The 115,343-nt window shown below is 62.3% G+C and carries 90 protein-coding genes (1 of these 90 running past the window's edge); 51 read left to right on the top strand and 39 right to left on the bottom strand.

Going from position 1 to position 115,343, the window contains the following annotated elements; all coding sequences use genetic code 11:
- The 5 genes from iolB to F8O05_RS00440 form a co-directional block, all read right to left on the bottom strand.
- Positions 1–619, bottom strand: the 5' portion of a protein-coding gene (gene iolB, locus F8O05_RS00460; protein WP_158050801.1) for a 5-deoxy-glucuronate isomerase. Its footprint begins 293 nt before the window's first position; only the first 619 of its 912 coding nucleotides appear in the window; the start codon lies at positions 617–619; the stop codon falls past the left edge of the window.
- A 63-nt stretch (positions 620–682) separates the two neighbouring features.
- A complete protein-coding gene (locus F8O05_RS00455) occupies positions 683–1,609 on the bottom strand; it encodes a class I fructose-bisphosphate aldolase (protein ID WP_225735651.1) in 927 nt (308 codons plus the stop codon).
- Positions 1,609–2,568 carry a 5-dehydro-2-deoxygluconokinase gene (gene iolC / locus F8O05_RS00450; RefSeq protein WP_158050800.1) on the bottom strand — a complete coding sequence of 320 codons (960 nt, stop codon included), beginning with the start codon at positions 2,566–2,568 and terminating at the stop codon, positions 1,609–1,611. The genes F8O05_RS00455 and iolC overlap by 1 nt, the downstream gene beginning before the upstream one ends.
- A gap of 213 nt (positions 2,569–2,781) precedes the next feature.
- On the bottom strand, positions 2,782–3,786 hold the full coding sequence (gene gap, locus F8O05_RS00445; protein WP_158050799.1) for a type I glyceraldehyde-3-phosphate dehydrogenase: 1,005 nt from the start codon (positions 3,784–3,786) through the stop codon (positions 2,782–2,784).
- A 161-nt stretch (positions 3,787–3,947) separates the two neighbouring features.
- Positions 3,948–4,970 carry a Gfo/Idh/MocA family protein gene (locus tag F8O05_RS00440; protein WP_158050798.1) on the bottom strand — a complete coding sequence of 341 codons (1,023 nt, stop codon included), beginning with the start codon at positions 4,968–4,970 and terminating at the stop codon, positions 3,948–3,950.
- Between the two features lie 447 nt (positions 4,971–5,417).
- Between F8O05_RS00440 and F8O05_RS00435 the strand changes: the two genes are divergently transcribed.
- A complete protein-coding gene (locus tag F8O05_RS00435) occupies positions 5,418–6,359 on the top strand; it encodes a hypothetical protein (protein ID WP_158050797.1) in 942 nt (313 codons plus the stop codon).
- 427 nt (positions 6,360–6,786) lie between these two features.
- Here the strand turns inward: F8O05_RS00435 and F8O05_RS00430 are convergent, their stop codons facing one another.
- The 5 genes from F8O05_RS00430 to F8O05_RS00410 form a co-directional block, all read right to left on the bottom strand.
- Positions 6,787–7,545: a succinate dehydrogenase iron-sulfur subunit gene (locus tag F8O05_RS00430; RefSeq protein WP_158050796.1), complete on the bottom strand. Its 759-nt coding sequence runs from the start codon at positions 7,543–7,545 to the stop codon at positions 6,787–6,789.
- 15 nt (positions 7,546–7,560) lie between these two features.
- Complete coding sequence (gene sdhA / locus F8O05_RS00425; protein ID WP_158050795.1) at positions 7,561–9,390, bottom strand: succinate dehydrogenase flavoprotein subunit; 1,830 nt, start codon at positions 9,388–9,390, stop codon at positions 7,561–7,563.
- A gap of 37 nt (positions 9,391–9,427) precedes the next feature.
- Entirely contained in the window at positions 9,428–9,868 is a 441-nt protein-coding gene (locus tag F8O05_RS00420; RefSeq protein ID WP_192496965.1) for a succinate dehydrogenase hydrophobic membrane anchor subunit, read from the bottom strand.
- Positions 9,869–9,888: 20 nt separating this feature from the next.
- Positions 9,889–10,311 (bottom strand): succinate dehydrogenase, cytochrome b556 subunit, encoded by a 423-nt coding sequence (gene sdhC / locus F8O05_RS00415; protein WP_225735650.1) that lies wholly within the window; start codon positions 10,309–10,311, stop codon positions 9,889–9,891.
- Positions 10,312–10,459: 148 nt separating this feature from the next.
- On the bottom strand, positions 10,460–11,626 hold the full coding sequence (locus tag F8O05_RS00410; protein WP_158050794.1) for a glycosyltransferase family 4 protein: 1,167 nt from the start codon (positions 11,624–11,626) through the stop codon (positions 10,460–10,462).
- Positions 11,627–11,739: 113 nt separating this feature from the next.
- Between F8O05_RS00410 and F8O05_RS00405 the strand changes: the two genes are divergently transcribed.
- The 11 genes from F8O05_RS00405 (at position 11,740) to F8O05_RS00355 (ending at position 22,891) form a co-directional block, all read left to right on the top strand.
- The gene (locus F8O05_RS00405; protein ID WP_158050793.1) at positions 11,740–12,861 is read left to right on the top strand and encodes a mannose-1-phosphate guanylyltransferase; all 1,122 of its coding nucleotides are present in this window, start codon (positions 11,740–11,742) and stop codon (positions 12,859–12,861) included.
- Between the two features lie 100 nt (positions 12,862–12,961).
- The gene (locus tag F8O05_RS00400) at positions 12,962–14,065 is read left to right on the top strand and encodes a BMP family lipoprotein (RefSeq protein ID WP_158050792.1); all 1,104 of its coding nucleotides are present in this window, start codon (positions 12,962–12,964) and stop codon (positions 14,063–14,065) included.
- Between the two features lie 132 nt (positions 14,066–14,197).
- On the top strand, positions 14,198–15,706 hold the full coding sequence (locus F8O05_RS00395; protein ID WP_158050791.1) for an ABC transporter ATP-binding protein: 1,509 nt from the start codon (positions 14,198–14,200) through the stop codon (positions 15,704–15,706).
- Positions 15,693–16,949, top strand: a complete 1,257-nt coding sequence (locus F8O05_RS00390; protein ID WP_158050790.1) for an ABC transporter permease — start codon at positions 15,693–15,695, stop codon at positions 16,947–16,949. The genes F8O05_RS00395 and F8O05_RS00390 overlap by 14 nt, the downstream gene beginning before the upstream one ends.
- Position 16,950: 1 nt before the next feature.
- A complete protein-coding gene (locus tag F8O05_RS00385; RefSeq protein WP_158050789.1) occupies positions 16,951–18,240 on the top strand; it encodes an ABC transporter permease in 1,290 nt (429 codons plus the stop codon).
- A 10-nt stretch (positions 18,241–18,250) separates the two neighbouring features.
- Positions 18,251–18,652 carry a cytidine deaminase gene (locus tag F8O05_RS00380; RefSeq protein WP_158050788.1) on the top strand — a complete coding sequence of 134 codons (402 nt, stop codon included), beginning with the start codon at positions 18,251–18,253 and terminating at the stop codon, positions 18,650–18,652.
- Positions 18,653–18,676: 24 nt separating this feature from the next.
- Positions 18,677–19,972 (top strand): thymidine phosphorylase, encoded by a 1,296-nt coding sequence (locus tag F8O05_RS00375; protein WP_158050787.1) that lies wholly within the window; start codon positions 18,677–18,679, stop codon positions 19,970–19,972.
- Between the two features lie 135 nt (positions 19,973–20,107).
- Positions 20,108–21,229, top strand: coding sequence for an adenosine deaminase (locus tag F8O05_RS00370; RefSeq protein WP_158050786.1), 1,122 nt, complete (start codon positions 20,108–20,110; stop codon positions 21,227–21,229).
- The gene (locus F8O05_RS00365) at positions 21,226–21,705 is read left to right on the top strand and encodes a PTS sugar transporter subunit IIA (RefSeq protein WP_158050785.1); all 480 of its coding nucleotides are present in this window, start codon (positions 21,226–21,228) and stop codon (positions 21,703–21,705) included. The genes F8O05_RS00370 and F8O05_RS00365 overlap by 4 nt, the downstream gene beginning before the upstream one ends.
- Before the next feature lie 163 nt (positions 21,706–21,868).
- The gene (locus F8O05_RS00360) at positions 21,869–22,117 is read left to right on the top strand and encodes a DUF3073 domain-containing protein (RefSeq protein WP_158050784.1); all 249 of its coding nucleotides are present in this window, start codon (positions 21,869–21,871) and stop codon (positions 22,115–22,117) included.
- Positions 22,118–22,177: 60 nt separating this feature from the next.
- Positions 22,178–22,891, top strand: a complete 714-nt coding sequence (locus F8O05_RS00355; RefSeq protein WP_158050783.1) for a DNA methyltransferase — start codon at positions 22,178–22,180, stop codon at positions 22,889–22,891.
- A gap of 125 nt (positions 22,892–23,016) precedes the next feature.
- On the opposite strand, the gene F8O05_RS00350 is transcribed toward F8O05_RS00355, so the two are convergent.
- Genes F8O05_RS00350 through F8O05_RS00340 form a run of 3 tightly spaced genes read right to left on the bottom strand, consistent with a single transcriptional unit; the run spans position 23,017 to position 26,542 of the window.
- Positions 23,017–23,961 carry an ornithine cyclodeaminase family protein gene (locus F8O05_RS00350; RefSeq protein WP_225735649.1) on the bottom strand — a complete coding sequence of 315 codons (945 nt, stop codon included), beginning with the start codon at positions 23,959–23,961 and terminating at the stop codon, positions 23,017–23,019.
- Between the two features lie 8 nt (positions 23,962–23,969).
- Positions 23,970–25,700 (bottom strand): phospho-sugar mutase, encoded by a 1,731-nt coding sequence (locus F8O05_RS00345; protein ID WP_158050782.1) that lies wholly within the window; start codon positions 25,698–25,700, stop codon positions 23,970–23,972.
- On the bottom strand, positions 25,697–26,542 hold the full coding sequence (locus tag F8O05_RS00340) for a purine-nucleoside phosphorylase (RefSeq protein ID WP_158050781.1): 846 nt from the start codon (positions 26,540–26,542) through the stop codon (positions 25,697–25,699). Before F8O05_RS00340 ends, F8O05_RS00345 begins: the two co-directional genes overlap by 4 nt.
- Positions 26,543–26,590: 48 nt before the next feature.
- On the opposite strand from F8O05_RS00340, the gene F8O05_RS00335 reads away from it, so the two are divergent.
- The gene (locus F8O05_RS00335) at positions 26,591–28,024 is read left to right on the top strand and encodes an NAD(P)H-quinone dehydrogenase (protein ID WP_158050779.1); all 1,434 of its coding nucleotides are present in this window, start codon (positions 26,591–26,593) and stop codon (positions 28,022–28,024) included.
- Positions 28,025–28,565: 541 nt separating this feature from the next.
- On the opposite strand, the gene F8O05_RS00330 is transcribed toward F8O05_RS00335, so the two are convergent.
- Positions 28,566–29,579 carry a hypothetical protein gene (locus F8O05_RS00330; RefSeq protein ID WP_158050777.1) on the bottom strand — a complete coding sequence of 338 codons (1,014 nt, stop codon included), beginning with the start codon at positions 29,577–29,579 and terminating at the stop codon, positions 28,566–28,568.
- Positions 29,580–30,072: 493 nt separating this feature from the next.
- A complete protein-coding gene (locus F8O05_RS00325) occupies positions 30,073–31,854 on the bottom strand; it encodes an acetyl/propionyl/methylcrotonyl-CoA carboxylase subunit alpha (RefSeq protein ID WP_158050775.1) in 1,782 nt (593 codons plus the stop codon).
- 256 nt (positions 31,855–32,110) lie between these two features.
- On the opposite strand from F8O05_RS00325, the gene F8O05_RS00320 reads away from it, so the two are divergent.
- Positions 32,111–33,844: an ABC transporter ATP-binding protein gene (locus tag F8O05_RS00320; RefSeq protein WP_158050773.1), complete on the top strand. Its 1,734-nt coding sequence runs from the start codon at positions 32,111–32,113 to the stop codon at positions 33,842–33,844.
- A complete protein-coding gene (locus F8O05_RS00315) occupies positions 33,841–35,961 on the top strand; it encodes an ABC transporter ATP-binding protein (RefSeq protein ID WP_158050771.1) in 2,121 nt (706 codons plus the stop codon). Before F8O05_RS00320 ends, F8O05_RS00315 begins: the two co-directional genes overlap by 4 nt.
- Positions 35,962–35,993: 32 nt before the next feature.
- Here F8O05_RS00315 and F8O05_RS00310 read toward each other — a convergent pair whose 3' ends face one another.
- The 3 genes from F8O05_RS00310 to F8O05_RS00300 all read right to left on the bottom strand — a co-directional run bounded on the left by F8O05_RS00310 (position 35,994) and on the right by F8O05_RS00300 (position 39,629).
- Positions 35,994–36,668, bottom strand: coding sequence for a Maf family protein (locus tag F8O05_RS00310; RefSeq protein ID WP_158050769.1), 675 nt, complete (start codon positions 36,666–36,668; stop codon positions 35,994–35,996).
- Between the two features lie 51 nt (positions 36,669–36,719).
- Positions 36,720–38,024, bottom strand: a complete 1,305-nt coding sequence (locus F8O05_RS00305; RefSeq protein WP_158050767.1) for a M23 family metallopeptidase — start codon at positions 38,022–38,024, stop codon at positions 36,720–36,722.
- Positions 38,025–38,213: 189 nt separating this feature from the next.
- Positions 38,214–39,629 (bottom strand): DHA2 family efflux MFS transporter permease subunit, encoded by a 1,416-nt coding sequence (locus F8O05_RS00300; RefSeq protein ID WP_158051307.1) that lies wholly within the window; start codon positions 39,627–39,629, stop codon positions 38,214–38,216.
- 290 nt (positions 39,630–39,919) lie between these two features.
- Here F8O05_RS00300 and F8O05_RS00295 point away from each other — a divergent pair, with 290 nt between their 5' ends.
- Complete coding sequence (locus F8O05_RS00295) at positions 39,920–41,194, top strand: class I SAM-dependent RNA methyltransferase (protein WP_158050765.1); 1,275 nt, start codon at positions 39,920–39,922, stop codon at positions 41,192–41,194.
- 230 nt (positions 41,195–41,424) lie between these two features.
- Here F8O05_RS00295 and F8O05_RS00290 read toward each other — a convergent pair whose 3' ends face one another.
- The 6 genes from F8O05_RS00290 to F8O05_RS00265 form a co-directional block, all read right to left on the bottom strand.
- Positions 41,425–41,859, bottom strand: coding sequence for a hypothetical protein (locus tag F8O05_RS00290; RefSeq protein WP_158050763.1), 435 nt, complete (start codon positions 41,857–41,859; stop codon positions 41,425–41,427).
- A gap of 234 nt (positions 41,860–42,093) precedes the next feature.
- Positions 42,094–43,584 carry an APC family permease gene (locus tag F8O05_RS00285; RefSeq protein WP_158050761.1) on the bottom strand — a complete coding sequence of 497 codons (1,491 nt, stop codon included), beginning with the start codon at positions 43,582–43,584 and terminating at the stop codon, positions 42,094–42,096.
- A 243-nt stretch (positions 43,585–43,827) separates the two neighbouring features.
- Positions 43,828–45,831: a primary-amine oxidase gene (locus F8O05_RS00280; RefSeq protein ID WP_158050759.1), complete on the bottom strand. Its 2,004-nt coding sequence runs from the start codon at positions 45,829–45,831 to the stop codon at positions 43,828–43,830.
- Between the two features lie 139 nt (positions 45,832–45,970).
- On the bottom strand, positions 45,971–46,915 hold the full coding sequence (locus tag F8O05_RS00275) for an AraC-like ligand-binding domain-containing protein (RefSeq protein ID WP_158050757.1): 945 nt from the start codon (positions 46,913–46,915) through the stop codon (positions 45,971–45,973).
- A 238-nt stretch (positions 46,916–47,153) separates the two neighbouring features.
- A complete protein-coding gene (locus F8O05_RS00270) occupies positions 47,154–47,432 on the bottom strand; it encodes an acyl-CoA carboxylase subunit epsilon (protein ID WP_158050755.1) in 279 nt (92 codons plus the stop codon).
- Positions 47,432–49,036, bottom strand: a complete 1,605-nt coding sequence (locus tag F8O05_RS00265) for an acyl-CoA carboxylase subunit beta (protein ID WP_158050753.1) — start codon at positions 49,034–49,036, stop codon at positions 47,432–47,434. The genes F8O05_RS00270 and F8O05_RS00265 overlap by 1 nt, the downstream gene beginning before the upstream one ends.
- Positions 49,037–49,212: 176 nt before the next feature.
- Between F8O05_RS00265 and F8O05_RS00260 the strand changes: the two genes are divergently transcribed.
- Together F8O05_RS00260 and F8O05_RS00255 are read left to right on the top strand one after the other, a co-directional pair.
- A complete protein-coding gene (locus F8O05_RS00260; RefSeq protein WP_192496964.1) occupies positions 49,213–50,049 on the top strand; it encodes a biotin--[acetyl-CoA-carboxylase] ligase in 837 nt (278 codons plus the stop codon).
- Positions 50,046–50,585 carry a PH domain-containing protein gene (locus tag F8O05_RS00255; protein ID WP_158050749.1) on the top strand — a complete coding sequence of 180 codons (540 nt, stop codon included), beginning with the start codon at positions 50,046–50,048 and terminating at the stop codon, positions 50,583–50,585. The genes F8O05_RS00260 and F8O05_RS00255 overlap by 4 nt, the downstream gene beginning before the upstream one ends.
- 10 nt (positions 50,586–50,595) lie before the next feature.
- On the opposite strand, the gene F8O05_RS00250 is transcribed toward F8O05_RS00255, so the two are convergent.
- Positions 50,596–51,216 (bottom strand): GtrA family protein, encoded by a 621-nt coding sequence (locus F8O05_RS00250; RefSeq protein ID WP_225735648.1) that lies wholly within the window; start codon positions 51,214–51,216, stop codon positions 50,596–50,598.
- 126 nt (positions 51,217–51,342) lie between these two features.
- Between F8O05_RS00250 and F8O05_RS00245 the strand changes: the two genes are divergently transcribed.
- The 3 genes from F8O05_RS00245 to F8O05_RS00235 are packed head-to-tail and all read left to right on the top strand — an operon-like array spanning position 51,343 to position 54,452.
- Positions 51,343–52,518 (top strand): 5-(carboxyamino)imidazole ribonucleotide synthase, encoded by a 1,176-nt coding sequence (locus F8O05_RS00245; protein WP_158050747.1) that lies wholly within the window; start codon positions 51,343–51,345, stop codon positions 52,516–52,518.
- A gap of 2 nt (positions 52,519–52,520) precedes the next feature.
- On the top strand, positions 52,521–53,027 hold the full coding sequence (purE, locus tag F8O05_RS00240; RefSeq protein WP_158050745.1) for a 5-(carboxyamino)imidazole ribonucleotide mutase: 507 nt from the start codon (positions 52,521–52,523) through the stop codon (positions 53,025–53,027).
- Between the two features lie 54 nt (positions 53,028–53,081).
- A complete protein-coding gene (locus tag F8O05_RS00235; protein WP_158050744.1) occupies positions 53,082–54,452 on the top strand; it encodes an LCP family protein in 1,371 nt (456 codons plus the stop codon).
- Positions 54,453–54,499: 47 nt separating this feature from the next.
- On the opposite strand, the gene F8O05_RS00230 is transcribed toward F8O05_RS00235, so the two are convergent.
- The 3 genes from F8O05_RS00230 to F8O05_RS00220 form a co-directional block, all read right to left on the bottom strand.
- The gene (locus F8O05_RS00230) at positions 54,500–55,645 is read right to left on the bottom strand and encodes a glycosyltransferase family 4 protein (RefSeq protein ID WP_158050742.1); all 1,146 of its coding nucleotides are present in this window, start codon (positions 55,643–55,645) and stop codon (positions 54,500–54,502) included.
- 170 nt (positions 55,646–55,815) lie between these two features.
- Complete coding sequence (locus F8O05_RS00225) at positions 55,816–57,939, bottom strand: acyltransferase family protein (RefSeq protein WP_192496963.1); 2,124 nt, start codon at positions 57,937–57,939, stop codon at positions 55,816–55,818.
- A gap of 68 nt (positions 57,940–58,007) precedes the next feature.
- Entirely contained in the window at positions 58,008–60,137 is a 2,130-nt protein-coding gene (locus tag F8O05_RS00220; RefSeq protein ID WP_158050739.1) for an acyltransferase family protein, read from the bottom strand.
- 129 nt (positions 60,138–60,266) lie between these two features.
- Here F8O05_RS00220 and F8O05_RS00215 point away from each other — a divergent pair, with 129 nt between their 5' ends.
- A complete protein-coding gene (locus F8O05_RS00215) occupies positions 60,267–61,604 on the top strand; it encodes a UDP-glucose dehydrogenase family protein (protein WP_158050737.1) in 1,338 nt (445 codons plus the stop codon).
- An 11-nt stretch (positions 61,605–61,615) separates the two neighbouring features.
- Here F8O05_RS00215 and F8O05_RS00210 read toward each other — a convergent pair whose 3' ends face one another.
- Both F8O05_RS00210 and F8O05_RS00205 read right to left on the bottom strand, forming a co-directional pair.
- On the bottom strand, positions 61,616–62,749 hold the full coding sequence (locus F8O05_RS00210) for a M23 family metallopeptidase (protein ID WP_158050735.1): 1,134 nt from the start codon (positions 62,747–62,749) through the stop codon (positions 61,616–61,618).
- 178 nt (positions 62,750–62,927) lie between these two features.
- Positions 62,928–64,415, bottom strand: a complete 1,488-nt coding sequence (locus F8O05_RS00205; RefSeq protein ID WP_192496962.1) for an O-antigen ligase family protein — start codon at positions 64,413–64,415, stop codon at positions 62,928–62,930.
- Positions 64,416–64,647: 232 nt separating this feature from the next.
- Here F8O05_RS00205 and F8O05_RS00200 point away from each other — a divergent pair, with 232 nt between their 5' ends.
- The 6 genes from F8O05_RS00200 (at position 64,648) to F8O05_RS00165 (ending at position 73,330) form a co-directional block, all read left to right on the top strand.
- Positions 64,648–65,130 (top strand): hypothetical protein, encoded by a 483-nt coding sequence (locus F8O05_RS00200; protein WP_158050731.1) that lies wholly within the window; start codon positions 64,648–64,650, stop codon positions 65,128–65,130.
- Positions 65,130–66,614: a hypothetical protein gene (locus F8O05_RS14720; protein ID WP_192496961.1), complete on the top strand. Its 1,485-nt coding sequence runs from the start codon at positions 65,130–65,132 to the stop codon at positions 66,612–66,614. The genes F8O05_RS00200 and F8O05_RS14720 overlap by 1 nt, the downstream gene beginning before the upstream one ends.
- Positions 66,615–66,735: 121 nt before the next feature.
- The gene (gene manA / locus F8O05_RS00180) at positions 66,736–68,016 is read left to right on the top strand and encodes a mannose-6-phosphate isomerase, class I (RefSeq protein WP_158050723.1); all 1,281 of its coding nucleotides are present in this window, start codon (positions 66,736–66,738) and stop codon (positions 68,014–68,016) included.
- A gap of 159 nt (positions 68,017–68,175) precedes the next feature.
- On the top strand, positions 68,176–68,493 hold the full coding sequence (locus tag F8O05_RS00175; RefSeq protein ID WP_318655802.1) for a WhiB family transcriptional regulator: 318 nt from the start codon (positions 68,176–68,178) through the stop codon (positions 68,491–68,493).
- Positions 68,494–68,658: 165 nt separating this feature from the next.
- A complete protein-coding gene (locus tag F8O05_RS00170) occupies positions 68,659–71,649 on the top strand; it encodes a glycosyltransferase family 2 protein (RefSeq protein WP_192496960.1) in 2,991 nt (996 codons plus the stop codon).
- The gene (locus F8O05_RS00165) at positions 71,642–73,330 is read left to right on the top strand and encodes a DUF5719 family protein (protein WP_158050718.1); all 1,689 of its coding nucleotides are present in this window, start codon (positions 71,642–71,644) and stop codon (positions 73,328–73,330) included. Before F8O05_RS00170 ends, F8O05_RS00165 begins: the two co-directional genes overlap by 8 nt.
- Before the next feature lie 132 nt (positions 73,331–73,462).
- On the opposite strand, the gene F8O05_RS00160 is transcribed toward F8O05_RS00165, so the two are convergent.
- Together F8O05_RS00160 and F8O05_RS00155 are read right to left on the bottom strand one after the other, a co-directional pair.
- On the bottom strand, positions 73,463–74,971 hold the full coding sequence (locus F8O05_RS00160) for an HNH endonuclease signature motif containing protein (protein ID WP_192496959.1): 1,509 nt from the start codon (positions 74,969–74,971) through the stop codon (positions 73,463–73,465).
- 927 nt (positions 74,972–75,898) lie between these two features.
- Positions 75,899–76,333, bottom strand: coding sequence for a hypothetical protein (locus F8O05_RS00155; RefSeq protein WP_158050714.1), 435 nt, complete (start codon positions 76,331–76,333; stop codon positions 75,899–75,901).
- Between the two features lie 127 nt (positions 76,334–76,460).
- Here F8O05_RS00155 and F8O05_RS00150 point away from each other — a divergent pair, with 127 nt between their 5' ends.
- The 3 genes from F8O05_RS00150 (at position 76,461) to F8O05_RS00140 (ending at position 78,770) form a co-directional block, all read left to right on the top strand.
- Entirely contained in the window at positions 76,461–76,676 is a 216-nt protein-coding gene (locus F8O05_RS00150; RefSeq protein ID WP_158050712.1) for a DUF3499 family protein, read from the top strand.
- A gap of 74 nt (positions 76,677–76,750) precedes the next feature.
- The gene (locus F8O05_RS00145) at positions 76,751–78,193 is read left to right on the top strand and encodes a phosphomannomutase/phosphoglucomutase (RefSeq protein WP_158050710.1); all 1,443 of its coding nucleotides are present in this window, start codon (positions 76,751–76,753) and stop codon (positions 78,191–78,193) included.
- 40 nt (positions 78,194–78,233) lie between these two features.
- Positions 78,234–78,770, top strand: coding sequence for a DUF4916 domain-containing protein (locus F8O05_RS00140; protein WP_158050709.1), 537 nt, complete (start codon positions 78,234–78,236; stop codon positions 78,768–78,770).
- Positions 78,771–78,795: 25 nt separating this feature from the next.
- Here the strand turns inward: F8O05_RS00140 and F8O05_RS00135 are convergent, their stop codons facing one another.
- The 6 genes from F8O05_RS00135 to F8O05_RS00110 all read right to left on the bottom strand — a co-directional run bounded on the left by F8O05_RS00135 (position 78,796) and on the right by F8O05_RS00110 (position 83,980).
- On the bottom strand, positions 78,796–79,326 hold the full coding sequence (locus tag F8O05_RS00135) for an EVE domain-containing protein (RefSeq protein ID WP_158050707.1): 531 nt from the start codon (positions 79,324–79,326) through the stop codon (positions 78,796–78,798).
- Positions 79,327–79,349: 23 nt separating this feature from the next.
- Positions 79,350–80,303, bottom strand: coding sequence for an ornithine cyclodeaminase family protein (locus F8O05_RS00130; protein WP_192496958.1), 954 nt, complete (start codon positions 80,301–80,303; stop codon positions 79,350–79,352).
- A 154-nt stretch (positions 80,304–80,457) separates the two neighbouring features.
- The gene (locus F8O05_RS00125; RefSeq protein WP_158050703.1) at positions 80,458–81,540 is read right to left on the bottom strand and encodes a threonine aldolase family protein; all 1,083 of its coding nucleotides are present in this window, start codon (positions 81,538–81,540) and stop codon (positions 80,458–80,460) included.
- A gap of 134 nt (positions 81,541–81,674) precedes the next feature.
- A complete protein-coding gene (locus F8O05_RS00120; protein ID WP_158050701.1) occupies positions 81,675–82,136 on the bottom strand; it encodes a SprT-like domain-containing protein in 462 nt (153 codons plus the stop codon).
- A gap of 1 nt (position 82,137) precedes the next feature.
- Positions 82,138–82,704 carry a tetratricopeptide repeat protein gene (locus F8O05_RS00115; protein WP_158050699.1) on the bottom strand — a complete coding sequence of 189 codons (567 nt, stop codon included), beginning with the start codon at positions 82,702–82,704 and terminating at the stop codon, positions 82,138–82,140.
- Positions 82,705–83,119: 415 nt separating this feature from the next.
- A complete protein-coding gene (locus tag F8O05_RS00110) occupies positions 83,120–83,980 on the bottom strand; it encodes a spermidine synthase (RefSeq protein WP_158050697.1) in 861 nt (286 codons plus the stop codon).
- Between the two features lie 170 nt (positions 83,981–84,150).
- Between F8O05_RS00110 and F8O05_RS00105 the strand changes: the two genes are divergently transcribed.
- The 8 genes from F8O05_RS00105 (at position 84,151) to F8O05_RS00070 (ending at position 93,440) form a co-directional block, all read left to right on the top strand.
- Positions 84,151–84,582 (top strand): Fur family transcriptional regulator, encoded by a 432-nt coding sequence (locus F8O05_RS00105; protein WP_158050695.1) that lies wholly within the window; start codon positions 84,151–84,153, stop codon positions 84,580–84,582.
- A gap of 81 nt (positions 84,583–84,663) precedes the next feature.
- The gene (locus tag F8O05_RS00100) at positions 84,664–86,175 is read left to right on the top strand and encodes a catalase (protein WP_158050693.1); all 1,512 of its coding nucleotides are present in this window, start codon (positions 84,664–84,666) and stop codon (positions 86,173–86,175) included.
- 223 nt (positions 86,176–86,398) lie between these two features.
- Positions 86,399–87,238, top strand: coding sequence for an ABC transporter ATP-binding protein (locus F8O05_RS00095; RefSeq protein ID WP_158050691.1), 840 nt, complete (start codon positions 86,399–86,401; stop codon positions 87,236–87,238).
- Between the two features lie 81 nt (positions 87,239–87,319).
- Positions 87,320–88,318 carry an aliphatic sulfonate ABC transporter substrate-binding protein gene (locus F8O05_RS00090; RefSeq protein ID WP_158050689.1) on the top strand — a complete coding sequence of 333 codons (999 nt, stop codon included), beginning with the start codon at positions 87,320–87,322 and terminating at the stop codon, positions 88,316–88,318.
- Positions 88,319–88,364: 46 nt separating this feature from the next.
- A complete protein-coding gene (locus F8O05_RS00085; RefSeq protein WP_158050687.1) occupies positions 88,365–89,204 on the top strand; it encodes an ABC transporter permease in 840 nt (279 codons plus the stop codon).
- A 94-nt stretch (positions 89,205–89,298) separates the two neighbouring features.
- The gene (locus F8O05_RS00080) at positions 89,299–90,060 is read left to right on the top strand and encodes a LamB/YcsF family protein (RefSeq protein WP_158050685.1); all 762 of its coding nucleotides are present in this window, start codon (positions 89,299–89,301) and stop codon (positions 90,058–90,060) included.
- Between the two features lie 12 nt (positions 90,061–90,072).
- Positions 90,073–91,659 carry a 5-oxoprolinase subunit B/C family protein gene (locus F8O05_RS00075; RefSeq protein WP_158050683.1) on the top strand — a complete coding sequence of 529 codons (1,587 nt, stop codon included), beginning with the start codon at positions 90,073–90,075 and terminating at the stop codon, positions 91,657–91,659.
- A 17-nt stretch (positions 91,660–91,676) separates the two neighbouring features.
- Positions 91,677–93,440, top strand: coding sequence for an acetyl/propionyl/methylcrotonyl-CoA carboxylase subunit alpha (locus F8O05_RS00070; protein ID WP_158050681.1), 1,764 nt, complete (start codon positions 91,677–91,679; stop codon positions 93,438–93,440).
- Positions 93,441–93,448: 8 nt separating this feature from the next.
- Here the strand turns inward: F8O05_RS00070 and F8O05_RS00065 are convergent, their stop codons facing one another.
- Positions 93,449–94,168: an MBL fold metallo-hydrolase gene (locus F8O05_RS00065; RefSeq protein WP_158050679.1), complete on the bottom strand. Its 720-nt coding sequence runs from the start codon at positions 94,166–94,168 to the stop codon at positions 93,449–93,451.
- A 318-nt stretch (positions 94,169–94,486) separates the two neighbouring features.
- Here F8O05_RS00065 and rpoB point away from each other — a divergent pair, with 318 nt between their 5' ends.
- The 12 genes from rpoB (at position 94,487) to F8O05_RS00010 (ending at position 115,184) form a co-directional block, all read left to right on the top strand.
- On the top strand, positions 94,487–97,987 hold the full coding sequence (gene rpoB / locus F8O05_RS00060; protein WP_158050677.1) for a DNA-directed RNA polymerase subunit beta: 3,501 nt from the start codon (positions 94,487–94,489) through the stop codon (positions 97,985–97,987).
- Between the two features lie 62 nt (positions 97,988–98,049).
- Entirely contained in the window at positions 98,050–101,934 is a 3,885-nt protein-coding gene (gene rpoC / locus F8O05_RS00055) for a DNA-directed RNA polymerase subunit beta' (RefSeq protein ID WP_158050675.1), read from the top strand.
- Between the two features lie 240 nt (positions 101,935–102,174).
- Positions 102,175–103,650: a hypothetical protein gene (locus tag F8O05_RS00050; protein ID WP_158050673.1), complete on the top strand. Its 1,476-nt coding sequence runs from the start codon at positions 102,175–102,177 to the stop codon at positions 103,648–103,650.
- Positions 103,651–103,652: 2 nt separating this feature from the next.
- Complete coding sequence (locus tag F8O05_RS00045) at positions 103,653–104,108, top strand: hypothetical protein (protein ID WP_158050671.1); 456 nt, start codon at positions 103,653–103,655, stop codon at positions 104,106–104,108.
- 117 nt (positions 104,109–104,225) lie between these two features.
- On the top strand, positions 104,226–104,354 hold the full coding sequence (locus F8O05_RS15135) for a hypothetical protein (protein WP_263970261.1): 129 nt from the start codon (positions 104,226–104,228) through the stop codon (positions 104,352–104,354).
- Positions 104,355–104,424: 70 nt separating this feature from the next.
- Entirely contained in the window at positions 104,425–104,796 is a 372-nt protein-coding gene (gene rpsL, locus F8O05_RS00040; protein ID WP_026937634.1) for a 30S ribosomal protein S12, read from the top strand.
- The gene (gene rpsG, locus F8O05_RS00035; protein WP_026937633.1) at positions 104,796–105,266 is read left to right on the top strand and encodes a 30S ribosomal protein S7; all 471 of its coding nucleotides are present in this window, start codon (positions 104,796–104,798) and stop codon (positions 105,264–105,266) included. The genes rpsL and rpsG overlap by 1 nt, the downstream gene beginning before the upstream one ends.
- Before the next feature lie 102 nt (positions 105,267–105,368).
- Positions 105,369–107,483, top strand: coding sequence for an elongation factor G (gene fusA, locus F8O05_RS00030; RefSeq protein ID WP_158050669.1), 2,115 nt, complete (start codon positions 105,369–105,371; stop codon positions 107,481–107,483).
- Positions 107,484–107,613: 130 nt separating this feature from the next.
- On the top strand, positions 107,614–108,804 hold the full coding sequence (gene tuf, locus F8O05_RS00025) for an elongation factor Tu (RefSeq protein ID WP_158050667.1): 1,191 nt from the start codon (positions 107,614–107,616) through the stop codon (positions 108,802–108,804).
- 647 nt (positions 108,805–109,451) lie between these two features.
- Positions 109,452–112,484, top strand: a complete 3,033-nt coding sequence (locus F8O05_RS00020) for an LPXTG cell wall anchor domain-containing protein (RefSeq protein WP_158050665.1) — start codon at positions 109,452–109,454, stop codon at positions 112,482–112,484.
- Positions 112,485–112,621: 137 nt separating this feature from the next.
- Complete coding sequence (locus F8O05_RS00015; RefSeq protein ID WP_192496957.1) at positions 112,622–114,103, top strand: SpaH/EbpB family LPXTG-anchored major pilin; 1,482 nt, start codon at positions 112,622–112,624, stop codon at positions 114,101–114,103.
- Positions 114,104–114,200: 97 nt separating this feature from the next.
- Positions 114,201–115,184, top strand: coding sequence for a class C sortase (locus F8O05_RS00010; RefSeq protein WP_225735647.1), 984 nt, complete (start codon positions 114,201–114,203; stop codon positions 115,182–115,184).
- Positions 115,185–115,343 lie beyond the last annotated feature (159 nt).

Below are 115,343 nucleotides of genomic sequence, written 5' to 3'. Positions count from 1 at the left end.
GGGCGTCGACACCCTTGGAGACGGCCGATTCGAAGTAGTAGATCTCTTCGAGGCGCGACTCGTGGCCGGGTACGTGCTCGTCGTGCTTGTGCGCGGGGAAGGAGGACCAGTTCTCCGAGGGGGTGATGACCTCGCAGACGATGAACTTGGATGCATCCAGCGCAGCCGGGGTGCCGAAGTTGTGCACCTGACGGCTCGAGCGCCCAGCGCCACGCAGCTCTACCGGGACCTCTTCCTTCGCGATGTAACGAGTGGGGAAGGTCTCCGTTGCGGGAGCCTCAGCTACCGAAACGCGAGCCTTGCCGCTCAGCGTCGCCTTCGCGCCCACACCGAGGTAGAGCACATCCGTCGGGCCATCGAACACCGAGGGACGACCGATCAGTTCCTGCGTACCGGAGTTGCCCTCAGCATCCGACCACTGAACCGTGGCGGGGCCATCGAGCGGGATGATGATGCGTTCAACCTCGCCAGCGGCAAGCTCAAGCGAGCCCGATTCGGCGAGGTTGGCCACGCGCAGGCCCGTGTGCGCCCAGCCTTCGAGCGAGGAATCGACGACTGACTCCCAGCCGTCCTTGGCGAGTTCGCCGCGTTCAAAGAACCATTCGTTGTTCTGTGCCATTGGGGTCACCTTTCCTGTTCTACTTGGGTCTGTTTGTAGCGTCAGCAGACTTGCTAGTGGATGCTAGGACGCCGTTCCGTGAACCATCGCAACGGCAGTATCTACAGCGCCAGCGACATTGTCGTCGTGCGGGTAGATCAGGGTGCGACCGACCACGAGTCCCCGCACACCCGGCAGGGCGAGAGTCTTCTGCCAGCTTGCGAAAACTTCCTCCGGGGTGCCCTTGGGCTCGCCACCGAGAAGCAGGGTCGGCAGGGTCGTGGATGCCATCACGGCTTCCATGTTTTCGACCACCGGCAGCTTCATCCAGGTGTAGGCCGAGCTATTGCCGAGGCCCGAAGCGATCGCGACGGACTTGATGACTTCCTCGGTGCTCAGGTCGTTGACAATCTTGCCGTCAACCCAGTTGCTCATAAACGGCTCAAGCATGATCGGCAGTTGGGCGCGGTAAGCGTCATCCACCGCGCGAGCGTTTGCCTCGAGGGTTGCCACGGTGGCGGGGTCTTCCAGGTTCACGCGCACGAGGGTCTTGGCAAAGTCCAGACCATCGCGCTTGATGCTGTCGATGTCATAGCCGGTGAAGCGGTCATCCATCTCGAAGGCAGCGCCGCGCAGCCCGCCACGGTTCATCGAACCGACCACGATCTTGTCGTCGAGGAGGCCCATCAGCGCGAGGTCATCGATGATGTCGGGGGTACCGAGCACGCCGTCGACGCCGGGACGCGACAGCGCAATTGCGAGGCGGGCGAGCAGTTCGTAGCGGTCCGCCATGGCGGTAGCCTGATCGCGCACCCCGAGGGCACCGCGAGCCGGGTGGTCAGCTGCCACGAGCATCAGTTTTCCGTCGCCCTGCAGTAGCGGGCGGCGGCGGCGTGCCTGCAGCTTCTGCGCTACGGCCTCGGGCGATTCCGCCCGTACCCGACGGATTTCTTCGAAGGCAGACGCGTAGTACTCGAGGGCCTCGGGGATGCTTGTTGGGGCTGTGGTCATCAGTTGTTCCCGTCCATGATTGCGAGGATTTCCTCGGTGGTGGGCATAGCGGTCGAGCACTCGCGACGCGAGGCTACGAGCGCACCGGCAATATTTGCGAAACGCAGAATCTTCTTGAGTTCCCAGCCTTCGAGCAGGCCGTGGCAGAGCGCGCCACCGAAGCTGTCGCCGGCACCGAGGCCATTAATGACCTCAACGGCGTACGGCGGCACCTCGACGAACTCATCCTTGGTCTTCGCAAGGACTCCCTTGGGCCCCTGCTTCACAATCGCGAGCTCGACACCGCGCTCGAGCAGCGCATCCGCCGCACGAATCGGCTCGGTCTCGCCGACCGCGACCTCGCACTCTTCCTTGTTGCCCACGGCGACCGTGACGTGCTCGAGGGCCTTGCCAACCTCTTCGGAGGCCTCTTCACGAGAGTTCCAGAACACCTCGCGGAAGTCGAGGTCCAGGATGGTGTGAGGCTTGCGCGCACGGGCGGCCCAGGCGGCGTGGTGTGCCGAGCGGCTCGGCTCTTCGCTGAGGCCGGTTACCGTGGTCCAGAAAATCTTGGCGTTACGAATCGCGTCGAGGTCAAGCGCCTCGGTGGGGACTGCGAGGTCCGGAGCCTTGGGCTTGCGGTAGAAGTACAGCGGGAAGTCATCCGGCGGGAAAATTTCGCAGAAGGTCACCGGGGTCTGCAGGTCCTCAACGGTGATCACGTACTCGGAGGAGACACCGAGTCGTTCGAGTTCGCGAGTGACGAAGCGACCGAAGGAGTCGCCACCGCGTCCCGAAATTAGTGCCGCGCTGTGGCCGTGCTTCGCTGCGGCGACCGCAACGTTTCCGGCACTGCCGCCGAGGTACTTGCCGAAGGTCTCGACGTCTTCGAGGCTCAGGCCGTCTTGCAGTGGGTAAATGTCGATACCGACGCGGCCGAAGGTTAGGACGTCAATGTTCGGTGTGGATGGGGAAGTCACGAGTCTCTCTTCAACTTTCTACGGTGATCGGATCCGGGAGGCTTTGTGACAGCATACACCTATTGTCCTAACAATTGAACATATGGTTCTTTGGCTGAGAATTTAAGCTGCGAAAAAGGATGCTGGGCTCACGCAGTTGCGTGAGCCCAGCATCCAGTTATGCCTGATCAGCGATGAGTGCTGTGCCTCTCGGTGGTGCTTGGCAGGCGAACGTTAGTTGCCGCCAACGAGCGTCGAAAGCTCGACGAGACGGTTCGAGAACGCCCACTCATTGTCGTACCAGCCGAATACCTTGACCTGGCGGCCGGCGACCTGGGTGAGGCCAGAGTCGAAGATGGTCGAGTGCGGGTTGCCGGTGATGTCCACCGAAACCAGGGGAGCAGTCGAGTACTCGAGGTAGCGGCTGTAGCGTTCGGAAGCTGCCGCGCGTTCGAATGCCGCGTTGACCTCTTCCGCGGTGACCTCGCGCGAGACCTGGGCGGTGAGGTCGGTGACCGAGCCGACCGGAACCGGTACGCGCAGCGCCAGACCGGTGAGTTTGCCATCGAGCTCCGGTACAACCAGGCCGATTGCCTTCGCGGCACCGGAGCTCGTCGGAATGGTGGACAGCGCTGCCGCGCGAGCGCGACGGAAATCGCGGTGCGGTGCATCCAGTAGGCGCTGATCGCCCGTGTACGCGTGGATGGTGGTCATCAGCCCGGTCTCCACCCCGAACTCGTCGTTCAGGATTTTTGCCAGGAAGGCGAGCGAGTTCGTGGTGCACGAGCCGTTCGAGATGATGTCGTGCTGTGCGGGGTCGTAGCTGTCGTCGTTGATGCCGAGCACGATGGTCTTCACGTCACCGCTAGCGGGTGCCGAGATGATGACCTTCTTGGCTCCCGCATCCAGGTGGGCGCGCGCGGCATCTGAAGAGGTGAAAAAGCCCGTGGACTCGATCACGACATCCACCCCGAGCTCGCCCCAGGGAATGTTCTTGGGGTCGCGCTCGGAATACACCTTGATGGTGCGGTCGCCGACGATCAGCTCGTTGTCGCGAGCTTCAACCCGCTCGTCGAGGTGGCCGAGGAGCGAGTCCCACTCGACGAGGTTTGCGAGCGCCGCGGCGTCGGTGAGGTCGTTTACTGCGACGATGTCAATGTCTGCCTGCTGTTCGATCGCAGCGCGGAGGTAGTTGCGGCCAATGCGGCCAAAGCCGTTAATGCCAACTTTAAGCGTCATGGTGTCCTTTGGTATTCGTGATGTGGACGGGAAAAATTTCTCGGGTGGAGCGTTGCAGGCGGTCGCTGGTGCGATCGCTGGTGCTGAGTTCGGGCGGTGGTGCCGGGATGCGGTGGCTGTGTGCGGTGCCCGGGTTTTGGCGCCGGCGACGTGCCGCTGGGTTACAGCGTGACCGTGCGTGATTCGGCCGCGCTGAGCCATACGGCATCGAGCACCTCGATGGTGCCGACGGCTTCGGATGCGGGGACCGGCTGCGGTTCGCCTCGATCAACCGCGGCCGCGAACTGCTCATAGAACTGCGTGTAGTCACCCTGTGCGGAAGGCACCGGACGCGAGCCCGTGGCAGTGTTGAGCGTGGCCCAACGTTTCTCGACTTCGTAGCCCCAGTTTTCGCGACCGGCTGCGGGACGTTCCCCGCGGAAGATCGCCTGGGTCTGTGCATCCGTCTGCGAAGAAATGAAGCTGCCATGCTCAGCGAGCACACGCAGTTCTTTCGAGACGAGTCGGTTCACCTTGCTTGCCGAAATGTGCGAGTGCGTGCCGGATGCGTGCTGGAGGTTGATGAAGAAGCTCGCGTCCGTGCGCCCCTCGGGGAGCTCCACCCAATCGAGGAAGGCGGTTACCGCGGTGGCGGGGCCGAAGAGCCAGAGTGCTTGGTCGACGACGTGGCTGCCGAGGTCCCGCAGGAGACCGCCGGTCGGGCCCGATTCGAGCGATTCGGGCTCGTCAAGGTTGAATGCGGACTCAAAGCGCCACACCTTGCCGAGTTCTTCCGAATCGAGCACCTGCTTGAGGGTGCGGATATCGGTGTCCCAACGGCGGTTTTGGAAGACGCTCAGCAGCACGCCTTTGGCTTCGGCGGCGGCGACGAGCTCGCGTGCACCCGCGGCATCGGGTGCGAAGGGCTTGTCGGCGATGACGTGCACGCCGGCTTCGATCGCCTCGAGTACCAGCTCGCGCCGGGTCTGCGGGGGAGTGGTGATCGTGACCGCATCCACCCCGGCTTCGAGCAGCTCGGTGAGGGATGCATAGACCGGCACCTCGGGGAAGTCGCTTTGAACTTCGGCCACGCGCTGCGGCGAGCGCGCGACGATGCCGACGAGCTCAACGCCTTCCGCCGCCGCAATATAGGGCGAGTGGAAGTAGCGTCCGCCGGAGCCGTAGCCAACAAGACCGAGCTTCATGGTTCCTCCTGTGCAGTATTGCCCAAGGTTATATGTCCTGACAACCTATCATTTTGATGCGCGTATTGCAGCAACTTTCGTGCTCCCTTAGCGAACCGTGACCCGGAGGTCGAAGGTGCGCAGTCGGGTAATCGCCCTCTCTCCGATCTCCCCTCTCCGATCACGGCCTCGATCCATCGGTCGGTCAAAGCCCCGCGCCTAACTCGTCACTCGACGTCGATTCCGGACCTCGGAACAGCATCCATCGACGAACGAATGCAACACCCTCAACCAACTCGTCATTGGATGTCGTCACACCGCCACAAAACAGCATCCATCGACGAGTCTGTGGGTGCGCGAAGGGCGCGAGGCGCGCGAGTTCTCCACAGATCATCGAGCTGAAGGTGTTCTCCACAGTTCACCGCCCCAGAAAAACCCGGAATTACGACAAGACGTAGCGTTCGAGCTATGCGTGATGAATTGAGCCTGCCACCGCAATTCCAGAGTGGCGCCTTCAGCGTGTCCGCGGCTGTCGCAGCGGGCGTGACACCGGGAAAACTACGCAATCCGAAACTCCATGCGCCGTTCGTGGGTGTTCGCTCACACACCGAACCTATTTCGAGACGCGAGCGTGCTATCGCTCTTGGCCAACGGCTGAGCGATGGACAGGCGATCTCGGGTCTGGCTGCCGCAGAGTTGTGGGGCTTGCGAATCCCCAACCTGGCGAACACTCGCTCTGCCGACATCGAAGTATTGACCCGCGCATCCGTCTCGAGAGTTCGAATAGGCGGTGTGAAAAGCCGCGCTATCCGAGACGATTTCTTTCGAGCTTCAAGGCTCGGAAGCGTCCCAGTTGTGTCACCCGTGCTGGCGGTATTGACGTCGGCGATGCACCTCAATGCGTTTGACATCACGGTGATGTTGGATGCGCTGCTCACGGATTTCAATAAATACCCCAGTCTAAATTTCGCGGAGCGTCCGCTCTTGGTGCCGGCGGATCTCCCCGCGATACTCGCGAAGTTCGAACGGATGCGAGGGATCCGTACATTGCGTCAAGCTGTGGTGCGCGCTCGTCCTCGTGTGGAATCACCCATGGAGTCGGTTGCGCGACTGCAATTTGTCGATGCTGGGCTGCCAGAGCCAGAGGTTCAGCCGGAAGTCTTTCTTGACGATGGCACCCTTTATCGCCCAGATCTCGGATATCCAGAAGCAGGCCTGTACCTCAATTACGACGGTGATTTCCACTTCACTGATCAGGCAACGATCGACGCGGACGTTCTGCGCGATCGACAATTTCAGGAAGCTGGTATGCGGCTGATGCATGTTGTGAAGACGGACCTCAACGGCAAGCGGTGGCATGAACTGGTTCGTTCAATTCGCGTGCAACTTGCGCGAAGCGCGGTTATTTGAACGGCGCGCCCCGCGAACGCGAGTGCGAGTTCTGGCCGACACCGAGCGAGCCGCCCAGAGGCTCGTCGCAGACTCGTCACCGGATGCTCCCCACCCGTGCCCCAACAACATCCATCGACGAGTCGCGTGAGCGCCGCTGCGCAACTCGTCGATAGATGCAGTTCCGGGGCCCGGGATCGACGTCGAGTGACGAGTTAGCTAGGGGTGTCTCGTTCGTTCGTCAATGGATGCTGTTGCGAGCCCCCGATGCGACGTCGAGTGACGAGTTAGTTGAGAGTGGGAGTGGGAACGCGCGGCGGCGGTGGGAACGCGGCGGAGGGAGCTCGCGGTCGAAACGCCGCGGGAAACGCAGAGGGGCTCCGACACGAAAAGTGTCGGAGCCCCCTTTTGCGGTTGGTGCGAGAAGTTAGCGCACCTCAGCAAGCAATTAGCGCTTGCCTCGCAGAATGGCCTGCTTCACTTCGGCGATTGCCTTGGTGACCTCGATGCCGCGGGGGCATGCCTCGGTGCAGTTGAAGGTGGTGCGGCAGCGCCACACGCCTTCCTTGTCGTTGAGGATGTCGAGGCGGGTCTTGGCGTCTTCGTCACGCGAGTCGAAGATGAAGCGGTGTGCGTTCACGATCGCTGCCGGGCCGAAGTACTGGCCGTCGGTCCAGAACACAGGGCACGAGGTGGTGCATGCTGCGCAGAGGATGCACTTGGTCGTGTCGTCGAAGATGTCGCGGTCCGCGATCGACTGGATGCGCTCCTTCTCGGGCTTGTCGGAAGCCACCAGGAAGGGGTGGATCTCCTTGTAAGCCTCGAAGAAGGGGTCCATGTCGACGATGAGGTCGCGCTCGAGCGGAAGGCCCTTGATCGCTTCCACGGTCACGGGCTTCGTGATGTCGAGGTCCTTCACGAGGGTCTTGCAAGCCAGGCGGTTGCGGCCGTTGATGCGCATGGCATCCGAACCGCAAATACCGTGCGCGCAGGAGCGGCGGAACGCGAGGGTCGAGTCCTGGTCCCACTTAATCGAGTGGAGGGCGTCGAGGATGCGGTCGGTCGAGTACATGTCGACCTCGAAGGTCTCCCAGTACGCATCCGGACGGGTCTCGGGGTCGTAGCGACGCAGCTTGATTTGAACCTTGAAGGGCTTCTCCGGCTCTTCAGTCTTACGCTCGTCAACATTTGCGGTAGCAGTAGTCATGACGGTTCTCCCTTCTTAGTACTTTCGTTCCTGCGGCACGTAGTGCGTCATACGCACGGGCTTCTTGCCGAGGGTGATGTGGTCGGCGGGGTCAGCCGAGCGACGGTCGCCGCTCAGGTATGCCATGGTGTGGTGCATCCAGTTCTCGTCGTCACGCTTGGGGAAGTCGTCACGCATGTGACCACCGCGCGACTCCTGACGGTTCAGCGCCGTGTAGGTGACAACCTCGGCGAGGTCGAGCAGGAAGCCCAGCTCAATCGCTTCGAGGAGCTCGGTGTTGTAGCGAAGGCCCTTGTCGTTGACGTGAATGTCGCGGTAGCGCTCACGCAGCGAGTGGATGACCTTGGTCGCTTCGGTGAGGGTCTCTTCGGTGCGGAACACCTGGACGTTCGTGTCCATGGTTTCCTGCAGTTCGCGGCGCAGGTCGGCGACCGATTCGGTGCCGTGCGAGTCGCGCATGTTCTTCACCAGGGTGCGCACGAACTCGTCGGCGTCATCGGGAAGCGGTGCGTAGTCGGCGGTTTGTGCGTACTTGACGGCGTTGCGGCCGGCGCGCTTACCGAAGACGTTGATGTCCAGCAGCGAGTTGGTGCCCAGACGGTTCGAGCCGTGCACCGAGACGCAAGCGCACTCACCAGCGGCGAAGAGGCCGGGAACGACGGTGTCGTCTTCATCTGAGATGACCTGCGCGTCGTTATTGGTGGGGATGCCGCCCATGGCGTAGTGCGCGGTCGGGTATACCGGTACCGGTTCGGTGACCGGGTCAACGCCGAGGTAGGTGCGGGCGAACTCGGTGATGTCCGGCAGCTTCGTCTCGAGCACCTCGGCACCCAGGTGGGTGCAGTCGAGGTAGACGTAGTCCTTGTTCGGGCCGGCGCCGCGGCCTTCGAGCACTTCCTGCACCATCGAGCGCGCCACGATGTCACGCGGGGCGAGGTCCTTAATGGTTGGCGCGTAGCGTTCCATGAAGCGCTCACCCGAGTCATTACGCAGGATTGCACCTTCACCACGGGCACCCTCGGTAAGCAGGATGCCGAGGCCGGCGAGGCCGGTCGGGTGGAACTGGAAGAACTCCATGTCCTCGAGCGGCAGGCCGTTGCGCCAGATGATGCCGACGCCGTCACCGGTGAGGGTGTGGGCGTTCGACGTGGTCTTGAAGACCTTGCCGAAACCACCGGTCGCGAAGACGATGGACTTGCCCTGGAAGACGTGCAGGTCACCGGTCTTGAGCTCGTACGCCACAACAGCCGAGGGGGTCTTCACACCGTCAACTTCGGTGAAAGCCACGTCGAGCGCGTAGTACTCGTTGAAGAAGCGGATGTTGTGCTTGACGCAGTTTTGGTACAGCGTCTGCAGAATCATGTGACCGGTACGGTCAGCGGCGTAGCAGGCACGACGAACCGGAGCCTTACCGTGGTCACGAGTGTGACCACCGAAGCGGCGCTGGTCGATCTTGCCTTCCGGCGTGCGGTTGAAGGGCAGACCCATGTTCTCGAGGTCGAGTACCGCTTCAATTGCTTCCTTCGCGAGGATCTCCGCGGAGTCCTGGTCGACGAGGTAGTCGCCACCCTTGACGGTGTCGTAGGTGTGCCACTCCCAGTTGTCTTCCTCCACGTTCGCGAGTGCCGCGGCCATGCCACCCTGGGCAGCTCCGGTGTGCGAACGAGTCGGGTAAAGCTTGGTCACGACGTCGACGACGGCGCCGGTACCGGCAGTTTCAGCCGCTTCAATTGCGGCGCGCATCCCCGCACCACCCGCACCAACGATGACCACTTCGTTGCGGTGGTAGTGAATCTTCACGCCGTCGATGACCTTGACGGTGTCCTTGAGCTGTTCTGCAGCCATATGTCTAAATTCTCTTCCTAAACGCGTTGAACCGGAACTACGAGCAGATCGAGGCGCCGCCCTGGAAGCAAGGCTCCACGGCGAAGACGATCAGCACGATCATGCCGAGGACAATCTCGACGATGCAGGCGATCCAAAGGGTCGCGACGAGTGCCTTGCGGGGGCCCGGCTTGTAGACGTAGTCGTTGACGATGGTGCGCATACCGTTCGTGCCGTGGATGAGCGCGAGCACGAGGAGCAGCGCATCCCAGATCAGCCAGAACGGCACCGCGAACTTCTCGGCGACCACGAACTGGTAGTCGATCTGGTGCACACCGTCACCGGCGATCAGGTTCGAGTACAGGTGTACGAACACGAGGAAGATGAGCAGCACACCCGAGATGCGCATGAACGCCCAACCGGCGCGCTCCCAGTTCTGGGCGCTCTTCTTGCGTTCGGAAAGCGGGGTACGCGGATATTCGACAGCTTCAATAGTCATTTTTCGATCTCCCTACTTTCCTAGTGACCGAATACGTTCTGCAGGTGGATGAAGGCGAAGCCCGCCATCACCACTACCCAGATGCCGATTACGATCCAGAACAGCAGCTTCTGGATGCGCGTACCGCCGGGCACAAAGTCGACCACGATGATGCGCAGACCGTTGAAGGCGTGGTACACGATCGCGCCGACGAGGCCGAGCTCACCGATCCCCATGATCGGAGTCTTGTACGCGCCGATTACGGCGTTGTAAACCTCGGGACTGACCAGCAGCAGTGCACTGTCGAGCACGTGCACGAGGAGGAAGAAGAAAATTGCTACACCAGTGATGCGGTGAAGTACCCACGACCACATACCCTCATTGCCGCGGTAAAGCGTCCCACCGAGGGACTTCTTCTTCCCGGGTTGAGGTGAAGTCGGGGTGCCCGTCTGAACAGCTGACACGGAACTACCCTTCTGTGTTGATGTGACCCGGCGGCAGTGGTGTCGCTCGGGGCGGAGACTTGCGCATACACGAATACGCCCGAAACTGTATGCCAACTCTACCGCGAATTCAGGCGGCTCGAGGCAGGTTGTGGTAAGGCAAGCCTTACTAGAGCGCCTCGATGGAGCCCGTCATCGCGAGCTCGCGAACACCTCGTTTTTGGTCCATCACAGCTTGGTAATGCCCGAGCAATTCATCGCAAATTCCGGCCCAAGATCGACCAAGGACACGACGACGACCGGCCTCACCCATCCGGGCTCGCAAACCGGCGTCGGCAGCGAGCCGAGCCACGTATCGGCGCAGCGAATCGGCGCCACGAGACTGGGACGGGTCGAAGAGGAATCCATCCCCGCCGTGGGTCACCAGATCGATCGGGCCTCCCGCGAGCGGGGCCACCACCGGGGTGCCGGATGCGTGGGCCTCTTGCAGGGTTTGGCCAAAGGTTTCCTCGGTGCCGGTATGGACGAAGACATCAAACGCCGCGTAGGCCATCGCGAGATCGCGTCCACCCTTCCGGCCGAGGAAGTGGACCGGAAGCCCCCGCAACTGCTGCCGCAGCGCATCCTGCGAGGGGCCGTCACCGACGATCGCGAGCTGCAGGTTCGGGATACCGCGCAATTCCGCGAGCTTCTCCACCTGCTTTTCGGGCGCGAGTCGCCCCACATAGCCGACGACGACCTCATCCGGCCCGGCGATACTCGCGCGCAGGGCTCGCGCATCGCTCGTGTCGCGGTTATCGGGGTGGTAGGTATCGAGGTCGACTCCGCGGCCCCAGCGCGCGACCCGTTCGATCCGCTGTCGCGTCAAATCGCGAATGGATGCGCTGGACGGTGCGAGGGTGCGGTCGGCCTGATTGTGCACATGGCGCAGGAGCGACCAGGTCGCTTCGCGCATGAACCCGAGGCCATTTTTTTCGGTATAGCCGGCGATATCGGTTTGAAAGATTGCGACCGTGGGAATACCCCGTCGCCGCGCCGCGGCAATCGCGTGGCCGCCGAGAAAGGCAGGAGAGGCCGCATGCAGCACGTCCGGCTTGAAATCGTCGAGGATGCGCTGCACCTGCAGGGTCGGCAGCCCCACCGGGAATTGCCGATAGTTAAAGGTAGCGACCTCGTGCACTGGAAACCCGGCATAGTCGGCGGGTGCTCCGGCAGCGGGACAAATCACGATTGCCTCGTGCCCGCGCAGCGCGAGATGGTCGAGCACCTTCTTCACCGAATTGGTGACGCCGTTGACAGTCGGGAGGAAACTTTCAGTCACAACGGCAACGCGCATAACACCAGAGGCTAAGGGGGAATGGTTACTGCGGAGTAAACAGATCTCGGACTTCGCGCGCAAATGTCGCGGAATCCCCGGATTTACACCACTGACGGGTTACGCTCTTGCGCATGCTCGCTTCTAATCCCGACCACTTTTATGCCGTGATTCCCGCGGGAGGTGTCGGTTCGAGGCTCTGGCCGTTGAGTCGCGCTGACCGGCCGAAATTCCTCCGCGATATCGCCGGGACCGGTTCCACGCTGCTGCGGTCGACTTGGGAACGACTGGTGCCGCTGACGGGTGAGGACCGCATCATGGTGGTCACCGGGCAGTCGCACGCCGCAGAGGTTCGCGAGCAATTGCCCGAGTTGCAAGACGAAAACATCGTGCTCGAATCCGAAGGGCGCGATTCCACCGTCGCGATCGGCCTCGCCGCCGCCATTTTGGAACGGCGTCACCCAGGCGCAGTCGTCGGCTCTTTCGCAGCCGACCATCTCATTAGCGCGGGTGGCCGATTTCGGCGCGCGGTCCGGGAAGCGGTGCGCGCTGCCGACGAAGGGCATATCGTGACCATCGGCATCCAGCCGATGGCCGCATCCACCGCCTTTGGCTATATTCGCGCGGGCGAGCCATTCGAAATTCACGGCGCCCCTTCCGCCCGACAGGTGGATGAGTTCGTCGAGAAACCGAATTCGGCCACTGCTAGTCGCTATGTCGCCTCGGGTGAATACCTCTGGAATGCCGGCATGTTTATTGCCAAAGCTTCCCGCCTGCTCGATGAACTGGCCGAGAACGCCCCCGAACTCGCCGTCGGAATTAACGCAATTGCGGATGCTTGGGACACTGAGAATCGGGATTCCGTGGTGGCAGAAATCTGGCCGACCCTGGAGAAGATCGCGATCGACTACACGGTTGCCGAGCCCGCAGCCAAAAAGGGTGCGCTCGCCGTGATTCCAGGCTTTTTCGGGTGGGATGACGTGGGCGATTTTGCGGCAATCACTCGGGTTCACCAGGCTGCCGCGGCTTGTGCGCACGAGGTGCAGGTGATCGGTGAAGCGGATCGGGTGGTCTCGACAAATGCTACGGGGATTGTGATTTCGGAAACCGACCGGGTAATCGCGGTGGCGGGGATTAAGAACATCATCGTGGTGGACACCGAGGATGCACTGTTGATTACCGACCGCTCGAACGCACAACAAGTCAAAGACATTGTTAACCTCCTGAAATCTTCCGAGCATCCGGAAGTTTTGTAGCGTCGCGAGCTAAAAGGACAACGAAAAGTGCTGATTGGGCGTTAGAATCCCCGCAATACCGTTTTCCGCATCGGAGCGGAACGACCTAGGAGGTTCTACCGTGCCAACACGCAAAAAGTTGATTCCACTTCTCAGTATCGCGGCGGTGAGCGCCCTCGTATTGAGCGCTTGTGGCCAGGCTCCTGAAGACACCACTTCCACCGAGGGCGCCGGCGGTGGTGCTGACGCCGGCGACTTCACCGCCTGCATGGTTTCGGATGAGGGCGGGTTTGACGACAAGTCGTTCAACCAGCTCGCCCACGACGGTCTCGTCCAGGCCGAGACTGAACTCGGGGTCAACACGCTCGAGGCCGAGTCGACCAGCCCCGATGACTTCACCCCAAACCTCCAGACCATGGTCGACCAGAGCTGCAACATCATCATCCCCGTTGGCTTCATGCTCGCGGACGCCACCCAGGCCGTCGCGGACGCCAACCCGGAGACGCACTTCGCGATCATCGACGTTGACTACCTCGAGGGTGACAACATCCTGCAGATCAACTACGACACGGCACAGGCAGCCTTCCTCGCTGGCTACGCATCCGCTGGCTTCTCGGAGTCCGGCATTGTCGCAACCTACGGTGGTTCGCAGATTCCTTCCGTGACCATCTTCATGGATGGTTTTGCAGACGGCGTCGCCTACTACAACGAACAGAAGGGCGCTGACGTTCAGGTCCTCGGTTGGAACGTGGAGTCGCAGACGGGTGAGTTCGTCGGTAACTTCACCGACAACACCAAGGCAAAGCAGATCACCGAGGGCTTCCTCGCCCAGGGTGCTGACGTCATCTTGCCGGTGGGTGGCCCGCTGTACCAGGGTGCCGCCGAAGCTATCCGCGCGGACGGTGACTCGGCAGTCCTGCTCGGTGTGGACAGCGACCTGACCATCGGTGAGCCCGGTTACTCGGACATCATCTTCGTGTCGATCCTGAAGGGTCTCGACGTGACCGTCTTCGACGCGATCGAGAATGCCCTCAACGGCACCTTCGCGGGCGGCACGATCTACACCGGCACGCTCGAGAACGAAGGCGTTGGCATTTCGGGCTTTGGTGAGTTCGAATCGCAACTGCCGGACGGCATGCTGGAAGAGCTCGACACGATCAAGCAGCAGATCATCTCTGGTGAGATCGTCGTCGAGTCGCCTTCCTCGCCCAGCCAGGCAGAGTAGGCACCCGGACATCCCGCAGCCCCCGCGTGAGTAACACGCTCGCGCGGGGGCGTCAGGTCCCCGCCGGCCCAAACCTGCATCCATACCCGCACGCAGTCCCACACATAGTCCGCCCGGAGAAGAAGCGAGAAGATGAAACTCGAGCTACGCGGCATTACGAAGCGCTTCGGTACCTTCACCGCCAACGACAAGATTGACCTCACCGTCGAGTCCGGAGAAATCCACAGTCTGCTCGGCGAAAACGGTGCGGGTAAATCCACCCTGATGAACGTTCTCTACGGCCTCTATGAGCCGGATGAAGGACAGATCTTGCTGGATGGGGTGGAACAGAAATTCTCCGGGCCTGGCGACGCGATCGATGCGGGAATCGGCATGGTGCACCAGCACTTCATGCTGATTCCCGTGTTCACCGTCGCCGAAAACTTGATGCTGGGCCGCGAACCCACTCGCGGCTTCGGCATCCTCGATCTGAACGCCGCGCGCGAGCGCGTGCGCGAGATCTCCGATCGATTCGGGTTCCACATTGACCCGGACGACAAAATTGAAGACCTTTCCGTCGGCGCCCAGCAACGCGTCGAAATCATCAAGGCGCTCTCACAAGAGGCGAGCATCCTGGTGCTCGATGAGCCCACTGCCGTGCTCACGCCGCAAGAAACCGACGAACTCATGTCGATCATGGATCAACTGCGCAAGCAGGGCACCTCGATCGTCTTTATCTCCCACAAACTGCGCGAAGTACGGCAAGTCAGCGACAAAATCTCCGTCATCCGCCGCGGCAAGGTGGTTGGGGAAGCCGACCCCAGCGCATCCAATGAGGAACTCGCCTCGCTGATGGTGGGCCGGGACGTCGGCCTCTCGGTCAACAAGGCACCCGCGAAACCCGGCAATGCCGACTTCCGGGTGCAAGACCTCACGGTCTTCAGCAAAACCGGCTCGGTGCTGATCGACAAACTCTCCTTCGATATTCACGGCGGCGAAATCCTGGTCGTAGCCGGTGTGCAGGGGAACGGGCAGACCGAATTGGCCGAGGCGATCCTCGGGTTGAGCGCGACGACCAGCGGCTCGATCACACTGCTCGGCAAGGAAATGCTCGGCCAGTCGGTGCGCAAGAACCTCGACTGGGGCCTGGGCTTTGTGCCCGAAGACCGCACCGAAGACGGCCTGGTCGGCGAGTTCACGATCTCCGAGAACGTCGTGCTCGACCGCATCGATCAGCAACCCTTCTCGAAATTTGGCTCGCTGAGTCTCAGCTCAATTCGCGAGTTCGCCGATGAGGCGGTGGAAGACTTCGATATCCGCACCCCGTCGATTGAAACCCACGCCGGACGGCTCTCGGGCGGAAACCAGCAGAAGGTGGTGCTCGCGCGAGAGCTCGGACGTGAACTCAAAATGTTCGTGGCCTCGCAGCCCACCCGCGGGCTTGACGTTGGCTCGATTGAATTCGTGCACAAGCAGATTGTTGCGGCCCGAGACTCGGGCATCCCGGTGCTGATCGTCTCGACCGAACTTGATGAAGTCACCCAACTCGCCGATCGAATCATGGTGATGTACGGCGGTCGCAGCATGGGTATCGTCCCGCCCACCACCACCCGCGAAGAGCTTGGCAAGATGATGGCAGGAGTCCCGTATGACCAGCAGTAATGCCTCCCTCACCCCGCCGGAGCCCAAAGCCCCCGTAGACAAAACAGCCGGCGGCTCAACCAATGCTCTTGCCGAGCATCCGTGGCGCGCCGCCTGGCGGGATGTCCTCGGCGGCAGTGTGGTTCGCTCGGTGGTCGCGATCATTTTGGCGCTCTTTGTCGGGATGCTCATCGCGGTCTTCACCAATAAAGAGGTGCAGGAGACCCTCGGGTACTTCTTCTCCCGCCCCGGTGACTTCTTCCGGGTAGCAACCGAGCTCATTGGGGATGCGGTGCGCGCCATGATCTCGGGCGCGGTGTACAGCCCCACTCGTGGCTTCCAACCCTTATTGACCACGCTGCAGTGGGCCACCCCGCTGCTGGCTGCCGGTCTTGGCCTCGGCGTGGCCTTTCGCGCGGGCCTGTTCAACATTGGTGGTCAAGGTCAGATGCTCGTCGGCGCGCTCTTCGCGAGCTATGTCGGCGCGAGCTGGCACTTGCCCGCTGGCCTGCACCTGATTGTCGCGATCCTCGCGGCCATCCTCGGTGGTGCCATGTGGGCCGCGATCGTCGGTTTCTTGAAGGCACAAACCGGGGCACACGAGGTGATTCTCACCATCATGTTCAACTGGATTGCGCACTGGGGCGTCACCTACCTGCTCAAGCAGCCGATGTTCCAATCTCCGAATGCTCCCGGCTTCGCGAAATCGAAGGCGGTGGATGCGACCGCGGTGATGCCGCAGCTCTTCAACACCTTCGGCCTTGGGTTTGTGCTGGTGCTCCTTGCGGCGGTGCTCTACTGGTGGATCATGGACCGCTCAACGGTCGGCTTTAAGATCCGCGCGGTGGGGATCAACCCGAGCGCAGCACGCACCGCTGGCATCAGCGTGAAGGCAGTCACGGTCACCACGATGGCCATCTCCGGTGCCTTTATCGGTTTGGCCGCCGCCACCCAGACCCTCGAGGTGCACCCCAGCGGAATCGAACCGAGCATCCACGCGGGAATCGGCTTTGACGCGATCACCGTCGCCCTCCTCGGTGGCAATAGCCCCGTGGGAATCGTGCTCGCGGCACTTCTCTTTGGCCTCCTCAAAGCGGGCGCGGTGACCATGGAAATCCAGGCCGGCATCCCGCGAGACATCATCCCGGTAATTCAGGGCCTCATCGTGCTCTTCGTTGCCGCGCCGAGATTCCTCGGCTTCCTCCCACGACCGACGGGCATCAAGTTCCGCGACCGTGTCGCTGCTGCAAAGGTGAGGAGCTAACATGACCGCCATCGTTACGCCGAAGACTCCGGGAAACCCGGAACCGACCGAGACCGCCCTCGCGCCACGCAAGTGGAAGACCCCGATCATGCTCGTGGTCTTCGCGCTGATCGCGCTGCTGGTATTCGCCATCGACGCGGCCGCCGACGTCTCTACCCGCATCGATCTCAATAACCGTAATGTCGCGATCGAGCTACCACCGCTGATTCTGCCGACGATGCTGACCAACCTCATCCTCTCGGTGCTCATGCTCGCCTTCGCCGCATACTCGGTGAAGCTCGCCTACGACCGCAAGCCTGTGCCGATGTGGGGTATCACCATCTTCGCGGCCCTGTGGGTCATCGCACTGATCGTCTGGGTGGGTGCCGGTGCGAATGTGCCGTTTGTGTGGCTGTTGACCGGAACCCTGGCAATCTCCACGCCGCTGGTCTTTGGTTCCATGGCGGGCCTTGTCTCCGAACGCGCCGGTGTCGTGAACATCGCTATCGAAGGTCAGCTGCTTGCCGGTGCCTTCGCGGGGGCCCTCGTCTCCTCGATGACCGGCAGCTGGATCGCTGGCATCCTCGCGGCGCTTATTGCGGGGGTGCTCGTCTCGGTGATCTTGGCGCTGTTCTCGATCACGTACTGGGTCGAGCAAGTGGTCGTCGGTGTGGTGATCAATATGATCGTGATCGGCCTGACCAACTACCTGTATTCCGGGTTGATGTCGAGCAACCGCGAACTGTACAACAGCCCCGAAACCTACTCCACCTGGCCGATTCCGCTGCTGTCGAGCATCCCGGTGATCGGTCCGGTGTTCTTCTCACACTCGATCATCACGTACCTGATGTTCATCCTCGTGCCGCTATTGACCTGGGCGCTGTTCAACACCAAGTGGGGTCTGCGCACCCGCTCGGTGGGTGAGCATCCCAAGGCGGCCGATACCGTGGGTATCAATGTGAACGGGATGCGCTGGTTCAATGTGCTTCTCTCGGGCGCGATTGCCGGGGTTGGCGGCTCTTTCTACACGCTCGGCTCGGTCGGCGCGTTCAACCAGGAAGTCACCAGTGGCCAGGGATATATTGCGCTTGCGGCGCTTATATTTGGCCGCTGGCATCCGGTCTACGCGACCTGTGCCGCACTGTTGTTTGGTTTCGCATCGAACTTCCGTACCCTCGCTACCCAGGTCGGTGCAAATGTTCCTTCAGAACTGCTATCGATGGTGCCGTACATCGTGACCGTGCTCGCGGTGATCGGATTCGTCGGACAGTCACGGGCACCCGCCGCCGACGGGGTGCCTTACATCAAGTGAGGGAGCCAGCATGGACGGGCTAGACGAGATCGAGTGGGAGCCACTGCGCGAGGCGGCACGGGCCGTGATGCAGCAGGCATACGTGCCGTATTCGAACTACCCGGTTGGTGCGGCTGCCCTCACCGAAGATGGCCGCATCGTCACCGGCTGCAATGTCGAAAACGCGAGCTATGGGGTTGGCCTGTGCGCCGAATGCGGACTGATCTCCGAACTCGCGCGCGGAGGCGGTGGGCGCCTCGTAGCGTTCACCTGCTGTGACGGGCTCGGCGAAACACTGATGCCCTGCGGCCGCTGCCGACAGTTGCTCAATGAGTTCAAGACCCCGCAGATGCTGATCGACACCCCGCAGGGCATCCTCCCCTTCGACGCGATCCTGCCGCAGTCCTTCGGCCCCTCCCACCTCGGCCGCTAACCCCAACCGCACCAGGAGCAAGTAGTGATCGAACCCTTTGCCGCCGTTGACCTCATCCGTCACAAGCGCGATGGCGGAAGCCTCGACACCGAGGAAATCAACTGGCTCATTTCCCGCTACACCTCCGGCTACGTCGGGGACGAGCAGATGGCCGCGATGGCGATGGCGATCTTCCTCAACGGGATGACACGGCACGAGATCCTCGATCTCACGAACGCCATGATCGCGTCGGGGGAGCGGCTAGACTACTCGAATCTCGGCCGGCCCACCTCCGATAAGCACTCCACCGGCGGGGTGGGCGACAAGATCACCCTGCCGCTGATGCCGCTGGTGGCTTCCTTCGAGGTCGCGGTCCCGCAGCTTTCAGGCCGCGGGCTCGGGCACACCGGCGGCACCCTCGACAAGCTCGAGTCGATTCCGGGCTGGCGCGCGGAACTCACGAACGAGGCGATGTTCGCGCAGCTGCAGGAACTCGGCGGGGTGATCTGCGCGGCTGGCGCGGAGCTCGCCCCCGCCGATAAGAAGCTCTATGCCCTGCGCGATATCACCGGGACGGTGGAAGCGATACCGCTGATCGCATCCTCAATCATGTCGAAGAAGATTGCCGAGGGCACCGGCGCCCTCGTGCTCGACGTGAAATACGGTTCGGGTGCGTTCATGAAAGACCTCGACCGTGCGCGGGAGCTCGCGCGCACGATGGTCGAGTTGGGGACGGATGCCGGGGTGAACGTGTCGGCCCTTCTCACCAATATGAATGTGCCCCTGGGGCTCGCGATCGGCAATGCGAATGAGGTGCGCGAGTCGGTCGAGGTGCTCGCCGGGGGAGGGCCCGCCGATATCGTGGAGCTCACCTGTGCGCTCGCTCGCGAAATGCTCGCCCTGGCCGGGCAGCCCGATGTTGATGTCGAGGCGCATCTCAAGGGCGGTCAGGCGATGGATGTGTGGCGCAAGACCATCGCTGCCCAGGGCGGTGACCCGGATGCACCCCTGCCGGTTCCCGCCGAGTCGCTCGAGGTGCGGGCAGATCGTGACGGTGTCTTGGTGGCGCAGGATGCGTACCAGTTCGGGGTGGCCGCGTGGCGCTTGGGTGCGGGGCGGGCTCGCAAGGAGGATCCCGTGGTGCATTCGGCCGGTATTGATCTCGCGGTGAAGCCGGGGGATGCGATCAAGGCGGGAGACCTCTTGTGGACCTTGCATGCGGAGGATGCTTCGCGATTTGCGGGGGCGCTCGCGGACCTTGAGGGCGCGTGGGAGCTGGCCGAGCCGGGTACGGTGTTTACGGCGGAACCGCTGATCGCAGAGAAAATTACGGCCGAATAGTTGGCCGGAATTCCTGCCGAATGCGTAATGTTCAGCGCACGCCCGACTCTGTGTCGCTGGCAAGCGCTACGCTGAACTTCGGTATTCAGTTACCGGGCTAATGTTGGTTCAACGGAGAAAGCGAAGCAGTGCACCATGACTGAGGAAGACTTCATCCTGCCCGATGGGGTGGATGCGCGTCGCCTGCCGAAAGTGTTGCTGCACGACCATCTCGACGGTGGGCTGCGGCCGAACACCATCGTTGAACTCGCGGAAGAGATCGATTTCGAGCTGCCCGAATCAGACCCCGAACTGCTGGCGAAGTGGTTTCGAGACTCGGCAGACTCCGGCTCACTGCCGAGCTATTTGGCCACCTTCTCGGTCACGGTCGGTGTCATGCAAACCGCGCAGGCGCTGCGCCGAATCGCCCGCGAAGCCGTGGTTGATCTCGCCGCGGATGGCGTGATTTACGCGGAACTTCGCTGGGCACCCGAGCAGCACCTCGGTCGCGGGCTGACGCTTGGTGAAGCGGTGGATGCTGTGGCCGAGGGTATTGCGCAAGGCATCGCGGATGTCGAGGCGACTGGCGGCTGGATTCGTGCGCAACAGATTCTCTGCGCGATGCGCCAGGCCCACCGATCGGATGAGATCGCCGAGCTGGTCGTGGAACGCTACGACTCGCACCTGGTGCCAGGTGGAGTGTGCGGTTTCGATCTGGCGGGCCCGGAAGCGGGATTCCCGGCCGCCGACCATGCCGCAGCCTTTGATTATTGCGCCGAGGAATTCGTGCCGGTCACGGTGCATGCCGGTGAAGCGGACGGTCTCGACTCAATCGAATCTGCGGTGCTGGATGCCCGGGCGCTGCGACTGGGCCACGGCATCCGGATCGCCGACGATATCGAACTGCACGATGAGGATGCCGACGGCACCTTCGCGCAACTCGGGGACCTTGCCGAGTGGGTGAAGAACCGGCGCATTGCGCTTGAAATCGCGCCCACCTCGAATCTGCAGACCGGTGGAGTGCCGAGCCTGGCCGCGCATCCCTTTAATCTGCTGTATGAACTTGGGTTTGCCGTAACCGTGAACACGGATAATCGACTCATGAGCTCCACAACCGCGTCGCTGGAATTGGCACGGTTGGCGAATGAATTTGATTACGACCTCGACGACCTCGAGGAGTTTCAATTTGCCGCCTGTGAGGCTGCGTTCCTGCCAGTGGAAGACCGCGATCGGCTTGCTGACCGAGTCGCCGATGGATTTGATGAAGCGAGAATATGAGCACTGCTGAATTAGACCTGCGCTTTGACGAGACGATGGTGCGTCGAGGCGCGAAGGCTGTGAACTGGCGCGGGGCGGTTGAAATTGCTGGCGAATTGCTGGTCGGTGCGCGTTGCGTGCGCCCGGGATACATTCGGAAGCTGATCGATGTGATCGATAAGTTCGGTCCGTATATCGTGATCGCGCCCGGTCTTGCCCTTGTGCATGCGCAGCCCTCGAGCGATTCGCTGCAGCGGGGGCTCGTGGCGGTAACCTTCCCCGACGGGGTGAATTTTGGTCACGCCCACAATGACCCGGTGGGTCTGGTTGTGGCAATCAGCACGATGAACGCCTCGCAGCACCTCGACGTGGTGGCAGGCATCGCCAACGGCCTCGACGGCGACGACACGCTCGTGTCCAAGGCGGTGCGCGCGAGTTCGGATGCGGAGCTCGTCGAACTCATCCAAACCCACCTGCCCGACTTGAACTTCACTTAGGCCGGGGCCTCCCCTAAGCCTCCGCCGCAGGTCGGGTACCTCGAGCCTGTGCACCTCGGGTGACGTTGCCGCGTGGTAAGTTCGGGGCAACGGATTTCTACCGTGATCACTTTGGCTGCTGGACTCATGTCTCCACGGCCAGCGAGCTGTGAGGGTGTTACGTATGGGGCGTGGCCGACAGAAGGCAAAGCACACCAAGATCGCTCGGGAACTGAAATACAGCGTTAACGAGACCGATTACGAGCAACTCCAACGCGAGCTGAATGGCGCCAAATCGCATGCCGAGGGTCTCGAATCCCATGTCGACTACGACGATGAGCTCGCCAAGTGGGCCGAATACATCGACGACGAAGAGGATGTTTCCGACGAGGATGAAGCCGAAGGCGAAGGCCGCGGTAGCTCTCGCACGTAGGTCGAAAGCCGCTGGATCATTTCTCTTGAACGCGGCGCTCCACCGCTACACTTCCGAACGATGAACGGACTCGACAACGCTGACCGAGCGAAAGAACTGTTGCTCGCGGCGCGCATCCACGCTCGGCATGCGGACTTCATCGCCGAGCGTCCGCGCGATGCCGACGAAGACGTGCACATGCTTGCTGCGGTCGTCGACCACGTGATTGAGCGCTGCAGCGAGCCGGGGGACGTTGTGCTCGACCCCTTCGCGGGTTTTGGCACGACGCTCGTTCGCGCCGTAGCGCTTGGCCGGAAAGCAGTTGGCGTTGAATTGCTGCCTGAACGTGCCGCCTACCTGCGACACCGGGTACCCGCCGCGCGCATCATCAAAGGTGACGCCCGTGACCTCCGCACGGTGCTGTCGAACGATGAACCGCCAGTGGCTGCTGGGTCCGTCGACCTCATCCTCAGCTCGCCCCCGTACATGACCCGCAACGATCACGAGGCCGATCCGCTCACGGGGTACGAAGAGAACACCGGCGACTACGATCGCTATCTCGCAGAGCTCAGCGTCGTTGCCGCACAATGCGCCTGGCTGCTCGTCCCAGGTGGGCTGCTGGTGTGGAATCTCGCTGATATTCACTACCGGGATGTGACCACGCACTTGATTGACGACTGCGCCGCCGTGTTGGCCCAACACCTCCACCCGGTGGGCACGAGCGAGATCGTGTGGGATCAGTACCCGCACGACCTCATCGCCGACCGGCTGCTCGTGTTTCGCCGTGCAGCCTAGGCGTCACTGATCGCTGAGTAGCGGAGCGTATCGAAGCGGCTTGCGTATTGGTCACTTCGATATGTCGCTTCACTCCTACGCAGTGACCGGCTGCCCGTGTCGCTTCACTCCTACTCAGTGACCGGCTAACTGCGCTCAAACGCTCGCGCCGCGGCTTCGGCGATCACAAGATCTTGCCAGGGCATCCCGGCGCTCTTAAACACCAGCGGCTTATCCGCGGCGAGCTTGACTTGACCGGTCACGACCTCCCGCATGGGGATGAGCGAACGAGCCTCGAGCGCATTCTCGGCGATCGCCATTACGACATCCCCGCACTCGCGAAGCGCGACATCAATCGACTCGACGACGACATTCGCGCGTCCCAACAGGCCGCCGTCGAGTTCGCGGGCGTCGGGCACGTGCGAGCCGACCGCGATGACGACCGCATCGTCCCGCACGAGTGCCCCATCAAATAGCGGGCTTCGCGCAGTGGTGGTGCAGATGATGAGATTGGCTGCGGCGGTCGCTTCGAGTGCCTCGGCACTCCCGCTACACAGGATGCTTTGGAACGGGCCAGGATCGGCCACACCTTCCGGAGATCGCACGACCGCAATGACCGAGTCGATTTCGCGCCGGTGCGTGGTGATTGACCGAAGGGTGTTTACGTGTCCGACCGCCTGGGGACCGGCGCCATAGACCACGACCCGAAGCGGATCGGTGGCGTCGAGTAGCCGGTCGGCAGTCGCCGCGAATGACACCGCCGGGGTGCGAAGCGCCGTGAGTTCAGCGCCGTCGATCAGGTGGGTCGGCGTCAGCGTTTCGGCGTCGAATAAGACGAACAACCCCTGAATCCGCTCGAGGCCGCGGGCCGGGTTATCCGGGGTGACCGTGAGTACCTTGAGTCCCGCAGCGCTCGCTGTCTCCGAGGGCATAATGAGGAACTCGCCGTTCGCGAGTGGATCCGCGATGCGCTGGTGATCGGTAGCGGGATCGAAACCCTCTCGAAGCGCATCCTGCAGAGCCGCAACGGCGTCCGCTGGGCTCATCAGCGCGGACACCGTCGCGGCGTCGAGGTATGGGATCGAAGTCAACTGGCGTGTCACTCCGTCGGGGTGAGGAGGGCGCGCATCGCGGTAGCCGCCGCATCCGCCCGACTTGCCGCCGAAACCTTGCGCTCCGAAACCGTGCCCTCGGTGCTATTCGCATCGATGTACACCTTGATCTTCGGTTCGGTACCGGATGGACGGATCATGATGCGCGTCTCGTCGGCGAGTTCAACGCGAAGGATGTTCGCCGGTTGCGGGGCGGTCTCGAAGTCGTAGACGGCGGACACTGCGACCTCGCCGACCGTGGCCGGGAACTCGGCGCGCAGCGCATCCATCACCTTCGGCAGCACCTGCACCGAGTCGTAGCGCAGCGCGACCTGGCGCGACTCGAACGCCCCAAACTGCACCGTGAATTCATTGTCGAGATCGGCAAGCGTACGGCCTTCAGCGGCCTCAAGCATCGCGAGTTCAAGAATCGCGAGCGCCGCCGAGACGCCATCCTTGTCGCGCACGGTCTCGGGGTTCACGAGGTAGCCGAGCGCCTCTTCGTAGCCGTAAATGATGCCCTCGGCGCGGGAGATCCACTTGAAGCCGGTCTGGGTTTCCGCGTAGCCGAGCCCGTAGTGCGCGGCGACCTTCGAGAGCGCGGGGGATGACACGAGCGAGGTCGCGAGTGTGCCCTCGAGCTGCCCCGCAGCTGCCGCAGCCTTCGCTGCTCGCCAGCCGAGCATCCGCCCGATCTCGTTCCCACCGAACAGGCGCCAGCCGCCTTCGGCAGGTACCGCGACCGCGAGCCGGTCGGCGTCGGGGTCGTGCGCGAGGATGAGGTCGGCGTCGGATGCATCCCCGGTTGCGTAGGCGAGGTCGAGCGCTCCCGGTTCCTCGGGGTTCGGGAACTCAACGGTGGGGAAGGTTCCGTCCGGATCGGCCTGCTCGGGGACGATCTGGGGGAGCGGGATGCCCGCGGTTTCCAAGACGCGGTGGAAGGTATCGCGTCCCACGCCGTGGAGGGGAGTGTATGCGACCTTGAGCGGCGTCACGGGCGCGTTGAAGAGCGCGGCGGTCTCGGTGACATAGGAGTCGATGAGCGACTCGGATGCGGTCTGATAGTCATGCGATCGAGGCAGATCGGGCACGCGCTGGTGCTTCGCGACAGCCTCGATGGCGGTGGCGATCTCCCGGTCCGCGGGAGGCACGATTTGCGAACCCTGATCCTGCTTGCCGAGGTAAACCTTGTAGCCGTTATCCCACTTGGGATTGTGCGAAGCGGTGACCATCACACCCGCCGAAGCATCGAGATGGCGCACCGCGAAGGCGAGCACCGGGGTCGGTAGCGGCCGCGGCAAGATAGTGGCGTTGACCCCTGCCGCCTGCATGAGTTCGGCGGTGTCCCGTGCATAAATATCCGAATTGATTCGCGCGTCGTAGCCGATCACGATGCTCGGCGCATCCTCACGAGCGATCAAATAGTCGGCAAGCCCGCGAGCTGCCTGCGCGACCGTAACCCGGTTCATCCGGTTCGGGCCCGCTTCTTGCCGACCGCGAAGACCGGCCGTACCGAACTGCAGCCGCGTGCCGAATCGGTCACGAATCTCCCGCCAGGCCTGCGCACGCGGCGAATCGTCCGCATCCTGAATTTCCTGATGGGGCTCGTTCACGTCGCCCGCCTGAGCGAGCAAAGATTCCAACTCGGCGCGGGTTGCCGGGTCCGGATCCTGCTCAAGCCAATGCTTGGCCGCGTGCTGCAAAGCGACCTGCGATTCTCGAATCAGTGGCAGGGTCATGCGATCTCCTTGACGATGCGAGCGAGCAGCGCCGCAAGCCGAGTCTCGGCAGCCTTGCCAGCAGCAATGACTTCTTCGTGATTGAGCGGAGTCGGGGAGATGCCAGCCGCCGGGTTCGTGATGAGCGATAGCCCGAGGATCTCCATCCCCGCCTCGCGAGCTGCGATCGCCTCCAGTGCGGTCGACATCCCAACGATATCCCCGCCGATGATGCCGGCCATCTTCACTTCCGCCGGAGTCTCGTAGTGCGGCCCGCGGAACTGGACATACACACCCTCGTCGAGCGGCTCAAGGCCCTGCACCACGTCGCGCAGCCGCTGCGAGTACAGGTCGGTGAGATCAACGAAGGTCGCGCCCTCGAGGGGGGATGCTGCGGTCAAGTTGATGTGATCGCGGATCAGCACCGGGGTGCCCGGCTGCCAAGCGGGGTTGAGGCCACCGGCGCCGTTGGTGAGCACCATGATTTTTGCGCCGGTAGCCGCAGCGGTGCGTACCGAATGGACGACGCGACGTACGCCGTGGCCCTCATAGAAGTGCGTGCGGGCACCGATGATGAGCGCGTGCCGGCCCGAAGGAAGCTTGATCGACTTGATCGTGCCGGTGTGGCCTTCCAACGCGGGCTTCGAAAAGCCCGGCACCTCGGAAGCGGGAAACTCCGCAATGAGCTCCCCAATCGAACTCGCTGCCTGTCCCCATCCGGAGCCGAGCGTGAGCGCAATATCGTGCTGTGCCACGCCGGTCTTATCGGCGATCACCGCGGCGGCCTCAGCGGCGATGGCCCGCGGATCGACGCCCGGATTGTCGAGCGGATGCACAGAATCAGTCGGATGCGTTTGTGACATGTTGCCAGCGTAGGGGAGGGTTCCTCAGAGCGTGGCAAGATTGAGGGCATGGCTGCACAAAACTCGGACAAACACCGCATCGTCGTGATCGGTGGCGGACCCGGCGGATACGAATCCGCAATTGCCGGCGCTCAACTTGGCGCTGACGTGACCCTCATTGAGCGGACCGGAATCGGCGGTTCCGCGGTGCTCACCGACGTCGTCCCTTCGAAGGCGCTCATTGCCTCCGCCGAAGCTGCCGTGTCGATTCAAGATGCCGACGAGCTCGGCATCCAGTTTTTCGTTCGCGACGACAACGAAAAGCCGCGCCGTCCGGAAATTGCCGTCAACCTTGGGAAGCTCAACCAGCGTCTGCTGCGCCTCGCGCAGAACCAGTCGGACGATATTCGTCGTCAGCTGAAGGATGCTGGGGTGCGCATCATCGAAGGCCACGGTCGCATCGTGGCCGACGGCGAGGTTGCGATCACCGCGGGTACCGCGGGCGAAGAGTTTGACCGGGTGGAGTACGACTCGCTCGTGATCTCGGTCGGGGCGAGCCCTCGGGAGCTTGACTCGGCGAAGCCCGATGGGGAACGCATCCTCACCTGGAAGCAGCTCTACGATCTCGAGAGCCTTCCGCAGCACCTCATCGTGGTCGGTTCAGGTGTCACCGGTGCCGAGTTTGCTTCGGCGTATAACGCACTCGGTGTGGAGGTGACGCTGATTTCTTCGCGTGATCGCGTGCTGCCGGGCGAGGACACCGACGCTGCCGATGTGATCGAAGAGGTGTTCATGCGTAACGGCATGAACGTGCTCTCGCAGACCCGCGCCGAATCGGTCGTGCGCGAGGGGGATGAGGTTGTCGCGACCCTCTCGGACGGCACCGAAGTGCGCGGTACTCACTGCCTGATGGCGGTCGGGTCGATTCCGAACACCGCTGACCTGGGCCTGGAGAAGATTGGCGTGAAGACCACCGACTCCGGCCACATCGTGGTCAACCGGGTCGCTCGCACCTCTTTGCCGAACGTGTACGCGGCCGGTGACTGCTCGGACTTCCTGCCGCTGGCCTCGGTCGCCTCGACCCAGGGGCGCACCGCCGTATTCCACGCGCTGGGTGACCAGGTGCATCCGATTAGCCGCCGCAATGTCGCTTCGAACGTCTTCACGTACCCCGAGATTGCCACCGTGGGCTGGCAAGAAAAGGATGTGCGGGAGCAGATCCGTAGCGGCCGCGTGTACAAGCTCGACCTCGCCGGGAACCCCCGCGCGAAGATGCAGGGATTCCGCGATGGTTTCGTGAAACTCATCGCAGGCAATAACCTCGGCACCATCATCGGCGGCGTGATCGTGGCGCCGCGTGCCTCGGAGCTACTGCTCGCGCTCTCGATTGCGATCGAACAGCGCCTCACCGTCGACGAAATCGCCGACTCCTGGGCGGTCTACCCCTCGCTATCGGGCTCCATGGTCGACGCCGCCCGCGCCATGCACCGCCGCATCGAGTAGCGCCGCGCGCGCCGTCGCCGCTGCCGCCCGCTCGCGACGCCGCTGTTGCGCTTCCCATTGCCGTTAGCTGTTTGTATTGCCGTTGTACCGACCTGGCGTGCAGCTAGCGGCAATGGCTACAGCGCTACCTGCTGCTGTTGCGCCATCCATTGCCGTTAACTGTAAGCATTGCCGTTATACCCACCCGGCGTGCGGATAGCGGCAATGGTTGCGGCGCGACCCATTGCCGTTACCTGTAAGTACTGCTGGCCCAGCGACCGGACTTGCGGTTAGCGGCAATGGATACGGCGCGAGCCTTTGTGGCTGAGCGCTTCGTTGTAGCTGGGTGAACCATTGCCGTTGTCCGTATGCATTGCTGTTGTGTCGACCCGGCTTACAGCTATTGGCAATGGCTGCGGCACGACCCATTGCCGCTATCTGCAAATATTGCTGGCCTACCGACCCGGCTTGCGGTTATTGGCAATGGTTGCGGAACGAACAGGGTCACGTTGTTGCTTCTTACTGGCCTGTTGACGCAATGACGCAATGACGCAGTGTTCGTTCAACTACGAGCTGTGACAGCTAGATCCGGAGTCTCGCTCGGGTTTGTCCAGGTGAAAACGTCCTCCCAGAGGGTGACGGTCGGAGGACGCAGCTGTTCTATCCGAATACTTCCACTTGGAGGTGGGAGCAATGCGGCACGCGAAAGCGCGCTTTTCCACCTCTCAATGAATACCTTTGGCGTATTCAGGAGCTGCCAGTCCCAGCGAAAAACCTCAAATCCCGCATCACGGATCGAGTTCTCCCGACGCTTTTCCTTCATCACCGCATCCGCGAGCGTTTCTCCAGGGCGGAGGAATTGTTCGTACTTCAATTTGCCATCGAACTCCCCGACCAGGCCGCTTTTCGTCGCAAAATCACCCCGTCCTAAGAAGAGACCTTGCGCGGAATACAGTGACGGCTGCAGGATCGGCAGTTCCATGCCCGCTTGTAGGAGCAAGAAACGGCTTCTGGATTCTGCGAAGCTCTCGGATCGGTCGGATGCGTGTTGGACCAACCAACGAAAATATCGGCCGTGACGACGGATGCTCTGTAACGGCGTGAGATCGACTCCGCGTGCCTTCGCGGCGTCGGCCAGCGCCAGGAGTTCGTCTAATTCAACTTGATCGACGAGATCGCGAATAGTGCGAAGGATGCTCGTGCAGCGAACTCCCGAAACTTCCGCGATTTCCTCGTCACTCAACTTTGATTCTCGGGTTGTAACCCATTTTCCTGGTGCCGACTTCGAACTGCGAGACACCTGGACTCGATCGGGAATTCGTCTTTGTAGGAGCGGTAGATCGTGCATGACTGCAGCACTGAGCCCGCTGATGACGGCCACAGGAGTTGATGCTGCCAACGCGATCACTTTGGCTGCATGCATAGATGTCTTGGCCACCTTGTCGAGATCTTGTCCCCGCGGGTCTAGATACGCGCCCCGGTAGATTCGCAGCCAACCATTTTTCTTGGCAGTGACGTGCAATGGTGGCACTGGAGTGGGCCTGGCCGTCACTTCTTGAGCAAAGAGAATTTTCACGAGGCCAGTACAACCGACACTCATTGTCGCAGGGCGAGAGAGGCTTCGCGACTGTGGATGATTCGAAAACCGAGCCGCACTGTGGATAATTTGGCACGTTTACCTGCCGGTAGAACAGCACTCTTATACGTAATGGCGATAGCGCTGCAAGGGCCCAATGCAATTATCTGCACCCCGGGTCGTTACAGAGGCCATGGTTGGCGCTAATGGCAATAGTTGCGAACAGAGCCATTGCCATTAGTTGTAAATGGGGGCGGTATTTCGGCAAGCACTAGAGATAACGGCAATGGATGCGTTGCGCGCAGCGGGTCATAGCGCCGGGCAGGTCGCAGCGCGGCGTCGGACGATGTGCGGACGTGAGCGCAGTGCAGAGTTGAACGCAAACTGGCGATAAGAGTGCACTGGGATGGCGTGAGTTTGCACCGAGTAGATGCAGTTGTGGCCTGGGCGTGAACTTTACGTTCGCGACCAGGCCACAATGAAGTCAAAGGAACTACGCGTCGACGATTTCGAGCAGCTGGGTGCCGGAGGAGATCGTCTCGCCGGGGGTGCCGCTGAGGCTCTTGACGATGCCGTCGCGGTGCGCGGAGATGGGCTGTTCCATCTTCATCGCTTCGAGGACGCACACGAGGTCGCCCTTGACGACCTTCTGGCCCTCTTCGACGGCGAACTTCACGATGGTGGCCTGCATCGGCGCCTTCACCGAGTCGCCCGATTCGGTGGCGACGGATCCGACGGTACGGCGGCGCGGTGCGTGACCCGCCATATTGCGGCCAACCCCACCGTGTTCGAGACCGGCGGAGATCACGAGACGTTCGGGCAGCGACACTTCGATGCGCTTGTCGTTGACTTCAACGACGACCTCGCGGCGAGATCCGGGGTGCTCGACCGAGCCTGCTTCGCCATCCCACGGCTCGAGGGTGTTCTCGTAGTCGGTTTCAATCCAGCGGGTGAAGACGCCAAAGTTTCCGTCTTCGGCCGTGAACGCGGGCTGGTTCACGACATCGCGGTGGAAGGGGATTACGGTTGGCATACCGGCGATCTCGAACTCTTCGAGGGCACGGCGTGAACGCGCGAGGGCTTCCTCGCGGGTTGCGCCGGTGACGATGAGCTTCGCGAGCATCGAGTCGAAGGCTCCCGAAACCGTGTCGCCTTGGCGCACACCCGAGTCGATGCGGATGCCCGGGCCGGTTGGTGTCTCAAAAGCAGTGATCTTGCCTGGGGCGGGCAGGAAGCCGCGGCCCGGGTCCTCACCGTTGATGCGGAACTCGAAGGAGTGGCCCTCTGCCTTGGGATCCTCGTAACCGAGTGCATCCCCTTCAGCGATGCGGAACTGCTCACGCACGAGGTCGATGCCGGTAATCTGCTCCGAAACCGGGTGCTCAACCTGCAGTCGCGTGTTCACCTCGAGGAAAGCGACGGTCCCGTCATTCGCGATGAGGAACTCGCAGGTTCCGGCGCCGACGTAGCCAACCTCTTTCAGAATGGCCTTGGATGCGCGGTACATTTCATCGACTTGGGCGTCGGTGAGGAACGGGGCCGGGGCCTCTTCGACAAGCTTCTGGTTGCGGCGCTGCAGCGAGCAGTCGCGGGTGGAGACCACCACGACATTGCCGTGCGCATCCGCCAGGCATTGGGTTTCCACGTGGCGCGGCTTGTCGAGGAATTTCTCGACGAAGCACTCGCCGCGACCGAATGCGGCGACGGCCTCTCGAGTAGCCGATTCGAATGCATCCGCCACTTCGGCTTCTTCGCGCACGACCTTCAGGCCGCGGCCGCCGCCACCGTAGGCAGCCTTGATCGCAACCGGGTAACCGTGTTCTGCGGTGAATTCGAGCACCTCGGCCGCGCCCGAGACGGGCTCGAGGGTGCCGGGGGCAAGCGGGGCGCCAACTTTCTCAGCCACGTGGCGCGCGGTGACCTTGTCGCCGAGTGCGTCGATGGCTTCGGGGGAGGGGCCGATCCAGATGAGCCCGGCATCCTGCACGGCGCGGGCAAAGTCAGAGTTTTCGGCGAGGAAGCCGTAGCCGGGGTGGATGGCGTTGGCTCCGGAGCGGCGGGCGACCGAGAGGAGCTTCTCGATCACGAGGTAGGTTTCGGCACTCGAAGTGCCGCGCAGCGCATACGCCTCATCAGCCAGGCGGGCGTGGGGAGCGTCGCGATCCTGATCTGCGTACACGGCGACCGAGGGGATCCCTGCATCGCGTGCGGCTCGGATAATGCGGACGGCAATTTCGCCACGGTTGGCGATTAACAGCTTTTCAATGCGAGGCATAATTCCCTAGCCTAGGGCGGATTGGATGCTCGGGCTTGGCAACTCTCCACAATCTTCGACCGTCCACGACTGTGGATTCCTCCTGTGCCGTGCATTTGTGTCGGTGGCATAAGGCAAAGTTGCCGTGTCGTTGGCGGCCCATAGTATTCGGCCAGCAACCGTACATCTGCTCGTGAGGCGGAGGCAACGTCAATCTGCGAGGATAGAACGTTGCTCGAAAATGAATGCTCGCAAAGAATCGTCGAAGGAATCGCTCATGCTCTGGAAATTACTGGTGCAGTATCTGCGCCCGAGCTTGCCCTTTGTGGTGGGAGTGCTGGTCTTCCAGATGCTCCAGGCCTTGGGTGCGCTCTACCTGCCGACGCTCAACGCAGACATTATCAATAACGGTGTCGCGCAGGGTGACGTGGGCTATATCTGGCGGGTCGGCTCCTTCATGTTGCTGGTCGCGTTCCTGCAGGTGGCCGCGAATATCATCGCGATTTGGTGCGGTGCGCGCGCCTCGATGCGCGCGGGGCAGCTGATTCGCCGCGATGTCTTCGACCGGGTGGGCGCCTTTTCGGAGCGGGAGGTGAGCCAGTTCGGTGCGGGCTCGCTGATTACCCGCAACACCAATGACGTCCAGCAGGTGCAGATGCTGATCTTCATGACCTGCACGATGATGGTCTCCGCGCCAATGCTCGCGATCGGTGGCGTGATTATGGCGCTGCGAGAGGATGTCGGGCTCAGCTGGATCATCGCGGTCGCGGCCCCGATTCTGCTGCTGTTTGTGGGCTTCATTGTGTGGCGCATGGTGCCGCTCTTCAGCGCCTATCAGGAACGACTCGACAACATCAACCGCATCCTGCGCGAACAGCTCACCGGCATCCGCGTGGTGCGTGCCTTCGTGCGCGAAAACATTGAACGCGACCGTTTCCGTGACGCCAACGACAAGATCATGGACACCGGGCGCCGCGTCGGTAACCTCTTCATCATTGTCTTCCCCGGCGCATCCATGGTGATGAACCTCGCGATCGTTGCGGTGATCTGGTTCGGTGGCATGGATGTTGACCGCGGCACCGTTGAGATCGGCTCACTCTTCGCCTATATCGCGTATGTGATGCAGATCCTCATGGGCGTGATCATGGTCAGCTTCCTGACAATGATGATTCCGCGCGCCGCGGTCTGTGCAGAGCGCATCGGTGAGGTGCTCGCGACCGATAGCTCGTTGAAGCTCGCGGAGAACGGCGTGGCCAAGCAGCCGGCACCTGGCCTGCTCGAATTTGACCGGGTCGGGTTCACCTATCCGGGCGCCGAGAAACCGGTGCTTGAGGACATCAGTTTCCGCGCGGAACCCGGCCAAACGGTTGCCGTGATCGGTTCGACCGGGGCGGGTAAGACCACCCTCGTGAACCTTGTGCCGCGGTTGTTCGACGCCACCTCGGGGCAGGTGCGGGTCGGCGGTGTGCCGGTGAAGGATGCGGATGCCAAGGTGCTCTGGGATTCCATCGGCCTGGTGCCACAGCGGCCCTTCCTCTTTTCCGGAACCGTCGCGTCCAACCTCGAATTTGGTCGTGAGGATGCCAGCGAAGCGGAGATGTGGCACGCGCTCGAAATCGCGCAGGCGGCGGATTTCGTGCGTGAGATGCCGGGTGGGCTCGAGGCGAAAATTGCCCAGGGCGGCACGAACGTCTCGGGTGGCCAGCGCCAGCGACTGTCGATTGCTCGGGCGGTGATTCACCAACCCAAACTGTTGGTGTTCGACGACTCCTTCTCGGCGCTTGACCTCACCACGGATGCACGGCTGCGGGCCGCACTGTGGCGGGAGCTTCCCGAGGTGACCAAGCTCGTGGTTGCCCAGCGGGTATCGACGATTATCGACGCCGACCGGATCATCGTGCTCGACAACGGGCGCATCGTCGGGACGGGTACCCACGAGGAGCTCCTCACGACGAGTACCACCTATCAAGAAATTGTTGAGTCGCAGCTTTCGGCGGAGGAACAGCGATGAGCGAGAAGAAGCCCGTACAAGCTGCCGTCGAGGACGAGTTTGATGAGCAGGCGATTGCCGCGGCCGCGAACTCCGGCGGCTTTCATGAAGGCGGGGCCGATACGCGTCCGGCAGAACACTTTTGGCCGAGCTTCAAACGGCTGATCGGCTTACTGAGGCCCTGGGCATGGGTCTTTGGGATCGCAACCCTGCTCGGCATTATTTGGGTTGCCCTGACTGTCACCGCGCCGAAGCTGCTCGGTGAGGCGACGAATATCGTCTTTGAGGGCGCCATCGCCTCGCAGATGCCAGCGGGTGTTTCGCAGCAGGAAGTGGCCGACGGACTGCGAGCCGCGGGCGAGGATGAATTCGCCTCGATGGTCGAAGCGATGCAGAACTTCGTGCCCGGTCAGGGCGTGGACTTCTATGCCCTCTCGCAAATGCTGCTGCTCACGCTCGGGGTCTACGCGCTCGCGAATATCTTTGACTGGGCATCCGGCTACCTCTTAAACGGGGTCGTGGTGAAGGCCATGTTTGCGCTGCGCCGAAGCGTGGAAGAGAAAATTCACCGGCTGCCGCTGAGCTATTTCGACCGGGTGAAGCGCGGTGAACTGCTCAGCCGCGTCACCAACGACATCGACAACATCACCAACGCCCTGCAGCAGTCGCTGATCTACGCGATCACCTCGGTGCTCACGGTGATCGGTGTGTTGGTGATGATGTTCTCGATCTCCTGGCAGCTGGCGCTCGTGGCGCTCGTTGTGCTGCCGATCACCGGTGGCATTTTCGCGGTGATCGGGCCGCGCTCGCAGAAGAATTTCGCGCAGCAGTGGAAGTCCACCGGGCGACTGAACAGCCGGGTGGAGGAGTCCTTCGCCGGGCACGCGCTGGTGCGCGTCTACGGTCGCGAGGACGACATTCGCGCGCAGTTCGCGAAGGAAAACGACGACCTCTTTGAAGCCTCCTTCCGGGCGCAGTTCCTCAGCGGCATGATGATGCCGCTGATGATGTTCGCCGGGAACCTCGCCTACGTTGGCATCGCGGTGCTCGGCGGCCTGCAGGTCGCGAGCGGCCAGATTCGCCTCGGCGACGTGCAGGCCTTCATTCAGTACTCGCAGCAGTTCACGCAGCCGCTGGCCCAGCTCGGCGGCATGGCGACCACCGTGCAGTCGGCAACGGCCTCGGCAGAGCGCGTCTTCGAACTGCTCGACGCCGAAGAAGAAGAGCCAGACACTGCGGATGCGCCGCCGCTCGAGCCCGGTCCCGGCCGGATCGAGTTCAAGGACGTCGAGTTCTCCTACGACCCCGAGCGCGAGCTCATCCAGGACCTCAACTTCGCGGTGGAGCCCGGTCAGACCGTCGCGATTGTTGGCCCGACCGGCGCCGGTAAGACCACGCTCGTGAACCTCATCATGCGCTTCTACGAACTCGACGGCGGCGCAATCGAACTCGACGGTCAGGTCACCGGCGAGCTCCGTCGTCACGATGTTCGCGCGCGCACCGGCATGGTGCTGCAGGATCCGTGGCTCTTCCAGGGCTCGATCATGGAAAACATCCGCTACGGCCACCAAGAGGCGACGGATGCGCAGGTTATGGCCGCGGCCGAGGCCACCTTCGTGGATCGTTTCGTGCGGGCCCTGCCGGATGGCTACGACACGGTGCTCGACGAGGAAGCATCCAATGTCTCTGCCGGTGAGAAGCAGCTGATCACGATCGCGCGCGCCTTCGTCGCCGATCCGGCCGTGCTCATCCTCGACGAGGCCACGAGCTCGGTCGACACCCGCACCGAGCTGCTTCTGCAGCACGCGATGAACGCGCTGCGTGAGGGCCGCACGAGCTTCGTGATCGCCCACCGCCTCTCAACGATCCGCGACGCCGATTTGATTCTTGTGATGGAGAACGGCCGGATCGTTGAAAAGGGTGATCATGAGTCGCTGCTCGAGGCCCAGGGCGCGTATTGGCGGCTCTACCAGTCGCAGTTCTCGGGCGCGGCGGTTGATCTGGATGCGGAAGAGCAGGCGCTCACGGGTGTCGTGTCGACTGCGACGGGCGGCGTTTCGACCGGCAGCCTGCCGACTGCGCCCGGCGCGACGCCACCGACGACTGGACCGATCCCGACGGTGAACCCGGACGCCTAACCCCTGCTCCTAGGGAAGAAAGCGGGCAAGATTCAGGATGCGGCCCCAGGCCGATTCCATAGGCTCGGCCAGTCATAGCCAAGCTGTTTCGTGAGATCGCGTACGACGGGCAGCGAGATGCCGATCACGGTCGACGGGTCGCCCGAGATGCGCTCAATGAACGCGCCGCCGAGCGAGTCGATTGTGAAAGCACCCGCAACCCAGAGTGGCTCACCGGAAGCAATATAGGCGTCGATTTCGGTGTCGCTGAGGTCGTCCACGAAGGTCACTTCGGCGGACTTCACGGCGCCGACACCCTCACCGATACCCTCGCCGCCGTCCTCACCGACGCCCTCGCTGCTCGCGCCCTTTATGCGGTCCACGAGCCAGTGTCCCGACCACAGGGTCCCGGTGCGGCCGCGCTGCATCTCCCAGCGCTCGCGAGCAACCTCCGGCGAACCCGGTTTGCCATAAATCTCGCCATCAATCTCGAACATGGAATCGCCCCCGAGCACCAAGCCGTTAAGCGCATCCCGCTCATCGCCATCGGCGACCGCGAGCGCCTTCGCGCGAGCGAGCGTCAGTACCGTCTGCGCGGGCGAGAGCGGACCATTCGCCGCGAGCACCGCATCCTCATCGACCGCCGAGGGGCGAACGAGCGGTTCGATGCCTGCGTTTTGCAAGACGGCGAGGCGGGCGGGCGAGGTCGAGGCGAGGATAAGACGCATGGGCTCTAGCGTACGGGCGCGGGGATGGGTGCTGGGATTGACCTGCGACGCTTATAGCCCCGAGAACCAGAGCCCGTGGTTGATCAGCCAGGCGTCGGAGTCTACCGGGCTGCCGTTGATTTCCACCTGGAAGTGCAGGTGACAACCGGTGGAAGGCCCGGTGGTGCCGGCGTAGGCGATGGTTTGGCCGGCAGATACCTGCTGACCGGGGTACACGTTGATCCCGCCCTCGGAGATATGCGGATACCGGAATACCGTGCCATCACCGGCCCGGAACATGACGATATAACCCCAGCCGTCCATCCAACCGGCATAGGTGACGGTGCCGGAGGTGACGGCGTAGAGCGGAGTCCAGCAGGTACCGCTGGGGACCACCAGGTCGGTGCCGGCGTGCAAGCGCCAATAGTTGTAGATCGGATGCAGACGCATGCCATACAGGGAAGTCACGTAGGCATTGGTCGCGATGGGGTAGGCGTAGCCGCTGGCCGCAGTCGCGCCGCTGCTGCTTGCGGAGCTGCCGCTGGGATCGACCGCGCTGACATCGGAGGTGCTGCCCTGCGCGGCTGCTGCGGCGGCCGCTGCCGCCTCGGCCCGCTCCTGCTCTTGGCGTTGCCGTTCTTCCTCGCGCAGCTGTTCGCCCACTTCGTAGTCGGCCTGCACGACATCGCGGTGCTCCTGCAGCGGGATGAGCATGGCCTCAAGTTCGGCGCCCTCATTCACGGCCGCATCGCGCTTTTCTTGCAGGTCGAGCTGCGCGGCTACGGCGCTGTCGTATTCTGCCTGCGCTTCGGCTTCGAGCGTTTCGAGCTCCTCGAGCGCAGTATCGGCCTGTTCTTGCAGCTGGTTGGCGTTATTTCGGGCGGCGGTTGCTTCCTCGTACTGCATCCCATTGGTCATCCCGAGGCTCGAGAGGGTGGACATTCCCATCAGGAAGTCGTCGGCATCGCCGGGGCTCATGAGCAGCGCGATGGTGGGGTCGAGGGTGACGCGGCCGTTCATCGCGGCCACGATCTCGCCCGCGGTGGTCTCCGCTTCGGTCGCAAGTTCCTCGGCCTCATCGACTTGCACCTGCAGGCCGTAGACCACTTCGCTTTGCGCGGTCGCGGCCTGTTCGGCGTCGTTATACCGGTCACCCGCCTGCTGGGCGAGGATCTCCGCTTCCGCGACATCGCTATTGAGCTGGTCAATCTGCGCGTTGATTTCATCGATCAGCGCGTTTTGCGCATCCACATCGCCCTGTGCTGCGACCACGTCATCCCAGGTCGCGTATTCGTCGAGATCTTTCGCGAGGGCAGTGAACCCAGGCCCGTTCACGAGGCCTAAGGTGACCAGTACGGTGACGGCGGGTATGAGCATCCGTCGCCACCTTAAGCGGGATGCATGAGGGGCGTGTGGCAAGAGTCTCACCTTTCCATTCCGGCAGCCTCGAGTGTGGAGCAAGACGAGGACGGGCACACTCTAACCCCGTCGACGGCCAGATCCGCGCAGATACTGCGCGGGTTCGTGAACCTGAACGCAAAATGACCGCAGCTTTGCGGCCTGGACCTAGGGAGTCGTGGCCCTTCGCATGAAGAGAAACGCAACAATCGCACCCACCCCGAGCGCGATTGCGGGCATTAGGAAGGACTGTCCCATCGCGGCCGCAAATCCCGCCTGCAGCGCCTCCGGTAGCTGTTCGGCTGCGCCCGAGGAATAGCGATCGATGTCCGCGGCCGACTCACCGAACTGCGCGCTCAGGCGAGTGGCCATCAGCGCGGCCATGGCCGAGGAGCCGAGCACCGCGCCGACCTGACGGCTGGTGTTGTAGACGCCCGATCCGGCGCCGGCGAGCGACCGCTCCAGGCTGAAGGTGGTCAAGGTCGCGAGTGGACCCCACATGAACGCCTGGCCAAAGCCCGAGACCGCGCTCGGCAGCAGCAGCCACCAGATCGAGATCTCCGGCACGGCCATGAAGGAATACAGCAGGAGGCTTCCGGCCACGGTGGCGAGGCCAATGATTGGCAGACGGCGCGGATCGCTGCTGTCGATGAGTTTGCCGACTGGGCGTGCCAGCGCGATGGACAGTATCGCCATTGGCGCCATCATCAGCGCGGACTGGGTTGGGGTGAGCCCCTGCACCAGCTGCAGGTAGAACATCAGGGGCAGTGACTGGCTCGTCATCGAGAACCCGACGGTGATGATGGCGACGGTGCCGACCGAAAAATTCCGATCCTTGAAAATGCGCAGGGGGATGAGCGGTTCGCCGCGTTGGAAGTGTTGCCAGATCACGAAAAGCACCAGGAACACCGCACCCACCACGATCAGCAGCCAGACGGTGATCGGCCCCCAGATGGTGCCCCAGTTGAAGGTTTCACCCTCTTGAATCGCAAAGACCACCAGGAACATCCCGACGGCGCTGAGCGCCACGCCGAGCCAGTCGAAGCGGTGCGGGCTGGTGGAAAGTTTCGGGATGTACCGCATCGCGAGGATGATTGCGATGATCCCGACCGGGACGTTGATAAAGAAGATCCATTCCCAGCCGAGCCCGTCGAGGAGGAAGCCGCCGAGTATCGGTCCGAAGAGTGTGGCGACTCCCGCGGTCACGCCCCACACCGCCATCGCGGAACCGCGCTCTTCGGGTTCGAAGATGCGGGTGATGACCGCCATAGTCTGCGGGGTCATCATGGAAGCGCCGAGCCCTTGCACAACGCGGGCGGCGATCAGCACTTCGATATTCGGGGACAGACCGCAGAGCAGCGAAGCGAGGGTGAAGGTGACGAGCCCTGAGACGTAAAGCCGACGCGGCCCGAAGCGGTCGCCGAGTCGTCCGGTAATCAGCAGCGGCACGGCGTAGGCGAGCAGGAACGCACTCGTGGCCCACAGCGTGGCGGTCATCGACGTTTCGAGCTCCGCCATGATCGTCGGATTCGCGACGGACACGATCGTCGTATCCACCAGGATCATGAAGAAACCCAGCACCATCGTCCACAGCGCGGCCCAGGGGCGGAACTGCGGATTGGCGGATTCAGATTGGTTCACGGTGCTGCTCTTTCACAGTCGGGGAGACTGAGCGAGCCAGAACACGGGCGCGCGGCAGTCAGCCCAACCTTAGTGGTTGCGAATTGACTGCCGTGGCGCAGGACTTTCCTCGCCATGTAGTGGGCGCGAGCCCCGAAGACCCAAACGTACCAGCAGGATCACCTCATGGTTTTCGGCGAGTCTGACTATAGCAAGCGATACCGTCCGCTGCACCGCCAACTAGGCTGGTGCCTGTGACTGAATCAAATGCATCCAGCCCGGAACTTGCCGAGGGCGACATTGTTGAGTTGACCGTGGGCGAGGTTGCCCACGGCGGTATTTTCGTTGCCCGCCACTCCAGCGGCCGGGTGGTGTTTGTATCGGATGCGCTGCCCGGCGAGCGGGTGCGCGCCCAGGTCACCGAGATCAAAAAGCGCCACGCCCGCGCCGAAACTCTGCAGGTGCTCGAGGCTTCGCCCGAGCGACTCGAGCACGTCTGGGCCGAAGCCGATGTTTCGCGTGACCCCGCTGAACGCCCGGGCGGTGCCGAGTTCGGGCACACCTCGGTCGCCTTCGGCCGTGAGCTGAAGCGTCGGGTATTGGCGGATGCACTTTCTCGCTTTGGCGGCGTCGAACCGGACTTCGAGGTTGTGGGCCTCGGGGACGATGACGCGACGCGCGGCTGTGGCTGGCGCACCCGCGTCACACTGCACGTGGATGAAGCGGGCCGGGTCGGGCCCTTCGCCGCGCGCTCGCATGACGTGGTTCGGGTAGGGAGCCTGCCGCTCGCATACGCAGATATCGACGAACTTGCCCAGCAGATTATCGCTAAGGGCCACCGCGGCCCCGGCCGTATTGATTTCGTCGCGCCGGCCGACTCGGAAGTGCGGATGCGCGCCCGGGTGAAAGGCACATCCACCCGGAAGCCGGAACTGCTGACAGAACGGGTAGGGGAGCGGGAGTTCACGGTTTCTGAGGACGGATTTTGGCAGGTGCACCGGCTTGCCGCGGCGACGCTCTACGAGGCGGTGCGCGAGGCGATCGATCCGGAACACTTCGATGCCGAGGCGCAGCACTATGACCTCTTCGGTGGCGTCGGCTTGCTTGCCGCCGCGGTCGCCGAGCTCGCGGGGGCGGATGCTCGGGTCGAGTCGGTCGAGGCCGCTGCGGTTGCCACGGAACTCGCGCTGCGGAACCTCTCCGAATGGTCGGGCGCAACCGCAAAGACCGGGCGCGTTGATCGCTACCTGCAGGGTGTGCTCGAGGGCGGGGCGGATGCGCTCGCGGCATCCCGGGCGGGCACTGTGGTGCTCGACCCACCGCGCTCCGGTGCGCGGGCCGATGTGATTGAGCCGCTCGTTGTGCTTGGGCCGCAGCAGATTATTTACGTGGCCTGCGATCCGGTCGCGCTCGGCCGCGACACCGGGCTCCTGCGCGAGCGCGGCTACGAGCTCACGCGCCTGCGCTCCTACGACCTCTTCCCAAACACGCACCACGTCGAAGCGGTCGCGACCTTCTTGCGCGCTTAACCCGCGGATGCATCCCGCTAACTCGTCGCTAGATGCTGTGCGGACCAGCGGAAACAGCATTGAGTGACGGGTTTGTGGGTGGTGCTTCGGTAGTTCGTCGATGGATGCTGTGGGCGGCGGTGATTGGAGCATCGAGTGACGAGCCAGTGGGCATCGCCTTGCTAGCTCGTCGATGGATGCTCTCTGCGCCGGAGAAAACAGCATCGAGTGACGAGTTGGGGCACGACGAGTTAGGGCACGGGATGCGGCACCACGACCATGAGTGCCATGGCCAGGAGCGAACCGACGGAAGTGATTCGCTCGAATGGGTATTTCGCGGAGTGCTTGGCAAGGCCCACAGCGACCGAAGCAAAGTACACGACTGAGACAAGCAGCGAGATTCCGGGGAGGAAATCTATGCCCGAGGAAGCACCCGCGTGGCTGTGGTGCTGGACGGCGGCTACCGCACTGGTAATTCGTTCTTGCGGCTCCTGAGCTACCCCGTGCCCCGGTATATTCCCCATTGCCGCGGAAAGTAATGCCATGCCGCCGAAGTGAAACGCGCGTTCCGGCATGAGTTCGTCTCGACGATAAATAATCGGCATGGCCAGACCCCCACCGGCCAGAACGAGGAACCAGAGCATCCAAGACATAATGCGGTCGCCCAAGAGCATTGTGTCGGTCATCGCTAATGCCATGACCAGCATCGCGAATGCCCCGAAATGATCGCGTTTTGCAGGGCCAGTGCATGCAAAAATTCCCGCAACTGCGAATGCAACAGAAGTGATTGCTAAGAACACCAAGTCAGCCGCCAACTCACGAATGCCCCACTCGAACTCTTATGCCGGGAACGATGACTTGCCGGTGTCGTCGAAATCCGAGAGCAAGGTGTGTCCGTCAATGGTCGCGCCCAGCATCCCTCAACGCTCCCCTTCGGGACGTTGACGCCGCTTTTCGGCGGTGGCCTCGGCGAGTTCCGCGTCAAAGTTCTCGAGATCATCAGACAGTGCCGAGTAGACCTGCGGTCTTCTTGACTTGAGGTAGGCGCCAAACAGGATGCCACCGATCACCGCAGCCACGAGAATCCAAGGCAGCACCACGACGTAGGGTTCTTCAGATCCGGCGACGGTGGGGAAGTGGATGATCGCCATGACGCTGAAAGTGGCCAGCGCAAGGAAGCCGAGGCCTGGTGCGATGAAGGTCGCCCACCATCGCGAGTCACGCTGCTTCCGGAAGTACGCAACAACTGACAGCGCCGCAATCGCCTGCACGATCATAATCGCCAGGGTCGCGAAGCCGAGTCCGACGGGTACGAGCGTGAGGATGGACGGCTGGTCGGGGAACGTGAATCGGAAGATTGCCGCGATGATAATTGCGAAGGCGAGGTTTACGAACAGCGCACGTTCGGGGGATCCCTTTGAGTTGGTTTTCGCCAGCCAGTGCGGCAACACTCGTGCGCGCCCGAGCGAGAAGAGATAGCGTCCCGCCGAGTTGTGGAACGCGAGCTGAGCCGCAAAGAGGCTGACCACCACGAGAATCAGCGCGATAATCACGCCGAATGGGCCGAGATACTCACCGATGAGCATCAGCGTTAGGTCACCCGCATCCAGATGCTCGAGCGCCACATCCTGCGTCTGCGCGAGACCGATGGCACTCACCATGGCCCAAGCGGCAAAGGCGTGCATGAGGCCGATCACAATAATGGCGGTGTAGGTAGCGCGGGGGATCGTTCGGCGAGGGTCCTTCGCCTCTTCGCCGAACAGCGCGGTCGCTTCGAAACCGATGAACGCGGTCGCCGCCAGCAGCAGGCCGATCCACAGCGAACCGCCGGTAATCACGCCGGGAGTGAAGATCGCTGCATCAAAGCCCGTCGTGAAGAGCACCGCGAAGCCGAACGCGAACACGAGCAATATTTCAAGCACGAGCGCGACCCCCAGCACGATTGCGCTGACGTGAATACCTGAGCGTGCAAGCAAGAACACGATGAGGAACAGCACCAGCCCGGTCCAGAACCAGTCGAGTTCGATGCCGAATAGTTCGGGAGCCACGACCATGCCGGCGAAGAAACCGATCGTGCCAAGTGCACCCGCGACGAACGCGTTGTATCCGATCGTCGCGATGATGCCGGTAATGAGCCCTGCGGTCTTACCGAGGCCTTTCACTGCGATCGCGTAGAAGCCACCGGCATTGGTCATTGTTTTTGTGATTTGGGCATAGCCAACCGCAAAAAGGAGGAGCGCAGCAGCGACGAGCAGGATCGAAATTGGCAGGCCACCACCATTGCCCAGTGCGGCCGCGAGGGGGAGAACGACGATCAACACCGTGACGGGTGCGACCGCGGCCAGGACGAGAAATACGATTGAACCGACGCCGAGTTTATTTCGGGCGAGATCGGTATTTGCTTCTGCCATGGAAGTCTCCTTCGTTGGAGGGTTCCTCAAGTCCATTGAGTTGCCGGAAGTCAAGCACACTCTGATCGTGGTGGTCGGCGGGAGCACCAAAACCTGCATTCTTGGAATAGTGTTGGCGCTTTGAGACAACAGCACGCGTCTTCCTATGCAGACCGCGCCCCGGGAAACGCAAATTCCCGAACGCACTGACTGCGGTCAGCGCGTTCGGGAATTATCCTGCTCAGCGAGTCACGAGGGATGCGCTCAGCAGTGACAGCTGCCGCCTTCACCCCCGTGCCCCGCTTCGCCCTTCGAGCGAGCATCCTCAGGCAGATTCATCGCCGGGTTCTGGTCGAGGAAGCCGTGCGGCTTAAACCAGAAGCCGGAATAATCGACCGGCATGACCGGCCAATCCTCGGTACGCACAATGTGCGTCGGCCCGAACTGGTGCCAGAGGACAATATCTTCACCGTCGAGGCTGCGATCGTCCTTGGTCCACGTGGGGAGTCCTTGCCAGCCCGAGCTCTGGCTCGGGTACATGCCCGCCGGGTACACCTCATTCTCGCCGAATTGCGTACCCCACAGGTGTTTGGTCGCGAAGTTTGCGCGCGCGTAGACGGAAGAATCCGGCTGCGCCATCAGCACCGGCTTACCCTCGGGAATGAGCCAATAGGCAGTGGGCTCCCCGGTGTAGTTCTTACGGTGAGCGCTACGCACCTCCCACACCCGACCGGTGAGACCATTCGCCAAACGCTGGGCATCGAGCTCACTCTTAAGCTGCCTATTCGACCAAGTGAAGGCGTTCCCTCGCGGGTTGAGCGGGCCAGTGGGAATCCCCACCGCCTCAACCTCGTGCAGGGTGTTGTCTTCACCATCGATCGCGACATCGAGGCGTGCCGAGAAGATGTGTTGGTGTATCGGTGCGAAGAGTCCCGGCGCCATTTCGGTGTTATGAGCGTTCGGTTCCCCGGGGATGCCCGCACCGGCAAATACGACACCGGTGGCTTTGGCCTCGACCTGGATGGACCCGTCAAGGTAGAAATACCAAAAGAATCCGTAGTCGTAGTTACCGATGGTTGAGAAGAAACTGATGACGAGGCGACGACTGCGACGGGTGTCCGGATGGTCTTCGAGATCAGTGTGCTTCCACTGGATTCCATAGTCTTCCTCGTGCATGCAGATGACCTGGTCGACTTTGATCGGGTTGCCAAGGTCATCATTCACGAAGCCGTCGAAATAGTGGATCACGCCGAGGCAATCGCAACCGAGCGAGAGCGGATTCGCGAGGCGACCGAGCAGGTATTCACCCGCGTCGAAGTAACTAACCCAGTACCGGGTCTCATCCACATCCCCATAGGGCACCACCATTTCGGGGACGCTGGCGCGGGTGATGACAGGGCGGTCTTCGTCGCCGTCGCGCCACGAAATATTACTGAGCACCAGACCCTCACGCGCGTTGAACCCCACGTGCAGCTTCCAATTCTCCCACTGTACTTCATTGCCGTTCACCGAGAAACTCGGGCCTTCCGGCATCGTGATGTCAATTGGCTTGAGGCTCGTGCGGACCGGTCCCTGCGCTTCGAGCGAGTAGTTGCCGTGCGCCATTGGCGTGGCTGCCGCATCCGGATCGTCATAGACCTCGAAGACTTTTCGCTCGGTCATATCGACCTTCACGATCAGGCCCTCGACCGGATGCGCCCAGGGGCTGTCACCCTCATTCGGCACGAGATAGGTCAACGAGCGGAAATATCGTCGACCCTCGTCTTCAGTTTCTTCCGCGAAGTACCCGGGCGCGAGCGGCGAGCAGAACGCCGTCTCCATGTACTGCTCGAGTCCGCGCCGTTTCATCGAGGCTTGCCACTCCGGGTTGGCTCGGACGATATCGCCGACCTCGAAAAACTCTTCCATCGTGATTGGGGCCTGGCCGCGCTCAGGGGTATTCGGTAACACGGTCTTTTTAAGGACCTTCTTTTTCGTTATCGAAACCACAACTTCGGTTTGTGTTGCATCGGAACGGTCCAACAGTGTTGCCACCGCCGAACGATCGAAGGATTTCCCGGGCTTCCACTTCGCAAGCGTCGTCTTCTTTGGTTCGACGGGCAGCAGCAGCGCCATGCGAACGTGTTCGGTCATGAGGCCGGCCTCGTCGAGCACCTCACGAACCGTGGTGATCTCATTTGCGTTCAGCGGGTCGAGTGGATGCACGGCCTCGAGCGGGGTGCTCACGCGCTTGCCGTGCGTATGCGTTGTGTCAGGAGAATGCGTCATCGGATTCCTCATTTCGCGAGAGTTACGCCGTTGTATGCTCAGTCTCTCGAGCCACGAGCTGGCAGGGATGGGTCGGTGCGGATTCATGCGCTGGTGGGCAAATGTTGGGCACGCAACGGCGCATCGGCGACGGTGCGGTTCAGCGGGAACGGAATTCTCTGGGCGTGACTCCATATGTTTGCTTGAAGACCCGACTGAAGTGGGCAGCGTCGACAAATCCCCACTTCGCGGCAATCGCGGCAATGGTGTGGTTTGTCGTTGCGGGATCCGCTAAATCAGCCCGAGCCTGCTCGAGGCGCCGTTGCCGAATTACTGTTGACACGGTGGTGTCGAGTTCTGCAAAGAGCGTATGCAGTCGCCTGACTGACATGTAGTGTGCTTCGGCGATCGTGCGCGGTGAGAGCGCTGTCGAACCCAAATGTGCGTTTATATAGGCATAAATCTCTTGTAGCAGCAGGACCTGCGGGTTGTGCGGTTCCGCTTCGACGTCGAAGATCGCCGAGAGCATCGTATTGAACAGCTCTACGCTCGTGTTCGCGAGCTTCGTGCGGGTGGTCGAATTGAGGGTAGGAAACTGAGCGTGGGCCTGCGTGATGAGGGAGACGACTGTCTTTGCGAGTTCGTGCTGTTTGTTGAGCGATACCGCCGTAAGGGTATCCGCGACAATCGGAAAGAAATCAAGACGGTCCTTCGGGAGCATCATGATGAGATTGCTGAATTTGTCGTCGAACAGCAGCGAGTACGGTCGGGAGGTGTCGTAGTAGGTCAGATCGCCCGGCTGCATGAGAACTTCGCGGCCGTCTTGCACGAGGATGCTTGAGCCGGAGAGCAGCAAACTTACCTTGTAGAACCCGCTGCCGCCGTGTTTGATCGACTCCGGGGTCCGTTGCACCTGCTGGGATGCAGAATCGATTTGGGTGAATACGACACCACCGGCCGCAGCGGCAGAGAGTGTTGCACTGAAAGGACGATTTTCACTCGCATCCACTTGCAGCGGGACAAACGAAGAATTTACGGCCGTGCGGTAGGCGTCAAGATTCTCGGTGCGCACTACTCCCTTGGCGTGAGCTGACTGGGACTGCATTCGAATCACCTCGATGGCCGGCAAGATCGTCATTGAGCATGCGGCCTGAACGTTCGGTCTGTTATTTCAACTTGTTTCGGATGCTATTAGATACGCCCCAACTGAGCAAGCTGTGTATATGGCACAAGCATCGAGTGACGAGTCTGCGGGAGGTGCTTCGGTAATTCGTCGGTGGATGCTGTTTTAGGTGGGAAAAACAGCATCCAGTGACGAGTTTGCGGAGGGGGTGGGGCGCGCGCTACCGGTAGCGGCCGAAGAGGGGGTCGCCGGAGCGCATCCCGCCCTGCAGGAAGCGCTGCGAGCGCGCCCACGGCGAGAGCTTCTCGCGCATATCGCGCGGCCGGTCGGCCGAGACGCCCTCCTCGAAGAGCACCGCGAGGGTCGCGGCAACCGCACCGAGTTCCTCTTCGGTGGGGTTACCGCGTACGAGCGCGGCATCGCCCGGCTCGAGAGAGTCGGTGATGTCGAGGTCGGGGATATTGATGCGGGGCTGCCCGCCGCGAGGTTCGATAGCCATTAGAGCGGAATGTTCCCGTGCTTCTTGGGCGGAATCGACGCGCGCTTGGACGCCAGCGAACGCAGCGCCTTCGTCACAACCACGCGGGTCGCCGCCGGCTCAATAATCGAGTCGAGCTCACCGCGCTCCGCGGCAAGATACGGGGAAGCAACGTTGTAGGTGTACTCATCGGCAAGCTTCTTGCCGAGCGCCGCCGGGTCCTCACCGTTCTCCGCTGCCGCCGCAATATCGCGACGGTAGAGGATGTTCACCGCACCCTGGCCACCCATCACGGCAATTTCCGCGGTCGGCCAGGCCACGTTGTAGTCGGCACCGAGCTGCTTCGAGCCCATCACGATGTACGCACCACCGTATGCCTTGCGCAGGATCACGGTCACCAGCGGCACCGTCGCCTCAGCGTAGGCGTAAAGCAGTTTCGCACCGCGACGGATCACACCCGACCACTCCTGGTCGGTACCCGGCAGGTAACCCGGCACATCCACCAAAGTAAGAATCGGAATCGAGAAGGAGTCGCACATCCGCAGGAAGCGGGCCGCCTTCTCACCGGCGTCGATGTTCAGCGTGCCGGCCATCTGGTTCGGCTGATTCGCGATGATGCCGATGGGGGAACCGTCGATGCGCGCGAAACCAACCACGACGTTCGGGGCAAACAGCGCCTGGAACTCGAGGAACTCGCCATCGTCCACGATCGTCTCAATCACCTTGAGCACGTCGTAGGGCTGGGTCGGCGAGTCCGGGATGATCTCGTTCAGCAGGCGGTCGCGGTCGGTGATCTCGTAGTTGATCTCCGCGTCATAGCGGGGGAGATCGGCGAGGTTATTGTCCGGCAGGTAGCTGATGAGGTTCCGCGCAAAGTCGAGCGCATCCTCTTCGTCCGCCGCGAGATAGTGCGACACGCCCGACTGGCGGTTGTGCGAGAGTGCACCACCGAGCTCCTCCATGCCGACATCTTCACCGGTGACGGTCTTGATGACATCCGGGCCGGTGACGAACATGTGGCTGGTCTTGTCGACCATGATCACCGCGTCGGTGAGGGCAGGGGAGTACACGGCACCGCCGGCGGCGGGCCCCATGATGATGGAAATCTGCGGGATCACGCCCGAAGCCATCGTGTTGAGCTTAAAGATTTCGCCGTACTTCCCGAGCGCGATCACACCCTCCTGGATGCGCGCCCCACCCGAGTCGAGAATGCCAATGATCGGCACGCCCGCCTTGAGCGCGTACTCCATGATCTTGACGATCTTCTCGCCGGCAACCTCGCCGAGCGAACCACCAAAGACGGTGAAATTCTGCGAGTACACGGCGACGTTGCGGCCGTGAATCGTGCCGGTGCCGATCACCACCGAGTCACCGTAGGGGCGGGTCTTGTCCATCCCGAAGGCGGTCGTGCGGTGGCGGACAAACTCGTCCATCTCCACAAAGGAACCCGGGTCAACCAGGCCCTGAATGCGCTCCCGGGCGGTGTTCTTGCCCTTCGCGTGTTGTTTCGTGGCGGCGCGTTCTTCCGCGTCGGTTACGGCCTCCGCATAGCGGCGCTTGAGATCTTGGATGCGGCCAGCAGTCGTGAGATCTGGCTGGTCACTCGCAGCAGCGTTGTCGTTCATCCTCCCCAGCCTATACGCGCGGCCCGCGGTAAATGTGGACGAAACCGCGAATGATCCCGGCGCAGGATTGTGAGAATCTCCAAATCTGCCCGCCGAGTGAACCCGGGGCCGTGAACGGATACCGTAGAACTCGACATCGCGGTGAGGATCGACCGCAGAACAACAGGAGAGCACGAATGCCGAAATTCATCGACCTGCCAATCGGCGCGGGCAATACGGTACCCCTCGAATGGCACGATGAAGTTGAGTCGACCAATGCGCTGATGCGCGAGCGATTCGTTGCGGAAGAGACCACCTTCGCACCCTTCCACAGCATCGCCACCGGCTCGCAAACCAAGGGGCGCGGTCGGCTGGAGCGCGAGTGGGTGGCACCGGCTGGCACCTCCCTGGCCATCTCCACCTATATCGAATTTTCGGCGGATGCGGCACGCGAGTCGATCGGTTGGGTCCCGTTGGCTGCGGGGGTGGCGCTGCGGGATGCGCTGGTCGAGTTGGCGCCGGAACTCGCGCCGAAGCTCACGATCAAGTGGCCCAATGATCTGCTGCTGGACGGCAAAAAACTCTCCGGCATCCTCGGCGAAATGCTCGGCGTCATCGACGGCGGGCAGAAGTTTGCCTGCGCGGTGGGTGTCGGCGTGAACCTGCGCACCCCCGAGGGTGGCTTGCCCTTTGACCGCGCGATCGCTCTCGACACGCTCGGTGTTGAAATCGAAGGCATGCAACTGGCCGAGGCATTCGTCCGGCAGCTGGCTAGCCGCATCCTGCCGCTCTCGGCAGCGAACGGCGACGCGGAAGCATCGGGCTTGCGACCGGATCTGCTGCTGCACTGCTCAACCATCGGCACGGATGTGCGGGTCATGCTGCCCGGTGATGCGGACCTGATCGGGCGTGCCACGGGAGTGAACGCTCAGGGCAATCTTGAGGTTCGCGATACCCACGGCGAGATGCACTCCATTAATGTGGGCGATATCGAGCACGTGCGCCCGGTCGGGGACACCAGGGAGGTCGAGTGAGCCAGTTACCACAGCCAGGCTTGGGCCCACCGCCAGGCTTGGGCCAACCACCGGCGCAGCCCGCCCGGCCCGAGATTCGCGTGGCGGCGATTCGTCAGCACGCACGCCGAGTGATCCTGCCCTCGCTGATACTAATCGCCGCATCCGGCTTCATCGGCTACTGCTTTCGCGGCTTGCGTGAGCCGGGCGACTGGCTGTGGTGGGGCATCCTCGCCGGGTTCATCGCACTCCTCTTCGGTCTCGTGCCGATCTTCGCGTGGCTACGCAACCGCTATCAGATCACCACGGTGCGGACCATTTCGCGCCGCGGGCTGTTCCGTTCGGCGAAACGGGAGATTGCGCACCACCAGGTCGTCAACGTCGAGATGAAACGTAACCCCTGGCAGGCGCTCTTCGGCTCGGGCACAATACAGCTCACCGCGGTGAACGGTCGAGTGTTCGAAATCAAGGACATCCCCAACTCGGTGACGGTGACCCAAGCGCTGCGGGAACTTACCGGCAATGTCAACCGGCATGAGGAAACGAACGCGGGCTAACGAGACGGGACTAGCGAGACTGGGCCGGCTGCAGTTCGCCAACCACCGCATCCGCCTGCCGGTGCAAGCGCGCTGGTGAATACACCCACCAGCGGTAGAGAACGAAGCGGAAAATCGAGCCGAGGCCGATACCGATCAGGTTCGCAATATTGTCGACGAACAGGGAAGTCCAGCCGAGCATGTAGTGGCTCAGCCACAGCGGGATGAGCCCGATCACCATGCCGGCGAGGCTCACGCTCAAAAACTCCAGACCCTCGCGGGTGGCCTGCGGCCCGGTGGCGCGGTCGTGGCGGAAGGTCCAAAACCGGTTGCCAAGCCAGCTCCACAGAATCGCCACGAGAGTTGCGAAGACCTTCGCGATCATTGGCCCGAGTGCGAGCGCTTCTGGCGTGAGGATCGTGGTGCGCAGCAGCGTGTAGACGCCGAGGTCCACGAAAATACCGAGCCCACCGATCAACCCGAACTTGAGGAGCTGCCCCAAGAGAATCTTGAACCAGGGCAACGAAAAACGCCGCGGAGCTGACCCGGGGTGAGCTTTCGAGTCGGCATCTGCGGCAGCGATGACAGCAAGTGCCCCGGAGTGCGGGTGGGGCGAATCTTGCCAAGTACGATCGTTATGTTCGTCGGTCAAATGCGCTCTCTCAGAAGGTTGCGCGTCGCAAAGACGCCCAACGATTGTTTCACGACGTGCCCAAGAAAGTAACCCAGGTGCGACAATAGCGGGGTACTTAGAGGTTTTAGAGGAAGGCAATTGCGCATGGGTGTGCCGATCGTAGGCGTAGTGGGCGGCGGGCAATTGGCCCGCATGATGATTCCAGCGGCCCTCGAGCTGGGGATCGAAATTCGCGTGCTCGCCGAGGCCGAGGGATCATCGGCCCGGTTGGCAGCCACGCAGGTCGGCGACTATCGCGATCTCGACACCGTCATGGCGTTCGCCAAGGATGTGGATGTGGTCACCTTCGACCACGAGCACGTACCGCAAGACGTGCTGCAGGCACTCGTGGCGGCCGGTGTCTCGGTGCAGCCCGGCCCCGGCCCGCTGGAATTCGCACAGGACAAGCTGCGGATGCGCCAGCGCCTGGCAGAGCTCGGCGCGCCACTTCCCGCCTGGGCAGCGGTCTCGAACCCGGCCGAACTGCAGGAGTTTATCGACGCGCACCACGGGGTCGCGATTCTGAAGACCCCGCGCGGTGGCTATGACGGGCACGGCGTGCGGGTCGTACGTTCCGGGGAGGAAGGGGCCGACTGGTTCCAGAACTTCGAACAGCTGCTGGTTGAAGAACTCGTCGACTTCCGCCGGGAACTTGCGCAGTTGATCGCACGCCGTCCGAGCGGCGAGATTCGCGTCTGGCCGGTCGCCGAAACCGTGCAGCGCGACGGCGTCTGCAATGAAGTCATCGCACCTGCCCCGGGGGTTGCGGGCGGCCCCTCGCGCCTGGCAGAAGTGGCCACCGACATTGCCGAATCCATCGCTGAAGGTCTCGGAGTCACCGGCGTCCTCGCGGTCGAAATGTTTGAGACCACCGACTCGCGCTTGCTCGTGAACGAACTCGCGATGCGCCCTCACAACTCGGGACACTGGACCATCGACGGCTCTCGTACGAGCCAATTCGAGCAGCACCTGCGCGCCGTACTCGATCTGCCGCTCGGTGACCCCTCGGCCCTGGACCCGCACGCCGTGATGGTGAACATCCTCGGTGGCCCGCAGCAGGAAGCGATCACCGACCGCTTCGAGGTCGCAATGTCGCACGTCCCCGAAGCAAAACTGCACACCTACGGAAAATCGGCCCGCCCGGGTCGCAAGGTCGGCCACGTGACGGTCACCGGCCACGACCTCGACGAAGTCACCTACCGCGCCCGTACCGCCGCAGAATTCTTCAGTGACATCGACAGCAGTGACATCGAAAGCAGCGACATCGAAAGCGAGGCCTAAGCATGGCTGAGGCAAGCATCCGCGTGGGCATCATCATGGGTTCGGACTCCGACTGGCCGGTGATGAGCGAGGCCGCCGAGGCACTGCGCGAATTCGGCATCGAATTCGAGGTGGAGGTCGTCTCGGCCCACCGCACCCCCGACAAGATGGTCGACTACGCGCGCCAGGCACGCGAGCGCGGCATCCAGGTGATCATTGCCGGCGCCGGTGGGGCCGCGCACCTGCCGGGCATGGTCGCATCCATGACCACGCTGCCGGTGATTGGCGTGCCTGTGCCGCTGAAGTACCTCGACGGGATGGATTCGCTGCTGTCGATCGTGCAGATGCCCGGTGGGATTCCGGTTGCCACGGTGTCGATCGGCGGGGCGAAAAACGCGGGCATCCTCGCGGCGCGTATCATCGGTTCGACGGATGCTGTGGTCGCCGCGAAGCTGCAGGACTACGCTGACGGTCTGACGGCGATGGTCGCCGAAAAGAACGCTGCGCTACAGGCAAAGGTGAACGGCTAAAAGCCCGCGGCAAAGGTGAGCATCCAACTTTTGGTCGCTACCCTATAGCGAGCTATGTACAAACCGCTGCCGCTGCGCCAACCCGACACCACCGATCCGGAGTTCATGACTCGTCGCGCCTGGTGGCTCGTCGTGGCGAACGTGATTGTTCCCGGGGCCGGACCCCTGCTCGCAGGGAACCGTCGCTTCGGACGGTTGGGGCTGCGGCTATGGCTCTACGTCGTGATCGCGATTCTCGTCGCGGTGCTGCTGTTTTTGGTGCTGCGCGGGCCGCTGCTGTTCATGCTCACCACCTCTTGGGGCCTCGGGCTCCTCGCGGGCGTATTCCTCGGCTACGGCATTTGGATGTGCCTGACGATGTTCGAGACGCTGCGGCAGGTCAAGCTCTTCCGGGTGGATGCATTCGCCCGCGGGCTCGTGACCGTGGTCGCGGTGATCCTCGGGGTGATTCCGATCTTTGTGGGTGGCTTCGGGGCAGCGAATATCCTGCAGGCGCAGTCCGCCGTGCAGTCGCTCTTCGGCACCCCAAACGGTGGCCTGAAACTGCCTTCGGATGGGCGCATTAACATCTTGCTGCTCGGTGGGGATGCGGGGGAGACCCGCGAGGGGATGCGCCCCGACTCGATCAGCGTGTGGAGCTTCAACGCCTTCACCGGGCAGCTCACCACGATCGGTATCCCGCGCACCACCCAGTACTTTGGCTTCAGCGAGGGGCCGATGCACGACCTCTATCCCGACGGCTACTACGGCTGCAATGTCTCGGCCTGCTACCTCAACTCGGTGCACACCGAAGTGGTCTATCACGACTACGACATGTATCCGGATGCGGAAGCGCAGGGCTCGGAGAAGGGTATTGAGGCCACCAAGGACGCCGTTGAGTGGATCACGGGCCTGGACATCCAGTACTACGTGTTCATTAATATGGACGGCTTCCGCGACCTCATCGACGCGATGGGTGGCGTCACGATCGACGTCAAAGAGCAGGTCGTGATGGGCGCCAACGATGAAGGCCAAGAAGGGTGGAAACCACCCGTCGGCACGATCGAACCCGGCGTGCAAACCATGGACGGCTACACCGCACTCTGGTACGCGCGCTCGCGGTACGAAACCACGGACTATGCCCGCATGCAGCGACAGCGGGAATTGCAGGATGCGATCGTGGCGCAACTGCCCAAGGCCCTGATCGGCAATAGCGGTCCGATTCTTTCGGTGCTCGACGAGGTCGTGCAGACCGACATTCCCAAGGGGGAGGCCGGGGTGATTGCGGATCTCGTGCTGAAGTCACGAGGTCGTGACGACACTGTGAAGCTGCAGCTGTCGCCGCCGAATGTTGACCCGGATAACCCGGATTGGGACACCGTGTGGTCGTTGGTGGATGACGCTATTGAGGGTGTCGCGCCGGATGCGACGGAAGAAGCCGGCTAGCTGGTGCCTCTCGATACGGCCTTCGGCCTACTCGAGGGTCGGGGTGGCTAGAGGTCGGCGTGGAGGCGCCAGACGAGTTCGCCTGAATAGCCCCAGGAATATACCGGCGCACGGTCGTAGCCCGCGGTGGTCAGCGTCTGCTGCAGTTCAACATCGTGCATGACATTCGAGAGTGCAATCGCCAGGCGCTGCTCGAAGGTATCGGGGTTATTGAGCGAGACCTGCAGTGAGGCACCCTGCGAGATCTCCTCGAGCGCGGGCAGGTCAGTGTGCACCACGGGGGTGCCGGAGCGGAAGGCCTCCATGACCGACAGACCGATGCCCTCGTAGCTTGCGGGGAGGCAGAAGACCGTCGCGCGGTGGAAGGCCACCGCGAGCTCCGCATCCGTCAGATAGCCCAGCGCCCGCACACGGTGGCGGGCCACGCCCGCATCCGCGCAGAGTTGGTCGATGGAGGTCTCCCCGAAAATATCGCTACCGGCGTGCACGAGCACGGCGTCGGTGAGTTGCGGGAGCGCGAGCGCGCGAATCAGCCGGTCGATGCCGCGGTGCGGTTCGAGGGAGCCGAGCGAGAGAATGTAGTCGCTTGGCAGGTTCAACCGCATTTCGATTTCTTGCCGCATCGCATCGCTATCCGGCACGCGCAACCCGAGCGGTGCCGCCCCCGGGATGACCCGCAGACGGTCGCGGAAGTCATACAGCTCACCGACCTGCTCGGCGAGGGCGTGGGTGGGGGTGACCACGGCATCCGCGTACTGCCAGGCGCGCTTGAGCTGCGCCTTTTGCCAGCGAATATTTGCGGGCGAGAGGCCCTCCGGATGCGTCCACGCGCGGGTGTCGGAGACGGTCACGACGGTCTGCTGGGCACCACCGGAATCGGCTTCGCGAAGCGGGGCGAACAGGCTCGGCGCGTGGTAGAGACCCTCGCCGAAGACACCCGTGAACAGCCCGTGTTGCCAGGACTTCGCGAGCGCCTTGCGAGTGAGTTTCGCGGTTTCGATATCGGTAATGCCGTGCAGCCGGTTGAAGAGCGCGGATTCCTGTTCGGGGGAGACTTGCGAGACCACCCCGATGACCTCGCAGTTTGCGGGCGCACGGCGAATGACCTCACGGGCGAGGTTCTCGGCGTAGCGGTCGCCGGCCCCGGGAGTTTCGGTCAGCAGTTCGTCGATGAAGAACTTGAGGGTCACCATTCGCGGCTGCGCACCTCCGATGCCGCGGTGCGTCCGCGGTTGTTGAGCTGGTACATGGATCTCCTCAGTCCCTTTGTGATCGCACGGGCCCACTGTGAGATCAGAACGGCGCAAGCCTACCGAAAAGCGGTTCGAAAATTGGTGAGCGCGCGCAAGCTGTGGATAACCTGCTATGGCCGCAGGTAGATTTCAGCCGGCCACGCGGGCACCGACTCGGCCACCGCATCCGCAAAATGCTGCGCAAGCGTGTGCACAAAAGCCGCGGACAGGTGATTGTCATCGAACCAGACCACCACCTGGCCAACCTGCGGCCGGCAGAGGTCATCGGGGCAAATCTGCGGGTTGAGATCCACCCAGGTGGCGCCCGCGGTCTCAACCTCGGCGATGAACGCCGCATCCACGCTGGGCGGCGCGGGATGCTGGCATTCGGCTGCGTCCCAGCCGTTGGCGAGTGCGCATTCATATGGCGCCACGGCAAAGCGCGGACTATCGCGCAGCACCACGACCTCGGTCTCTGGGGATGCGGCAGAAATCTTCTCGACCCAGGCCGGTACCCCGGTCATCGGCTCATCCTCGGCACCAAACTGCGACATTGTGCCAAGCAGCACCACGACTTCGGGATACTCCGCGGTCACGTATTCGAGGGCGGCTCGCCAGGTCTTGCCGCAGGCGTCGTCGAGCTCATCGTCGCCCGCACGGAAGGCGCAGCCGGGCCCGGCCTGGATGCGGACATTCGGGTAGCCGGCGACCTCCGCCGCGGCGTAACCGAGTTCCGCAAACTGCTGGGTGTGAGAGTTGCCGACGAAGAGCACGGTCGGGACACTCGGATCGGGCTCGGTCTCCCAGCAGATGCCGTCGGTGCCGGGCGGGGTGATGTGTTCGGTGCAGTCGCTGCCCTCGCCGACCCACTGATACTCAATGCTTCCGGCGCCCGGCAGCGGATCCGCAATCGCGGGTAGGTCCGGTGCCTCGGCCCCGAGTTCGAGCAGCACCGGGTCCCACCCGGGGCTGCGGTCTTCCTCTGTGGGCGTCGGTTCGGGGGCGACCGTTTCACCGCCGAGTGCAACTTGTGCCTGGGCGGCTTCGGCTTTGCTGGCGGCATTTCGGGCGAGCTCGCCGCCGCCGGTGAGCACGGTGCCGAACAGGAGGCAGGCGGCAATAAGTACTGCTGGTGCACGCTTCGGGATGTGGCTGTGTGGGGCCGAGACTGCGGTTTGGGTACGGAGCCAGGCCGCCGCGGGACGCTCCACCAGGTGCACGAGCGCCACGCTGATGGCAGCCGACAGCAGCATGATCACGAGTCCGTCGACGAGCCCGAGGCCCAACCCCGGCGCATCTTGCCCGGTTACCTGCCGGTAGAGCAACATGACCGGCCAGTGCACAAGGTAGAGCGCATAGGTGTAGCCGCCGATGCCGCCAAACCAACGCCGGGTGAGAAGCCGATCGGCACCGAAGCGGGTCGGCGCGCCCGCGGCGACAATCACCAGCAGCGCCGCGGTTACCGGCCACAGGGCCGCGAACCCGGGGAAGGTCGAGTCAACTGGCAAGAGTAGCCCGCAGCTCACCAGCAGCAGCACCCCGAGCCAGCCCGCGAGGGCGCGGGCGCGCTCGCCGAGCCGGAGCCAGGGGAGCACGAGGGCGAGGAGCGATCCGGCCGCGAACTCCCAGGTGCGCGCGAAGGTATCGAAATACGCCACCTGCTGGTCCACCGCCGTGAGCCATACCGAGCATCCAAAGGACGCCGCAAACACCGCACCGAAGAGCCACAGCAGCACCCGTCGGACGGGCCGGCCGGTGCGCCGCGCGAACCAGCCGCCGAGCACGTGGAGGAGCGGCCAAAGAATGAAGATCTGCCCCTGCACCGAAAGCGACCAGAAGTGTTGAAACAGGCTGGTGGCGGCGTGACTACCCGCGTAGTAGTCGACCTGCAGTGCGATGAGCCGCCAATTCTCGACATAGAACAGCGAGGCGAGCGCATCCCAGTGCGTCCCCGACCAGGTGTGGCGCGGCATGAGCAGCCAGGATGCGAGCACGGTCAGCACGATCACCGCCGCGGCCACGGGCAGCAGCCGCGCGAAGCGGCGCAGGATGGTCGTCAGTGGCCGGTCCGGTGTACCCTCCTCGGCCCGCACCGTGAGCGAACGCGTCAGCAGGAATGCCGACACGAGGAGGAACACATCCACCCCGCCGGAGACCCGCCCGAACCAGATATGGAAGGTGACCACCAGCAGGAGCGCGAGGGTGCGCAGGCCCTGCACTTCGGGAATGAAGCGCAGTGACTTGTCAACGGCCAATTGCTCGTGCCCTTCTTGCTGTGGAATGGACCTTGCTCGGAATGGACCGGGCCCAGTTTAGCGAGGGGTCAGTCTCGCGGCATGGTTTCGATATCGCCCGGTGGACTGCGGTCGACGAGCGCTCCGCTCGTATATACCTCCGCCGGCCACCAACCAAGCTCCGGATGCACACGCTGAGCAAACTCTTGGGCGAGCGAGCGCGTGTAGGCGTCGGTGAGGTGATTATCGTCCTGAAATACCCACAGACCACCCTGGGACGGCGTGCAGAAACCATCCGGGCAGATGACCTCCTGTAGGTCCACCCAGATCACCCCAAGATCGAGCAGCGCCTCCACAAAGAGCGGGTCGAGCGCATGTACGGCAGCCACGCGGCACTCGGGGGCATCGTGCCCGAATTCGGCGGCGCACTCGGGGAGATCGCGATCGAAACGCGGATTATCGCGCACTGCCACAAACTGGGTCTCGGGGGAGCGCTCACGGGCCAGGTCGAGCCAGCGCAGCAGTTCCCACTGCGAAATTTCCTGCGTGAGCGTGGATTGCGTGCCGAAAAGCACTACCGCATCCGGCTGCTCCCTCTCGATCCAGTCGAGCGCATTCGCCCAGAGCTCCGCGCAGGGATCACCGTCGGCAGCATCCTTGGCCAGCTCGATCGTGCAGGACCAGGCGCCGCGAGTGTGCAGCGACCAGCTCGGTTGCCGCTCCACGGCTTCCAGCAGCGCGCCATTGAACTGGATGCTGTGGGAGTTCCCGAGCGCGAGGATCTTTCGGTCTGGGGTGCCTGTGGTCGCAGGCAGATCGAAGCAGAGTTCGGTCGCGAGCGGATCGTCGAGGTCGCAAGGTAGGCCCGGTACCGAGGTGTCCTTGCGCACAAAATCGAGGAGTTCCGCGGGCGGTGGGGCCTGCGGATCGGCCGCATTCGCGCCAAGATTCGCGATATCGAGGCTCGCGAGCTGCTGCCTGGCCGCGAGGATCTTCGCCTCGCCGAGGGAAGTTGCGCCGCTCACCGCGCCGAGGCCGATGGTCATCAGCAGTATGCCCGCGAGCCCCGGCCGCCAGTTCTCGCGCCACCAGCGCCGCAGGATGGTCCGCACCGAATGCGCGCGGGCGCCCGCGGCACGCTTAGAACGACGGATGAACCGCAGCATCGGTTGCTCGACCGTCTTGGCAATCAGCAGCGAGACGGCCACCGAGATGACGAGCACCACGGCTCCCTGCCACCAATTCGCTCGCTCGAGCTCGGTGACCGACAAGAAATACACGAGCACGGGCCAGTGCACGAGATAGAGCGCATAGGTAAAGATCCCCGCCGAGGCAAGGAGCGGATTCGCAAGCAAGACACCTGCACCCCGCGCATCCTCACTGCATCCGAGAATCACCAGCACCGTCGAGGCCACCGGCCACAGCGCCGCCCAGCCGGGGAAGCTTGCCTCCACCGGCAGCAGCCAACCGCAGGTGAGCACCCCGGCGAGCCCCAGCCAACCGAGCCAGGGCCGCAGCCGTACCGGCACCCGCACCCAGGGCTGCACCAACGCGAGAATCGACCCCGCCGCGAACTCCCAGAGCCGCGCGAGGGTGTCAAAGTAGGCGCGCGGCTGGTCGACCGCCACGAACTGCAGCGCATAGCCGAAGGAGGCACCGAACACTACAACGAAGATCAGCAGTTGCACGCGCCGGACCGGCTGGCCCAGCAGCCGCGCGAGGAGATCCCCAAGGCAGTGCAGCAGCGCCCACAAGATAAACGCCTGCCCCTGCACCGAAAGCGACCAGAAATGCTGGAAGGGGCTCGGGCCCTCGGCACCCGGGTCGAGATAGTCCACGGACTGGTTCTGCAGGTGCTGGTTCTCGACATAGAACAGGGACGCTCGGGCCGACTCGATCGCGGAGTCCCACAGCGGTGCGGGATGGAGCAGGCAGAACGTCGCGAGGATCAAGACGATCGCGGTCACCGCCGCGGGCAGCAGCCGCGCGAACTTACCGATCAGGTGGCTCAGCGGTCGCGTGATCGTTCCGGCTTCGGCGCGGGCGGTGAGCGAGCGGGTCATCAAATAGGTCGAGATGACGAGGAAGACGTCCACCCCACCCGAGACCCGATCGAACCAAATGTGATAGATCGCAACGAGCGCCAGTGCGACGGTGCGCAGCCCCTGCACCTCGGGGAGATACCCGGTGGCGCGTGGCGCGGACTGCCGATCGGTCATCCCACCAATGTACTGAAGAGCAGGGGTACTGAAGAGCAGGGCACCAACCTCTCGAAAGCTGTTGTTTGGCTGGCGTTCAATTTGGTGCGGTTGCCTGAGCGGAAACATTTCCCTCAAGAAAGCGACACTATGAAGTTGATCTCGGTCATTGGCTGCGGATACCTCGGCGCCGTCCACGCTGCCTGCATGGCGGAACTGGGCCACCGGGTGATCGGGCTCGACTCCGACGCGCAGAAAATTGCCGAGCTCGCGGCTGGCCGCGCACCGTTCTACGAACCGGGACTCGCGGAACTTTTGGAATGGGCGGTCACCTCGGGGCGATTGAGCTTCACCACCGACTATCGCGAGATCGCCGCGGCCGATGTGCACTTCCTCGCGGTGGGCACGCCGCAGCTTGCCACCGGCGAGGGCGCGGACCTGCGGTTTATCGATGAAGCGACGGATGCGCTCGCGGAAGTGCTGGCCACATCCTCGGTGAAGGACCGTACCCTCGCGCCCTTGGTGGTTGGTAAATCCACCGTGCCGGTCGGGACGGCGGCACGGCTCGCGAAGAAATTCGCGAAGCAGGATGCGCTGCTCGCCTGGAACCCCGAGTTCCTGCGCGAGGGCTTCGCGGTCAAAGACACGCTCAGCCCCGATCGGATCGTCTACGGCCTGCCCACGAAAAAATCTGCAGCCAAGCTCGCCGAGCGGCTCCTCGATGAGGTCTACGCCAAGCTATTGGCGCAGGAGATCCCGAAGATCGTTACCGACTATCCGACCGCGGAACTCGTGAAGACCTCGGCCAATGCCTTCCTCGCCACGAAGATCTCCTTCATTAACGCCATGGCGGAGCTGTGCGATGCCACCGGGGCCGATGTCACCACGCTCGCAAAGGCCATCGGCCAAGATGACCGCATCGGCAAGAAGTTCCTGCGCGCCGGGATTGGCTTCGGCGGCGGCTGCCTCCCCAAGGACATTCGCGCCTTCATCGCCCGGGCGGAAGAACTCGGTGCGGGTCGCTCCCTCGAATTCCTCCGCAATGTGGATGCGGTGAACACGCGCCAGCGGATGCGTGCGGTCGAACTCTTGCAAGAGCACCTCGGTCGCCCCCTCGAGGGCGCGACGGTGGCGGTGCTCGGCGCTGCCTTCAAACCCGATAGCGACGACATCCGGGATTCGCCGGCGCTGGATATTGCCGCGAAGATTGCCGAACTCGGAGTCACGGTGCGCATCACGGATCCGCAGGCCGCCGAGAACGTGCGTCGTCGGCAGCCGGAGCGGCTCGTGGTCGATACCGTCGAGGAGGCGCTCGCCGGGGCGGATGCAGTGCTTCTGCTCACCGAATGGAAGGAATACCGCAAGCTCAGCCCCAAGAAAGCGGGCAAGCTCGTCGCCAATCGGCTGCTGCTGGATGGCCGCAACTGTCTTGAGCCTTCGGAATGGCAGGATGCGGGTTGGCAGTACGTCGGGATGGGGCGGCGGTAGTACGGGCCTGCTTATTCGCCTGACTGCTTGGTCTCGGTCGGCTCGCGGGTCTGGCTGGGGTCAGCTTCGGGCGATGCCGACCCCGGCCCGGAAGTTTCGCCACCAGTCTCGGTTGGTTCAGGATCGGTGGTCGCCTCCGGATCCTGGGTCGTGGTGGGCGCAGTGCTCTCCGACGGCGCGGTGCCTTCCGTCGGATCATCGCTCTCCGTGACCGTCGGCTCCGCCGTCTGTCCGGGTGCCTTCGGATCAACGTTCGAGAGTTCCGCCGGATCGAGCTTGAGGGTGTCCTTATTGGGCGTCCAGCCCTCACCCTCGGCATCCGGATCTTGATCCTCTGCCCAGTCCACCGCCGGGCGGTCGATGACGTCAATATCCTCATCATCGGCGTACTTCTTGAGGAAGGTGTAGGGGTCCACGTGCGTGCCTTGCACGACAATTTCTAAGTGCAGGTGGGGGCCGGTGGACGAGCCAGTATTGCCGAGTTCACCGATCTTTTCGCCGGCGAGCACCACGTCCCCAGGCTTGACCGTCAGCGATCCGGTCAGCAGGTGCGCGTATACCGAACGGGTCACTTTGCCATCGATCCGGTGCTCGACCACGACGTGCACGCCGAGGCCCCCGTTGTCCACGCGCGAGACATCGATCACGATGCCCGCCGAGATCGATCCGACCGGCGTGCCCACGGCTCCGGCGAAATCGAGACCGCGGTGATTTGAGGAGCATCCGGCACAGGGGGAGACCCGCGGCCCAAACCCGGAGGTGATGTTCTTATCCCCGCTTGCGAGTGGCCACTGCACCGCCTGCTGCGCCTTCTGATTCGTCGCGCCGTTCAGTGCCGCGCTATTCGGATTCGCCGCCTGCCCGCTCTCACCGGTGCGGATGCTCGTCGGGCCGAATGCCGAGTCGGGGGTCACGCCGCCACCCTGCCCGCCTGTCACCGGTTCGATGGTGTCAGTTGGCTGGGAGAAGGATGGGTCGGCGGTGGGGATGAGGTCAATCGCGGCCGGGTCGGTCGAGGGATTCGCGAGGTAGGCCCCGGCGGTGGTGAGCAGTCCCGCCACGACAACGGATGCGGTTGCCAAGCGAAGCACCTGCCGCCGCTTCCGCTCGCCAATGGTTGGCGTGGCGGCGTGCTTTGGCGACAAGATCTGGGCTCCCCATCAACTATGATTTCGCCACCGAAAGTGACGAGAGACGGGCTGATCATAGGCAGATGAATCTGAGCAAATCCTCACCTTCGTGGCGAATTCTCCGTGAACTTCCGCGGAATTCACGCTGATGCTGCACAGATCATCCAAACACCCCTATATAGAGGTGTAGCTCCTAGGGGTCGCGGCGCGGGTCGAGCAGCACCGTAATCGGGCCGGTGCGGTCAGCCACCGTATGGCGCGGCAGGATCGACAGGTCCTGCACACGCAGCTTCGAGTAGATCGCGAAATAGGTCAGCAGCAGCCAGCCACCCTCGATAATCAGTCGCGACTCGGTCATCCCCTGCACCACGAGGGCGACCATGATGAGAAACGGCACCGCGGTGATCCCCGCGAGGTGGGGCTGTGCGCGCTCGCGCAGCGGGCGCACCAGGGGGGTATCGGGGCGGTTGATGGCGATCCACCAGGTGCGAATAAAGGTGGTAAAGACCAGGCCGATAAAGAGCGCGAGCCCGATAAAGCCCACCTGCATCCAGACATCGAAGAAGGCGTTGTGCGCTTGGTGGTAGGCCATGCCCTGCACAATCGCGAGGTCGTGATATTCCGGAAGCCAGGGTGCCCAATAGCTGATCCAGCCAATACCGACCACCGGCGACTGGGATCCGAGATCAAAGACCGCGCGCCAGATATCGGCGCGACCGGTCATATCCGAAGAGCGGTTCATCAGCGCGAAAACCTGCTCATTAAAGGCAATCGCGATATAGCTGCCGACCGCGAGCCCGATGCCGACGACGAAATACATCACCCAGCGCCACCGGCGACGCAGTCGGCGGCCCAGGGTTACGAGTAACACCGCGAAGGCCACGAAGGCGAGCGCCACGTAGATGGTGGCGGAGTCGGTCAGGAGGATGGTCAGGCCCGCAAGCAGGATCGACACGATCCCGTGCAGCGGCTGGATGACCCGGTCGAAGAGCTGCGCGGCGGTGACGATGAGAGCGAGGAGAGCCACCATGGCGAGGAGATTGCGGTTGCCCATAATGCCCTGCAGCGGGCCGCCCTCGAAGAGATCACTCCGCGACCAGAAGAACCCGATCGGCAGCGGGTCGGGGATGTGGTCGGTTGCCAGGAGCGACTCGAGGACCCCCGGGCGCAGATAGGTGGGTGGGATGACCCCGCGCGGGAAGAAGATTGCCGCCAGTAATTCAAAGGCGAGGGACGCAGCCACGATCAAGCGCATCCCGACCCCGAGGGCCCGGATGAACTGGAAGCGAGTGAGCGTCAGGGCCATTGTGAGGCCCACGAAGGCGGTGGCGATTTGTACGAAGCTGCCGGCTGCGGTTTCGAGGCGGTAGTGCGACCAGAGGATGGAGATCAGACACCACAGGATGAACGCGACGAGCCCGGAGGGCAGGTGGGTTGGGCACAGCGGTGGCCTGGTTCTGATGAAACTGATCACCGCGAGTGCAATGATGAGCGCCGCGATGATGCCGTAACCGGTCCAACCGATCGTGTAGCGAAAGAGATCCCCCGCGAACACGAAGATGAGTGTCGCGACGAGCAACAGCATTTGCGGGGTGAATGGTCCGCGAAATCGTGAAGCAATCGCCCGCTCTTGAGATGAGCCGCGGGTGAACGCGGCGGACTCTGATTCTGGCGATGGCATGAACTTCATTCTTACTGATGGGGCAGCTCGATCACGAAACGAAAACGGTATCGAAACTCGAATGTAACTTGCTGCACGCGCGCGATCGCAACCTTCAACCTGTCAATGAGACACGCCGCGCGGTCTGGCTATTTTGAGCCGAAAAGAAATGAACGGCGTGACATTTGTGATGGTTGTTATTAGTGTGACTGGTGTTTATCCAAGTGACGACACGCCGTCAAAGGGGAGAATGATGACCAGTCGCGCTGCTTTTGTTAAGCGCTCAACACCGATTCTTGGGGGTGTCGCCACGGCGGCCGTGCTCGCGCTCACCCTCGCCGGATGCGCCACGGGTTCTGCCCCAGGTACGGACACCGAGTCCACGACGATTCCCGAGACGACCATCTCGGAGCCCACTGCGGCGCCGGAGGACGACGGCCGTCTTGAGGCGAACGTGATCGTGCTCGACGCTCGCTATGACGAGGGCGCCGGCACGATCGAAGTCAGCTCCATCGTCACCAGCCACATCGGCGATGGCACCTGCTACATCGAAGCCACCTCGGCAGTGGGAGACACGGTCTCCGCAGAAGTCGAGGCACTGCCGGATGCACAAAGCACCGTCTGCCCGACCACGACGCTCGAGGGTGTCACGGCGGGGGAGTGGAGCGTCACGGTCACCTTCGACAGTGACGAGGCCTACGGCGCCTCGGAAGCCACCCCGGCGGAGGCGCTGTAATGAAGCAGCTGCTCAAGCGCATCCTTGTATTCACCGGCATTGCCGCGCTCACCGCAGGCATTGGCCTCACCGGCATCGCTGGCGCGTCCAAAGCTGAAGCTGCTGACGCCTCCCAGTTCGATGCCGGGATGCTGATCACCGACTCGCTCTTCTACGACTCCGACTCGATGACGGCAGCGCAGATCCAGACCTTCCTCAATGAGAAGGGGAAGAACTGCACCTCGAACTGTCTGAAGAACCACACGCTCAACACCACCTCGCAGCCCTCGTCGCCGCGCTGTGACGGCTACACCGGCAAGAACAATGAAACCGCCGCGCAGGTGATCTCGAAGGTCGCGCTGTCCTGCGGAATCTCCCCGATGGTGCTGCTGGTGATGCTTGAGAAGGAAACCTCGCTCGTCACGATGGCTGCTCCGCAAAACTGGCGCTACGAGCGGGCGATGGGCTACTACTGCCCGGATGACCCGAACCGTCCCGGCTGGTGCCACCCGGACTACGCGGGCTTGTTCAACCAGCTCTACAATGCCTCGGCGCAGTTCAAGCGCTATGAGCAGAACCCGAATTCCTACGGCTACAAGGCTGGCCAGACCAACAAGATTCTGTACAACCCCAGTGCCTCCTGCGGCACGAAGAGCGTGTACATCCAGAACCAGGCCACGGCCTCGCTCTACATCTACACGCCCTACACACCGAACCAGGCCGCGCTGAACAACCTCTACGGCACGGGTGACAGCTGCTCGGCGTACGGTAACCGCAACTTCTGGCGCCTCTACACCGACTGGTTTGGTCCCACCACGGCGCAGGCTCCGACTTCGAAGCCGGCCACCACCCCGGCACCGACCACCGCGACGCCGAAGCCGACTGCAACGTCCACGCCGACCCCGACAGCTACGCCGAAGCCGACTACTACGGCCACACCGAAGCCGACGGCGACTGCGACGCCCACGCCTACCACGACGCCAAAGCCAACGTCGACTGCTACGGCAACGCCGAAGCCCACGGCCACCGCGACGCCTACGCCGACACCATCAGCGACGTCGGCCCCGACCACAACTGCGGCCCCCGCACCGACTGTCTCGGCGAAGCCGGGTACCTCGAATGACGCACTTGGTGCTGCGCCTTCCGAAAACAAGCCCTCGGCTTCCGAGAACAATGCCTCGTCGTCGGGCGACAAGGGCGACAGCACATCTGGCTCGGGCGGTGCGATCGACGATGTTGCGTCTGCGAAGAGCGACGGCAGCTCGCAGGAATCGCTTACGGTGATCCCGCCGCGCAGCCAAACGGATGATCCGGATACGGCCGCCACCGAATCCGAGAGCGACTCGGGCCTGACTGTGGTTCCCTCGGTCTCGACTGAATCGCAAGCCGACCAGGATGCGCTCGCGCAGACCGGTGCCGCACAGCTGCTCGTGATGCTCGGAATCATCGTCTCGCTGGGCGTGTTGGGGGCAACCTTGATCGTCGCTCGACGGAAGCACGCATAACAGCACGCAACACGGGAATGGGCCTGGGGAATTCCTCGGGCCCGTTTTCTGTGCGTGGGTGTCGAAAGTCGTACTTGCTGATGAAGCAAATTGTTTACTCGTAGGGGATACTGTCTGAGGAATGTTTGTCGCAATCGAGAACACGCCGCTTCGGTATGACTGGGGCGCGCACGGTGCGCTCAGCTATTACCTGGGCGAAGATGGTGTCCTCGTCGAACCCGAATCCGGTCAGGCAGTTGAGGCGCCGATTCAGGCGGAGGTCTGGTTGGGTGGCCACTACGGTTCGCCTTCACGCATTGTGCATCCTGAGCAGGTTGGCGGTGCTCGCGACCTCGCGGAGTGGATCGAGCGCGATCCTGAAACTGCCCTCGGGCGTTACGCGCAGGGGATTCGCAACGGCGACCCAAGTCGGCTGCCATTCCTTTTAAAGGTATTAGCGGCGGGGAGCCCGCTTTCGCTGCAAGTGCATCCATCCCTCGAGGAAGCTCGGGAAGGCTTTGCTGCGGAAGAAGCCGCCGGAATTCCGCGCCGCGCGCCAAACCGAAACTACCGAGACCCCTTCCACAAGCCCGAGTTGATTGTGGCGCTGAGCCCCGAGATGTCGGCGGTCGCAGGCTTCCGAGACTTCGCCGAGGTCAAACAGCTCGTGTCGCATATTTCCGCCCGGGTGGGGGCGGAGTTTGCGGCTTTTGCCGACCGCGTTTGCACGCTCGAGACCAGCCATCAGCTGGGTGAATTGGTTGCCTGGGTCCTCGAGGGTTCGCCCGAGGCACTTGCTGCCACGGTGGCAATGGATGCGTGGCTGCAGGCAGAAGACGATTGTTACGAACTCGAGCGGGCAAATCTGTCCCGCATCCGCGAGGCCTTTCCGGAAGACCCGGGTGCGCTCACCACCCTACTGACAAACCACATCCTGTTGCGTCGCGGCGAGTCGCTGTATGTCCGCAGCGGTACGATCCATGCCTATCTTGAAGGCGTGGGGCTGGAGATTATGGCGGCGAGCGACAATGTGCTTCGCGGCGGTCTCACGACAAAACACGTTGATGTGCCAGAGCTCCTTCGGGTGCTGGACTGCACCCCGATGGCGCCGCCGTTGCTGCGGCCAGAAGAGATCGCTCCCGGGTACGTCATTCTGCGCGGCGAAGCGCCGGACTTCCGACTGCACCGTGTGACCGGGGTAGGGGTGACTGGGGCAGAGATTGAGATCTCGGTAAACGGTCCCGGCATCGCGCTATGCCTGGGGGAACGCGCCACGCTGCGGGGCGGTACTGGAGCCTCGACCGAACTGCGGCGGGGGGATGCCGTCTACGTTACGGGCGACGAGCGGTCGCTCAAGATTTGCGCGGACGATCTTGTGATCGCTGCGGCAGCTGTAGGTGCGGAAATTCCATTACCGCTTTAAGGTTGCGGCAGATTCTTCGGCGAGTCGCGCCTGGCAATCCACCGAAACTCTAAAGGTCGGGTTTAAACTTCCGCGTCCCTCGGCTTGACGCGGACCGAACTACACGGGTGTAATTAGTATGCGTAGTTGGGCAAGTCATTCGATTAAACAGTGGGGGTTGTGCTAGTGACTCAATTCATTCGCGATGTGCCAAGTGACTGGCATGTCGATCCGATTCAACTCGGGGTCCCCGGTGTCCGGCAGGACATCGGCGACGACAATCCTCTCGCGTGGCAGGCTGACGCACTTTGTGCGCAGACCGACCCGGAAGCATTCTTCCCCGAAAAGGGCGGTTCCACGCGAGACGCGAAGCAAATTTGCCAGTCTTGTGAGGTTCGAAGCGAATGCCTCGAATACGCCCTCGAGAACGACGAGCGTTTTGGGATTTGGGGTGGCCTGTCTGAACGGGAGCGCCGCAAGCTCCGCAAGCAGGCATAGACCGCCACGAGAAACCAAGGCCGTAGCCCCACCCCACAGGGCTACGGTCTTCGTGTGTTTCCAGCTGCATTCAGAGCTGCATTCACAGCTGGGCAGTATTCACAGCTTCGCGGCTTGCCGGGGTCAATGCCTAGGCTGGACCGCGCCGAAACTAGCATTCGGATAATGCGACCAAGAGTTACAGCCATCGTCGTCGCGCACAATGCGGCGAAACCACTCGGACGCACCCTTGACGCGCTGGGGGCGCAGACTTGGCGACCCCACCGCACCGTGCTGGTCGACATCAAATCTCGCGACAACACCGCCGAGGTGATCGCCGAGTTCGAACCGGATCTGGCCATCCAGGTGGACGAACGTGCCTCCTTCGGTGAGGCGCTCGCTGCCGCCGTGGCGAAGCTTCGTGAGGTCGAAGAAGAGGACAAAACACGCAGCCAAGAATTTGGCAGTGCCGGTGAGCCCCCGAACGACTGGTTGTGGATCCTCGGCGCCGACAATGTGCCCGACCCGGATGCCCTAGAAGAACTTCTCGACACCACCGAGCGCAACCCCTCCCTGGAAGTCACCGGACCAAAGGTGGTCCGCGCCGATGACCCGGCCCTGCTAGTCGAATACGGCGAATCGGTAGCCCCAAACGGTGAATCAGTGCGGCTGCACGAGGACGCTCTTGACCAGGGTCAGTTCGAGCACCTCTCCGATGTGCTCGGCGTCGCAGCGGCCGGGATGCTCGTGCGGCGCGATACCTGGGAACGTCTCGGCGGGTTTGACCTCGGGCTCTCGGCAGTGGATGACGCACTCGACTTCTGCGTGCGGACCTGGCTGAGCAACGGCCGCGTGATTCTGAGCCCCGGTGCCCGGGTGGAGTCCATGGCCGAACTCGCGGTGGGTACCAGTCGCATCGGGCGCCACACGCGGGCCCTAACGCGATACCGCATCGAGCGCACCGCGGTATTGCATCGGGATCTTGTGTGGGCCAACCGCTTCGAATTCTTCTTCCTCTGGCTGATGCTCATCCCCACTGCATTTGGTCGCGGGATCATGCACCTGCTGCGGAAACAACCCGGGCGCATCCTGCCCGATTTTCGTGCCGCGCTGACGGTCTTCTTCGGACGCACCCGTCTAGGAGCCGCACGCCGACAGTTCCGGGCCACCGCAAAGCATCCAATCGGGAGCCTCGATCAGCTGCTGATCTCGCCCACCGAGTGGCGCAAGATGCGCGCCAACCGTCGGGATGAATATCGCGCAATCATGCAGCAGGGGCGCGATCGGTACAACTTCATCACCGGTGGCGGCGGTTGGGTCTTCCTCTTTGCCGTGCTCGCGACCCTGGTGTTGCTCTTCCCGCTAATTCGCAGCGCAACTATTGCCGGCGGCGCACTGTTGCCGCTGTCGGGTTCCGTCGGTGAGCTGTGGGCCAATACCGGCTATGGCCTTCGGGATGCGGGCGGTGGCGTTGGGGTCGCCGATCCCTTTGCCTTTATCCTCGCACTGCTCGGCACCTTCACCTTCTGGCATCCGAGCCTGGCGATTGTGCTGGTGTGGTTCGCGGCCATCCCGCTGTCGGCGGTGGGAGCTTGGTACCTGATGGCACGCATCACGATCCGACCCTGGCTGCGCGCCCTCGGTGCGATCGCGTGGATGGCCTCGCCAATGCTCTTCGCGGCGCTCACGGAAGGTCGCCTCGGCGCGGTACTCGTGCACATAGCCTTGCCGTGGATGTTCTACGCCGGCTTCGCCGCATCCCGGAGTTGGGCATCCGCCGCCACCGCAGCCCTCCTCGCGGTGCTGGTCACGGCATCCTCACCCATGCTGCTGCCGGCGCTCGCAATCATCTGGTTTGTCTCGGTGCTGATCGCGGGGCGCGGCTGGGTGCGGCAGATTTTTATTCCGATCCCGACCATCGCGATGTTCCTACCGCTCATGGTGTCGCAGTGGAACCGCGGCCGACCGCTCGCCGTCTTTGCCGACCCGGGGCTGCCGTATGCCTACGACCCGACGACGGGCTGGCAGACCGCGCTCATGTTCCCCTCGCAGTCGCTGGGTGGATGGCCGCAGTTCCTCGGTGGATTCGGCCTCGACGTGGATGTGCCGCTGGCGATCGGTGTGGTGCTCGCACCGCTTGCCCTCTTCGCCGTCTACGGTCTGTTTACCCGTGGCTGGCGGGTGTCTGCGGTTGGTATTTGCATTGCGGCACTGGGGGTCCTCACGGCGGCACTCGGCGCTGGCACGGCGCTGACGACGCTGGCCGGCGAAACAATCTTCCTGTGGGTTGGGCCGGCGCAGTCGCTCGCATACCTCGGGATCATCGGGGCGGCGATTGCCGGTGCGGCGTTCTTGGGCCCGCTGCGCGTTCCAGCGGTGATTCTTGGGCTAATGGCCCTGGTCTTGCTGATCGTGCCGATCGCTCCGAGCTTCCTTGCCGGTACCGCAAAGGTGGAAGCATCTGACGGCCGGACGCTTCCCGCCCTCGTGGATGCGCAGGGTCAGGCCGCTAGCCAGCTTGGCACGCTCGTGATCACCCCACTTGAGCAAAACGAGATGCACGTGCACCTCGAGCGTGGTTCCGGTTTGAAACTCAACGAATTCTCGACGCTTGCGACCACGAGTCTCGCGCCGAGCGACACGACGGAGAAACTCGCGGAAATTTCAGTTGGTTTCCTCTCGCAGGGGGCGACGAATCCGACGGCGCAACTTCATGAGTTGGGCATCGCCTACGTGCTCGTGAGCCCCTCGGAATCCGGTGGAGCGGCACTCGAAGAGCGACTCATCACGGCACTGTCGACGAATGAGGCATTAGAGGCCGCAGGCGATACCGGAACCTACGGGATGCTCTTCCAAGTCATTAACGCGGCCGAACAGCCCACCGACCCGGAGCTCGCGCAGCGACTGGACTTTTCAAATCTGCAGAACGAACTTGGTCGGCTGATGTTGATCGTGCAGGCCGTGATTCTGATCTTCGTGGTGCTGCTCGCACTGCCTACCGGTGGTCTCGAAGCCCGCGTACGTACGCGCGCGGCCCGCGGCGCCCGCCCGTGGGAGCGACTCGACGAGGGCCCCGCGACCGACTACGACCCGCTCAATGACGACACCGTCCGCCTTTACGCCGAAGCGACTGGAGACCACATTGACGCGGCACCTCAGGGAGGACGACGTGGCTGAAGAACAGAACCTCCACGACGAAAAGCGTGACGGGACGGAGCACACGCAGCCCAAAGCCGAGACCGTGACCGGCGTTGACCGAGAGCTGCTGAACCCGCCTGAGCACGATCCTTACGCGGTGCTGGCTGATGCTGACGCTGACGCTGCAGCCGATGTTGAAGCTGATGATGTCGCGAGTCCGGCAGAAGACCTGCCGGTGGACGAATCGGCGCCTTCTTCCACCGCATCCGCCGCGAGGGTGACTACCGCTGGCGGCTCGACCATGGCCCGGCGGGTGCGACGAGCGCGGCGTGCACGGCGCGGGCAGAAGGCGGTCGCGCGGCGCCGGAATATTGTCGGCGCGATTACGCATACGCTTGGTGCGCTCGCTGCTGTGGGTGTTGTGGCGGGGACCACTTGGGCACTGGGCTGGGTGCAGTTCCCGGAGTACCACGCGGAGGCGGAAACCATGGAAATTGCCCCGGCACCGGGCGTTCAGCAGCGCGTGTGCCCGGGAGCGCTGCAGCAGCTCGGGCTTGCCAGCGATGCGGAACAGGCTCTGCCGGTGGGTAGCGCCGAGGTGACCATTGCATCCTCTATCGATGACTATTCGACCGTCGAACTCGGCGAGAATGACACCGATCCGGTGAACGTCGAGGTGCCGGGTGAGGTTGATGGCGAGTCGACGATGCTGAGTGCTTCGCAGTCGCTAGCAGTTGCCACGAGCGACACCATGGGGCTTTCTGTGACGACGTGCACGCAGCCGGCGGCCACGCAGTGGCTTGCGGCCGGTGCGACCACGCTCGGGCACACGCTCGCGCTGGATGTGATCAACCCTGGGCAGTCTGAGGCACGAGTCAATTTTGAGGTGTACGGCATTGATGGGGTAGTGGTCCCCGGCCTGCCGGAGGTTGTCATTGAACCCGGTAGTCGCGAAGTGATGAGCTTGGCGGGTATCGCGCCGAATGCGACCGCATTTGCGGTGAAAGTAACCTCGACTGGTGCCCCGGTTTCGGCGTTCCTGCACGAGACGATTACGGATACCTTGACGCCGAAGGGTTCGGACCTCGTGGGGGCCACCGCGCTGCCTTCGACGCAGCAATCGCTGCCGGGCATTTTTGTGTATGGCCGACCGGATGCCGATGCCACGACTCTTGCCGAAATCGGTACGACCCTGCGCATCCTTAACCCGAACGATGAAATCGTGACGGGGACGCTTACTGCCTATGACCTGAACGGTGAGGCGGTGTACAGCGAGGATCTCGAGCTTGCTTCGTATCGGGTGGTTGAGTTGCCCTTCGCTGAGGTGCCGGAGGGGGAGTACACGATCACGCTCGATGCGGATCAGCCGGTGCTGATGACGGGGCGGGTGTCGCCGTTGGACGGTAATGAGTTTGCTTGGATTCCTTCGTCTTCTTCGCTGGTTGGCGATGAGCTTGTGCCGGTCCCGGAAGGCCCTTCGCCTCGGCTGTCGGTGTTCAACCCGACTGCAGATGCGCGTGAGGTCGAGGTGAATGGTGCGACGGTGTCTATCGAGCCTCTTTCGACCTATCAGGCCGATGTGTCTGGGGGCAGCACGGTGTCTCTCGGGAGCGCGGAAGGGCTGACAGCGGCACTGCATTACGCGGCTGCCGGGGAGCTTGCGAGCGCCCCGGTTCGCCCCGGCAATGCGGATGCTGAGCCCATTCGCATCGTGAAGTAGGTCGTTGAGTCGGCCGTGGAGTGGGCCGTGAGATAGGCCGAGCGCGTGGCTGGTTGACAGCAGCTAGTGGTCAAAGTGCTGGTGCTGGTGCTGGTGCCCGTGCTGGTCGTCGTGTCGGTATACGGAGGATCGCTAGAACGGCGGCGGCCCGTATTGCCCGGTCGGCACGAATACCGGACCATATGGGCGCGGCCTTGTCGTCGTGACTTGACCGAGCGGGGAGCGCCATTCCAGGACCCCGCCGCCGAGGTTGGTGACGGTCCAGGGTTTGTGATGTTTTTGCACGTGATGCCCGCGACATAAATGCGCGAGGTTTTCGATATCGGTTGGCCCATCTTCACTGTACGGGTGTGTATGGTCTGCGTCGCAGCGTTCCGCGGGCCGAATACAGCCCGGGAATCTGCAGGTTCGGTCCCGAGCTTGGATGAACCTTCGCATATCGAGGGTCATCTCGTATTTGTCAACGGCGATGACTTGCCCGGTGATTGGATCAGTGAGAATTCGTTGCAGGAACGGGGCATTGGCGGCAAGCTGGCAAGCCTGGGCGATGCTGATCGGATGGATTCCGTTGAGCAGCGCGGGGCTGAATCCCTCCGCTCGCCAACCGTCCACTTCAACACCGGTGTTGGAAGTGTCGAAGGCTCCAGCTGCTCCGGTGGTTGCGGCAGCTCCCGAGTCAGCAGTAGTTTCGGCGACGTTGTCGTTGCTGTGTGTATCGGGAGTCGTCTGCGGCGCGGTGGCGCGGGTGTTGTTCAGCAGGGTCAGCGCTGGGATCGTGATGTTTAGCGTGGTCTTGACTCGCGATTCTCCCGGTGCCGCGCACAACAGTGTTTCCATGAACAGATCGGCGCGGATTTGTCCGATACTCCGAGTGTCTGGGAGGAACGGTGCGGGCTCGGGAAGCCCGTGCTTGCGGGCATGCTCGACGGCCGCGGCATGCTCGGCAGCGGCTTTCGAGTCAAGCGCCTGTAGTTCCCGTGCACCGAGTTCGAGCAGTTCCACCGCGGGAGTCGCCTGCTCGCTGGGGATATAGGCGGTGAGAGTGGCCATCCCAAGCCCGTCATGGCGTACCGTGACGCCGCGGTTGGTGCGTGCCTGAGCATGGGCCTCTTCGAACGCCGTCGCAGCGATCGTGGCGGCGGCTTCTTCCGCGAAGATCATGGTTTCGCGTGGCGTGTGGGTCGCCGCAAACTCGAGCACCACCGCACCGTACTCGGCTTGGTGCTGGTCTGGCAGCTGCCGCCCGGATTTGAGGACAGCTTGCACGTGGCGCAGGTCGATGCGCCCGGCCTCAAGCGCATCGAGCCAGCTCGGAAACGCAGTCACGAGGAGGTTGGCGTCACCAGCTCGGTTACGGAGGGATTGGTCGGTGTCGTTAGTGGCGATCGCGAACTCTCCCACGATGGAATTCAGATGCCAAGAGAGCACGCGTTGTTGGTCCTCGTCATCAAACAGCACGGACTTGCGCTTGTCCGGGTTTGGCGCGAGTTCGGCGATTGCCCGTTCGAGGCCGATCTCGTATGCCACAGCGAGGGCCCGTAGTTGGGCAGCGTCCGCGGCGGCGCGGGCTCGGAACGCGGTCGAGAACGCGTCAAGCGAGGTGACAACTTCATCATGCCGAATGGAATCTGCCGGGGACATGGACCCAGTATTCGCGCGTGGTCGACCTCGCCGCCGCGAGCGCTGGTCTTGGCGTTGCGGCGGCCCACTCTCGCCACCGCGGCCAGTTGGTCCAGCTGTAGTCGTTGTCTCGGACCTGGCACCACCGCTCGGGGCTGTACGCTTCGGACCACCCCAGGGGATCCCACGGGCATCGGTGGCACTTGACAAGGGTGACCCGGTTGCGGCTGCACTGGAATTCGAGGGCTGCGGCGCTGATGCAGGCTCGGTTAGGTTGGTGCCTGCCTCAGTGCAGTGCGAATCCACGGCCTCCGAGTGTTGCGTGAATGGTTGCTTATTGACTTGCTTAGCTTGTTTTTTAGCCTTCTTAGCGGCTTTGCGTGCTGCTTTCTTAGCCTTCTGCTCGGACTCCTGTTGGGCATGATACGTGGCGCGGAGGTTCTCGATGGCGCGAGTGTAGCGGGTGCGACGGGCTCGCGGTTGCGGTTTCGGCGCTGCCGTGCTCGGGATGGGCGAACCGGAAGCGGGTAGATCGAGAAACTCGGCGGCGTTCATCACGCGACCATCGCTATGACGCACGAAGAAAGAATCGCTCGGCGGCTGCGAAGTCGCGTCGGCGCTTGCAGATGTGCTCGTCGTTACACACGTGTCACCGGTCAAAATGGTCATAACTAAGGTCACCTCCGTCGCTGGAACTCGAGACTGTTGAGTCATAAATTCGACTTGCTACGACCCACAGTACCGAATAAAATAGCGAATAGCAAGAGTTGAAATCTTGGTTCTATGTTCGAGTTTTGGAGGTCGAATGGACGTGAAATACCTAACGCGAAAGTACCCCGAGCCACCGACATCGTCGCCGGAGAGCAAGGAGCAATGGAATGAGGCGAGCGAGGGTCGGGTGTGATGGGTGTGCTACGTAGTCCGCAGGAAGCGAGCGCCAAACTGCGCTTAGTCCCGGTGGAGAATGTCCTCGAGGCCGCCGTCGAGGAGGTCATTTACCGCGAGCATCACCGTGTGCTCGACGTATTCGCGATAGCGAATCTGATCGCGAGGTTCCGAGAGTGAAATATTGACGAGCCGCTCGATCGGGACACGGAAGATGATCACGCTGTGCGCATCCTGCACATGCCAACGATTGGAATTATTGAGGCCCTGATCGGCCATCGGCATCGGCGCGATGCCGAGCCGTACATCCTTCATCTGCTCGGGCGCGACCGCGCGCAAAAAACCAAGCGTTTCGCCCACAACCTGATGGAAACGGGGGATGCGTCCGGTCAGCTGCGGCAGGTGTGGCCCAGCAACGCTGGAGCGCAGCGCCCGACCGTGCCGTGACCGCGAACCGCGAGAACGACGTGTCCCCGCACTGCGCCTCCGACTTGCCATACCCACCAGCTTACCCCTGGCACATCAAGCGTGAAGCACCCCGGGTAATAATGCGAAGCGCTGCCCACTCCGCCCGGAACGGCCCGGCAAGTACGAGGAAACTGCCTGAGGGCGCTATCGTTACCGTATGCGTACTCGCCCCTGCTGTCGGGTAGCGTGCTCCCGACGTGCGGAATACACGCTTACCTTTGACTACGACGACCAGATGGCGGCCATTGGGCCACTCGCTTTCCAGGCGGAACCGCACAGCTATGACCTGTGCGCTCTCCACGCCTCACGCACGAGCGTTCCGGAGGGTTGGACGCTCATTAAGCCGACACCGATCGGGATCGATTCCCACTAGCTACCCACCCTGGTATCGCGCGATTAGAGAGGGAAATTTAGCCGAGTTTGCGCGGGCGGGGTAGGTTGGCGTCTATGCAAATTGCGATTCAACCGGCTAGCGGTGCCGATCTCGGCGACCTGCAGCAGGTCGTCAAGAACTACGACATTCGCGGGCTCGTCGGAGACACCCTCACCGAACCGCTGATCAACGCCCTGGGCGCAGCGACCGCAGACGAACTCGAACTCGCCGGCGAAGAGCTCGTGATCGGCCACGATATGCGCGACTCGAGCCCCGCTTACGCGCGCGCATTCGCAGCAGGAGCCCGCACTCGCGGCGCCAATATCGTGCACATTGGCCTGTGCTCGACCGACATGAACTACTACGCCTCCGGAATCCGCGACGCGGCGGCGGCTATGTTCACGGCCTCACACAACCCCGCTAGCTACAACGGCATCAAGATTTCCCGTGCCGGTGCCCGCGGCATCTCGCTGGATACCGGCCTCGCCGCCATCCGCGACCGCGCGGCTGACTACCTCGCGGCGGGCATTCCCGCGGCAGACCAACTCGGCACCGAAACCGAAGCTGACGTCCTCGTTGACTACGCCGTATATCTGCGCAGTCTGGTCGAGCTCGCCAACATCCGTCCGCTGAAAATCGTGGTGGATGCGGGGAACGGAATGGGCGGGCACACCGTGCCGGCCGTGCTGGGGACACTTGCGGGGCTGGCAAAGCTCCCGCTTGAAATCGTTCCGCTGTACTTCGAACTGGACGGCAACTTCCCAAACCACGAAGCGAATCCGCTCGACCCCAAAAACCTGGTGGATCTGCAGCAGCGCGTCGTCGAAGAACATGCCGACCTCGGGCTCGCCTTCGACGGCGACGCCGATCGATGCTTCGTGGTGGATGAGGAGGGCCAGCCGGTCTCACCCTCGGCCGTGACGGCGCTCGTTGCCGCTCGCGAGATTACCCGCGCCGCGCAGTCGGGCGAGCAGAGCATCCATGTGATCCACAACCTGCTCACGAGCCGTCACGTGCCCGAAACCATCGAAGGCACGGGAGCCACCCCCGTCCGCACCCGCGTGGGACACTCGCTCATCAAGGCGGAGATGGCGCGCACCGGCGCGGTATTTGGTGGCGAGCATTCGGCGCACTACTACTTCCGCGACTTCTGGGGTGCCGATAACGGCATGCTCGCGGCCATGCACGTGCTCGCGACAGTGGGGGCGAACACCGAGCCGATTTCGGCAATCGCAGCTCGCCACACGCCATATTTTGCCTCCGGTGAGATCAACTCCACGGTGGCGGATGTTCCGGCCGCCTATGAGCGCCTGGTCACCGATTTTGGGCCCGGTGGGGTGGGAGCCTCGATGGATGAACTCGACGGCATCACCTTCACAGCCGGTGGCGCGCAGTGGTGGTGGGCGAACATCCGCCCCTCGAACACCGAACCGCTGCTGCGTTTGAACGTGGAAGCATCCAGTGAAGCGCTCATGGCTGAGGTGCGCGATCGGGCACTTGCGCTGATCCGCTCCTAGCGTCACCCGCAAGCCTCCTCCATGGTGCAGAATGAGCACCATGGACTTGCGCACACCAGACCCCGAAGCCTCCGGCTGGATGAGCGAGAGCGACCTTGAGGTCATCCGCCGTCGTATGCCGATCCTGTACGTGGAAGCGATTCCGGTGCGGGTGGATGATGCGGGCGTCGTCGAACACATTGGCCTGCTGTTGCGCGCCAATAGCGACGGCATGATCACGCGGACCTTCGTGTCCGGTCGAGTGCGATACGGCGAGACCGTGCGCGGTGCGCTGATGCGTCACCTCGAGAAGGACCTCGGCGCGATGGCGTTCCCGCAGGTGCCGATCAGCCTGTCGCCCTTCACCGTCGCCGAGTTCTCGCCACTGCCAATGACGGATCTCTACGACGAACGTCAGCATGCGGTGGCGCTCGAGTACATCGTTCCGGTGTCGGGGGAGTGCGCCCCGCGGCAGGATGCGTTGGAGGTCACCTGGGTGACTCCGGAGGAAGCCAAAGATCCCGACCTGCTCGAAGAGCTCGAGGGCGGCCGCGGGAAGATCCTACGTACGGCTCTTGGCCACCTCGGTGCGTGGTAGGTCGGCGGCCCTGACGCCACAGGCGCTAGCGAATCAGCCGCGGCCGGTCCCCGTCAAACCCATCCTGCGCACGGCCCGGCCCATACACCCCACCCTCCTGCAGCGCCCGCAGTACGAAACCGCTCGGGTCGGGCGCCGGCCTGCGCACCGCATCCTCAAAAATCTCGAAGTCGCGCCGCGACAGCTCGACCCAGCCGGGGCGTAACTGTTCACCCCAAAATTTCGAATCGCGGGTGAGCTCGAGCATGTCTCGCAGCGGGCGAATATAGCCGAATTGCGCATCCGGCAGCCACTCGACATCGACCCGCCAAGGTGACCTGCCTGCCGCACCCGACTGATAGGGCTCGGGGGAGAGCACCCGGCCGGCCTGCACGGCAGCGCGCAGTGGCTCTCCCTCTGGGTTTTCCCTCCGCGGACAATAGATCACGACCCCGTCGGATACACCCATCCGGTCGAGCGGTTCGAGGCTGCCCCAGGCGACTTGCGCATAGCCGCCGGCAATCAAGTCCCGGGCCCGGTCGAGGGGATGCACGATGAGCCAATAGCGGATTCCCAATCGTGCACCCCCTCGCGGAATAATTAGCGCAATGCTGCCGTCGGTACGCGCTCGTAGATTTCACCGGCGACCACGAGATCTTCCCACGACATCCCGACACTCTTGAACACGGTGGGCTTGGAAGAGTCCAGCTTGCGCTCGCCACGGATGAGATCGCGCAGCGGGATCAGCTCCTCAGCGGTGATCGCGCCTTCCTTAGCAGCGAGCACGATATCGCCCGCCTCGCGCATCGCGGTGTTGACATCTTCGACGACCACGTTCGACCGGGCGATGAGCTTGGAATCGAGCTCGCGCTGGTCGTGGTTGTGCGAACCGATTGCGAGCACGAGGGTACCGGGGCGAACGGCTTCCGAATCAAAGAGCGGTTCGGATGCGCCGGTCGCGGTCACAATCACGTCGCTCTGGCCGGCGGCGACGTCAGGGTCGACGGCGCAGCCGGTGCGCGCGAACCAACCGTGTTCGGAGGCGTTCGCCGCGAACATTTCGGCACGCTCGGGGCGACGCCCGTGGACGATGAGCCGTCCCATCCGGGGACGGATCTCCTTCAGCGCGAGGGTATGGGAGCGGGCCTGGGCACCGTAGCCGTAGACGAGGAGTTCCCCGGGGTCCCGACCGAGCACGATATCTGCCACCAGCATCGAAACCGCGGCGGCGCGGATCGAAGTGAGCTCATTCCCGTCGATCACGACCTGCGGGGTGGTGGTATCCGCATCCATCAGCAAATACAGGCCCTGCACTCGACTCTTATTGCGTGCGGTGTTATTTGGGTTCACCGAGATGAGCTTGGAACCGACCCACCGCGAAGACTGCGAAGGCATGAACAACAGCTGCTTGCCATCGGGTAGTCCCAGAATCTTGCGGTCAAAATCTTCGGCCGGGTCTACGTCGGCCAGGAGCGCTTCCCTGAGCGCATCGATCGCATTCTGGTAGGTGACGTGCTTGCGGATGTGCTGGGTGGTGATGTGAGGGAATGACACCGGGGTCCCTTCAATACGGTGTGATGGTAGCGCGGCACGGTGCCGTGACACCTTGTGCAGTTTGCGCGTGGCTGCGCGGCCGAAGCTGCTCTGCCTGTCAAGTCACGAGCGCAACGACGCGCATTTTGCAAATCGTAGCGGGTTTGCGGCTTGGCTACAGACGTTGTGTTGCCACTGCGCGCTCAATCTCACGAATCAGCCGGTCAATGGCCTGATCGGGGGTATCCCAAGCGGTCATGAGACGGACCACGCCGGGAAACGCCGGCCAATCGTAGAACGAGATGCCGCGGGCACGAACAGCATCCGCGACACCGGGTGGCAATTTGGCGAACACCGCATTGGCCTCGACGGGCAGGGGCACCTCACAACCTTGCGTTTCGCGCAGCCGCGCGGCCAGGTGTTGCGCCTGCGCATTGGCGTGCCGAGCGTTCTCGAGCCAGAGATCGCCCTCGTAGAGTGCGAGTAGTTGCGCGGCGATGAAGCGCTGCTTCGAGGCGAGCTGCATGGAAAACTTGCGGATGATCTCAATTCCGTGCACCGATTCGGGTTCGCGGACCACGATGGCCTCCGCGATCATGCCACCGATCTTGGTGCCGCCGAGCGAGATCACATCGACACCCTCGCTGAGCTGCGCGAGCGTGGCGCCCGTGGCCGCGGCTGCATTCGCGAGCCGTGAACCATCGAGGTGGACTCGCATCCCCTGTTCGCGTGCGCTGGCGACCAGCTCGCGAGTCTGCTGCAGGGAGTAAACCGTGCCGAACTCGGTGGAGTTCGAGAAGGAGAGCACATGCGGGTAGGCGCGGTGTGGGTCATCGGGAGCCGTTGCGGTGGCCGCGCGGGCGACTTGTTCCGGAGTGAGGCGGCCGTCGTCTGTGGATGCCGAGAGGATTTTGAGCCCCGCGAGCCGTTCCGGTGCTGCCTGCTCGTCGGTGTTGATGTGTGCACTTGCCGCCGTGAACACGCCGCCCCAGCGGGGAGTGAGTGCCTGCAACGCGACGACATTGGCTCCGGTGCCGTTGAATACCGGATAGACCTCGGCCCGCTCGCCGAACAGCTCCCGCACCACTTCATCGAGCCGCTCAGTATAGGGATCAGCACCGTAGCCGGGCACATGGCCACCGTTAGCCTGGGCGAGCGCGGCAAGCACCTGCGGGTGCGCCCCCGCATAGTTATCCGAGCCGAAATGATAGGCGGAAGGGTCGTGCAGCGCTGCCGAGTCAGTAGGTGAAGGAGTCACGCGAGAATTTTAAGCCACCAGCGGGTAGTCCGTGGTGCTATTGGCAGGGACTACCTGCTGGTGGCAGATTTTTTCACGCATGCGATCTGCAAGCGGGCAGGGCTGCACGCGGATGAGGTCAACTGGCTGCAGGCCTAGTCCACAGGCTGGCGCTCGTACCAGCGAATGAGGTAACGCTGGTCGAAGCGCTTCGAACACTTCGCGCAGGACACCGGCTTCGTTCCGGGCCGACGGAATCGATATATTTCGTGTCCATTCGGGCAAATACCCACATACTTCGCAAATTCGTCGGCCACCGAGGCTGTGTGCGTGCGCCCACCCGTGTAGCCGATCTGCGCCGCATAGGACTGCCAGATTGGGCCGTGGCCGGCCTTTGGTCCAACTTTCGCATGGGCGATTTCGTGCAGCAGGGTCTGCTTCACCTGCTCGTCAGAGTGCTTCGCCGCAAGATACATCGACAGTGAAACCTGCCGCTTATCGAAATTGCACTTCCCGGCGCGGGTTTTCGCTCGGTCAAAGGTGAAGGACCAGGACTCGTCGAGGTACTTGGCCATGAGTTCGGCCGCCCACCGCTGGACTTCCTTGAGATCCGCCACGCTAGTTGTCGATCGAGGTGATCGGCTCGTCGAACTCTTCCGTCGAGGTGCCCTGCAGCTTTGCGCGCACCGCGTGAATCGCGAACTTGGTGGAGTTGGTCTGATCGGCCGGGATGCCGTCCGTTTCGCGGTATTTCAGTGCCCGTTCGAAGTCGGCGAGGGCTTCATCGACCCGGCCGAGTTCAAAGAGCACCTTGCCGCGATGCTGCAGTGAGAACCCAGCCAGCTCGTCCCACTCGTGAGCGACCGCCTCGTCAACGCAGCCCGTGAGGTCATTGAGTGCCGCATCTAACTTCCCCTGGTACTGCTCGACCTGCGCGCGACGCACGCGAGCGGCGAGGGAGTCTTCCCGCGAACCGGTGAATCGTGACTGGCGCAGCGCCGTCTGTGCCTTCTCGAAAGCCTCGTCGAGACGCCCGAGCATGCGCAGCAGTGCGACCTGCTCGTTCAGCGCCGAGAGTGAGCGGAATCGTTCGATCTCCTCGAGACGTTCGTTAGCGGCGTCCACGTCAATGCGCTCGCGCAGGGTCTCGGGGTCGTAGCCAAGGATAATCGGAGAGTCAGACACGCCCACGAGCGTATCCGGATCAGCTTGGGAAAGTGAACCGACCCCGCCGTGGATGTGGAAAACACTCGCAATGGCGCTATCCAGGCAGACCGCTTTCGCCAGGTTTCAGTGGCCTGATGCGGATCGAAGAATGCCACCGCCGATGCGCGGTCTGACAGATTCGCCACGACAACGTCGGCTTGGTCCAGTCGCGGCACCGTCGGGCGATCATTTGCAAGACTCTGGATGGCCTGTGGCAGCACGTTCTTCTCGGGCCAGAACGCGATGGTCGTTTGATCTTTCAACCGCAGTCGTGTCGCGAGCGGCTTGGGCGCTGTCTGTTCGCTCATGCCACAAGGGTATGGACACAAACGCATCCGGTCAGTGGTAGTTCGCACAGATCTCCGCATAGAGACGCCGGAGCGGTTGCGACACGCTAAGAGCGGCGGGTGAAGAGTGAGCTTGCCGGGGTAGGCGAGGGCGTCGCGTCAGCATCGCGCACGGCGGATGCGCCGCGCAACCACTGGAAGGTTTGGGCATCGCTGTGCACGGTCGCGGGTGGAAAGCCGGATGCGGCCAACCTGGCAAGTCCCGGGAACTCACGGTGTTCGCGGGTTGCGACGGCGACGATATTCCCAAAGCGTCGACCCTTAAATACGGCCGGATCGGAAATCAAGTGGGTTGGCCCAATTGCCTCGCGAATCGTCGCGACTTCCCCGCGCGCGAATGCGAGATCGTGCCCGTCTGAGATATTCACGAGCAGTACGCCAGCCGGCGCGAGGAAACTTTCGAGCTCGGTGAAGAACTCCAGCGAGGTAACGTGCGCGGGAGTTTGGGCGCCGGCGAAGACATCCACGACCAGCGCATCCACCTTGCCGACGAGGCCTCGAGGCAGTCGCGCGAGTTGCTCACGAGCATCGCCGTAGCGAATCCGAATGGATGCGTGCTGGGGTAGCGGGGCGACCTCGCGGACGAACTCGATCAGGTCTCGTTCGAGTTCGATGACCTGTTGGCGGGAGCCGGGCCGGGTGTGTTCGAGAAAGCGCGGGATGGTGAGCGCACCGGCGCCGAGGTGGAGCGCGGTGAGAGCCTGACGCTTCGGGAAAGCCAGGTCGAGCACGTGTCCCATGTGGCGGATATAGCCGAAGCTGAGGTCGGCTGGGTCCTCGAGGTTGATCTCGGACTGTGGCGTGCCGTCGACGAGGAGCGTGACATAGGGGCCGTCGAAGTCGGCGGTGGCCTGCCGGCCGGATGCGAGGGTCGCGGTGAATTCGGTGTCCTGTCGCTTCCGTGCCATGTCGCCATCCTGCCATGTTTCGTGCTTGCTCAGGCCAGCGGAGACACGCTGTTGTGGATGCTCTGAGTGACTTGTCGGAACCCCACAGTAATCTTGAATTATTCAAAAGATTCTTTTGAATTCATCAAAATACTCTTTTGAATTAATCAATAAAGCGATAAGGTAACAACATGACCGATCGCGAACAGCATTCCTGGACCGACCGCCTCCGCGCGGCCGGTCTGCGGGTGACCTCGCGGCGACTCGCACTGCTGGAAGCACTGGAAGCGCATCCACATGCATCGGTCGACGAAGTCTTTCATCACACTGCAGCGCGCGTGCCTAGCCTGACGAAGCAAGCCGTGTACGTGAGCCTGGATGACTTCGTAGCGAGCGGACTCATTCGGAGGCTGGATGGTTCCCCGGCGCGGTATGAGACCCGCACCGACGATAACCATCATCACCTCATTTGCGATGACTGCGGCAAGATCATCGATGTCGACTGCGCTATCGGTGAGGCGCCGTGCATGTTCCCGCACGCGGACGGCTTCAACGTCCGTGTTGCGGAAGTGACCTATCGGGGGCAGTGCCCCGAGTGCGCCGCCGTACCCATCGCGTCCTGAGGGAACAGCTGCCACCTGCGTCATGAGTTTGTAGTGCGTAAGAGAAGAAACCGACATTCCGAACAATCACGAGGAGTGAATGTGACTCAATTCGAATCCCAAATTGACCCGACGCTGCCGTCCACCCGCCAGAACGGTGCCCCTGCGGAGAGCGACCGCAACTCGCTCACCGTTGGTTCGAACGGCCCCATCGTCCTGCACGATGTCCAGCTCGTTGAAACGCTCTCGGCATTCAACCGCGAGCGTGTGCCCGAGCGTAACCCGCACGCCAAGGGCGCGGGTGCTTTCGGTGTTTTCGAGGCGACCGAGGATGTTTCGCAGTGGACGCACGCGCACATGTTCCAGAAGGGCAACACGACCCGTTCGCTCGCTCGTTTCTCGACCGTTGCCGGTGAGCAGGGTTCGCCCGACACCTGGCGTGACGTTCGCGGGTTCGCGCTGAAGTTCTACACCGAAGAGGGCAACCTCGACATCGTGGGCAACAACACCCCGGTGTTCTTCCTCCGTGACCCGATGAAGTTTCCCCACTTCATCCGCTCGCAGAAGCGTCTGCCTGACTCGGGCCTTCGTAGCGGCACCATGCAGTGGGACTTCTGGACCCAGAACCCCGAAACGGCACACCAGGTGACCTACCTCATGGGTGAGCGTGGCCTGCCCCGCAGCTGGCGTGAGATGAACGGTTACTCCTCGCACACCTACTCCTGGATCAACAAGGACGGTGAAATCTTCTGGGTGAAGTATCACTGGATGTCCGACCAGGGCGTGCACTTCCTGTCGAACCAGGAAGCTGAAGAGCTCGCCGGTAAGGACGCCGAGTTCCACCGCCGCGACCTCTTCGAGGCGATTGAGCGTGGCGAGAACCCGTCGTGGACGCTCAAGGTGCAGGTCATGCCGTACGACGAGGCGAAGACCTACCGCTTCAACCCCTTCGACCTCACCAAGACCTGGTCGCACAAGGACTACCCGCTGCACGAGGTTGGCAAGCTGACGCTGAACGAGAACCCGGCGAACTTCTTCGCTGAGATCGAGCAGGCCGCGTTTGCACCGTCGAACTACGTCCCCGGCACCGGCATCTCGCCGGACAAGATGCTCATGGGTCGCATGTACGGCTACGCAGACGCACAGCGTGCCCGCATCGGCACGAACTTTGCGCAGCTGCCGGTGAACCGTCCGATCAACAAGGTCAACAGCTACACCTTTGATGGCAACATGCGTTTCGACCACTCGGGTAACGCCCCGGTCTACGCGCCGAACTCCTTCGGTCGCCCCCACGCCGACAACCTGGGTCCGGTTGAAAACGGTTGGACCTCCGATGGTGAGCTGGTTCGCAGCGCCTACGAGCTGCACGCCGAGGATGACGACTTCGGTCAGCCCGGTACGCTCGTGCGCGAGGTCTTCAATGACGAACAGCGCGACAAGTTCGTGGAGACCGTAGCTGGTGCCCTCGACGGCGTCATCGAGCCGGTATTGTCCAACGCTTTCCAGTACTGGAAGAACGTTGACCAGACCATCGGTGAGCGCATCGAGAAGCGCTGGCACGAAAACGCCCAGGCAGCTTCGGCACCCGGCCAAGGCCAGGATGCTGACAAGTAGCTCGCCTAGGTTCTGAGCACCTCCCTATAGGGCTCGGTAAGACAGCGGTGCCCCAGTGGAATTCCACTGGGGCACCGCTGTCTTTGTCGTGGAAGACGTACCTCGCTCGGCCGTTTCGCGTCGCAGTGTTACGTCCCGGGGTGAATCGCTTTCGCCCGCGAACTAGGGTGGGGCGTCCCCTAAATGCCGACGAACCGCCGACATGGCGGGTAAGTGAGCGAAAATGACAGTGAACGTAGGTGCCCGTAGCGCATCCTCTCAGCCGGGTTCGACCACCGCGGGCACGGTGGAATTCCGTGGTGTCACGAAGTCATTCCCGACTGCCGACGGGGCACACCTGGTGTTGCGTGACATTTCGCTGACCATCCCGCCGCGGCACATCGTGGCGCTGATCGGCGCGAGTGGTTCGGGGAAATCCACACTGCTGCGCCTGGCTGCAGGCCTCGGCGAGGGGCCGACCACCGGTGAAGCGACGATCGACCGCACTCCGGTGCAGCCCTATGACAGTCGCTGCGGCGTGGCGTTCCAGGAGGCGCGCCTTTTGCCTTGGCGCTCGGTGTTCGAGAACGTCTCGCTCGGGCTGCCTCGCAGCCTCGACAAGGATGCGGGAAAAGCGCGGGTGCGCGAGCTGCTGGAACTCGTCGGCCTTTCGGAATTTACCGACCACCGTCCGCGGGAGATCTCCGGCGGGATGGCGCAGCGCACCTCGCTCGCCCGCGCGCTCGCGCGCGACCCCGAGGTGCTGCTGCTCGATGAGCCCTTCGGGGCATTGGATGCATTGACTCGGCTGCGGATGCACGATCTACTGCTCGACATTCACGCGGCATCGCCCACGACGGTGCTCTTTGTCACCCACGATGTTGACGAGGCGCTGAAGCTTGCCGACACCGTGCTGGTGCTCGGGAAAGAGGAACGCAACGGCGAAACGATCCCTGGGGCCACCGTCATCGATGTGGTGGAGCCGAAAGAAGCGCGTCCACGCAGTACCACCTCGGACGAGTTTGGCGAGCTGCGGCATCGGCTCCTTGACCGGCTGGGTGTGGAGCTTTCCTCGGAAGCCTAGGCCGCGCATCTACCGGCGAAACGACAAGACCCGGCCCGCAAGACTGAACAACGACAACCCTCACGACCAGGAAGACACACCATGAACAAGACCCTCAAGCGAGTGCTCGCTGGGATTGCCACCGCGACGATTGGCGTTTCGGCGCTCGCGGGTTGCTCCTCGGCTCAGGCCGACGGCGAACTCACCGAGCTCAATATCGATTACGCGACCTACAGCATCCTGAGCCTCGTGATCAAGGACCAGGGCTGGCTCGAGGAAGAGCTCGAGGGTGTGGACGTGAACTGGATCTTCTCGGCTGGTTCGAACAAGGCGAACGAGTCGCTGCGTGCGGAGACCGCCGACATCGCCACCACCGGCGGTGGCCCCGCCGTGCAGGCGCGCGCGAACGGTACCAAGATTAAGACCGTGTACATCACGCACGCGAGTGAAGGCTTCGGCTTCGTCGTGCCCGAAGGCTCCGACCTTCAAAGCGTCGAAGACCTCGCCGGTTCGACGATCGCCGTCACCCGCGGCACCGACCCGTATTTCTTTGCGCTCCAGGCGCTCGAGCAGCACGGGCTGACTGCGGATGACGTCACGCTCGAGAACCTGCAGCACGCCGACGGCCGCACCGCGCTCGAAAACGGCACCGTGGATGCGTGGAGCGGTCTGGACCCGATCATGGCTTCGGCAGAGCTGAACGGCAACGAGATTCTCTACACCGACCCTTCGCTGATCAGCCCGATCTTCCTGAATGCGAACGAGTCGTTCATTGAGCAGCACCCGGAGACCGTGCAGGTGGTCATCGACACCTATGAAAAGGCGCGCCAGTGGGTCGCTGAGAACCCGGAAGAGACCCTCGACATTTACATGGCCGAAGCGGGCCTCGAAGAAGACGTCGCGGCGCTCGCGCTGAGCCGATTCAACTTCGAAAACAACCCGGTGCCCGTGCAGGAAGAGCTCGGTCCCACCCTCGCGACCATCGGCGGTTTCATGGTCGAAAGCGGTGACGTCACCAACCAGGAGGCCTTTGACGAGGCACTCGACACCCTCTTTGACCCGCAGTTTGCCGAGACTGCGGTCAACGGCAGCACCGAATAGCACCGCGCAGCGAACTAGCACCGCGCAGCGAGCCTGGAGGCGAACAATGAGCAGCACGATTGAACTGACGGACACCGCGAGCAGCGAGGTTCCACCGACGCCGAAGCCCGAGTCCGCCGCGCCCCGGAAGCGTCGTCGACGTAACTTCGGTTGGGCCATCGGCGTGATTGTGCCAGTGGTGCTGCTCGCACTGTGGCAGTGGAGCACGAGCGCGGGCATCTTCACGCCCGTGCAGCTGCCGGCACCGGTTGCGGTGTGGGATGCGGCTATCGATCTGGTCGACCGCGGTCAGTTCTTCGGGCACATCGGTATTTCCTTGCAGCGCGTGCTGCTCGGGTTCCTGATCGGTGCTGTGCTTGGCATCGTGATCGGCTCGGCTATCGGACTTTCAAAGCTCACGCACGGGCTGTTCGCGCCGACCATTGGGGCGTTCCGCGCGGTGACCGGGCTGGCCTGGGTGCCGCTGCTGGCGATCTGGATCGGAATCGGTGAAGACTCGAAGGTGACGCTGGTCGCCATCGGTGCGTTCTTCCCGGTGTACACGACAGTCGCTTCGGCACTGCGCCACGTGGACCCGCATCTGATCGAGGCGGGGAAGGCCTTCGGGCTTCACGGGGTGCGACTGCTCACCGCGGTGCGGATCCCCGCGGCACTGCCCGCCATTCTCTCGGGCCTGCGCTTGGCGCTCGCGCAAGCCTGGCTGTTCGTGGTCGCTGCGGAGCTGTTGGCCTCGTCGCAGGGCCTCGGGTTCCTGCTTACCGACTCGCAAAATAACGGCCGCGTGGACCGCATGATCCTCGCCATCATCCTGCTCGCGGTGCTCGGCAAGCTCTGTGACACCGTCTTCGCGATCGCCGAAAAGGCCGCCCTTAAGAAGTGGGCTTAGCTCAGCTTCCGAAACTACTGCGCGGCAGCGTGTTCGGGCTCACTATGGGGTGGCAAGCCAGTGATTACCAACCGAAATAGGCGAAAGTAATCTCATGGCATCGATCGATCTCAATTCCGATCTGGGGGAGAACACCCCGGACCGTCACGTGGCGGACGACGCTGGCATGCTCCAAATCGTCAGCAGCGCGAATGTCGCGTGCGGATTCCACGCCGGTGACCCGATCGGCATCCACACCACGCTCGCCGAGGCGAAGGCACGCGGCGTCATCGTGGGCGCGCATCCGGGGTATCGCGACTACGCGAACTTCGGCCGCTCGCCGATGACGGTTGAAGACAGCGTGCTGCAGGCGGATGTGGAATACCAGCTCGGGGCGCTCCTCGGCTTGGCACGACGGGTCGAAGTGCCGGTGCGGTATGTGAAGCCGCACGGTGCGCTCTACAACACGATGGCGAAGGATGCGCGGATCGCGAGGGTTGTGGCCGCGGCCGTGCGCGCGATTGACCCCGCCCTGGTGCTGCTGTGCCTCAGCGGTAGCGAAAGCGCCAGGGTTGCCGAGGGGCTGGGGTTGACCGTCGCGCTTGAGGCCTTCGCCGACCGTGCCTATGAAGCCGATGGCGCGCTCGTGTCGCGAACCAAGGCGGGTTCGGTGTTGCACGATCCGCGGCTCGTTGCCGACCGGATGCTGCAGCTGGTGGAAACGCGCAAGCTCACCACCATCGACGGTCGTGAAATTACGCTCGAGGCCGACTCAATCTGTGTGCATGGCGACAGCGCGGGTGCGGTGCAAATGGCGGTCGCGGTGCGCGAGCTCTTGCTCCGCGAGGGCGTTCAAATCTCACCCTTTGTGAGCTAGGCGGACGCGACAATGTCACCGATTACGCGCATCCTCCCGGCTGGAGAGCGGGCGCTACTCCTCGAATACCAGAACCTGGATGCCGTGCTGGCTCACTACGCTGCCTTGACGGCGGCCCGGCTCGACGCGGTCAGGGAGCTGGTGCCGGCCGCGACCACGATCCTCGTGCGGTTCGATCCCAGGCTGACTCAAGCGCGGGATCTCGCCGCAACACTGCGGGGTGTTCCGGCCGCCGAGCACGTGGTTTCGGAGCTGCCGCCGGTGACGATCCCGGTCGTCTACCGGGGCGAGGACATCGAGGAGATCGCCGGGCTCTTGAACGTGTCCGTAGCGGAAGTGGTCCGACGGCACACCGAGGCGACCTGGCAGGGTGCCTTCGCTGGATTCGCGCCGGGGTTTGTGTATTGCGTGGGCAATGATCCGCTCTTTGATCTGCCCCGTCGGCCGTCACCGCGTACGCGCATCCCGGCTGGGGCTGTGGCGCTCGCGGGCGGATTCTCGGCGGTCTATCCGCGGGAATCGCCGGGCGGCTGGCAGCTGCTCGGTCGCACACCGCAGCGGATGTGGGACCTCGACCGGGAGGCACCCGCGCTGATCCAGCCCGGGCAGGAAGTTCGCTACGCCGCCGTGCGCGAGGAAATCGATCTGTCCCAAGCGGCCGTGCCGACGAGCGCACTGCCGGAAGTCGCGCCGGGAGCGGCGGCCATCGAGGTCGTCCGCCCCGGGATGCAGCTGCTGCTGCAAGATTACGGCCGGCCCGGATTCGCGGACATTGGGATCGACGAATCCGGTGCCGCCGACCGGGGTGCGCTGCGTGCCGCGAACCTCCGGGTGGGGAACGAACCCGATACGGTCGCGCTCGAGTTCGCGGGCGGAGCGGCAGAACTGCTGTCGCACACCGACGGCGTAATTGCCTGGGTGGGTGCCTCGGGCCGTCGCAGCCTGATCAGCTCGGAAGGGCTCGAATATCCCCTCGCAGCGGATGCGCCGACCGCTATTGCGGCCGGCGACCGGATCAAGATCGCGGGCTTTCAGCGCGGGCAGCGCGGGTACCTCGCGATTCGCGGCGGTTTTGTCAGCCCCGTCGTGCTCGGCAGCGGCAGCACGGACACACTCTCGGGTCTCGGTGCGCCGATGCTCAAGGCTGGCGATGTGCTGGCGGTGGGGGATGCGGCGCTCGCCGGCCCGGTCGAGCCGGGCGGTATCGCAAGCTCGGAACCGGCGGCTGCCGAAGAGTGCGTCACCTTGAATGTGGTGCTCGGTCCGCGCACCGACTGGTTCACCCCCGAAGGGGTCGAGACCCTAACCTCGCAAGATTGGCTCGTGACCCCGCAGTCCGATCGGGTCGGAGCCCGCTTGGCGGCCGATGAGCCGCTGCAGCGTGCCACCGTGTCAGAGCTCCCGAGCGAGGGAGCTGTGGCGGGCGCCATCCAGGTGCCGACCGACGGCCAGCCGGTCTTGTTCTTGCGTGATCATCCGACCACGGGCGGCTATCCCGTCATCGGTGTTGTGGTGGATGCGGACCTCGACCGAGCCGGGCAATTGGCGCCCGGCATGCGGGTCCGGTTCCGCATCGCCCGCCCCTTTAGTGACTTCTAGTTGAAATGAGGAATGGAATGCAGCGCATCCTGATCGCCAACCGAGGCGAAATCGCGGTCCGTATCGCTCGAGCCTGCGCAGATGCGGGATATGTCTCAATCGCCGTTTACGCGGATCAGGATTTTGACGCGATGCACGTGCGCGTGGCTGACGAGGCTTATGCGCTCGGCGGTGCCACGCCTGGCGAGAGCTATCTCAATATTGATCGCCTGCTCGAGATCGCACAGATAGCGAACGCCGATGCCGTGCATCCCGGCTATGGCTTCCTCAGCGAGAACGCGAACTTCGCCCGAGCCGTCGAGGCGGCAGGCCTGACCTTCATTGGCCCCACGCCCGAGTCGATCGAACAGCTCGGCGATAAGGTCACCGCGCGGCAAATTGCTTCTTCGGTCGGCGCGCCACTCGTGCCGGGAACCGATCGACCCCTGGCGGATGCGCAGGAAGCGATCGCGTTCGCAACCGAGTTTGGTCTGCCGGTCGCGATCAAGGCGGCCTTCGGTGGTGGCGGTCGTGGCCTCAAGGTCGTGCGAAGGCTGGATGAGGTCGCGGCGGCCTTTGACTCGGCCACGCGCGAGGCTGTGACGGCTTTTGGTCGAGGGGAGTGCTATGTCGAGCGCTTCCTCGACAAACCGCGGCACGTCGAGGTGCAGGTGGTTGGGGATGGGCAGGGTGAAGTGCTCGTGGTGGGTGACCGCGACTGTTCACTGCAGCGCCGAAACCAGAAGCTCGTCGAGGAGGCTCCGGCCCCGAACCTGAGCGATGAGGTACGGGAGCGCATCCACACCGCCGCGAAGAAGATCTGCGCTGCGGTGAACTATCGCGGCGCCGGCACCGTGGAGTTCCTCCTCGCCGAAGACGGCACGGTGTCCTTCCTCGAAGTGAATACGCGGCTGCAGGTGGAGCATCCCATCACCGAAACCACCAGTGGCGTCGACCTGGTGCGCGAGCAGTTCCGGGTTGCCGAGGGCCAGGGGCTCTCGCGCACGCAGACGCCCGTGGCGGTTGGCCATGCCTTCGAGTTTCGTATCAACGCCGAAGACCCCGGTCGCGGGTTCTTACCCTCACCCGGCACCGTGGAGGAGCTGCGGGTGCCCGGTGGCCCCGGCGTTCGGTGGGATGCGGGGGTCGAGACGGGTGACCGCGTTGAAGGTGCGTTTGACTCGATGCTCGGGAAGCTCGTGGTCACCGGCGAAAACCGGGAGGTGGCGCTCGCGCGCTCGCGGCGGGCGCTGCGGGAACTTGAAGTTTCGGGGTTCGCGACCGTGCTGCCTTTCCACCGCGCCGTGCTCGATCACGCCGACTTCATCGCCGATCAGCCGCGCGTGTACACGCAGTGGATCGAGACCGAGCTAATGCCGAAGTTGGAGCCCGGGGAGCGCGCGAAGCCGAGCACCTCGGATGCACTCCTGCGGCTGCCGATCGAATTGGACGGCCGACGCGTGCAACTGGGACTGCCTGCCGAGCTGCTCTCGCGATTCTCGGTGGCTGCCGCGGCCCCGGGCACGGTGGATCCGCGGGACGCCGCTGAGACTTCGGCCGATGGCGCAGCGGATACTGCGGCCGATACGGTGCTGTCACCGATTTCAGGGACGCTCGTGCACCGGCTCATGGCCGACGGCGCGGAGGTCGCTGAGGGCGATGCAATCGCCGTGTGCGAGGCCATGAAGATGGAGATGCCGGTGCAAGCCGATCGCACCGGCATCATCACCTGGCTCGTCGACGAAGGCGCCCCCATCCGGGTCGACGCCCCGCTCGCCCGCATCACCCCCGCCGCCGACTAGCGCGACCGCTACTCGGCGGGGGAGTAGGCGTCGCTGGCGGGGTTTTCGGCGGGGAGACCGCCGAGCAGGCGCCAGCGGTTCAGGAAGCCGCGTTCCTTGCCGAGGGTGGAAGGCAGGCCGTGGCCGGGATAGAACACGGTCTCGTTCGGGTAGCGGCGGAAGATGCGCTCCACGCAGTCGGTGAGGAGCCGCTCATAACGCTCGGCATCATCCCACGTATTGCCAATGCCGCCGGGGAAAAGCGAGTCTCCGGTGATCAGTCGCGGCGCCTCGCCCTCGACGACCACGGCCAGCGCCACCGAGCCGTCGGTGTGCCCGCGCAAGCCGATCACATCCAGCGTCAGCGAACCGACCTCCACGACATCCCCGTGGTTCAAGACCCGATCGGTGGCTACCGGAATCTCCGGGGCATCCGCCTCCCCCGCGAGCGTTGGTACCTCGAGTGCCGCGCGCACATCGGCGAGCGCCTGCCAGTGGTCGGGATGCATGTGGGTGGTGAGGATGCCGACCGGCTTCACTTCGGGACGGCCGGCTTCGGCAGCGGCGGCAGCAGCGGTTTCGACGAGCTGCAGCACATAGGGCGCGGCATCGGCGGCATCAACGATCAGGGCCGCACCGGTGGTCGTGTCGACGATGACATAGCAGTTGTTTTCGTAGTCGTTCAGTTCCGCGTAGTGGATCTCGACGGAGCCGAACGCGTCAAGTTTTGGCATGAAAGGATGCGTCATGTACTTGAGGGTACGCGCCAAGTGCGGTATAGACACGCAGGAAATTACCACCTATAGTAGTTGTTTGCGCTTCGTCGCTCCATGCCTTCATATTGCGGTCGGCTTGGTGGTCCATCTCTTCAGCTTTCGACCCGATTCCCGCGGTAATTCGCGGCTTTCGCCTCGTGGAGCTGGCGCCCTCAACACTGAGTAACGCCTCAGAGTTTACACACAATGTGTGGCAGGGCGAGGGATTTCACCACCTGGCGGCGTGGCCAATCCCCACGACCATATGCATCGAGCGTCCCGTTAGCCGCGGGATGTGTGGAGGTAATTCTTTTGGCTGCTGCGAGCAACGCAACTCCTATGCCGAAGTCGGGTCGAAACGCGCACCGGCTGTCGTTTGCGCAGATCAAGGACACCCTTGAGGTTCCTGACCTGCTCTCACTTCAGACCGATTCGTTCGACTGGCTGGTAGGCAACGAACACTGGAAGGCAGCTCTTGCCTATCAGGAGGCCACGTCTGGTGGTTCCAACATCGCCCGTATCTCGGGCCTGGAAGAGGTCTTCGAAGAGATCTCTCCGATTGAAGACAACGCGGGCGCGATGCAGCTCACGTTCCGCAACCCTTACCTCGAGCCGGAAAAGTACTCGATTGACGAGTGCAAGGAGCGCGGCAAGACCTACTCTGCACCGCTCTACGTTGAAGCCGAGTTCATGCGCTTCGAGACCGGTGAAATCAAGACCCAGACGGTCTTCATGGGCGACTTCCCGCTGATGACCGACAAGGGTACCTTCATCATTAACGGCACCGAGCGTGTCGTGGTGTCGCAGCTCGTTCGTAGCCCCGGTGTCTACTTCGACCAGACCCCCGAGAAGAACTCCGACCAGGATGTGTTCTCGGCTCGCGTGATTCCCTCGCGCGGTGCTTGGCTCGAGTTTGAGGTCGACAAGAAGGGCCTCGTTGGCGTTCGTATCGACCGCAAGCGTAAGCAGTCGGTCACCATCTTCCTGCGTGCCATTGGTCTCAGCGAAGAAGAGATCCGCGCCGAGTTCGCCGGGTTCGACACCATCATGGACACCCTCGCGAAGGATGACCCGAAGATCCAGACGCAGGAGGAAGCCCTCCGCGACATTTACCGCAAGCTTCGCCCGGGTGAGCAGGTTGCTTCGGAAGCCGCTCGTGCCCTCCTCGACAACTACTACTTCAACCGCAAGCGCTACGACCTCGCGAAGGTCGGCCGGTACAAGCTCAACCGCAAGCTTGGTCTTGAAGCTCCGGTGAGTGACTCGGTCCTCTCTGTTGAGGACGTCGTCGCGATCATCCGCTACCTTGTTGCCCTGCAGCGCGGTGACAGCACGATCGAAGGCACCCGCAACGGTGGCGAGATCACCGACATCCCGCTCGAGACTGACGACATCGACCACTTTGGTAACCGTCGCATCCGCGCCGTGGGTGAGCTCATTCAGAACCAGGTCCGCACGGGCCTGAGCCGTATGGAACGTGTGGTTCGTGAGCGCATGACCACGCAGGAGATCGACTCGATTACCCCGCAGTCGCTCATCAACGTGCGCCCGGTTGTGGCAGCGATCAAGGAGTTCTTCGGAACCTCGCAGCTGTCGCAGTTCATGGACCAGAACAACCCGCTCGCGGGTATCACCCACAAGCGTCGTCTGTCGGCCCTTGGCCCGGGTGGTCTGAGCCGTGAGCGCGCCGGTGTTGAGGTGCGAGACGTGCACTCCTCGCACTACGGCCGCATGTGCCCGATTGAGACCCCGGAAGGCCCGAACATTGGTCTGATCGGTTCGCTCGCGACCTTCGCGCGCATCAACTCCTTCGGGTTCATCGAGACCCCGTACCGCCGCGTTGAAAACGGCATCGTGTCGACCAAGATCGACTACCTCAGCGCTGCCGAGGAAGACGAGTTCGTGGTGGCGCAGGCCAACGCGCCGATCGATGCCGACGGCAAGTTCATTGAAGAGGACGTCACCGTCCGCCTGAAGGGTGGCGAGGTTGAGCTCGTGCCCGCAGACCAGGTGAACTACATGGACGTCTCGCCGCGCCAGATGGTGTCGGTGGGTACCTCACTCATCCCGTTCCTCGAGCACGACGACGCGAACCGTGCCCTGATGGGTGCGAATATGCAGCGCCAGGCTGTGCCGCTGCTGCGCGCCAACTCGCCGATCGTCGGTACCGGTATGGAGAGCTACACCGCAATTGACGCCGGTGACGTGGTCACCACCGTCAACGCCGGTGTGGTCACCTCGGTTTCGGCTGACCAGATCATCGTGCAGACCGATGAGGGTGGCTCGGAGTCCTACTTCCTGCGCAAGTTCGAGCGTTCGAACGCGGGTACCTGCTACAACCACCGCGCCATCGTCAAGGCTGGCGACCGCGTTGAGGTTGGCGAAGTCCTCGCTGACGGCCCCTCGACCGAAAACGGTGAGCTCGCGCTCGGTAAGAACCTGCTCGTGGCATTCATGCCCTGGGAAGGTCACAACTTCGAGGACGCGATCATCATCAGCCAGAACCTGGTGCGTGACGACGTACTCTCCTCGATCCACATCGAGGAATACGAAGTGGATGCGCGTGACACCAAGCTCGGTAAGGAAGAGATCACCTCTGACCTGCCGAACGTGGGCCAGGAAATGCTCAAGGACCTCGACGAGCGCGGCATCATCCGCATCGGTGCTGAGGTACAGCCGGGCGACATCCTCGTGGGTAAGGTCACCCCGAAGGGTGAGACCGAGCTCAGCGCCGAAGAGCGACTGCTGCGCGCGATCTTCAACGAGAAGAGCCGCGAAGTCCGCGACACTTCGCTGAAGGTTCCGCACGGTCAGGCCGGTACGGTCATCTCGGTCAAGGTCTTCGACGTCGAAAACGGCGACGACGAGCTCGGCTCGGGCGTCAACCAGCGCGTCGTGGTCTACATTGCACAGAAGCGCAAGATCACCGAGGGTGACAAGATGGCTGGCCGCCACGGCAACAAGGGCGTCATCGCCAAGATCCTCCCGGAAGAGGACATGCCATTCCTCGCCGACGGTACCCCCGTCGACATCATCCTGAACCCGCTCGGTATTCCGAAGCGAATGAACCTCGGTCAGGTGCTCGAAACGCACCTCGGCTGGGTGGCAACCCAGGGTTGGGATGTTGAGGGTAACCCGGACTGGGCACACGAACTGCCCGAGGACGCTTACCACGTTGAGCCAGGCACCAAGGTTGCGACCCCGGTGTTCGACGGCGCAACCCAGGAAGAGCTTCGCGGCCTCCTCGCATCCACCCGCCCGAACCGTGACGGTGAGCGCCTGGTCGGCGAAGACGGCAAGACCCAGCTCTTCGACGGCCGCTCCGGCGAGCCGTACCCGGACCCGATCGCCGTTGGGTACATGTACATGCTGAAGCTGCACCACCTTGTCGACGACAAGATCCACGCACGCTCCACCGGTCCGTACTCGATGATCACCCAGCAGCCGCTCGGTGGTAAGGCCCAGTTCGGTGGCCAGCGCTTCGGTGAGATGGAGGTGTGGGCCCTCGAGGCCTACGGTGCCGCCTACACCCTGCAGGAGCTGCTCACCATCAAGTCCGACGACATCGTCGGTCGTGTGAAGGCCTACGAGTCCATCGTCAAGGGCGAGAACATCCAGAAGGCCGGTATCCCCGAGTCCTTCCGCGTGCTTGTCCGAGAAATGCGCTCGCTCTGCCTGAACGTCGAGGTCCTCTCGGCCGACGGCAACGTGCTCAGCCTTGAAGAGAACGACGACGACGCTTACCGCGCCGCCGAAGAACTCGGTATCAACATCTCCAGTCGCTTCGAGTCTTCCTCGGTTGACGAGATCTAACCCCGCCAGCTCGACAACGAAGCAAAGCTTTTAGAAGCCCAGTAACTAGGGAGAAATCAGAATTGATCGACGCAACCAAGTTTGACAGCCTCAGCATTGGGCTGGCGACGACCGAGGACATCCTCGGTTGGTCACGTGGCGAGGTTAAGAAGCCCGAGACCATTAACTACCGAACCCTCAAGCCCGAGAAGGACGGTCTGTTCGGTGAACAGATCTTCGGTCCTTCGCGCGACTGGGAGTGTGCCTGCGGTAAGTACAAGCGCGTGCGCTTCAAGGGCATCATCTGTGAGCGCTGTGGTGTTGAGGTCACCAAGTCCGCGGTTCGCCGTGAGCGCATGGGCCACATCAAGCTCGCCGCTCCGGTAACCCACATTTGGTACTTCAAGGGCGTGCCCTCGCGCCTCGGCTACCTGCTCGACATGGCGCCGAAGGACCTCGAAAAGGTCATTTACTTCGCGGCCTACATGGTCGTCTCGATTGACGAGGAAGGTCGCCACGACGACCTCTCGGACCTCGAGAAGGAGAAGAACCTCGAGGTGCAGACTCGCGCGAACCAGCGCGACTCGGCAATCAACGAGCGCCTCGCCACCCTCGAGAAGGAAATCTCGGCTCTTGAAGAGGAAGGCGCCACCGCCGACCAGCTCAAGAAGGCGAAGGATGCTGGCGAAAAGGACATGGCCCGCATCCGCAAGGAACTCGACCGCGACATCGAGCAGGTGGAGCGCGTTTGGGAATCGTTCAAGAACCTCAAGGTTGGCGAACTGAAGCCCGATGACGCTGACTACGCCGAGCTCGAGGACCGCTACGGCGACTACTTCGAGGCCCACATGGGTGCCGAGGCAATCCAGAACCGTCTGCGTGACTTCGACCTCGAGACCGAGGCCGAGTCGCTGCGCGAGCAGATCCAGAACGGTAAGGGTCAGAAGAAGATCCGCGCCATCAAGCGTCTGCGCGTGGTGAACGCGTTCCTGCAGACCGACAACAAGCCCGAAGCCATGGTGCTGGACATCATCCCGGTGATCCCGCCGGAGCTTCGCCCGATGGTGCAGCTTGACGGTGGCCGCTTCGCGACCAGTGACCTCAACGACCTCTACCGTCGTGTGATCAACCGCAACAACCGTCTGCAGCGCCTGCTCGACCTCGGTGCCCCCGAGATCATCGTGAACAACGAAAAGCGCATGCTGCAGGAGGCCGTCGACGCGCTGTTCGACAACGGCCGCCGCGGTCGCGCCGTGACCGGTACCGGTAACCGTGCCCTCAAGTCCCTCAGCGACATGCTGAAGGGTAAGCAGGGTCGATTCCGTCAGAACCTGCTCGGTAAGCGTGTTGACTACTCGGGCCGTTCGGTGATCATCGTGGGTCCGCAGCTGCAGATGCACCAGTGTGGTCTGCCGAAGCAGATGGCGCTCGAACTGTTCAAGCCTTATGTCATCAAGCGACTCATCGACCTGGGCCACGCATCCAACATCAAGGCTGCCAAGCGCTCGGTTGAGCGCGCCAAGCCCGAGGTGTGGGACGTGCTCGAAGAGGTCATCCGTGAGCGCCCCGTGCTGCTGAACCGTGCACCAACCCTGCACCGTCTGGGTATCCAGGCGTTCGAGCCGCTGCTCGTTGAAGGTAAGGCCATTCAGCTGCACCCGCTGGCTTGCTCGGCGTTCAACGCCGACTTCGACGGTGACCAGATGGCCGTGCACCTGCCGCTTTCGGTGGAAGCACAGGCCGAGGCGCGCGTGCTCATGCTCGCTTCGAACAACATCCTGAAGCCTTCGGACGGTCGCCCCGTGACCCTGCCTTCGCAGGACATGGTCGCCGGTCTCTACCACCTCACCTTCGATCGTGAGGATGCGCAGGGCGCCGGTCGTTCCTTCGGCTCGGTTGCCGAGGCGATCATGGCGCAGGATGAAGGCACGCTGCACCTCAACGCACCGGTGAAGATCCGCCTCGAGGGGCTTTCCTTCCTCCCGGGTCAGGAGCCCGAGGGCTTCGTTGCCGGTAAGCCGTTTGCGCTGAAGACCACCCTCGGTCGCGCGCTCTTCAACGAGCTGCTGCCCGCAACTTACCCGTACCTTGAGGACCGGATGACCAAGGGTCGTCTGTCGGATGTGGTGAACTACCTCGCCGAGCGTTTCGACAAGGATGTAGTTGCCGCAACCCTCGACCGCATCAAGGACGCCGGTTTCTACTGGGCTACCCGTTCGGGTATCTCGCTTTCGGTTGCCGACGTCGTGGTGCCGGACACCAAGGAACAGATCATCGCGGAGACCGAGGCCAAGGTTGCCGAACTCCGTGAGGACTACGCCATGGGTCTGTCGAGCCAGGCCGAGTACCGCGAGAAGACGATTGCGCTGTGGGAAGCCGCGACCGAGCAGGTTGCGGAAGACACCCGCGAGCAGTTCCCGGACACCAACTCGATTCACCGAATGGTGACCGCCGGTGCGAACGGTAACTGGCTGCAGGTTCGTCAGATCGCCGGTATGCGAGGCATCGTGGCAAACCCGAAGGGTGAGAAGATCGCTCGTCCGATCATCCACTCTTACCGTGAGGGCCTCACCGTGCTCGAGTACTTCTCGTCCACGCACGGTGCCCGTAAGGGTCTGGCTGACACCGCGCTGAAGACCGCCGACTCGGGTTACCTGACCCGTCGTCTGGTGGACGTCTCGCAGGATGTCATCATCCGTGAAGAAGACTGTGGCACCCGCAAGGGCCTGAAGCTGCCGATCGCGCAGCTGAACGCCGCTGGCGAGCGCGAGCTGGCCGACAACGTCGAGAACTCGGTCTACGCACGTACGCTCGCCACCGACGTGGTGGATGCGGCGGGCGAGATCCTCGCGCAGGCCGGCGAGCCGGTCGGTGACGTGCTCATCGAGCGCCTTTACGAGTCGGGCATCGAGGAAGTCGCGGTTCGTTCGGTGCTGACCTGTGAATCGCAGGTCGGTGTCTGCTCGAAGTGCTACGGCCGTTCGATGGCCTCGAGCCACCTCGCGGACATGGGTGAAGCGGTCGGTATTATCGCCGCGCAGTCCATCGGTGAGCCCGGTACCCAGCTGACGATGCGTACCTTCCACACCGGTGGTGTGGCGTCGGGTACTGACATCACGCAGGGTCTGCCGCGTGTGCAGGAACTCTTCGAGGCGCGTACCCCGAAGGGTGCTGCCAACCTCGCGAAGTTCGCCGGTACCATCTCGATCCAGGACACCGAGCGTTCGCGCAAGATCATCCTGACCCCGGATGCCGAGGACGAAGAGGTCATGACCTACCCCGTCTCAAAGCGTTCGGAACTGTTCGTCGAGGACGGCGAGCGGGTCGAACCCGGTAAGCAGCTTGTCGAAGGTCCGCTGGACCCGAAGGAGGTGCTCGAGGTTCTCGGTACCACCGCGGTCCAGAAGTACCTCGTCAAGGGTGTGCAAGAGGTGTACAACAGCCAGGGTGTGCCGATTCACGACAAGCACATCGAGGTTATTGTTCGCCAGATGCTCCGCAAGGTCACCATCAACGACTCGGGTGAAACCGACATGCTCCCGGGTGAGCTCGTTGACCGCCAGCGCTTCCAGGCACAGAACCGCCAGGCCGTGCAGGAAGGCCAGCGCCCCGCATCCGGTCGCCCCGAGGTCATGGGTATCACCAAGGCTTCGCTGGCTACCGAGTCGTGGCTGTCGGCCGCTTCGTTCCAGGAGACCACCCGCGTACTGACGCAGGCGGCTATGGAACAGAAGGCTGACCCGCTGCTGGGCCTCAAGGAGAACGTCATCATCGGTCGTCTCATCACCGCCGGTACCGGTCTGCCCGCCTACGCGGAGCAGGTTGTGGAGCCGACGGAAGAGGCAATCGCGGAGCGTTACCCCTACGTTGAGTCGAGCGAAGAATTCGGCGACAGCCTGTCGTACGCGGACTTCGACGCCTTCAGCGAAGGTGACAACTTCGACTTCGGTCTCGAACCCAACAACTAAACACGCTCCCGTAGCGATCCCTGAGTAGGCGTAGCCGTATCGAAGGGCGCACCAACTGCCACCCTTCGATACGTCGCTTCGCTCCTACTCAGGGAACGATTGAAGCTGGCCGGAAGGCTGCCGCAAGGTAGCCATCCGGCCAGCTTTTTGTTTCCTGCCGAACTTTGCTTCCTGCTTGCAAAACTGTGCCGCCCCGCGTGGATGCGCAGAATTGAAGAACATTCCTCCTACAGTGACCCTATGAACGATCAGCAGCGCTCGACACCGCAGCCCTTTGATGACGGACCCCGTTCGACCGTCGACCCGCATTTGCTGCCTGCCGTGAACCGAACGCAACGCGCGCAGGCAGAGGACCCTGCCCCGATGCCCGAGGCTTCCCTAGTCGCCGACACCACAGACACTGGTGACACAGGTGACCTCAGCGAGGCCGCCGACACCGGCGACGCAGGGCATGCCAACGACACAGTGCAAGCCAGCGACACGCGCGACACGATCGACCCCAGCGAATTCATTGCCGAAGAACAGGATGCTGGCGAACCGTCGCCAGTAACCGAGGAGTCAGCGTCGACGCCGTCCTTCGAAGCGGAAACCGAATCGGTGACGGGGGAGGCCGCCCCCGAAATCGCGACCGACGACACCCCTATTGAAGAGGCAGACGTGACCCTGACTACCGAACCCGGCAGTGCATCCGAGCCAGGCCGTGTATCTGAGCCCGGCAGTGCATCCGAACCCAGCAATGCATCCAACCGCGCCGACTCGAACGACGCTGCCGACGTGGGGAGCCCAGCCGCAGCCACCCTGGCGACTGACACTGCGGCTCCCGAAACCGCGGCAGTTCCCGAAGCTGCTGCGAGCGAATCGACCGTGAGCGAATCGACGGGCCGCAGCCGCCTCGACGAGGCCCTCGAGCGTTCGCGCACGATTCCGTATGAGGCACCGGTACCTCCGGCCGCCGAGGAAGAGGATGCTGCCTCGGTCGAAACCGCCGTGGTCGACACCGAGCTGGTCGAGGCTACCGAGACGGAGACACACGAGAGCACTGACGCGATCAGTGACGCGGATGCGCTTGCCGAGGAGGAACGCCGTCGCGATGACGAAGCCTTCGAAGACGCAATGCTGGGAACGGCATCCACCGAGGGACTGATCGTACCGCCCACCAAGCGCGGCAACCGTACCTTCGCACTCGTCCTCGCGGTAATCACGACGATCGTTTTTGCGGCGCTCTACGCGTTCGCGTTCTCGACGGCACGCTTTATCTTCACCCCGGGTGCCGATATCCTCGGCGACGCATGGGCCTTTGCGGGGACCGCGGCCTTCTACGTGCCGGTTGCGGTCTTTGCCGTGGTCATGATCCTTTGGTCAGTGATTTCGAACCGCGCCGGCTGGTGGTCCTACATTCTCGCCAGCGTGCTGCTCGCATTCCTCGCGTTCGGCGGCCACTATGTCGGTATCGCGGCGCAAGACGTCATCAACGGCGGGGCATGGTCGAACCAAGCGCTCTTCGACGCGATTCGCGGTGCGGAAAACCTCCCCGGTGCGCTGATTGCCTTCATTGCGGCGCGGGAGTCAGCGAACTGGGTCGGCGGACTGATCGCAGCTCGCGGTCGACGCGTCATCAAGCTCAACCAGCGGGACCAGGCCGACTATGAACGTCGTGTGGCGGAAGAACGCGAACTCAGCGCCATCACGAGCCCCGCCTCGCTGGAATCGAACTAGCCATGACTACCGGGCCGCAACTTCGCGCATCCTTCGACCTGCCGAATACCTGGGAGGACTTCGAATGGGAAGGCACGATCGGGGGCGCACGACACCGGGTCGCAACCCAGGGTTTCACCCCGAATATCTTGGTAACCCTCGATAAATGGCCCGATCATGTCTCGGGTGAGACGGCCATCCAAATCGTCTCCCAGCAGCTGAAGACGGCCGGCGCGAGAGTGCTCACGACGAGTGACCTCGGGGGAGAGCCCCCGCAAGTGGAACTCACGAGTGAAGCCAAGGATGCGAATGGGCTACTCGTGCGCACTCGCTATCGATTACAGTTGCTTGAGGTTGCGGCGGACACCCTCGTGGTGACGTCGATTGCCACGTATCTCAAAGTGCAGGAACGCGCGATTCGAGAAGATCTGGATCGCATCCTCGATTCCCTGACACTGCGAACCCATACTGAAAACTAGGGCAGAAACACGGGATGCGAGCCGTCTGACGGACCGTCCCGGGCGTGTCGCAGGTTGCCCGGAGCTTGACCGTATTTTGCTATATGGGTAAGCTGGTTCGGTACATCATTTATCGGCGTGCCTGAAACGCGCGCGGTCATCGCTCTCGTGCGAGTCTGCGTGAGCCGGAGCTACGGGGAAAATTCCGAAGCCGCGGGCGTTACCGACTCTGCGAAACACATCCTGGATGTGGTTCTTGAGTTCTGAGTGAAGGTACCTGCCGTTGCTGCAACAGCAGCACTGCGAAAGCAAACAACAATCCAAGGAGATCAAACAAGTGCCAACGATTCAGCAGTTGGTCCGCAAGGGCCGCAAGCCCAAGGTGTCGGGCTCCAAGTCGCCTGCCCTTAAGGCAAACCCGCAGCAGCGCGGTGTCTGCACCCGTGTTTACACCACCACCCCCAAGAAGCCGAACTCGGCTCTGCGCAAGGTTGCTCGCGTGAAGCTGTCGAACGGCACTGAGGTCACCGCCTACATCCCGGGTGAGGGTCACAACCTGCAGGAGCACTCGATGGTGCTCGTTCGCGGCGGTCGTGTGAAGGACCTCCCCGGTGTTCGTTACCACATCGTTCGTGGCGCACTGGACACCCAGGCTGTCAAGGACCGCAAGCAGGCCCGTAGCCACTACGGTGCGAAGAAGGAGAAGTAATGCCTCGTAAGGGCCCAGCACCCAAGCGCCCGATCGTAACCGACCCGGTTTACGGTTCGCCGGTCGTTACGCAGCTCATCAACAAGGTTCTCGTTGACGGCAAGAAGTCGCAGGCCGAGCGCATCGTTTACGGTGCCCTCGAGGCTGTTGCCGCGAAGAACGGCGAAGACGCAGTCGCGACCCTCAAGAAGGCGCTCGACAATGTTCGCCCGACGCTCGAGGTTCGCTCGCGTCGTGTTGGTGGTTCGACCTACCAGGTTCCCGTAGAGGTAAAGCCGGTTCGTGCGAACACCCTCGCACTGCGTTGGCTGACCAGCTACGCACAGGCTCGTCGTGAGAAGACGATGACCGAGCGTCTCACCAACGAGATCCTCGATGCATCGAACGGTCTTGGCGCAGCTGTCAAGCGTCGCGAAGACATGCACAAGATGGCCGAATCCAACAAGGCCTTCGCACACTACCGCTGGTAGTAAACGAACCGGTCAACACGATGCTGTATTAATGCGTGTTGGCCGGTCGGTTCGTTACATCGATCGCATCCCTCAACCAGATCTACTTACGGGAGATAATCCGTGGCACAGGACGTGCAAACTAACCTTAAAAAGGTTCGCAACATCGGCATCATGGCCCACATTGATGCTGGTAAGACCACTACTACCGAGCGCATCCTGTTCTACACGGGCGTCAACCACAAGATTGGTGAGAGCCACGACGGTGCGGCCACCATGGACTGGATGGCTCAGGAGCAGGAACGTGGTATCACCATTACCTCAGCTGCTACCACTTGCTTCTGGAACGACACCCAGATCAACATCATCGACACCCCGGGTCACGTTGACTTCACGGTTGAGGTTGAGCGTTCGTTGCGCGTGCTCGACGGCGCCGTCGCGGTGTTCGACGGTAAGGAAGGTGTTGAGCCGCAGTCGGAGACGGTGTGGCGTCAGGCTGACAAGTACAACGTTCCGCGTATCTGCTTCATCAACAAGATGGACAAGCTCGGCGCGGACTTCTACTACTCGGTAGGCACCATCAAAGACCGCCTCGGCATCAAGCCGCTGGTGGTCCAGCTGCCGATCGGTGTTGAGAACGAATTCGTCGGCGTTGTCGACCTCATCAAGATGGAAGCGCTGACCTGGCGCGGTGATGCCAAGGGCGTCGTTGCTCCCGGTGCAGACGCTGTCGTTGAGGAGATCCCGGCCGACCTCAAGGAACGCGCTGAGGAATACCGCGCGGAGCTCATTGAGGCCGTTGCTGAAGCAAACGAAGAGCTCCTCGAGAAGTACCTCGGTGGCGAAGAGCTCACCGAAGACGAGATCTACGCTGGTATCCGCGAGCTGACGATCAACACCGAGGCGTTCCCCGTCATGTGCGGTACCGCGTTCAAGAACCGTGGTATCCAGCCCATGCTCGACAACGTCGTTCGATTCCTGCCTTCGCCGCTGGACGTTCCCCCGATGATCGGTCACGACGTCAAGGACGAAGAGATCGAGATCATTCGCGAGCCCAAGGTGGATGCACCGTTCTCGGCTCTCGCATTCAAGGTCGCGGTTCACCCGTTCTACGGTCGTCTCACCTACATCCGCGTGTACTCGGGCCACGTTGAGGCGGGCACCCAGGTGCTCAACTCCACCAAGGGCAAGAAGGAGCGCATCGGTAAGCTCTTCCAGATGCACTCCAACAAGGAGAACCCGGTTGAGTCGGTTAGCGCTGGCCACATCTACGCTGCGATCGGTCTGAAGGACACCACGACTGGCGACACCCTCTCCGCGATCGACCAGCCGGTTGTGCTCGAGTCGATGACCTTCCCGGAGCCGGTGATCTCGGTTGCCATCGAGCCAAACTCGAAGGCTGACCAGGAGAAGCTCGGTACCGCGATCCAGAAGCTTGCCGAAGAGGACCCGACCTTCCGTGTCGAGCTCAACCAGGAGACTGGCCAGACCACGATCTCCGGTATGGGTGAGCTGCACCTCGACGTTCTTGTTGACCGCATGAAGCGCGAATTCAAGGTTGAAGCAACCATCGGTAAGCCGCAGGTTGCGTACCGCGAGACGATTCGCCGCACGGTCGAGAAGTACGACTACACGCACAAGAAGCAGACCGGTGGTTCTGGTCAGTTCGCGAAGGTCCAGATCAAGCTCGAGCCGATGGCGGTTGAGGGCGAGAAGATCTACGAGTTCGAGAACGCCGTAACCGGTGGTCGCGTTCCGCGTGAATACATTCCTTCCGTTGACGCAGGTATCCAGGATGCTATGCGCGTCGGTGTGCTGGCCGGCTACCCGCTGGTTGGCGTGAAGGCTACCCTCCTTGATGGTCAGTACCACGATGTTGACTCGTCTGAAATGGCGTTCAAGATCGCCGGTTCTATGGCCTTCCGGGAAGCTGCTCCCAAGGCGAGCCCGGCACTGCTCGAACCTCTCGCGAAGGTTGAGGTGCGCACGCCTGAGGAGTACATGGGTGATGTCATCGGTGACCTGAACTCGCGTCGTGGTCAGATCCAGGCAATGGAAGACGCCTCGGGCGTCAAGCTGGTTCGCGCGCTCGTTCCGATGTCCGAGATGTTCGGCTACATCGGTGACCTTCGCAGCAAGACCTCGGGTCGCGCTGTGTACTCGATGGAGTTTGACTCCTACGCGGAGGTCCCGAAGGCAGTTGCCGACGAGATCATCCAGAAGAGCAAGGGCGAGTAAGCTTTAGCTCGACCACCCGGAGGTTCACCCTTGAATCGCCAGGTAACATAATCATCTGCCCAAATTTCCAAGACTTGCTTCACGCTCAAGCGTGGGGTGAATCCAAGAAACTGTCCTGAGGAGGACCATAGTGGCCAAGGCCAAGTTCGAGCGGACCAAGCCGCACGTAAACATCGGAACGATCGGTCACGTTGACCACGGTAAGACGACGCTCTCCGCAGCGATCTCGAAGGTGCTTGCTGACAAGTACCCTTCGGACACCAACGTCCAGCGTGACTTCAGCACCATCGACTCGGCTCCGGAAGAGCGCCAGCGTGGTATCACGATCAACATCTCGCACATCGAGTACGAGACCCCGAAGCGTCACTACGCACACGTTGACGCCCCGGGTCACGCTGACTACGTGAAGAACATGATCACCGGCGCTGCTCAGATGGACGGCGCGATCCTCGTGGTTGCCGCTACTGACGGCCCGATGGCGCAGACCCGTGAGCACGTTCTGCTCGCGAAGCAGGTGGGTGTTCCCTACCTCCTCGCAGCACTGAACAAGTCGGACATGGTTGACGACGAAGAGATCCTTGAGCTCGTCGAGCTCGAGGTTCAGGAGCTCCTTGCTTCGCAGGGCTTCGACGAGGAGGCACCGATTGTTCGCGTGTCGGCTCTGAAGGCTCTCGAGGGTGAAGAGAAGTGGGTTCAGTCGATCCTCGACCTCATGGAAGCTGTCGACGAGAAGATTCCGGACCCCGTCCGTGACCGTGACCAGCCGTTCCTCATGCCGATTGAGGACGTCTTCACCATCACCGGTCGTGGCACCGTGGTGACCGGTCGTGCCGAGCGCGGTACCCTCGCGATCAACTCGGACGTCGAGATCGTTGGTATCCGTCCCACCCAGAAGACCACCGTTACCGGTATCGAGATGTTCCACAAGCAGCTCGACGAGGCATGGGCCGGCGAGAACTGTGGTCTGCTGCTTCGCGGTCTCAAGCGTGAAGACGTAGAGCGCGGCCAGGTTGTTGTTGAGCCGGGTACCACCACCCCGCACACCAACTTCGAGGGCACCGCATACATCCTCTCGAAGGATGAGGGTGGCCGCCACAACCCGTTCTACACGAACTACCGCCCGCAGTTCTACTTCCGTACCACGGACGTGACCGGCGTTATCTCCCTGCCTGAGGGCAAGGAAATGGTTATGCCTGGTGACACTGTTGACATGTCGGTCGAGCTCATCCAGCCGATCGCTATGGAAGAGGGCCTCGGCTTCGCTATCCGTGAGGGTGGCCGCACCGTTGGCGCTGGTACCGTTACCAAGATCATCAAGTAACGTCCCTGTTCCCTGAGTCGCGACTTTAGGTTGCGTTTCTAGAGGGAACAACCAAAAGGGGGCCGAGCAGCTTTGCTGCTCGGCCCCCTTTTGGCGTTTCCGGAACCTAGAAGATTTTGGTGCCGAACCTAGAAGAAAAATATAGACGGCCTATTAAGAAGGAGTCATGAAGCTATATAAACTCGCGAATTTCCGATTCGAAGAATTCAAGGAAAGGTCAAAAGCGTTGTTAGTTAATCGTGATTGATAAAACAAATTGTGGCTCAAGATTAATGAATGTTGTTGATTTAGGAACCAGATTTGACTTTCCGTGCTTGGCGGGTGTAAAAGTCGCGTGTTGAGGAGTGTTGCATGAGGATGCAAGGCGGTGGCGAGAGTCGTGTTGAGTGCGCTGGTGGTCCATATTTGGTGTCGACCGGCATCCAAACGGTGGCTAAGTTTGCTATTTGTGCGGAAAGCTACAAGAAAAGCGATAACGGCTAACTAACAGGCAAATCGCATCGTATGCTCATGCATGTGTCGGGTTGATAACGGCCGCTAAGCCTCTAGTTTCGAGTTTTCGGAACCATGGCTGGTCCGAATTAGCTAAAAAGCAGGCCACTACCCAGGCATTATTTGTCGTGTCTTTTTAGTGCAGGAGAGCCGATATGCCCGTTACGTTCAGACGCTGGTACAGGCCGTTTGCGGCCGCAGCGGCGTTAGTTCTTGCGTCATCTATTGCGATCCCAGCGACAGCACTGGCTGCTGAAGAAGAAGCAGACTCGCCGACTGAGGCACCGTCCAACACTCAGGATGCTGACACGCAGGGTACCGAAGTGCCAGCGGAGCAAGACTCCGAGTCTCTGGACACGGACGACGCGTCCGGAACAAGTGAAACGCCAAACGAGAAGTCCTTAGAAGACGATACGGAAGATGAAGCCGCGACAATCGTTCCTTTCGTGGTGGGACCTGAACAGGTGAATCCTCCGTATCTCTATTGGGATGTACGAAACAGCAGCGGCAATGCACTCGTAGGTGGGGCCACCGTCACGCTCCAAGGTCCTCGACAGAGCAACCAGAACTGGGGAACTGAGTACGAGGTCGTGGATAACATCGGCCAACCGGGTTACAGCGGGCTCGACGCTGATCCTGATCCAGGCGAGTTCCTCGTTTCAAGGTCTGAGGTCGCGGCAATTACCGGTACGAACAGCCGTTGGCGGGTACAAATTGCAAGCGCACCGTTCGGGTACTCGGCGGCATCGAGTGGCTGGAACCAGATGTCTTCGAACAACAGCTGGAGCAACCAGACCTATGACTTCGGAAATCTGAACCTCACGTTCAACGGCGGAACGACCGGCAAATACACCCCCGTTTGCCAACCCGGGTACGTATACAGCATCGGTGGTGCGAACGGGCAGATCCGTCAGACGGTTAGTGGAGGAAGCACAACCTACACACAAATCGACCTCGGCGACCAGAATGATTACAACGCACTTGGTATCGGTGCAGACGGAAGCACCATCTTCGCAGTCGAGCGTGATGGCGGTGGCCAAAACAATGCAGTACGAGTGATCCAATATGATCCGGATACTGGCACTTATGTCACCGGCGACTGGACAAGTGTGCAAGTCAATGGTGCTTCAACGGGGATCATCGCTGGTGCCGTAGATCTGAGTACTGGCAACTATCTCTACGGCGGTTACGCCGCGGTCACTAGCGGCGGCGGAAACAATCAAACGACTACGGTCTATTTCCGGCTTTGGGAGTTCAATCCGACGACTCAGCAAGTTACGTTCAAGGGGCAGTACAACACCGGCCAAAATGCGACCGGTAACGGAGACATGGCCTTTGATGCTGCCGGAAACCTGTACGTAATTTGGAACCAGAACAATAGTTCGAACGTGGCTATCGCTACAGTTACTGCTGCAAACCTTGCGGCAGCGAATGGGGGAAACATTCCGGTAAGCCTCGGTACGACCCTGAGCCTCTCTGGAGATACGCCCGCATCTGTCAACGGACTTGCGTTTGATGGGGACGGAACGGTGTATCTGGGTTCCGGAACCACGATCTACCACTACGATCCATCTACTTGGCAGCCGGTTGCTCCTAACACCACAACAATTACTGGTGGCGGGAGTACCGACCTCGCGAGCTGCAATTCGCCCGCAACCATCCAGGTCCTGAAAGACATTGACGGTGGAAGGGTAGACGTTTCGGATCAGTTCCTGATGACGTTGACCACCGGCAGTACCACGGTTGGCACCGCAACGACTACCGGGGATGCACCGGGAGTTCAAGAAGTTGGCGTTGGGCCGTTCCCGGCAGTTGCTGGACACATCTATTCGTTCACAGAAGCCATGGCGAGTGGTTCAGCGTCCACACTTGCTGATTACCAGACCTCATGGGTCTGCACGGACGGGAGCACGAACCTAAGTTCCGGCACGGGAACAAGTGGATCGGTGACCATCCCACAAGTATCGGGAGTTGCAGTAGTCTGCACGATCACCAATAAGCCGCTTGTTGCGCACGTCGTCATAGATAAGACGGTGCTCGACGTAGACGGTGAGAACCCAGAACCGGGGGTCGGGTGGACAGTTGGTGCTGCGGCAACTGCAACGACTGGATCCATCACTGTCAGCCCGACTGGATCTACGCTGACGACGAATGATAGTGGCGAAGCTACTTGGAAGATTCGGTTCAATAACACTGGCGGCAGCGCCAGCGTTGCGATCTCTGAAACGCAGAAGCCCAGCTATGAGTTCGTGTCTGCCCAGTGTGTGGTCACTGCGCCAAACGGTACGACCTCCACGGTGGAGCTTGAAGACGAAACCGGCGACACGCTTACCGGGATTACGCCTGGCACTCGAGTCGAATGTGGCTTCGTCAACAAATTGCAGTCGACAAGCCTTCAACTCATCAAGGACTTCAATATCCAATATGGAGCTGAAGAAAACACCGAGGACTGGACGCTAACTGCAAAGCCGAGCACCGGTGACACCCTCGAATTTGAGAGTGGCGAAACCCAGGAAGTTGCGGCTGGTGACTACACGATCGACGAGTTCTTCAGCGGTGACGACACAGCAGTTGCCGAAGGCTATGAGCTGGAAAACATCGTCTGTGTCCTAACTGTTGGTACCGAAACCACTGACCTGGAGATCGACGAGAATAACGTCATCACGCTTGCAGATGGAGACAACGCAAGTTGTACTCTCACGAATGCCGACAAACCGGGTTCAGTCGTCTGGTCGAAGATTGACAACGGTGACCCAGGTGCTCTGCTTGCAGGCTCGGAATGGACCCTGACTGGCCCTGGCATCGAAGAAAACAGCCCGGCTCTCATCATTGACTGCACCGAGGCGACCTGCGAAGTAGGCGCGTTCAAGGATCAGGATGCGGTTGCCGGTCAGTTCAACCTCACGAACCTGAGTTGGGGTACCTACACACTCACTGAGTCGAAGGCTCCGGCTGGCTACGCGCTGGATGCGACACCAATCGAGTTCAGAGTCGGTGCGGGTGAAGGGCTCAGCCTGAATTGGGTGATTGACCCGATCACGAACACTTCGATCGATGGCCCAGAGCTACCACTTACCGGTGGCATCGGGCGTGACGCCTTCATCATCGCTGGACTCGTCGTCCTCGGCCTAGGGGCCGCAGCGGCAACGTTCATCCAGATCCGTCGCAGGCGAGGAGAAAGCGCCTAGATGACAGCCAAAACTTCAACTCCAGATCAACCATCCTTATCCATCCCATCAATTCGGCACTACGCCGATGAACACATCGAAAACACCTCCTCATGGTCCCGGCGTATGGGCCGAGAATTGAAAGGAACAAGGCAAAAATGACCAGCAAGAAAAAAACAATCCGACGGCTTGCCGCGGGTGTTGGCGCACTGGCCCTCGGGCTCACAGGCGTCACGGCGTTTGCAACGGCAGCATCAGCCGCAGTAGATGTAGGACCGGACCAGCCCGGTGCCCCGACTAGCGGTACCCTGACGATCAACAAGTACTCGGGTGGTCACACGGCAAATCCCAACCCTGAGAACCTACTCGATGGCGTTGAATTCACGGTGACGCAGGTAGGCCGCATCTCCACCACAGACCCCACAGTTTGTGAAGCCATCGACCTCACTGACGCAGCAGATTGGGATGGCCTAAGCGGTCTCTTCGCGTCGGCTCCATCGACTCCCGCTGCCCCATTCTGTCTCACGGACGTCGCTCAGGACGACGTAACTGGTACTAATGGCCAGGTTGTTTTCAATCTTGACGTGGGCATCTACTTCGTTCAGGAAACCGACCCCGGCGAGCACCCGATCGTATCGCCAGTACCGGACTTCTACGTCTCCATCCCGACCTCGGTTGGTAACGATGGCACAGGGTGGAACTACGACGTGGTCGCTGACCCGAAGAACCAGCTCCAGGAAGAGCCCACCAAGACCATCGAAGAAGACCAAGAAGAACTTGTCGTTGGCAGCACCGTTGAATGGACGCTTGATGTTCCCATTCCAACGTTGAACAACGACGAAACTTTCAATGAGGCCATCATCACTGATGTTCTCGACTCTCGCTTGGAGTACGTAGCGGACTCGACGGTCATGACTATCGGCGGAACTGACCTGACCCAGGGAACCCACTACACAGTTTCCGACAACTTGGTGTGGACATTCACTGAAGCTGGGCGTGCAATCCTCGACGCGAACATGGGTGGGACGCTGAACATCGTCTTCGACACCAAGGTTCTTGAGGTTGGCGATGGAACCATCCCGAACGATGACTACGAGAGCCAGTTCAACGGGACTCCAACTCCGGGAACTGTTGTCCCCTACACCTACTGGGGTGAACTGCTCATCAACAAGAAAGACGATAAGGGCACCACACTTGCAGGGGCTGAGTTCCAGGTGTTCGAGGCTTCCGCAGCCGGAACTTGCGCAGATGACGCTCCTGCAACAGGTGCCATCGCAACAGGTACCTCGAACGCGGCCGGCGTTGTTCAATGGGAGGGTGCAACGCCCGCAAGCCCGCTCGGCCTGTGGGTCGCGAACTCCAATGGACCGCTTAGTGACCCATTCAAGGTCTACTGCGTATACGAGACCGTTGTACCGGCGGGCCACACGGCAGTGGACTTTGAGAACGCAGTGACGATTCGCCCAGGCACTTCCAACCTCGTGACGCTGAACGTTGTCAACGCACGAACTGATGGTCCTGAGCTCCCGCTGACTGGTGCGCAGGGTACTCTCGCACTGACCATTGTTGGTCTCCTGCTGGTCTCGGCGGGTACTGGTGCGATTCTCTGGCAGCGTCACCGACGCAACCAGGCAGCGTAGTCTGATCCTGATCAGCATCGTCTGAATACATCTGGCGGCGGTACCTTCGGGTACCGCCGCCAGACCTATCTCAACGGAATCAAAGGACGGCTCTACGGTGAACCAAGCTGGTGACGCATCCACCCAGAAGCGAATCAAGAAACGGTGGAGATTTCCTTGGACACAAGGCATTGCTGCCCTGTGCATCCTTGTGGGTACTTGTGTATTTCTTTACCCTCAAGTCGCCGCTTGGTTCTCACAGCGAGAACAGTCCCTAGTGACGTCGCTCGCAATGGAAGCAATGGACCGACCACCGAATTCCGATGAAACTTTTCGTGCCGAAGAAATGGCTAAAGCGCGTCAATACAATGATGAACTTGCCAGTGGCGCGGTTTACGCAGCCAACGCAAATATAGCTGTCGGTCAGGAGACTGCGACCACTGATGGTGTTGCATATGACGACCTGCTCAACACCTCCGGTGAGGGGTTTATGGGGCGGCTGCTTTATGAAGATTTGGCAATTGACTTACCGATCTATCACGGCACGAGTGATGAGATTCTTGAGCACGGTGTTGGCCACCTCGAAGGTACGTCTCTTCCTGTGGGAGGTGTTGGTACTCGTTCCGTTCTGACGGCCCACCGAGGTTTACCTTCTGCGACGCTGTTTACCAACCTTGATAAAGCTGAAATGGGCGACACATTTACGGTATCTGTGCTCGACGAGGTGCTCACGTATAAAGTCGTTGAGATTCAGGTGATCAAGCCAGAAGAGACTCAAGAGATCGTCGCGGATCCCGATCGGGATCTGATCACATTGGTGACGTGTACACCCTTGGGTATCAACTCGCACCGCATTCTTGTAACTGCTGAACGAATTACGCCGACTCCGATCGGCGACATCGAATCGGCAGCGGCAGAACCCAATCTCCCCGGATTCCCCTGGTGGACTGTGGTTTTGGGAACCGTATTGGTGCTTTTCGTGGTTTACATCTGGCGCTCTGGATACCAGGCGCCTCCCGCAAAGAAATCAAAATGGAACGCAACGAATGACGGCCCCACGGATGATTCCAAGGGCGAAATTCCTCAGAAAGTTGGAGTCTGAAAGAAAAGTGAATCCGGGGCTATCGAAACGCTCTAGTGTCGCGTTTCTGAAGTTCGTTGAGGGTTGGCTTTCGCGAGTACCTGTTCCGGAGTTTTCGTCCACACGAATGGGTGCTTGCGATCGTTCCAGCCAGTAATGAATTGACGGATCTTTGCATTC

The sequence above is a fragment of the Gulosibacter chungangensis genome (assembly GCF_008831155.1).
GTDB lineage: Bacteria > Actinomycetota > Actinomycetes > Actinomycetales > Microbacteriaceae > Gulosibacter > Gulosibacter chungangensis.
The sequence above is the reverse complement of the archived record's forward strand: the minus strand, read 5'-3'. Positions and strand labels throughout refer to the sequence as shown.

What these genes read in the sequence shown, in the direction of transcription:
- F8O05_RS00455 (WP_225735651.1), bottom strand. Translation starts at nt 1,609, where the DNA reads ATGACCACAGCCCCAACAAGCATCCCCGAGGCCCTCGAGTACTACGCG.
- gap (WP_158050799.1), bottom strand. Translation starts at nt 3,786, where the DNA reads ATGACGCTTAAAGTTGGCATTAACGGCTTTGGCCGCATTGGCCGCAAC.
- F8O05_RS00440 (WP_158050798.1), bottom strand. Translation starts at nt 4,970, where the DNA reads ATGAAGCTCGGTCTTGTTGGCTACGGCTCCGGCGGACGCTACTTCCAC.
- F8O05_RS00435 (WP_158050797.1), top strand. Translation starts at nt 5,418, where the DNA reads ATGCGTGATGAATTGAGCCTGCCACCGCAATTCCAGAGTGGCGCCTTC.
- F8O05_RS00430 (WP_158050796.1), bottom strand. Translation starts at nt 7,545, where the DNA reads ATGACTACTGCTACCGCAAATGTTGACGAGCGTAAGACTGAAGAGCCG.
- sdhA (WP_158050795.1), bottom strand. Translation starts at nt 9,390, where the DNA reads ATGGCTGCAGAACAGCTCAAGGACACCGTCAAGGTCATCGACGGCGTG.
- F8O05_RS00420 (WP_192496965.1), bottom strand. Translation starts at nt 9,868, where the DNA reads ATGACTATTGAAGCTGTCGAATATCCGCGTACCCCGCTTTCCGAACGC.
- F8O05_RS00410 (WP_158050794.1), bottom strand. Translation starts at nt 11,626, where the DNA reads ATGCGCGTTGCCGTTGTGACTGAAAGTTTCCTCCCGACTGTCAACGGC.
- F8O05_RS00405 (WP_158050793.1), top strand. Translation starts at nt 11,740, where the DNA reads ATGCTCGCTTCTAATCCCGACCACTTTTATGCCGTGATTCCCGCGGGA.
- F8O05_RS00395 (WP_158050791.1), top strand. Translation starts at nt 14,198, where the DNA reads ATGAAACTCGAGCTACGCGGCATTACGAAGCGCTTCGGTACCTTCACC.
- F8O05_RS00390 (WP_158050790.1), top strand. Translation starts at nt 15,693, where the DNA reads ATGACCAGCAGTAATGCCTCCCTCACCCCGCCGGAGCCCAAAGCCCCC.
- F8O05_RS00385 (WP_158050789.1), top strand. Translation starts at nt 16,951, where the DNA reads ATGACCGCCATCGTTACGCCGAAGACTCCGGGAAACCCGGAACCGACC.
- F8O05_RS00380 (WP_158050788.1), top strand. Translation starts at nt 18,251, where the DNA reads ATGGACGGGCTAGACGAGATCGAGTGGGAGCCACTGCGCGAGGCGGCA.
- F8O05_RS00370 (WP_158050786.1), top strand. Translation starts at nt 20,108, where the DNA reads ATGACTGAGGAAGACTTCATCCTGCCCGATGGGGTGGATGCGCGTCGC.
- F8O05_RS00365 (WP_158050785.1), top strand. Translation starts at nt 21,226, where the DNA reads ATGAGCACTGCTGAATTAGACCTGCGCTTTGACGAGACGATGGTGCGT.
- F8O05_RS00360 (WP_158050784.1), top strand. Translation starts at nt 21,869, where the DNA reads ATGGGGCGTGGCCGACAGAAGGCAAAGCACACCAAGATCGCTCGGGAA.
- F8O05_RS00355 (WP_158050783.1), top strand. Translation starts at nt 22,178, where the DNA reads ATGAACGGACTCGACAACGCTGACCGAGCGAAAGAACTGTTGCTCGCG.
- F8O05_RS00345 (WP_158050782.1), bottom strand. Translation starts at nt 25,700, where the DNA reads ATGACCCTGCCACTGATTCGAGAATCGCAGGTCGCTTTGCAGCACGCG.
- F8O05_RS00340 (WP_158050781.1), bottom strand. Translation starts at nt 26,542, where the DNA reads ATGTCACAAACGCATCCGACTGATTCTGTGCATCCGCTCGACAATCCG.
- F8O05_RS00335 (WP_158050779.1), top strand. Translation starts at nt 26,591, where the DNA reads ATGGCTGCACAAAACTCGGACAAACACCGCATCGTCGTGATCGGTGGC.
- F8O05_RS00325 (WP_158050775.1), bottom strand. Translation starts at nt 31,854, where the DNA reads ATGCCTCGCATTGAAAAGCTGTTAATCGCCAACCGTGGCGAAATTGCC.
- F8O05_RS00320 (WP_158050773.1), top strand. Translation starts at nt 32,111, where the DNA reads ATGCTCTGGAAATTACTGGTGCAGTATCTGCGCCCGAGCTTGCCCTTT.
- F8O05_RS00315 (WP_158050771.1), top strand. Translation starts at nt 33,841, where the DNA reads ATGAGCGAGAAGAAGCCCGTACAAGCTGCCGTCGAGGACGAGTTTGAT.
- F8O05_RS00310 (WP_158050769.1), bottom strand. Translation starts at nt 36,668, where the DNA reads ATGCGTCTTATCCTCGCCTCGACCTCGCCCGCCCGCCTCGCCGTCTTG.
- F8O05_RS00305 (WP_158050767.1), bottom strand. Translation starts at nt 38,024, where the DNA reads ATGCTCATACCCGCCGTCACCGTACTGGTCACCTTAGGCCTCGTGAAC.
- F8O05_RS00300 (WP_158051307.1), bottom strand. Translation starts at nt 39,629, where the DNA reads ATGGTGCTGGGTTTCTTCATGATCCTGGTGGATACGACGATCGTGTCC.
- F8O05_RS00290 (WP_158050763.1), bottom strand. Translation starts at nt 41,859, where the DNA reads ATGACCGACACAATGCTCTTGGGCGACCGCATTATGTCTTGGATGCTC.
- F8O05_RS00285 (WP_158050761.1), bottom strand. Translation starts at nt 43,584, where the DNA reads ATGGCAGAAGCAAATACCGATCTCGCCCGAAATAAACTCGGCGTCGGT.
- F8O05_RS00280 (WP_158050759.1), bottom strand. Translation starts at nt 45,831, where the DNA reads ATGACGCATTCTCCTGACACAACGCATACGCACGGCAAGCGCGTGAGC.
- F8O05_RS00275 (WP_158050757.1), bottom strand. Translation starts at nt 46,915, where the DNA reads ATGCAGTCCCAGTCAGCTCACGCCAAGGGAGTAGTGCGCACCGAGAAT.
- F8O05_RS00270 (WP_158050755.1), bottom strand. Translation starts at nt 47,432, where the DNA reads ATGGCTATCGAACCTCGCGGCGGGCAGCCCCGCATCAATATCCCCGAC.
- F8O05_RS00265 (WP_158050753.1), bottom strand. Translation starts at nt 49,036, where the DNA reads ATGAACGACAACGCTGCTGCGAGTGACCAGCCAGATCTCACGACTGCT.
- F8O05_RS00260 (WP_192496964.1), top strand. Translation starts at nt 49,213, where the DNA reads ATGCCGAAATTCATCGACCTGCCAATCGGCGCGGGCAATACGGTACCC.
- F8O05_RS00245 (WP_158050747.1), top strand. Translation starts at nt 51,343, where the DNA reads ATGGGTGTGCCGATCGTAGGCGTAGTGGGCGGCGGGCAATTGGCCCGC.
- purE (WP_158050745.1), top strand. Translation starts at nt 52,521, where the DNA reads ATGGCTGAGGCAAGCATCCGCGTGGGCATCATCATGGGTTCGGACTCC.
- F8O05_RS00235 (WP_158050744.1), top strand. Translation starts at nt 53,082, where the DNA reads ATGTACAAACCGCTGCCGCTGCGCCAACCCGACACCACCGATCCGGAG.
- F8O05_RS00230 (WP_158050742.1), bottom strand. Translation starts at nt 55,645, where the DNA reads ATGGTGACCCTCAAGTTCTTCATCGACGAACTGCTGACCGAAACTCCC.
- F8O05_RS00220 (WP_158050739.1), bottom strand. Translation starts at nt 60,137, where the DNA reads ATGACCGATCGGCAGTCCGCGCCACGCGCCACCGGGTATCTCCCCGAG.
- F8O05_RS00215 (WP_158050737.1), top strand. Translation starts at nt 60,267, where the DNA reads ATGAAGTTGATCTCGGTCATTGGCTGCGGATACCTCGGCGCCGTCCAC.
- F8O05_RS00205 (WP_192496962.1), bottom strand. Translation starts at nt 64,415, where the DNA reads ATGCCATCGCCAGAATCAGAGTCCGCCGCGTTCACCCGCGGCTCATCT.
- F8O05_RS00200 (WP_158050731.1), top strand. Translation starts at nt 64,648, where the DNA reads ATGACCAGTCGCGCTGCTTTTGTTAAGCGCTCAACACCGATTCTTGGG.
- F8O05_RS14720 (WP_192496961.1), top strand. Translation starts at nt 65,130, where the DNA reads ATGAAGCAGCTGCTCAAGCGCATCCTTGTATTCACCGGCATTGCCGCG.
- manA (WP_158050723.1), top strand. Translation starts at nt 66,736, where the DNA reads ATGTTTGTCGCAATCGAGAACACGCCGCTTCGGTATGACTGGGGCGCG.
- F8O05_RS00170 (WP_192496960.1), top strand. Translation starts at nt 68,659, where the DNA reads ATGCGACCAAGAGTTACAGCCATCGTCGTCGCGCACAATGCGGCGAAA.
- F8O05_RS00160 (WP_192496959.1), bottom strand. Translation starts at nt 74,971, where the DNA reads ATGTCCCCGGCAGATTCCATTCGGCATGATGAAGTTGTCACCTCGCTT.
- F8O05_RS00155 (WP_158050714.1), bottom strand. Translation starts at nt 76,333, where the DNA reads ATGGCAAGTCGGAGGCGCAGTGCGGGGACACGTCGTTCTCGCGGTTCG.
- F8O05_RS00150 (WP_158050712.1), top strand. Translation starts at nt 76,461, where the DNA reads ATGCGTACTCGCCCCTGCTGTCGGGTAGCGTGCTCCCGACGTGCGGAA.
- F8O05_RS00145 (WP_158050710.1), top strand. Translation starts at nt 76,751, where the DNA reads ATGCAAATTGCGATTCAACCGGCTAGCGGTGCCGATCTCGGCGACCTG.
- F8O05_RS00140 (WP_158050709.1), top strand. Translation starts at nt 78,234, where the DNA reads ATGGACTTGCGCACACCAGACCCCGAAGCCTCCGGCTGGATGAGCGAG.
- F8O05_RS00110 (WP_158050697.1), bottom strand. Translation starts at nt 83,980, where the DNA reads ATGGCACGGAAGCGACAGGACACCGAATTCACCGCGACCCTCGCATCC.
- F8O05_RS00105 (WP_158050695.1), top strand. Translation starts at nt 84,151, where the DNA reads ATGACCGATCGCGAACAGCATTCCTGGACCGACCGCCTCCGCGCGGCC.
- F8O05_RS00095 (WP_158050691.1), top strand. Translation starts at nt 86,399, where the DNA reads ATGACAGTGAACGTAGGTGCCCGTAGCGCATCCTCTCAGCCGGGTTCG.
- F8O05_RS00090 (WP_158050689.1), top strand. Translation starts at nt 87,320, where the DNA reads ATGAACAAGACCCTCAAGCGAGTGCTCGCTGGGATTGCCACCGCGACG.
- F8O05_RS00085 (WP_158050687.1), top strand. Translation starts at nt 88,365, where the DNA reads ATGAGCAGCACGATTGAACTGACGGACACCGCGAGCAGCGAGGTTCCA.
- F8O05_RS00080 (WP_158050685.1), top strand. Translation starts at nt 89,299, where the DNA reads ATGGCATCGATCGATCTCAATTCCGATCTGGGGGAGAACACCCCGGAC.
- F8O05_RS00075 (WP_158050683.1), top strand. Translation starts at nt 90,073, where the DNA reads ATGTCACCGATTACGCGCATCCTCCCGGCTGGAGAGCGGGCGCTACTC.
- F8O05_RS00070 (WP_158050681.1), top strand. Translation starts at nt 91,677, where the DNA reads ATGCAGCGCATCCTGATCGCCAACCGAGGCGAAATCGCGGTCCGTATC.
- F8O05_RS00065 (WP_158050679.1), bottom strand. Translation starts at nt 94,168, where the DNA reads ATGACGCATCCTTTCATGCCAAAACTTGACGCGTTCGGCTCCGTCGAG.
- F8O05_RS00050 (WP_158050673.1), top strand. Translation starts at nt 102,175, where the DNA reads ATGAACGATCAGCAGCGCTCGACACCGCAGCCCTTTGATGACGGACCC.
- F8O05_RS00045 (WP_158050671.1), top strand. Translation starts at nt 103,653, where the DNA reads ATGACTACCGGGCCGCAACTTCGCGCATCCTTCGACCTGCCGAATACC.
- rpsG (WP_026937633.1), top strand. Translation starts at nt 104,796, where the DNA reads ATGCCTCGTAAGGGCCCAGCACCCAAGCGCCCGATCGTAACCGACCCG.
- F8O05_RS00020 (WP_158050665.1), top strand. Translation starts at nt 109,452, where the DNA reads ATGCCCGTTACGTTCAGACGCTGGTACAGGCCGTTTGCGGCCGCAGCG.
- F8O05_RS00015 (WP_192496957.1), top strand. Translation starts at nt 112,622, where the DNA reads ATGACCAGCAAGAAAAAAACAATCCGACGGCTTGCCGCGGGTGTTGGC.